The 113,642-nt window shown below is 65.5% G+C and carries 100 protein-coding genes (2 of these 100 running past the window's edge); 35 read left to right on the forward strand and 65 right to left on the reverse strand.

What is annotated here, in order from left to right:
- The 6 genes in view from flgG to flgL are tightly spaced (at most 52 nt apart) and all read left to right on the forward strand, a layout consistent with a single transcriptional unit that may run on beyond the window.
- Positions 1–779: the 3' portion of a flagellar basal-body rod protein FlgG gene (gene flgG / locus FHW83_RS06045; protein WP_176645439.1), read on the forward strand. 13 nt of this gene lie to the left of the window's left edge; 779 of the gene's 792 nt are visible here — the last part of the coding sequence; its start codon lies beyond the left edge, outside the window; it ends in the stop codon at positions 777–779.
- A gap of 10 nt (positions 780–789) precedes the next feature.
- Positions 790–1,443 (forward strand): flagellar basal body L-ring protein FlgH, encoded by a 654-nt coding sequence (locus tag FHW83_RS06050; RefSeq protein WP_176645588.1) that lies wholly within the window; start codon positions 790–792, stop codon positions 1,441–1,443.
- Positions 1,444–1,448: 5 nt separating this feature from the next.
- Positions 1,449–2,573 (forward strand): flagellar basal body P-ring protein FlgI, encoded by a 1,125-nt coding sequence (locus FHW83_RS06055; RefSeq protein ID WP_176645440.1) that lies wholly within the window; start codon positions 1,449–1,451, stop codon positions 2,571–2,573.
- A gap of 12 nt (positions 2,574–2,585) precedes the next feature.
- Positions 2,586–3,551, forward strand: coding sequence for a flagellar assembly peptidoglycan hydrolase FlgJ (gene flgJ, locus FHW83_RS06060; RefSeq protein ID WP_176645441.1), 966 nt, complete (start codon positions 2,586–2,588; stop codon positions 3,549–3,551).
- Positions 3,552–3,603: 52 nt separating this feature from the next.
- Entirely contained in the window at positions 3,604–5,562 is a 1,959-nt protein-coding gene (gene flgK / locus FHW83_RS06065; RefSeq protein WP_176645442.1) for a flagellar hook-associated protein FlgK, read from the forward strand.
- A gap of 15 nt (positions 5,563–5,577) precedes the next feature.
- Complete coding sequence (gene flgL / locus FHW83_RS06070; RefSeq protein ID WP_229224035.1) at positions 5,578–6,840, forward strand: flagellar hook-associated protein FlgL; 1,263 nt, start codon at positions 5,578–5,580, stop codon at positions 6,838–6,840.
- A 166-nt stretch (positions 6,841–7,006) separates the two neighbouring features.
- Here the strand turns inward: flgL and FHW83_RS06075 are convergent, their stop codons facing one another.
- From FHW83_RS06075 to fliF, 14 genes are all read right to left on the reverse strand, one after another.
- On the reverse strand, positions 7,007–16,960 hold the full coding sequence (locus FHW83_RS06075; RefSeq protein ID WP_229224036.1) for an iron-regulated protein frpC: 9,954 nt from the start codon (positions 16,958–16,960) through the stop codon (positions 7,007–7,009).
- 85 nt (positions 16,961–17,045) lie between these two features.
- Positions 17,046–17,888, reverse strand: coding sequence for a flagellar biosynthetic protein FliR (gene fliR / locus FHW83_RS06080; RefSeq protein WP_176645443.1), 843 nt, complete (start codon positions 17,886–17,888; stop codon positions 17,046–17,048).
- Positions 17,889–17,977: 89 nt separating this feature from the next.
- Entirely contained in the window at positions 17,978–18,247 is a 270-nt protein-coding gene (gene fliQ, locus FHW83_RS06085) for a flagellar biosynthesis protein FliQ (protein WP_176645444.1), read from the reverse strand.
- Between the two features lie 9 nt (positions 18,248–18,256).
- Positions 18,257–19,021 carry a flagellar type III secretion system pore protein FliP gene (gene fliP / locus FHW83_RS06090; protein ID WP_176645445.1) on the reverse strand — a complete coding sequence of 255 codons (765 nt, stop codon included), beginning with the start codon at positions 19,019–19,021 and terminating at the stop codon, positions 18,257–18,259.
- The gene (fliO, locus tag FHW83_RS06095) at positions 19,011–19,661 is read right to left on the reverse strand and encodes a flagellar biosynthetic protein FliO (RefSeq protein WP_229224037.1); all 651 of its coding nucleotides are present in this window, start codon (positions 19,659–19,661) and stop codon (positions 19,011–19,013) included. The genes fliP and fliO overlap by 11 nt, the downstream gene beginning before the upstream one ends.
- Positions 19,658–20,092, reverse strand: coding sequence for a flagellar motor switch protein FliN (fliN, locus tag FHW83_RS06100; RefSeq protein ID WP_155468307.1), 435 nt, complete (start codon positions 20,090–20,092; stop codon positions 19,658–19,660). Before fliN ends, fliO begins: the two co-directional genes overlap by 4 nt.
- 14 nt (positions 20,093–20,106) lie before the next feature.
- A complete protein-coding gene (fliM, locus tag FHW83_RS06105; protein ID WP_176645446.1) occupies positions 20,107–21,087 on the reverse strand; it encodes a flagellar motor switch protein FliM in 981 nt (326 codons plus the stop codon).
- Between the two features lie 11 nt (positions 21,088–21,098).
- On the reverse strand, positions 21,099–21,617 hold the full coding sequence (fliL, locus tag FHW83_RS06110; RefSeq protein ID WP_176645447.1) for a flagellar basal body-associated protein FliL: 519 nt from the start codon (positions 21,615–21,617) through the stop codon (positions 21,099–21,101).
- A 204-nt stretch (positions 21,618–21,821) separates the two neighbouring features.
- On the reverse strand, positions 21,822–23,513 hold the full coding sequence (locus tag FHW83_RS31040) for a flagellar hook-length control protein FliK (RefSeq protein WP_176645448.1): 1,692 nt from the start codon (positions 23,511–23,513) through the stop codon (positions 21,822–21,824).
- A 20-nt stretch (positions 23,514–23,533) separates the two neighbouring features.
- The gene (fliJ, locus tag FHW83_RS06120) at positions 23,534–23,974 is read right to left on the reverse strand and encodes a flagellar export protein FliJ (RefSeq protein ID WP_176645449.1); all 441 of its coding nucleotides are present in this window, start codon (positions 23,972–23,974) and stop codon (positions 23,534–23,536) included.
- 36 nt (positions 23,975–24,010) lie between these two features.
- Positions 24,011–25,411 (reverse strand): flagellar protein export ATPase FliI, encoded by a 1,401-nt coding sequence (gene fliI / locus FHW83_RS06125; protein ID WP_176645450.1) that lies wholly within the window; start codon positions 25,409–25,411, stop codon positions 24,011–24,013.
- A 4-nt stretch (positions 25,412–25,415) separates the two neighbouring features.
- On the reverse strand, positions 25,416–26,171 hold the full coding sequence (locus FHW83_RS06130; RefSeq protein WP_176645451.1) for a flagellar assembly protein FliH: 756 nt from the start codon (positions 26,169–26,171) through the stop codon (positions 25,416–25,418).
- Entirely contained in the window at positions 26,171–27,169 is a 999-nt protein-coding gene (gene fliG, locus FHW83_RS06135; RefSeq protein ID WP_092274555.1) for a flagellar motor switch protein FliG, read from the reverse strand. The genes FHW83_RS06130 and fliG overlap by 1 nt, the downstream gene beginning before the upstream one ends.
- The gene (gene fliF, locus FHW83_RS06140) at positions 27,162–28,910 is read right to left on the reverse strand and encodes a flagellar basal-body MS-ring/collar protein FliF (RefSeq protein ID WP_176645452.1); all 1,749 of its coding nucleotides are present in this window, start codon (positions 28,908–28,910) and stop codon (positions 27,162–27,164) included. Before fliF ends, fliG begins: the two co-directional genes overlap by 8 nt.
- A 164-nt stretch (positions 28,911–29,074) precedes the next feature.
- Between fliF and fliE the strand changes: the two genes are divergently transcribed.
- A complete protein-coding gene (gene fliE / locus FHW83_RS06145) occupies positions 29,075–29,419 on the forward strand; it encodes a flagellar hook-basal body complex protein FliE (protein ID WP_176645453.1) in 345 nt (114 codons plus the stop codon).
- 94 nt (positions 29,420–29,513) lie between these two features.
- Here the strand turns inward: fliE and FHW83_RS06150 are convergent, their stop codons facing one another.
- From FHW83_RS06150 to FHW83_RS06200, 11 genes are all read right to left on the reverse strand, one after another.
- Complete coding sequence (locus FHW83_RS06150; protein WP_176645454.1) at positions 29,514–30,272, reverse strand: flagellar brake protein; 759 nt, start codon at positions 30,270–30,272, stop codon at positions 29,514–29,516.
- Positions 30,273–30,289: 17 nt separating this feature from the next.
- Positions 30,290–30,622, reverse strand: coding sequence for an EscU/YscU/HrcU family type III secretion system export apparatus switch protein (locus tag FHW83_RS06155; RefSeq protein WP_155468317.1), 333 nt, complete (start codon positions 30,620–30,622; stop codon positions 30,290–30,292).
- Positions 30,612–32,183, reverse strand: coding sequence for a flagellar hook-length control protein FliK (locus FHW83_RS06160; protein WP_176645455.1), 1,572 nt, complete (start codon positions 32,181–32,183; stop codon positions 30,612–30,614). Before FHW83_RS06160 ends, FHW83_RS06155 begins: the two co-directional genes overlap by 11 nt.
- A gap of 14 nt (positions 32,184–32,197) precedes the next feature.
- A complete protein-coding gene (locus tag FHW83_RS06165; protein WP_176645456.1) occupies positions 32,198–32,527 on the reverse strand; it encodes a flagellar protein FliT in 330 nt (109 codons plus the stop codon).
- 3 nt (positions 32,528–32,530) lie between these two features.
- Positions 32,531–32,968, reverse strand: coding sequence for a flagellar export chaperone FliS (fliS, locus tag FHW83_RS06170; protein ID WP_176645457.1), 438 nt, complete (start codon positions 32,966–32,968; stop codon positions 32,531–32,533).
- 28 nt (positions 32,969–32,996) lie between these two features.
- Positions 32,997–35,684: a flagellar filament capping protein FliD gene (fliD, locus tag FHW83_RS31275; RefSeq protein ID WP_176645458.1), complete on the reverse strand. Its 2,688-nt coding sequence runs from the start codon at positions 35,682–35,684 to the stop codon at positions 32,997–32,999.
- 218 nt (positions 35,685–35,902) lie between these two features.
- Positions 35,903–36,292, reverse strand: a complete 390-nt coding sequence (locus tag FHW83_RS06180) for a flagellar protein FlaG (protein WP_176645459.1) — start codon at positions 36,290–36,292, stop codon at positions 35,903–35,905.
- Positions 36,293–36,383: 91 nt separating this feature from the next.
- Complete coding sequence (locus FHW83_RS06185) at positions 36,384–37,967, reverse strand: flagellin (RefSeq protein WP_176645460.1); 1,584 nt, start codon at positions 37,965–37,967, stop codon at positions 36,384–36,386.
- Between the two features lie 303 nt (positions 37,968–38,270).
- Complete coding sequence (locus FHW83_RS06190; RefSeq protein WP_176645461.1) at positions 38,271–39,860, reverse strand: GGDEF domain-containing protein; 1,590 nt, start codon at positions 39,858–39,860, stop codon at positions 38,271–38,273.
- Positions 39,861–39,984: 124 nt separating this feature from the next.
- Positions 39,985–40,632: a response regulator transcription factor gene (locus tag FHW83_RS06195; RefSeq protein ID WP_176645462.1), complete on the reverse strand. Its 648-nt coding sequence runs from the start codon at positions 40,630–40,632 to the stop codon at positions 39,985–39,987.
- Positions 40,633–40,676: 44 nt separating this feature from the next.
- Entirely contained in the window at positions 40,677–41,855 is a 1,179-nt protein-coding gene (locus tag FHW83_RS06200; protein ID WP_176645463.1) for a sensor histidine kinase, read from the reverse strand.
- 38 nt (positions 41,856–41,893) lie between these two features.
- On the opposite strand from FHW83_RS06200, the gene greB reads away from it, so the two are divergent.
- The 4 genes from greB (at position 41,894) to FHW83_RS06220 (ending at position 46,184) form a co-directional block, all read left to right on the forward strand.
- Positions 41,894–42,460 carry a transcription elongation factor GreB gene (gene greB, locus FHW83_RS06205; protein WP_176645464.1) on the forward strand — a complete coding sequence of 189 codons (567 nt, stop codon included), beginning with the start codon at positions 41,894–41,896 and terminating at the stop codon, positions 42,458–42,460.
- 7 nt (positions 42,461–42,467) lie between these two features.
- Entirely contained in the window at positions 42,468–43,325 is an 858-nt protein-coding gene (locus FHW83_RS06210) for a hypothetical protein (RefSeq protein ID WP_373997167.1), read from the forward strand.
- 55 nt (positions 43,326–43,380) lie between these two features.
- Positions 43,381–44,283, forward strand: coding sequence for a hypothetical protein (locus FHW83_RS06215; RefSeq protein WP_229224038.1), 903 nt, complete (start codon positions 43,381–43,383; stop codon positions 44,281–44,283).
- Between the two features lie 146 nt (positions 44,284–44,429).
- Complete coding sequence (locus FHW83_RS06220; RefSeq protein WP_176645465.1) at positions 44,430–46,184, forward strand: hypothetical protein; 1,755 nt, start codon at positions 44,430–44,432, stop codon at positions 46,182–46,184.
- Between the two features lie 53 nt (positions 46,185–46,237).
- Here FHW83_RS06220 and FHW83_RS06225 read toward each other — a convergent pair whose 3' ends face one another.
- The 4 genes from FHW83_RS06225 to FHW83_RS06240 form a co-directional block, all read right to left on the reverse strand.
- Positions 46,238–48,565 carry a bifunctional (p)ppGpp synthetase/guanosine-3',5'-bis(diphosphate) 3'-pyrophosphohydrolase gene (locus FHW83_RS06225; RefSeq protein WP_176645466.1) on the reverse strand — a complete coding sequence of 776 codons (2,328 nt, stop codon included), beginning with the start codon at positions 48,563–48,565 and terminating at the stop codon, positions 46,238–46,240.
- An 83-nt stretch (positions 48,566–48,648) separates the two neighbouring features.
- Positions 48,649–48,852, reverse strand: a complete 204-nt coding sequence (gene rpoZ, locus FHW83_RS06230) for a DNA-directed RNA polymerase subunit omega (RefSeq protein WP_005665923.1) — start codon at positions 48,850–48,852, stop codon at positions 48,649–48,651.
- Positions 48,853–48,882: 30 nt separating this feature from the next.
- Positions 48,883–49,521 (reverse strand): guanylate kinase, encoded by a 639-nt coding sequence (gmk, locus tag FHW83_RS06235; protein ID WP_176645467.1) that lies wholly within the window; start codon positions 49,519–49,521, stop codon positions 48,883–48,885.
- A gap of 83 nt (positions 49,522–49,604) precedes the next feature.
- A complete protein-coding gene (locus tag FHW83_RS06240) occupies positions 49,605–50,348 on the reverse strand; it encodes a DUF72 domain-containing protein (protein ID WP_176645468.1) in 744 nt (247 codons plus the stop codon).
- Between the two features lie 49 nt (positions 50,349–50,397).
- On the opposite strand from FHW83_RS06240, the gene FHW83_RS06245 reads away from it, so the two are divergent.
- Positions 50,398–50,685, forward strand: a complete 288-nt coding sequence (locus FHW83_RS06245; RefSeq protein WP_176645469.1) for a putative quinol monooxygenase — start codon at positions 50,398–50,400, stop codon at positions 50,683–50,685.
- Positions 50,686–50,705: 20 nt separating this feature from the next.
- Here FHW83_RS06245 and FHW83_RS06250 read toward each other — a convergent pair whose 3' ends face one another.
- Both FHW83_RS06250 and FHW83_RS06255 read right to left on the reverse strand, forming a co-directional pair.
- Positions 50,706–51,101 (reverse strand): nuclear transport factor 2 family protein, encoded by a 396-nt coding sequence (locus FHW83_RS06250; RefSeq protein ID WP_176645470.1) that lies wholly within the window; start codon positions 51,099–51,101, stop codon positions 50,706–50,708.
- Positions 51,102–51,240: 139 nt separating this feature from the next.
- Entirely contained in the window at positions 51,241–52,131 is an 891-nt protein-coding gene (locus tag FHW83_RS06255) for a YicC/YloC family endoribonuclease (protein ID WP_176645594.1), read from the reverse strand.
- Positions 52,132–52,219: 88 nt separating this feature from the next.
- On the opposite strand from FHW83_RS06255, the gene FHW83_RS06260 reads away from it, so the two are divergent.
- From FHW83_RS06260 to hemW, 6 genes are all read left to right on the forward strand, one after another.
- Positions 52,220–53,215: a serine/threonine-protein kinase gene (locus FHW83_RS06260; RefSeq protein ID WP_176645471.1), complete on the forward strand. Its 996-nt coding sequence runs from the start codon at positions 52,220–52,222 to the stop codon at positions 53,213–53,215.
- Between the two features lie 18 nt (positions 53,216–53,233).
- Positions 53,234–54,178 (forward strand): PP2C family serine/threonine-protein phosphatase, encoded by a 945-nt coding sequence (locus FHW83_RS06265; RefSeq protein WP_176645472.1) that lies wholly within the window; start codon positions 53,234–53,236, stop codon positions 54,176–54,178.
- 8 nt (positions 54,179–54,186) lie between these two features.
- Positions 54,187–54,921, forward strand: coding sequence for a ribonuclease PH (gene rph, locus FHW83_RS06270; protein WP_176645473.1), 735 nt, complete (start codon positions 54,187–54,189; stop codon positions 54,919–54,921).
- A 102-nt stretch (positions 54,922–55,023) separates the two neighbouring features.
- The gene (locus FHW83_RS06275) at positions 55,024–55,920 is read left to right on the forward strand and encodes a substrate-binding domain-containing protein (protein ID WP_373997168.1); all 897 of its coding nucleotides are present in this window, start codon (positions 55,024–55,026) and stop codon (positions 55,918–55,920) included.
- A 59-nt stretch (positions 55,921–55,979) separates the two neighbouring features.
- Positions 55,980–56,564, forward strand: a complete 585-nt coding sequence (gene rdgB / locus FHW83_RS06280) for an RdgB/HAM1 family non-canonical purine NTP pyrophosphatase (protein WP_176645475.1) — start codon at positions 55,980–55,982, stop codon at positions 56,562–56,564.
- Entirely contained in the window at positions 56,561–57,811 is a 1,251-nt protein-coding gene (gene hemW, locus FHW83_RS06285) for a radical SAM family heme chaperone HemW (RefSeq protein ID WP_176645476.1), read from the forward strand. Before rdgB ends, hemW begins: the two co-directional genes overlap by 4 nt.
- Here hemW and FHW83_RS06290 read toward each other — a convergent pair.
- From FHW83_RS06290 to pgi, 18 genes are all read right to left on the reverse strand, one after another.
- Positions 57,808–59,526, reverse strand: coding sequence for a methyl-accepting chemotaxis protein (locus FHW83_RS06290; RefSeq protein WP_176645477.1), 1,719 nt, complete (start codon positions 59,524–59,526; stop codon positions 57,808–57,810). The two genes, hemW and FHW83_RS06290, sit on opposite strands and share 4 nt — an antisense overlap.
- 85 nt (positions 59,527–59,611) lie before the next feature.
- A complete protein-coding gene (locus FHW83_RS06295) occupies positions 59,612–60,685 on the reverse strand; it encodes a patatin-like phospholipase family protein (protein ID WP_176645478.1) in 1,074 nt (357 codons plus the stop codon).
- A 150-nt stretch (positions 60,686–60,835) separates the two neighbouring features.
- Positions 60,836–62,272: an efflux transporter outer membrane subunit gene (locus FHW83_RS06300; protein WP_176645479.1), complete on the reverse strand. Its 1,437-nt coding sequence runs from the start codon at positions 62,270–62,272 to the stop codon at positions 60,836–60,838.
- A complete protein-coding gene (locus FHW83_RS06305; protein WP_176645480.1) occupies positions 62,256–65,408 on the reverse strand; it encodes an efflux RND transporter permease subunit in 3,153 nt (1,050 codons plus the stop codon). Before FHW83_RS06305 ends, FHW83_RS06300 begins: the two co-directional genes overlap by 17 nt.
- Before the next feature lie 12 nt (positions 65,409–65,420).
- The gene (locus FHW83_RS06310) at positions 65,421–66,575 is read right to left on the reverse strand and encodes an efflux RND transporter periplasmic adaptor subunit (RefSeq protein ID WP_176645481.1); all 1,155 of its coding nucleotides are present in this window, start codon (positions 66,573–66,575) and stop codon (positions 65,421–65,423) included.
- 101 nt (positions 66,576–66,676) lie between these two features.
- Positions 66,677–67,612: a transaldolase gene (tal, locus tag FHW83_RS06315; RefSeq protein ID WP_176645482.1), complete on the reverse strand. Its 936-nt coding sequence runs from the start codon at positions 67,610–67,612 to the stop codon at positions 66,677–66,679.
- Between the two features lie 53 nt (positions 67,613–67,665).
- A complete protein-coding gene (locus tag FHW83_RS06320; RefSeq protein ID WP_176645483.1) occupies positions 67,666–68,529 on the reverse strand; it encodes an EamA family transporter in 864 nt (287 codons plus the stop codon).
- Between the two features lie 53 nt (positions 68,530–68,582).
- Positions 68,583–68,972: a hypothetical protein gene (locus FHW83_RS06325; protein ID WP_176645484.1), complete on the reverse strand. Its 390-nt coding sequence runs from the start codon at positions 68,970–68,972 to the stop codon at positions 68,583–68,585.
- 2 nt (positions 68,973–68,974) lie between these two features.
- Positions 68,975–69,430: a YcxB family protein gene (locus FHW83_RS06330; protein ID WP_176645485.1), complete on the reverse strand. Its 456-nt coding sequence runs from the start codon at positions 69,428–69,430 to the stop codon at positions 68,975–68,977.
- 8 nt (positions 69,431–69,438) lie between these two features.
- Entirely contained in the window at positions 69,439–70,293 is an 855-nt protein-coding gene (locus tag FHW83_RS06335; RefSeq protein WP_155466821.1) for an SIS domain-containing protein, read from the reverse strand.
- Positions 70,293–71,765 carry a glucose-6-phosphate dehydrogenase gene (zwf, locus tag FHW83_RS06340; protein WP_176645486.1) on the reverse strand — a complete coding sequence of 491 codons (1,473 nt, stop codon included), beginning with the start codon at positions 71,763–71,765 and terminating at the stop codon, positions 70,293–70,295. The genes FHW83_RS06335 and zwf overlap by 1 nt, the downstream gene beginning before the upstream one ends.
- Before the next feature lie 246 nt (positions 71,766–72,011).
- Positions 72,012–72,590: a hypothetical protein gene (locus FHW83_RS06345; RefSeq protein WP_176645487.1), complete on the reverse strand. Its 579-nt coding sequence runs from the start codon at positions 72,588–72,590 to the stop codon at positions 72,012–72,014.
- Between the two features lie 10 nt (positions 72,591–72,600).
- Positions 72,601–72,867, reverse strand: a complete 267-nt coding sequence (locus FHW83_RS06350) for a PAAR domain-containing protein (protein WP_176645488.1) — start codon at positions 72,865–72,867, stop codon at positions 72,601–72,603.
- Positions 72,868–72,879: 12 nt separating this feature from the next.
- Complete coding sequence (locus tag FHW83_RS06355) at positions 72,880–73,476, reverse strand: hypothetical protein (protein ID WP_176645489.1); 597 nt, start codon at positions 73,474–73,476, stop codon at positions 72,880–72,882.
- Positions 73,473–75,137: a hypothetical protein gene (locus FHW83_RS06360; RefSeq protein WP_176645490.1), complete on the reverse strand. Its 1,665-nt coding sequence runs from the start codon at positions 75,135–75,137 to the stop codon at positions 73,473–73,475. The genes FHW83_RS06355 and FHW83_RS06360 overlap by 4 nt, the downstream gene beginning before the upstream one ends.
- Entirely contained in the window at positions 75,134–77,866 is a 2,733-nt protein-coding gene (locus FHW83_RS06365; RefSeq protein ID WP_176645491.1) for a type VI secretion system Vgr family protein, read from the reverse strand. The genes FHW83_RS06360 and FHW83_RS06365 overlap by 4 nt, the downstream gene beginning before the upstream one ends.
- Positions 77,867–78,010: 144 nt before the next feature.
- A complete protein-coding gene (locus FHW83_RS06370; protein WP_229224039.1) occupies positions 78,011–78,898 on the reverse strand; it encodes an SMP-30/gluconolactonase/LRE family protein in 888 nt (295 codons plus the stop codon).
- A gap of 111 nt (positions 78,899–79,009) precedes the next feature.
- Positions 79,010–80,662 carry a glucose-6-phosphate isomerase gene (pgi, locus tag FHW83_RS06375; RefSeq protein WP_176645493.1) on the reverse strand — a complete coding sequence of 551 codons (1,653 nt, stop codon included), beginning with the start codon at positions 80,660–80,662 and terminating at the stop codon, positions 79,010–79,012.
- A gap of 191 nt (positions 80,663–80,853) precedes the next feature.
- Here pgi and edd point away from each other — a divergent pair, with 191 nt between their 5' ends.
- Both edd and eda read left to right on the forward strand, forming a co-directional pair.
- Positions 80,854–82,776 (forward strand): phosphogluconate dehydratase, encoded by a 1,923-nt coding sequence (gene edd, locus FHW83_RS06380; protein ID WP_176645494.1) that lies wholly within the window; start codon positions 80,854–80,856, stop codon positions 82,774–82,776.
- A 1-nt stretch (position 82,777) separates the two neighbouring features.
- Entirely contained in the window at positions 82,778–83,404 is a 627-nt protein-coding gene (eda, locus tag FHW83_RS06385; protein ID WP_176645495.1) for a bifunctional 4-hydroxy-2-oxoglutarate aldolase/2-dehydro-3-deoxy-phosphogluconate aldolase, read from the forward strand.
- Positions 83,405–83,435: 31 nt separating this feature from the next.
- Here the strand turns inward: eda and FHW83_RS06390 are convergent, their stop codons facing one another.
- Positions 83,436–84,329, reverse strand: coding sequence for a LysR family transcriptional regulator (locus FHW83_RS06390; protein WP_176645496.1), 894 nt, complete (start codon positions 84,327–84,329; stop codon positions 83,436–83,438).
- Positions 84,330–84,408: 79 nt separating this feature from the next.
- On the opposite strand from FHW83_RS06390, the gene FHW83_RS06395 reads away from it, so the two are divergent.
- Positions 84,409–85,140 carry an NAD(P)H-dependent oxidoreductase gene (locus FHW83_RS06395; RefSeq protein WP_176645497.1) on the forward strand — a complete coding sequence of 244 codons (732 nt, stop codon included), beginning with the start codon at positions 84,409–84,411 and terminating at the stop codon, positions 85,138–85,140.
- On the opposite strand, the gene FHW83_RS06400 is transcribed toward FHW83_RS06395, so the two are convergent.
- The gene (locus FHW83_RS06400) at positions 85,084–86,520 is read right to left on the reverse strand and encodes a cytochrome P450 (protein WP_176645498.1); all 1,437 of its coding nucleotides are present in this window, start codon (positions 86,518–86,520) and stop codon (positions 85,084–85,086) included. The genes FHW83_RS06395 and FHW83_RS06400 overlap by 57 nt on opposite strands.
- Positions 86,521–86,608: 88 nt before the next feature.
- Between FHW83_RS06400 and FHW83_RS06405 the strand changes: the two genes are divergently transcribed.
- Entirely contained in the window at positions 86,609–87,448 is an 840-nt protein-coding gene (locus FHW83_RS06405; RefSeq protein WP_176645499.1) for an AraC family transcriptional regulator, read from the forward strand.
- On the opposite strand, the gene FHW83_RS06410 is transcribed toward FHW83_RS06405, so the two are convergent.
- The 3 genes from FHW83_RS06410 to FHW83_RS06420 are packed head-to-tail and all read right to left on the reverse strand — an operon-like array spanning position 87,445 to position 89,385.
- Positions 87,445–88,386 (reverse strand): diguanylate cyclase domain-containing protein, encoded by a 942-nt coding sequence (locus FHW83_RS06410; RefSeq protein WP_176645500.1) that lies wholly within the window; start codon positions 88,384–88,386, stop codon positions 87,445–87,447. The genes FHW83_RS06405 and FHW83_RS06410 overlap by 4 nt on opposite strands.
- A 7-nt stretch (positions 88,387–88,393) precedes the next feature.
- On the reverse strand, positions 88,394–89,020 hold the full coding sequence (locus FHW83_RS06415; RefSeq protein ID WP_176645501.1) for a chemotaxis protein CheC: 627 nt from the start codon (positions 89,018–89,020) through the stop codon (positions 88,394–88,396).
- 2 nt (positions 89,021–89,022) lie between these two features.
- The gene (locus FHW83_RS06420) at positions 89,023–89,385 is read right to left on the reverse strand and encodes a response regulator (RefSeq protein ID WP_308936731.1); all 363 of its coding nucleotides are present in this window, start codon (positions 89,383–89,385) and stop codon (positions 89,023–89,025) included.
- Between the two features lie 239 nt (positions 89,386–89,624).
- On the opposite strand from FHW83_RS06420, the gene rpiA reads away from it, so the two are divergent.
- Entirely contained in the window at positions 89,625–90,302 is a 678-nt protein-coding gene (gene rpiA / locus FHW83_RS06425) for a ribose-5-phosphate isomerase RpiA (protein WP_176645503.1), read from the forward strand.
- Between the two features lie 77 nt (positions 90,303–90,379).
- On the opposite strand, the gene FHW83_RS06430 is transcribed toward rpiA, so the two are convergent.
- Both FHW83_RS06430 and argA read right to left on the reverse strand, forming a co-directional pair.
- The gene (locus tag FHW83_RS06430) at positions 90,380–90,652 is read right to left on the reverse strand and encodes an oxidative damage protection protein (protein WP_176645504.1); all 273 of its coding nucleotides are present in this window, start codon (positions 90,650–90,652) and stop codon (positions 90,380–90,382) included.
- 35 nt (positions 90,653–90,687) lie between these two features.
- Positions 90,688–91,998, reverse strand: coding sequence for an amino-acid N-acetyltransferase (argA, locus tag FHW83_RS06435; RefSeq protein ID WP_176645505.1), 1,311 nt, complete (start codon positions 91,996–91,998; stop codon positions 90,688–90,690).
- Positions 91,999–92,177: 179 nt separating this feature from the next.
- Between argA and hrpA the strand changes: the two genes are divergently transcribed.
- Complete coding sequence (gene hrpA / locus FHW83_RS06440; RefSeq protein WP_229224040.1) at positions 92,178–96,167, forward strand: ATP-dependent RNA helicase HrpA; 3,990 nt, start codon at positions 92,178–92,180, stop codon at positions 96,165–96,167.
- 66 nt (positions 96,168–96,233) lie between these two features.
- The gene (locus FHW83_RS06445) at positions 96,234–97,274 is read left to right on the forward strand and encodes a PHB depolymerase family esterase (protein WP_176645507.1); all 1,041 of its coding nucleotides are present in this window, start codon (positions 96,234–96,236) and stop codon (positions 97,272–97,274) included.
- On the opposite strand, the gene FHW83_RS06450 is transcribed toward FHW83_RS06445, so the two are convergent.
- On the reverse strand, positions 97,204–97,902 hold the full coding sequence (locus FHW83_RS06450; protein ID WP_176645508.1) for a DMT family transporter: 699 nt from the start codon (positions 97,900–97,902) through the stop codon (positions 97,204–97,206). The two genes, FHW83_RS06445 and FHW83_RS06450, sit on opposite strands and share 71 nt — an antisense overlap.
- Positions 97,899–98,867 carry a TlpA disulfide reductase family protein gene (locus tag FHW83_RS06455; protein WP_176645509.1) on the reverse strand — a complete coding sequence of 323 codons (969 nt, stop codon included), beginning with the start codon at positions 98,865–98,867 and terminating at the stop codon, positions 97,899–97,901. Before FHW83_RS06455 ends, FHW83_RS06450 begins: the two co-directional genes overlap by 4 nt.
- Positions 98,868–99,120: 253 nt before the next feature.
- Between FHW83_RS06455 and FHW83_RS06460 the strand changes: the two genes are divergently transcribed.
- Positions 99,121–99,543 carry an STY0301 family protein gene (locus FHW83_RS06460; RefSeq protein ID WP_176645510.1) on the forward strand — a complete coding sequence of 141 codons (423 nt, stop codon included), beginning with the start codon at positions 99,121–99,123 and terminating at the stop codon, positions 99,541–99,543.
- A 7-nt stretch (positions 99,544–99,550) separates the two neighbouring features.
- On the opposite strand, the gene FHW83_RS06465 is transcribed toward FHW83_RS06460, so the two are convergent.
- Entirely contained in the window at positions 99,551–100,804 is a 1,254-nt protein-coding gene (locus tag FHW83_RS06465; RefSeq protein ID WP_176645511.1) for a putative Na+/H+ antiporter, read from the reverse strand.
- Positions 100,805–100,919: 115 nt separating this feature from the next.
- Between FHW83_RS06465 and imuA the strand changes: the two genes are divergently transcribed.
- A complete protein-coding gene (gene imuA / locus FHW83_RS06470; RefSeq protein WP_176645512.1) occupies positions 100,920–101,615 on the forward strand; it encodes a translesion DNA synthesis-associated protein ImuA in 696 nt (231 codons plus the stop codon).
- Positions 101,542–103,014, forward strand: a complete 1,473-nt coding sequence (locus FHW83_RS06475) for a DNA polymerase Y family protein (RefSeq protein ID WP_176645513.1) — start codon at positions 101,542–101,544, stop codon at positions 103,012–103,014. The genes imuA and FHW83_RS06475 overlap by 74 nt, the downstream gene beginning before the upstream one ends.
- On the opposite strand, the gene FHW83_RS06480 is transcribed toward FHW83_RS06475, so the two are convergent.
- The gene (locus FHW83_RS06480; RefSeq protein WP_176645514.1) at positions 103,011–103,199 is read right to left on the reverse strand and encodes a DUF1653 domain-containing protein; all 189 of its coding nucleotides are present in this window, start codon (positions 103,197–103,199) and stop codon (positions 103,011–103,013) included. The two genes, FHW83_RS06475 and FHW83_RS06480, sit on opposite strands and share 4 nt — an antisense overlap.
- 11 nt (positions 103,200–103,210) lie before the next feature.
- On the opposite strand from FHW83_RS06480, the gene FHW83_RS06485 reads away from it, so the two are divergent.
- Positions 103,211–103,969, forward strand: a complete 759-nt coding sequence (locus FHW83_RS06485; protein WP_176645515.1) for a S9 family peptidase — start codon at positions 103,211–103,213, stop codon at positions 103,967–103,969.
- Here the strand turns inward: FHW83_RS06485 and FHW83_RS06490 are convergent.
- Positions 103,966–104,304: a hypothetical protein gene (locus FHW83_RS06490; RefSeq protein ID WP_176645516.1), complete on the reverse strand. Its 339-nt coding sequence runs from the start codon at positions 104,302–104,304 to the stop codon at positions 103,966–103,968. The two genes, FHW83_RS06485 and FHW83_RS06490, sit on opposite strands and share 4 nt — an antisense overlap.
- Before the next feature lie 33 nt (positions 104,305–104,337).
- Complete coding sequence (locus FHW83_RS06495; protein WP_176645517.1) at positions 104,338–106,212, reverse strand: M61 family metallopeptidase; 1,875 nt, start codon at positions 106,210–106,212, stop codon at positions 104,338–104,340.
- Between the two features lie 175 nt (positions 106,213–106,387).
- Between FHW83_RS06495 and FHW83_RS06500 the strand changes: the two genes are divergently transcribed.
- Positions 106,388–106,840 (forward strand): Hsp20 family protein, encoded by a 453-nt coding sequence (locus tag FHW83_RS06500; RefSeq protein ID WP_176645518.1) that lies wholly within the window; start codon positions 106,388–106,390, stop codon positions 106,838–106,840.
- A gap of 59 nt (positions 106,841–106,899) precedes the next feature.
- Here FHW83_RS06500 and FHW83_RS31280 read toward each other — a convergent pair whose 3' ends face one another.
- Positions 106,900–107,358, reverse strand: a complete 459-nt coding sequence (locus tag FHW83_RS31280) for a PEP-CTERM sorting domain-containing protein (protein ID WP_176645519.1) — start codon at positions 107,356–107,358, stop codon at positions 106,900–106,902.
- A 117-nt stretch (positions 107,359–107,475) separates the two neighbouring features.
- Between FHW83_RS31280 and FHW83_RS31285 the strand changes: the two genes are divergently transcribed.
- The 5 genes from FHW83_RS31285 to coaD all read left to right on the forward strand — a co-directional run bounded on the left by FHW83_RS31285 (position 107,476) and on the right by coaD (position 112,615).
- Positions 107,476–107,811 carry a hypothetical protein gene (locus FHW83_RS31285; RefSeq protein ID WP_176645520.1) on the forward strand — a complete coding sequence of 112 codons (336 nt, stop codon included), beginning with the start codon at positions 107,476–107,478 and terminating at the stop codon, positions 107,809–107,811.
- Between the two features lie 66 nt (positions 107,812–107,877).
- Positions 107,878–109,374: a DegQ family serine endoprotease gene (locus FHW83_RS06515; RefSeq protein WP_176645521.1), complete on the forward strand. Its 1,497-nt coding sequence runs from the start codon at positions 107,878–107,880 to the stop codon at positions 109,372–109,374.
- An 18-nt stretch (positions 109,375–109,392) separates the two neighbouring features.
- Positions 109,393–110,052, forward strand: coding sequence for a response regulator transcription factor (locus FHW83_RS06520; protein WP_090182067.1), 660 nt, complete (start codon positions 109,393–109,395; stop codon positions 110,050–110,052).
- An 8-nt stretch (positions 110,053–110,060) separates the two neighbouring features.
- Complete coding sequence (locus tag FHW83_RS06525; protein WP_229224042.1) at positions 110,061–111,437, forward strand: ATP-binding protein; 1,377 nt, start codon at positions 110,061–110,063, stop codon at positions 111,435–111,437.
- 32 nt (positions 111,438–111,469) lie between these two features.
- Positions 111,470–112,615, forward strand: a complete 1,146-nt coding sequence (gene coaD, locus FHW83_RS06530) for a pantetheine-phosphate adenylyltransferase (RefSeq protein ID WP_176645523.1) — start codon at positions 111,470–111,472, stop codon at positions 112,613–112,615.
- On the opposite strand, the gene FHW83_RS06535 is transcribed toward coaD, so the two are convergent.
- Together FHW83_RS06535 and FHW83_RS06540 are read right to left on the reverse strand one after the other, a co-directional pair.
- Positions 112,612–113,118, reverse strand: coding sequence for a hemerythrin domain-containing protein (locus tag FHW83_RS06535; RefSeq protein ID WP_176645524.1), 507 nt, complete (start codon positions 113,116–113,118; stop codon positions 112,612–112,614). The genes coaD and FHW83_RS06535 overlap by 4 nt on opposite strands.
- A gap of 94 nt (positions 113,119–113,212) precedes the next feature.
- Positions 113,213–113,642, reverse strand: partial view of a cytochrome P460 family protein gene (locus FHW83_RS06540; RefSeq protein WP_176645525.1) — the 3' portion only. The gene runs 50 nt beyond the window's last position; 430 of the gene's 480 nt are visible here — the last part of the coding sequence; the start codon falls outside the window, past its right edge; the stop codon is at positions 113,213–113,215.

Below are 113,642 nucleotides of genomic sequence, written 5' to 3' on the forward strand. Positions count from 1 at the left end.
TATGGATCGCCAAGACCGGCATGGAAGCGCAGCAGACGCAGATGGACGTCACGTCCAATAATCTGGCCAACGTCAGCACCAACGGCTTCAAGAAGTCGCGCGCCGTCTTCGAGGATCTGCTGTACCAGAATATCCGCCAGCCGGGCGCGCAATCGTCGCAGCAGACCAATCTGCCGTCCGGCATGCAGCTGGGCACCGGCGTGCGCCCGGTCGCCATCGAGCGCATCCACACCCAGGGCAATCCCCAGTCCACCGGCAACGACAAGGACATCATGGTCAACGGCAGCGGTTTCTTCACCGTGCTGCTGCCGGACGGCACCACCGCCTACACGCGCGACGGCTCCTTCCAGCGCGACAACAACGGCCAGATGGTGACCTCGGAAGGTTTCGTGCTGCAACCGGCCATCACCATCCCGATCACCGCGCAATCGATCACCGTGGCACGCGACGGCACGGTGTCGGTCAACGTGGCTGGTGCCAACGGCGCCACCACCACCCAGCAGCTGGGCAGCCTGCAATTGGCCACCTTCATCAACCCGACCGGGCTCGAATCCAAGGGCGAGAACCTGTACGTGGAAACCACCGCCTCCGGCGCGCCGCAGCAGAACACGCCGGGCACCAATGGCACCGGCACCATCCTGCAGGGCTATGTGGAAACCTCCAACGTCAACGTGGTGGAGGAGATGGTCAATATGATCCAGACCCAGCGCGCCTACGAGATCAACTCCAAGGCCATCACCACCTCGGACCAGATGCTGCAGAAACTGTCGCAGATGTAAGGAGCTGATGATGAAACATCCCATTCTTCTCGTTGCCGTGCTGGCGCTGAGCGCCTGCCAAAGCACGCCGACCTCTATCGTCAGCGGCCCGATGAGCGCGCGCCCGCTGACCACCGAGCAAATGCAGTCCGTGCCCAACAACGGCGCCATCTACCAGCCGGCCGCCTTCCGCCCGGTGTTCGAAGACCGCCGCGCGCGGCACGTGGGCGATGTGCTGACGCTGGTCATCACCGAGCGCACCTCGGCCAACAAGAGCGGCACGGCCACCGGCAACAAGTCGGGCAGCGTCAGCGCCACCATGCCGAAGAAGCTGGCCGGCACCTTTGGCAATCCGCTCGCGGTCAGCAGCGAGAACACCTATTCGGACGGCGACACCCAAGCCGCCAGCAATGCCTTCACCGGCACCATGGGCATCACCGTGGTGGAGGTGCTGAGCAACGGCAACCTGATCGTGGCGGGCGAGAAGCAGATCGGCATGAACAAGGGCACGGAATACATCCGCTTCTCCGGCATGATCAACCCGGACAGCATCGCCACCGGTAATACCGTGCAATCGACCGCCGTGGCCGACGCCCGCGTCGAGTACCGCACCGCCAACAAAGTCGACCGTGCCGAGCTGTCCTCGATGGCTTCGCGCTTCTTCCAAAGTCTGCTGCCGTTCTGACCATCATGAAAACTTCCATCCAAGCCGCGCTGCTGCTGAGCCTGTCCTTGCTGGCGCCGTTCAGCCAGGCCGAGCGCATCAAGGACCTGGCCAGCATCGCCGGCGTGCGTAACAACCAATTGCTGGGCTACGGCCTGGTGGTCGGCCTCGACGGTTCCGGCGACCAGACCACGCAAACCCCGTTCACCGTGCAAAGCGTGATTTCCATGCTGCAGCAACTGGGCGTGAACCTGCCGCAGGGCGGTTCGCAATTGCAGCTGAAAAACGTCGCGGCGGTGATGGTGACGGCCACGCTGCCGCCCTTCGCGCAGCCGGGCCAGCAGCTCGACATCACGGTGTCGTCGATGGGCAACGCCAAGAGCCTGCGCGGCGGCACGCTGCTGATGACGCCGCTGAAAGGCGCGGACGGGCAGGTGTACGGCATGGCGCAGGGCAACGTGCTGGTCGGTGGCGTCGGCGTGCAAGCCGGCGGCGGTGCCGGAGGCGGCGGCAGCTCGCTGACCGTCAACCACCTGAGCGTGGGCAAGATCTCCGGTGGCGCAACGGTCGAGCGCGCCGTGGCCACCAACCTGGGCGAAGGCAATATGATCAAGCTGGAGCTCAACAACGCCGACTTCGCCACCGCCAGCCGCGTGGTGGAAGCCATCAACGACAAGTACGGCGCCGGCATCGCCTACGCGCTGGACAGCCGCGTGATCCGCGTGCAGGCGCCCAGCAGCAGCGACCAGCGCGTCAGCTTCATCGGCACGCTGCAGGACATGCAGATCAATCCGGCCGAGCAGCCGGCCAAGGTCATCATGAACGCGCGCACCGGCTCGGTGGTGATGAACCGCGCGGTCACGCTCGATACGTGCGCCATTTCCCACGGTAATCTGTCAGTATCGGTTAACGCCGACACGCAGGTGAGCCAGCCGAATCCGCTGTCGGGCGGCCGCACCGTGGTCACGCAAAATCCGCAGGTCGGCATCAAGGCCGACGCGGGCAAGGTCATGCTGGTCAAGGGCGGCGCCTCGCTGGCCGACGTGGTCAAGGCGCTCAACGCCATCGGCGCCACGCCGCAGGACTTGCTGTCCATCTTGCAGGCCATGAAGGCCGCCGGTTCGCTGCGCGCGGAACTGGAAATCATTTGAACGGGGGCGACCATGGCCAGCCAAACCTCCACCACCAATGACCTGAGCGGCAAGTTCGCGCTCGACGTGCGCGACATGGGCAGCCTCAAGCAGTCGGCCCGCGCCGGCGGCAAGGATGCGCTGAAAACCGCCTCGACCCAGTTCGAGGCCATGTTCGTCAACATGATGCTCAAGAGCATGCGCGAAGCCACGCCGCAGGACGGCATGATGGACAGTCAGCAGACCAAGACCTTCCAGACCATGCTGGACCAGCAGACCAGCCAGAACATCGCCAAGAAAGGCATCGGCCTGGCCGACATGCTGGTGCGCCAGCTGTCGGCCAAGACCGACGCGGCCGCGCTCGGCATCGGCGGCCAGCCCGGCGACCCGACCAGCGCCGCCAACGCCGGCAGCTTCCAGGGCGCCGCCAGCCTGATGGACGCCAAGCTGCAGCGCGCGATCGCGGCGGCCGGCGGCAACGCGGCCGCCAGCGCCACCACCACCGAGGCCGCCGCCGGCGCCAACAAGGGCTCGCAGGCGCCGCACGTGCGCAGCTTCCAGGAAAAACTGGCCGCGCACGCCGAGGAGGCCAGCAAGGCCACCGGCATCCCGGCCAAGTTCATGCTGGGCCAGGCCGCGCTCGAGTCCGGCTGGGGCCGGCGCGAGATCAAGGGCCGCGATGGCAGCAACAGCAACAACCTGTTCGGCATCAAGGCCACCGCCGACTGGAAGGGGCGGGTGGTCGAGGCCACCACCACCGAATACGTCAACGGCAAGGCCCAGACCAAGGTCGAGCGTTTCCGCGCGTACGACAGCTACGCGGACAGCTTCAAGGACTACGCGCGCTTGTTGGCAAGCAATCCACGTTACGAGAAGGTACTGGCCAGCGCCGGCGACGCCAGCAGCTTCGCGCGCGGCCTGCAGCAGGCCGGCTACGCCACCGACCCGAATTACGCCACCAAGCTGACGAGCATCATCAAGCGCTCGCTGGCAGGGTAATAAAGTTTTGGCACGCCGTGCCGTTACCCTTCACAGATAGAGTAAAAATATTATGTCCAGTCTTCTCAGCATCGGTAAAAGCGGCTTGCTGGCCTCGCAGGTGGGCCTGGCGACGGTTGGCAACAACATCACCAACGCCAACACGCCCGGCTACAACCGCCAGGTGGCGATCCAGGGCGACACCGGCACCCAGTACCAGGGCTTCGGCTACGTCGGCTCGGGCACCGAGATCCAGGCCGTGCGTCGCTACTACGACAACTTCCTGGCCACCTCGCTGCGCAACGCCGAGTCCAACCAGGCCTCGCTGGACGCCTACAGCGCGCAGATCAGCCAGATCGACAACCTGCTGGCCGACCCCACGGCCGGCCTGTCGCCGGCGCTGCAGGACTTCTTCAACGGCGTGCAGGACGCCACCGCCAGCCCGGCCTCGGCCGCCGCGCGCCAGTCGATGCTGTCGAACGCCGAATCGCTGGCCTCGCGCTTCCAGGGCATGAGCGCGCGCCTGACCGAGATCTCGGCCGGCGTCAACAACCAGATCACCTCCAACGTGGGCGAGATCAACGCCTACGCCAAGCAGATCGCCGACATCAACCTGACCATCGCCGGCCTGACCACCAGCCAGGCCGAGCCGAACGACCTGCTGGACAAGCGCGACCAGATGCTGACCGAGCTGAACAAGCTGGTCAAGGTCACCGTGGTCCCCGGCGACAACAACATGCTGAACGTCTCGTTCGGCACCGGCCAGCCGCTGGTGGTGGCCAACAAGGCGTTCCAGCTGGGCACATCGAGCTCGCCGACCGACGTCAGCCGCGTGACGCTGGGCTACCAGACCGACGCCGGCGCCTTCACGCCGCTGCCGGACGAGGTCTTCACCGGCGGCCAGCTGGGCGGCCTGATCGACTTCCGCAACGGCCCCATGGACCGCGCGCAGAACTCGCTGGGCCAGGTCGCGGCCGGCCTGGTCACCGCCTTCAACGCCCAGCACGTGCTGGGCCAGGACGAGAACGGCGCGCTGGGCGGCAACTTCTTCAACCCGATCCAGGCCTACGTCGGCAACAACACGCGCAACTCGCCGGCCAGCACGGCCGATGTCAGCGCCACCGTGGTGGACGCCGGCGCCTTGACCATCAGCGACTACAGCGTCGACTTCGACGGCACCAACTTCAACGTCACGCGCAAGAGCGACGGCAAGGTCACGCAGATCAACCCGTTCCCGCAGACTACGCCGCAGGTGATCGACGGCGTGGCCTACAGCATCACCGGCACGCCGCAGCAGAACGACAACTTCCTGGTGCGGCCGACCTACACCGCCGCCAAGGACTTCTCGGTGGCCATCAAGGACCGCGACAAGATCGCGCTGGCGGCGCCGATCGCCACCGCCGCGCCCACCACCAACGCCGGCAACGGCAAGATCTCGGCCGGCACGGTGGACGTCAACTATCTGACGCCCGGCAACGCGCTGACCTCGGCCGCGACGCTGACCTTCGACCAGGCCAGCGGCACCTTCTCCGGCTTCCCGGCCGGGCAGGACGTGACGGTCACGGTCAACGGCACGGCCACCGTGTATCCGGCCGGCACGCCGGTGCCGTACACGGACGGCGCCAACATCAGCTTTGGCGGCGTCAACTTCGCCATCAGCGGCACGCCGGCCGACCAGGACACCTTCACGGTCGGCCCCAACACCAGCGGCGTGGGCGACAGCCGCAACGGCGCCCTGCTGGCCGGCCTGCAGACCAAGAACATCCTGGACAACGGCAAGGCCACGTTCCAGACCACCTACGCCCAGATGGTCAACTACGTCGGCACCAAGGCGCGCGAGGCGCAGATCAGCGGCACCGCCGCCGACGCCGCCGTCAAACAGGCCACCAATGCGCAGCAGGGCGTGTCCGGCGTCAACCTCGACGAGGAGGCGGCCAACCTGCTGCGCTATCAGCAGGCGTACCAGGCCAGCGGCAAGGTCATGCAGGTGGCCAGCCAGTTGTTCGACACCTTGCTCAGCCTCGGAAATTAAAGATAGGGTAGCTCTATGGTTATGCGCATCAGCACCAGGACAATTTACGACGTCGGCGCGGCGAACATCACGTCGCTGCAGACCGCCATGTCGCGCACGCAGCAGCAACTGTCCACCGGCCGCAAGAACCTGACCGCCGCCGACGATCCGATCGCCACCGCGCGCGCGCTGGAAGTGACGCAATCGCAGTCGCTCAACACCCAGCTGGCCACCAACCGCGCCAACGCCAAGGGCGTGCTGTCGACCGAGACCACGGCGCTGGCCAGCGCCACCTCCATCCTGCAGGACATCAAGGACCTGGCGGTGAAGGCCGGCAACGGCTCGTACACCGATTCCGACCGCGAATCGGTGGCGGTGGAACTGGAGGCGCGCCTGGCCGACCTGCTGGGCATCGCCAACACGGCGGACGGCGTGGGCGGTTATGTGTTCTCGGGCTACAAATCCACCACCTTGCCGTTCACCAAGACCGCCACCGGCGCCGACTACCAGGGCGACCAGGGCCAGCGCTCGCTGCAGGTGGGCTCGACCCGCACGATTCCGATCACCGACTCGGGCGCGGCCGTGTTTGAGAGCAACGCCACCGGCAACGGCACCTTTGTCACGACGGCCGACCCGGCCAACTACGGTCGCGGCGGCAGCGGCATCATCAGCGCCGGCTCGGTCAAGGACGCGACGCTGCTGACCGGGCACAAGTACCAGATCGATTTCCAGGTGGTGCCGGAATCGCCGGGTGTGCCCAAGCAGACCACCTACACCGTGACCGACCTCACCACCGGCACGCCGGTGCCGCCGGCGCCGGTGCCGGCCGTGCCGCAGGCGTATGTGAGCGGGCAGAACATCTCGTTTGACGGGCTGCAGTTCGACATCAAGGGCGATCCGGCCGATGGCGACAACTTCCAGGTGGAGCCGTCGACCAAGCAATCGATCTTCACCACGGTGCAGGGCTTCATCGACGCGCTGCGCGCGCCGGGCACCGGTCCGGCCGGCCAGGCCAGCCTCAGCAACAAGCTCAACCAGTTGCAGGTCAACGTGGACAACGCCACCGACAATGTGTTGTCGGTGCAGGCGGCGGTGGGTTCGCGGCTGAAGGAGCTGGACTACCTCGACAGCTCGGGTGACGACCTCGGCCTGCAATACGCCACCACCTTATCGCAGCTGCAGGATCTGGACTACACGGCGGCGATCTCGCTGTTCACCCAGCAGCAGACGACGTTGACGGCGGCGCAGAAATCGTTCACCACCATGTCGGGCCTGTCGCTGTTCAACTACATCAGCTAAGCCAACCGCTCCCCGCAAAAGAAACGGCCAGCTCGCAAAAGCTGGCCTTTTTTTTCTTGCCCGCAATTCGGGGTCAGCTCTGACAATCGGACAAATGGGAACTAAAAAATTTCGAATTAGTTCCCATTTGTCCGAATGTCAGAGCTGACCCCGACTGTTGGGTGCGCTATTTGGCTGCCAGGAAGCCCTGGCTGGCGCTGGCTTGTTTGCGCAGCCAGTCGTCGTGCTGGAGAGGGGCGGTGCCGCTCAGGATGGCCGTGGCCTGGTAATGCTGAAGCTGGCCGGCCAGCGCGGCGACGTTGTTGCTGAGGCTGCTGGTGGCGTCCGGCTGCTGCAGCCGGACGGGCGGCGTGCCGCCGCTCTCGGCCTGCTGGTTGTAGCTGCCGATCGCCTGCGTCAGCGTGGCCGTGCGTTGCGCCAGGAACCAGACGTCCGCCAGCGCGTGCGTGCTGCCGTCGGCGCTGGTGTAGCTCGATGTCAGGCCCAGCCAGTTGCCCTGGTCGAACGCCGTGCGGGCCTGCGCCGCCACCGTCAGGCTGGCCACGTTGAGCGAGGCCAGGGTCTTCAGCTCGTCGGCCTGGCTGATGCCGTCCGAGTTGGCGTCGATCCAGACCCGCAGGTCGCCGTATTGCGCGTCGTTGCGGTCCACCAGGCCATCCTTGTTGCTGTCGAGGTCCCCCAGTGCGGCAAATCCGTCCGCCGCCTTGCCGCCTTGGGCGCTGTTGGTGGCTGTACCGAACAGTTCGCCGCCGTCGTTGATGACGCCGTCGCCGTTGCGGTCCAGCACCAGCAGGCCATCCTTGGCGTCGACCCAGCCGGTGCGGACTCGCTGGCCGTCGGCGCGGATGTCGAAGCTGACGCCGGCGCTGATGCTGAGCGTGCTGATGCCGTTGCCGTCCAGGTCCAGCACCAGCGGACTGGCCGTCAGCACCGCGCGCTGGTCGGTCGTCAGCGCGCCTTTCTGCAGATCGGTCAGCGCGGTCACCTGCGCCATGGTCAGCCCGGCCAGCTGGTCGGTGCTCATCGATTTGAGTACCGAGTTGGCCATGTTGCGCATTTGCTGGGTGGTGAAGGCCGCCACCTGGTCGACGCTGAGCTGCGCCACGGTGGTCGCTTTCAGCAGGTTGATCTGCGCCGTCTTCAGCGCCGCGATGTCGGTGGCGTCCAGCGCCGCCACCTGGTCGGAGTTGAAGGCGTTGAGGGCGTTGACCGCCAGCGCGCCGATGTCGGCGGTGCCCAAGGTGCCGATTTGCGAGGTGGTCAGGCCCAGGATCTGGGTCGAGGCCAGCGCGTTCAGCTGGCGCGTGGTCAGCGAGTCGAATAGGGTGTCGTCCAGCTTGGCGATCTGGTCCGAGCTCAGGCTGCCGATTTGCGCGGTGGCAAATTTGCTCAGGGTGGTGAAGCCGTTCAGCTGGTCGGTGGTCAGGGCCTTGACCTGGGTAGCCGTCAGGCTGCCGAAGGCGCGGGTCGACAGGGCGTTGAGCTGGTCGGCCGTCAGCACCGCGATCTGCGCCGTTTTGAGCAGCGGCAGCTGGGCCGTGGTGAGGCTGCCCATGGCGCCCGCGCTCAGCAGCGGGATCTGGTCGGTGGTCAGGAACTGCAGGCTCAGGCCGCTGGCCTGCTGGGTGGTCAGGCTGGACAACTGGGCGGTCGACAACATGGCCACCTGCGCCGATTTCAGCGCCGCCATCTGCGCCGAGCGCAACGACTGGAAGCTGTCCTCATCCAGCGTGCTCAACTGGTCCGAGGTCAGGGCCTGCACCTGCGTCAGGTTGAGCGTGCCCAGCGTCGACAGGGCGTTCAGCTGGTCGGTGCTGAGCACCTTGATGTCGTTGGCGGTGATGCCGCCGATCTGGCTGGTTTTCAGGCCGGCCAGCTGGTCGCCGGTCAGGAAGCTGAACTGGGTCGAGGTCAGCGCGCCCAGCTGGGTGCTGCTGAGCGCTTGCACATCCTCCACTTCCATGAAGGTGATCTGATCCGAATTCAGGCCCGGCAGCGCCGTCAGCGACAGGGCGCGCGCCTGCGCGGTGGTCAGCGCGATGATCTGGTCGGTGCCCAGCGAGGACAGCTGGAGCTTGCTGAGCGAGGCGATCTGCCGCGTCTGCAAGGTGGCGATGTGGGTGGCATCCAGCGACAGCAGCTGGTCGCTGCTCAGGGCGCTGAACTGCGCCGTGGTCAGCGGGTTGAGCGTGCTCAGGCCGGCCAGCTGGTCGGTGCTCAGGACCTTGATCTGCGCCAGTGTCATGGCGGCGATCTCGCCGGTGCTGAGCTGGCCCATCTGGTCCACGCTCAGCAGCTGGATTTGCGCCGTGGTCAGGGCCGCGAACTGGTTGGTTTTCAGGCCGGCCAGGTCTTCCTGTTCCAACGCCGCCAACTGTTCGGAGCTGAGCGCGCGGATGGCGTTGGTGTTCATGGCGCGCCACTGGGCGACGCTCAGCGCCTGGATCTGGTGGGTGTTGAGCGAGGCCACCTGCTTGGTCGACAGCACGGCGATCTGCGCCGTGGTCAGCGAGGCCAGCTGGGTGTCGTCCAGCGAACCAAGGCTGTCGCTGTTCAGGCCCGGGACCTGGCGCGTGCCCAGCCAGCCGAGCGGGATCAGCGCCAGCTGGTCGGTGGTCAGGGTGTTGACCTGGGCCGAGGTCAGCGCGCGCACCTGCTGCGAGGTCAGCGCCTGCAGCTGGGCGTTGGTGATGGAGAGCATGTCCTTGGTGCCCAGCGCCACGATTTGCGCCGTGCTCAGCGAGACGATGTCGCCGGCCTCGATGGCGGCGAACTGGTCGGTGTCCAGCGCGGCGATGGCCTTGGTGCTCAGGGCGCGCAACTGGCCGCCGGTCATGCTCACGATCTGGTCGGTCGTGATGATGCGCGCCTGGTTGACGCTCAGGCCGGCCATGGCGCCGGTGCTCAGCAGACCGATCTGGTCGGTGGTGATGGACACGAACTGGTCGGTGGTCAGCACCGAGATCTGGGCCGAGCGCAGCGCCGCGATGTCGGCGCCCTCGATGGCCATGATCTGGTCGGTGGTCAGCGCCTGCAGGGTGCGCGTGTTCATGGCGATCAGGTCGCCGGTGTCGAGGGCGATGATCTGGTCGCTGCTGAGCAGGGGGACCTGGGTGTTGCTGAGGGCGGCGATCTGGCGCGTGTTGAGGGCGGCGATCTGGCCGGCCGACAGGTTGGGCAGCTGGTCCGAGCTCAGCGCGCGGATCTGCGCCGTGCTCAGGGCGGCAATGCCGGCCATGGCGTTCAGTTGGTCCGAGCTCAGCGCCGGGATTTGCGTGACCTTCAGGCCGGCCACGCTCTGGGTGGTCAGCGCGGCGATCTGGTCGGTGGTCAGCGACTGCAACTGGTCGGTGTTGAGCGAGGCCAGTTGCGCCGACTTGAACTGGGCGAAGTCCTCGGCGTCGATCAGCGGCAGCTTGGTCTGGTCCAGGCCTTTCAGGGCGTTGGTGCTGAGCGCGCCCACTTGCACGCCGCTCAGGTAGGCCAGCTGGCTGGCGTCCAGCACCGACGCCTGGAGCGAGGTCAGGGCGCCGATCTGGCGCGTGCTCAGCGAGTCGATGTCGCTTTGCGTCAGCGCCACGATGCGGTCGGTCGACAGGCCGGCGATCTGCGCCGTGGTGTAGTCGGACAGATTGCCGAGCGCGGCCAGCTGGGCCGGGCTGAGGGCGCCGATCTGGGTCTGGGTGAAGGCGGCGATGCTGGCGCTGCTGAGCGCGTGCAGTTGCTCGGTCAGCAGGACCGTCATCTGGTCGGTGCTCAGCGCGCGCAGTTGCGCGCTGCTCATGGCGGCAAAGTCCTCGACTTCGATGGCCACGATCTGGGTCTGGCTCAGACCCGCGATCGCGGCCGTGCCCAGCGAGCGGAATTGCGCGGTCGACAGGGCGATCAGCTGCGGATCGGTCAGGCCCGGCGCTTGCGCGCTGGTCAACACCGCCAGCTGGCTGGTCTTGAAGGCGGTCAGGTTGCCGACCGAGAGGCCGGCCAACTGGTCGGAGCTGAGCGCGCGCACCTGGCCGGTGGTCAGCGCGGTCAGGCTGCTCAGGGCGCCCAACTGGCTGTTGTCGAGGAAGCCGATCTGGCGCGTGCTCAGCGCCGCGATCTCCTGCGTGGTCAGGACGCCGTACTGCGGCAGGGTCAGCGCGCCCAGCTGGTCGCTGGTGAGGGCGGCGATCTGGCGCGAGGTCAGCGCGCGCAAGTCCTGGTCTTCCAGCCAGTTCAGCTGGGTGCCGGTGAGGGCGGCGATCGCCGCGGTCGACAGCGAGCGGATTTGCGCCGTGGTCAGCGCCGGGATCTGGTCGCTGGTCAGGAAGGTGATCTGCAGGCTGCTCAGGGCGCCCAGTTGCTGGGTTTTGAGGTTGGCGATCTGCGCCGGCGTCAGCGCGATGATCTGGTCGGACGACATGCCGGCGATCTGCTTGGTGCCGAGGCCGCCCAGCGAACCCAGGGCGGCGAACTGGTCGGTGGTCATCATGCTCAGCTGCGCCGTGGTCAGCGCGGCGATTTCCTGCGAGGTGAAGGCGGCCAGTTGCCCCAGCGTCAGGGCCATGATCTGGTCGGTGCGCAGCGACGCCACCTGCGCGGTGGACAGGGCGGCAATGTCGACCGCCTCGATGGCGGCGATCTGCTCGGTGAGCAGGCGCGACAGGATGCCGGTGCCGAGTCCGCGCACTTGCTGGGTGGTCAGTTCGACCACTTGCGCGGTGGTCAGCGACTGCGCCTGCGTGCTGCTCAGCGCCGTCAGCTGGTTGGTCTTCAGGGTGCTGATCTGCGCCAGCAGCAGACTGCTGAGCTGCTCGGTGCTCAGGGCGCGGATCTGGGCCGTGGTCAGCGGCGCCAGCGACGCCAGGCTGTCCACCTGGTCGGTGCTGAGGGCGGCGATCTGGCGCGTGGTCAGGCTGCTCAGCACGCGGGTGCCGATGGCGGCGAACTGGACGCCGGACAGGGCCGCCAGTTGCGCGCTGTTCAGGGCGACGATCTGGTTGCTGCCCAGCGCGGCAATGTCGACCGCCTCGATGTAGGTCACCTGCTCGGTGGACAGCGCGGCCAGGGTGGCCGAGCTCAGGCTGCGCACCTGCTGGGTGGTCAGCGCGATCACCTGGTCGCTGGTCAGGGCGCCGATCTGGGCGCTGGTGAGGCCGGCGATCTGGTTGGTCTTGAAGGTGGCGATGCTGGTCAGGCTGGCGATCTGCGTGGTGTTCAGGGCGCCGATCTGGCGGCTGGTCAGCGGTGCCAGCGTGGACAGCGAGGCCAACTGGTCGGTGGTCAGCGCGCGCACCTGCTGGGTGCTGAGCGAGGCGATGATCTGGGTGCCCAGGCCGGCCACCTGGGTGGTCAGCAGGTTGCTGATCTGGTCGGTGGTCAGGCCGACAATCTGGCGGCTCGACAGGGCCTGCACGTCCACCACTTCCATCGCCTGCAATTGCTCGGTGCTGAGGGCGGCCAGCTGACGCGTGCTCAGGGCGCGCACCTGCTGGGTGCTCAGGGCAACGATGGAATCGGTGGTCAACACCGCCGCCTGGTCGGCGGTCAGCGCGGCGATCTGCGCCGTGGTCAGGCTGAGCAGGATGTGCAGCGGCAGCGAGATGATCTGGTCGGTGGTCAAGGCCCCGATGGCGGCGGTCGAGAAGCTGGCCAGCGACGACAGGGCGGCCAGCTGGTCGCTGGTCAGCACCGCTTTCTGCTGGGGCGTCAGGGCGGCGATTTCCTGGGTGGTCAGGGCCGTGATCTGCTGCGTGCTCAGCAACAGGATCTGCGCCGGGGTCAGCGCCGTGATCTGGCGCGTGCTCAGGCTGGCCAGCTCGGTCGCGGTCAGGGCCGCGATCTGGGCGCTGTTCAGGGCCTGGATGGCGCCGGTGCCCAGCGCGCGCAGCTGCTCGGTGCCCATGCCGGCGATTTGCGCGGTGCTCAGGCCGCCCACCTGGTCGGTCGACAGCGCGGCGAACTGGCGCGTGGTCAGCGAGCGCAGGTCGGCCAGGTTCAGGTTGGCGAGCTGATCGGTGCTGATCGATTGCAGCTGGCGCGTGGTCAGCGCGCTCAGGGTCAGCAGGGCGTCCAGCTGGGTATCGTTGAGGTTGCTCAACTGGGTGGCCGTCAGCGCGGCGATCTCGGCCGTGGTGAGGGCGCGGATCTGGCTGGTGCTCAGCGCCAGCAACTGGTCGGTGGTCAGGGCCGCCACCTGGCGCGTGCTGAGCGAGGCCAGGTCGCCGCCGCTGAGCGCGAAAATGCGGTCGGCGGCCAGCGCCGCCAGCACACTGGTGCTGAGCGCGCGCAGCTGGGTGGTGTTGAGCGCCACCATCTGGTCGCTGGTGATGGCGTTGGCCTGCAGCGCGGTCAGCGCCGCCAGTTGCGCGGTCTGCAGCAGGGCGAAGTCGGCGCTGCTCAGCTGTGCGATCTGGTCGCTGGTGAGGGCGACGATTTGCTTGGTGTTCAGCGGCGCCAGTTGCAGGGCCGCCAGTTGGTCGCTGTTGAGCACGGCCAACTGGGCCGGCGTCAGGGCGCGCACGGCGGCCGTGGTCAGCGCCGCCATCTGGTCGCTGCTCATGGCCATGATCTGGTCGGTGGTCAGACGGGCGATCTGCGCGGTGCGCATGGCCAGGATGTCGCGCGTTTCGATCGCGGCGATGGCCGACGGCGCCAGCACGGTCAGCGCGGTCGGGCTGAGGGCGGCGATCTGGTCGCTGCTGAGGGCGACGATTTGTTCGGTGTTCAGCGATTGCAGCTGGTCGCTGCTGAAGGCGCCCAGCTGGCGCGTGGTCAGCGTGACCAGGTCGGCCGAGGTGATGGTGCCGATCTGGTCGCTGGTCAGGGCGCGGATCTGGCGCGTGCTCAGCACGGACAGCGAGCGCAGCGCGTCGATCTGCGCGCTGTTGAGGGCGGCGATCTGGACATCGGTCAGCGCGGTTTCCTGCGCCGTGGTGAGGGCGGCGATCTGCTCGGTCAGCAGCACCAGGATCTGGTCGGTGGTCAGCTTGTTGACTTGCTGGGTGTTGAGCGCGGCGATGTCGCGCGTCTCGATGGCCACGATCTGAACGGCGTTGAGCGCGGCGATGCCGTCCGAGCTCAGGCCGCGGAACTGGGCGCCGCTCAGGGCCTCGATCTGCTCGGTGGTCAGGGACAGCACCTGGTCCGAGGTCAGCACGCCCAGCTGGCTGCTGGCCAGCGAGGCCAGGTTTTTCGTCGTCAGCGAGCTGATCTGCAGGGTGGTGAAGGCGCTCAGCTGGCGGCTGGAGACGCCGGCCAGGGTGTTCATGGCGTTGAGCTGATCGCTGGTCAGCACCTGGATCTGGTCGGTGGTCAGGGCGCCCACGGCGGCGCTGCTGAGGGCGTTGAACTGGTCGGTCAGCAGCGACACCAGCTGGTCGGTCGCCAGCTGCGCCACTTGCGCGGTGCGCAGGGCGCCGATGTCGCGCGTCTCGATCAGGCGGACCTGGTCGGTGGTCAGCGTGTTGAGCATATTGGTGCTCAGCTCGGCGTACTGCGCGGTGGTCAGGCCGATCACCTGGTCGCTGGTCAGGGCCTGCACCTGGTCGCTGGTGAGGGCGGCCAGCTGGGCCGACGTCAGCGCGATCACGTCCTTGCTTTCGATCCAGGCCAGCTGGGTGGTGCTCAGGGCCTGGATTTGCGCGGTGGTCAGCGGCACCAGGGTTTTCAGCGCCACGATCTGGTCGGTGCTCAGGGCCGCCACCTGCTCGGGCGCCAGCGCGCGCAGGGCGTCGGTGCTGAGCAGGGCGAACTGGTCGCTCAGCATATTGGCCAGCTGGTCGGTGCTGAGGGCGCGGAACTGGGTGCCGCTCATCACGGCGATGTCGCGCGTCTCGATGGCCTGCACCTGGCGCGTGGTCAGTTCGCTGAGGAAGGCGGTGCCGAGACCGGCCACCTGGCCGGTGCTCAGCGCCACCAGTTGGTCGCTGGTCAGCGCCTGCACCTGGTCGAGGTTGAGCGAGGCCAGTTGGGCATTGCTGAGGGCGGCGATGGTCTGGGTTTCCAGCGCGGCGATCTGCTCGGTGGTCAGCGACGAGATCTGGGTGGTGGTCAGCGGCAGCAGCGATTTGATGGCCACGATCTGGTCGGTGGTCAGCACGGCCAGCTGGTCCGGGCGCAGCGCCTGCGCGCTTTCGGTGGTCAGCGAATAGATCTGGTCGGTGGTCAGGGCCAGCAGCTGCTCGCTGTTGAGCGCGCGGATCTGGGCCGTGTTCAGGGCGCGGATGTCGCGCGTTTCGATGGCCTGGATTTGCGCCGTGTTCAGTTGCGCGAACACGCCGGTGCTCAGGGCGCCGATCTGGGCCGTGGTCATCAGGACCACCTGGTCGGTGCTGAGCGCCTGGATCTGGCTGGCGGTCAGCGCGGCCAGCTGGTTGCTGGTCAGGGCCACCAGGTCCTTGGTGTCGAGCGCGACGAGCTGGCTGGTGGTCAGCGCGGCGAACTGGGTGGTGGTCAGGGTCAGCAGGGTGCGCAGGGCCGAGATCTGGTCGGTGCTAAGCGCGGCCACTTGGTCGGGCAGCAGCGCGGCCAGCATGTCGCTGGCCAGGATGGCGAACTGGTCGGTGGTCATGGCCGCCAGCTGGTCGCTGTTGAGCACGCGCAGCTGGGCGCTGCTCAGGGCCGGGATGTCGCGCGTTTCAATCGACTGGATCTGGGCCGTGTTCATCTGGCTCAGCATGCTGGTGGTCAGGCCGGCGATCTGGGCCGTGCTCAGCAGCGGCACCTGCGCCGTGGTCAGGGCCTGGATCTGGTCCGGCGTCAGCGCCGCCAGCTGGCCGCTGGTCAGGGCCACCAGGTCCTTGGTCTCGAGCGCGATGATCTGGTCGGTGGTCAGGCCCTGGATTTGCGCGGTGGTCAGCGTCAGGAGCGACTTCAGCGCCGCGATCTGGTCGGTGCTCAGCACCGCCAGCTGTTCCGGCAGCAGGGCCGGAATCATGGCGGTGCCCAGCATGAAGACCTGGTCGGTGCTCAGCGCGATGAGCTGGTCGCTGCTCAGGGTGCGCAGCTGGGCGCTGGTCAGGGCGGCGATGTCGCGCGTTTCGATGGCCTGGATCTGCGCGGTGGTCAGCTGGCTGATGACGGCGGTGGTCAGCGCCGCCACCTGCGCGGTGCTGAGGGCGATCACTTGCGCGCTGTTCAGCGCAGCCACCTGGTCGGCATTGAAGGCGGCCAACTGGGCGCTGCTCAGGGCGGCGACGGTCTTGGTCTGCAGCGCGGTGACCTGGTCGGTGGTGAGCCCGGTGATCTGGGCCGAGGTCAGCGGCGCCAGGGTGCTGAACGCCACCAACTGGTCGGTGGTCAGGATGGTGAGCTGGTCGGCGCGCAGTGCGGCGATTTCATTGGTGCGCAGGGCGTGCGCCTGGTCGGTGCTCAGGCCGGCCAGCTGGGTGGCGGTGAGGGCGCGGATTTGCTGGCTGCCCAGCCACACCAGATCGCGCGTTTCCAACGCGGCAAACTGGTCGCTGGTGAGGGCTTGCAAAGTGGCGCTGGCGAGCGCGCTGACCTGCAGGGTGCTCAGCTGGGCGATCTGGTCGGTGGTGACCGTGCTCAGCTGGCCGGCGCTCAGGGCGTTGATCTGCTGGGTGGCGATGTGCTGCAGCTGGTCCGACACCAGCGCCGCCACCTGCGCGCTGTTGAGCGCGGTGATGGCGCGAGTGCTGATGGCGCGCAGCTGCTGCGAGCCCATGGCGGTCAGCTGGTCGGTGGTCAGGTTGACGATCTGGTCCGAGCTGATGGCGTTGACCTGCTGGGTCAGCAGCGCGCGCACGTCCTGGGTTTCCAGCGCGGCGAACTGGCCCGGCGCCAGCGTGTTGAGCTGGCGCGTGGTCAGGGCGACGATTTCCTGGGTGGTCAGCGCCACCAGCTGGTCGGTGGTCAGGGTGACCACCTGGTCGGTGGTCAGTGCGGTGATGTTGGCCGGTTTCAGCGCCTGAATGGCGTCCGTGGTCAGGCCGAGCAAGCCGCTCAGGCTGAGCGCGGACATTTGCAAGGTCGACAAGGCCCGGACGTTGGCCGTTGCCAACGCGCCAATCTGGTCGGACACGAAAGCCTGCATATCCTCGGTGGTCAGCGCAGCCACTTGCTGGGTGCCCCAGAGGATGATGTCGTCGGTGGTCAGGGTAGGTACGATCGTGCTCATTACAGGCTTCTCCAGGCAAGCTCCCATGATACCCGGCTTATTGCCTCATGGAAACCAAAAATCAAGCGGCGGCTATTGAATTTCCCTATGGCAGCGCGCCCGGAGGTCGAACCGGCAAGCTTGGCGGTTTGACTACCGGCGGTCGCTGCGACCAGGTGCGCGGCATCAGCCGCGCGCGTTCTATGCCATCCAAAAACAGGTTCTGGATCGGCGTTCCGAAGTACGGCAGGGTCATGGCAATCACCAGCAGGCCCATGCCGAGGGTAATCGGAAAGCCGATCCCGAATAAATTCAGTTGCGGCGCGGCGCGCGTCAAAATGCCGAGCGCCACGTTGGTAATCAACAACGCCGCCACGATGGGCAGCGACAGTTGCACCCCGGTGCTGAAGATCCGCCCGCCCCAGTCGGCCAGCTGCTTGAAGCCGCCGCCGTAGATGGGGATGCTGGACACCGGCAGGGTGGAGAAACTTTCCACCAGCGCCGACAACAACACCAGATGCGCGTTCACCGCCAAAAACGCCATGGTCGCCACCAGCGACAGGAACTGGCTGATGGCCGACGACCGGCCTTGGGTGGTGGGATCGAAAAACGTCGCGAAGCCCAGGCCCATGGTCAAACTGGAAATCTCCCCGGCCATCTCCACCGCCGCAAAAATGATGCGGATGCTGAAGCCCATGGCCAGGCCGATCAGCATTTCCTGCAGCACGATCAGCAGGCCGGCCATCGATAGCGGGTCGGTGGCGGGCCAGGCCGGCACCGCCGGCGCCACGATCACGGCGATGCCGACGCCCAGGCTGACCTTGACGCTGGCCGGCACCGCGCTGTTACCGAACAGCGGCGAGGCCGCGATCAGCGCCATGATGCGCGCCAGCGGCCACAGCAGCCCGGCGATCCATATATTGATATCGGCAGAAGAGACGGTCAGCATAAGGGTCTGTTACATTTCCGTCTGGCATCTTTTTCTATTGTAGACGAACTTTTTAGTAAATCGGAAACTGTTACATATTGGCAAAAACGTCATCCGACCAGCAGTGGGATGCCGGTGAAGATTTCGCGCATGTAGTCGAGCATGACCGACAACATCCACGGCCCGGCCAGCACCAGCGCCACGAATATGCCGACCAGCTTGGGGATGAAGGACAGCGTCTGCTCGTTGATCTGGGTGGCGGCCTGGAAAATCGAGACCACCAGGCCGATGATCAGCGCCACCAGCAGCATTGGCGCGGCCACCATCAAGGTAATCTCCATGGCATGGCGGCCGATGGTCATCACGCTTTCGGGCGTCATCGCGGCCTCCTAGTAGAAGCTCTGGGCAAGCGAGCCCAGCAGCAACTGCCAACCATCCACCAGCACAAACAGCATCAGCTTGAACGGCAGTGAAATCACCGCCGGCGACATCATCATCATGCCCATCGACATAAGTACAGAGGCGACCACCATGTCGATAATCAGAAATGGAATGAAGATGGCGAAGCCGATCTGGAACGCGGTTTTCAGCTCGCTGGTGACAAACGCCGGCACCAGGATGCGCAGCGGCACGTCCTCCGGCCCCTGCAGCGCCGGGCTGCGCGACAGTTTGACGAACAGCGCCAGGTCGGCCTCGCGCGTCTGCTTGAGCATGAAGGTTTTTAACGGGGCGGCGCCCTTGTCCAGCGCCTGGCCCATGGTCAGCTTGTTTTCCTGCAGGGGCAGGTAGGCTTCGTTGTAGATCTTGTCGAAGGTCGGCCCCATCACGAACAGGGTCAGGAACAGGGCCAGCCCGACCATCACCTGGTTGGGCGGCGCCGACTGCGTGCCCAGCGCCTGGCGCAGCAGCGACAGCACGATGATGATGCGGGTGAAGCTGGTCATCAGCAACAGCGCGGCCGGGATGAAGGTCAGCGCCGTCATCAGCAGCATGGTCTGGATCGGCAGCGTGTAGTTGGTGCTGCCGGCCGGGCCGGGGGTGGAGGTCAGGGCGGGGATGCCGATGCTGGAATCGGCGCCGGCCGTCAGCGGCAGGGCGACGGCCGCCAGCAGGAGCAGCGTTTTTGCGGCCGCCGGGAACAGCTTATTTGCCATTGCGCTTGTCTATCGTTTGTTTGATCCAGTCGGCGAAGTTGGCGCCGGGGACGGTGGCGGGCTGCGGCGCTTCGCCGCCTTCCTGGCGCGGCATGGTGGCCAGCGCGTTCATGCGGCCGGGCGAGGCGCCCACCACGATCCATTGTTCGCCCACCTCCACCACCAGGATGCGCTCGCGCGTGCCGACGCTGAGCGAGCCGACCAGCTTGACGTTGCTGTTGCCGCCGCCAAAGTTTTTCGGGCCGAAACGCTTGGTCAGCCAAGCCAGGCCCAGCATCAGGCCGATCACGAACAGCAGCGCCAGCGAGGTTTGCAGCAGGCCGCCGCCGCTGGACGCCGCGCTCGGTTGCGGGGTCGGGATGGTCATGGCCATGGCGCCGGCCGGCGCGGGGGCGGGGGCGGGCGACTGCGCGGCGGGCTCGGCGGCGGGAGCGGCGCCCGCGTCGGCCGGCTGCGGCGAGACCGGGGCCGGGACTTGGGGCTGGGTCTGGGTGGTCGGAGCCTGGGCCGGCGCGGCGGCGGCGGCCGGGGCGGTGGCGTGGGCGCCGCCGATGGTGCCCGAGACGGTGCGCTGGGCCATTGCGGGCGCGGCGGCCAGGGCCGCCGCGAGGATGAGGGTCGGGATCAGTCCGTGCTTCATTTATTCAGTTTTCGGATACGTTCGGACGGCGTGATGATGTCGGTCAGGCGGATGCCGAACTTGTCGTTCACCACCACCACCTCGCCTTGCGCGATCAGGCAGCCGTTGACCAGCACGTCCATCGGCTCGCCGGCCAGGCCGTCCAGCTCCACCACCGAGCCCTGCGCCAGTTGCAGCAGGTTCTTGATGGCGATCTTGGTGCGGCCCAGTTCCACGGTCAGCTGGACCGGGATATCAAGGATGAAGTCGATATCGTTGTGGGTCTCGGTCTTGCTCGGCGTGCTCGAGAAGTCCTTGAACACGGCGGCGCTGGCCGCTTGCGCGGCCTGCTGTTTTTCCAGCGCGGCGGCCTCGGCCTGCGCCTGCTCGGCGATCGCCGCGCCCCATGGATCGTCTTCGTCCAATGGCTGATCGTCTTGGTTATCCGACATGTTTCTCTCCGGTTTTATTTAAGGTTATCGGCATTGGCCAGCAGTTTCTCGACCTTGAGCGCGTATTGTCCGTTCATCACGCCGTAGCTGCAATCCATGACCGGCACGCCGTCCACAGTGGCCGAGATGAATTCCGGGATCTGCAGCGGGATGATGTCGCCCACGCGCATGTTGAGGATCTCGTCGAAATTGACCTTGGCCGTGCCCAGCGAGGCCACCAGCTCGACCTCGGCGATCTGGATCTGCTGCGTCATCAGGCGGATCCAGCGCTTGTCCACCTCGAGCGCCTCGCCCTGCAGGCTGGAGGTCAGCGAATCGCGGATCGGCTCGATCATCGAGTACGGCATGCAGAAGTGGATCTGGCCCGACACCGAGCCCAGCTCCACCGTGAAGGTCGATGCCACCACCACCTCGTTGGGCGTGGCGATGTTGGCGAACTGCGTATTCATTTCCGAGCGGATGTACTCGAACTCGACCGGGTAGACCGGTTCCCACGACTTGGTGTAGGCCTCGAACACGATGTCGAGGATGCGCAGGATGATGCGCTGCTCGGTCTGGGTGAAGTCGCGGCCCTCGACGCGGGTGTGGAAGCGGCCGTCGCCGCCGAACAGGTTGTCCACCAGCAGGAACACCAGGCCCGGGTCGAACACCATCAGCGCCGTGCCGCGCAGCGGCTTCATGTGCACCAGGTTGAGGTTGGTCGGCACCACCAGGTTGCGGATGAACTCGGAATACTTGGACACCCGCACCGAGCCGACCGACACCTCGGCGCTGCGGCGCAGGAAGTTGAACAGGCCGACGCGCAGCAGGCGGGCGAAGCGTTCATTGATAATTTCCAGCGTCGGCATCCGCCCACGCACGATACGTTCCTGCGTGGCCAGGTTGTACGTGCGTACGCCCGCGACGTCTTCCTGCGCCGCAACGTCATCCTGGTCGCCGTTGACGCCCTTCAGCAGGGCATCGACTTCTTCCTGGGAGAGAAAATTATCAGCCATGACTAGTCTGCTTACTGAATGATGAAGGACGTAAACAGCACGTCCTCGATTTCCTGCGGCGAGCCGCGGTCTTCAAACGGCTCGCGCAGCTGGGTAATGATTTCCTTGGCCAGCTGGACCTTGCCCTCCGGCGTGTTGATGTCGGCCGCGCGCTTGCTCGACAGCAGCAACAGCATGCGGCTGCGCACCTTGGCCATGTTGTTCTTGACGTTCTCTTTTTCCTCGAGGCCGCCGACTTCCAGCGTGAAGGCGATCTGCAGGTACTGGTCGGCGCCGCTCTCGCCCGGTTGCAGGTTGACGGTGAACGGTTCGACCGGCACGTATTCCGGCGGGCCCACCGGTTTCTTGGCCTTCTTGCTCTTCTTGGCCGGCGCCTCGTCATGTTCCTCGGCGTCGGCTTTGCCGTGCAGGAAGAACCAGGCCGCGCCGCCGCCGGCCGCGGCCAGCACCAGCACCAAGGCCAGGATGATGATGATCAGTTTCTTGCTGCCGCCACCGGAGGGCGCTTCAACCTTCTGATCGGCTTTCATTTTCGGATTCGCTTTCAAAATAGCCCTTCATGCTGCGGATGTGGATCACGCCGTCATTATGTCATTATCGGTTGTGCCTGCGCGGTTGGATACGCGGAAAAGAGGGGCGTTCCGGCCGCTGCTCGACGTTTCCTTAGTGTAACAGACAACAAAACCGGGAGGGCAGGGGTGCCGCTCCCGGTTGGCAAAGGGGGCGCCGCGAAATCAGGCGAAGGTGTCGACCGCCCCGGCGGGCAGGCGGCGCGCCGGGGGCGCGGCGCGCGCGGCCTCGGCCTCGGCGCCGCTATCGCGGCCGTAGCCGCCGCCGGCGCGGTTGCCACCGCCACCTTGGCCGCTTTGTGCCGAGCTCGCTTGTTGGCTATACGCGCTGTTGTTCTGATCCGACATGCCGGCCGAGACGGTGGCGCTGCCCAGCTGGATGCCGGCCTCGCTCATCATCTCTTTCAGCTTCGGCAGGGCGTTTTCCAGCGCCTGGCGCACCTCCGGCGCGGCCGAGCTGAAGGCGGCGGTGGCCTGGTCCTTGTTCACGCTCAGCACCACTTGCAGCGGGCCGAGGTCGGGCGGGTTCAATTCCATGGTGGCGCTCTGCTCGCCGCCTGCCGCCATGAAGATGATTTTCTGGCCCAGTTGCTGGTCCCATTGCTGGGTGCCGACGCGGCTGCTGAGCTTGTCTGTCGGCACGGCGGTCGCGGCCTTGGCGATTTCCTGCGCGGCGTGCGAGGCGGTCGGCGCGATGGTGATGCTGGCCTGTTCCTTCAGCGTGGCGGCGGCTTCGGGGGGGGCGGTGGCGCCGGCTTTCGCGCTGGCGGCCAGCTGGGCCGGATCGGCCGTCTGCTGTTGCTGCTGGGTCTGCGACACCTGCGGCTGGGCGTCGCTGGCCGGCGGCGCCTTGGTCTCGATGCGATTGATGACGTCGGCGCCGGCTTTCGGCGCGGTATCCGCCACGGCTGCGGCGTCGGCGGTGACAGGCTGGGCGTCGGCCTTGGCGGCGCCGGCGTCCGGCGCGGCGTTGGCGGTGGCCGGTTGCAGGCCGGCGGCGCCGGTCTTGCCATCGGCGGCGGCCTGCGCGGCGGCGGCCGCGGCGGCAGCAGCCTCGGCGGCGCTTTGCGCGGCGGCGCCGGCACTGGCCAGCGCGGTCTTGAAATCGGTGGCGGCGGCCTGGTCTTGCGCGGTTTGCAGCGCGGCGGCGTCGGTCCCGGCGGTGCCGGTGGCGGCCAGCGCGGCGGCCGAGGGGTCCGCATCGACGGCGGCCGCATTGGCGGCAGTGGCGTCGGCGGCGGTATCACCGGCCGCGGCCAGCGCCGCTTGTGCGGCTGCGGCGGCAGCTGCGGCGGCATCGGCCGCCGTGGCCGCCGTGCTGGCGCCGCCCGTGCCTGTGGCGATGGCGGCGGCGCTGGCATCGCTGCCGGCGGCTGGCGTGCTGGCCGGCGTCACTGGCTGGTTGAAGGCGGCGACCAGGGCCAGCATGTCCGCCATCGGGTCGGCGGCCTGGGCGGCCTGGGCGTCGCTGCTGGCGCCATTGGCGCTATCGGCGGCGCCGCTGTCGGCGTTGTTCTGGTCGCTGTCGCTGGCGGCGGTCTTGGCCGGCGCCGGCTGCGCGGCGGCGCTGGTGTCGTTGCTGGCGGCTTGCCGGGCGGCATCGGCCTGCTCGTTCTGAGGCTGCGCCTGCTTGGCGGGCGCGGCCTGCTGTGGCTTGGCCGCCGAGGCGCGCGAGGCGGGACGTTCGGCGGCGCGGGCCGGCGGGTTGGCACTGGCGCCGCCGCGTTGCTCCATCTCGCGCGACAGGGCCTGCTTGAAGGCGCCGTTGTCGTTGCCCGCTCCCAGGTTGACATTCACTTTCGGCGCGGCCACCGCATTGGCGTTCAGGGTGGGAATTTGAAGATTCGGGGTCTGCATGTTTCGCGCTCTCTAGGATGTCATCGTTTGTAGTACGCCTGCCTTGCCGCGTGTTCGTCCATCTGCTTCTGGTCGCGCTTGTTTTCCAGCTTGAGCGCGGCGGCGTCCGCCCGGTCGTTCAGGGTGGAGTAGGACATGCGCTTGCGCTCGCTGGCCTGCCACGCGGCCTTTTCCTGCTCGCTGCGGTATTCGGCGTGCTTGATCATGTCCAGCTGGCCCTTGACCGCCGTTTCCAGCTTTTCGATGAAAGCCACGAAATTGCGATAGGCCATCGGCGTGATGCCGGCCGCCTGGGCCGCCTCGAAACGCTGCAGGTATTCCTCGCGGTAACCGACCAGCATCTCGTGCTTCTGCCTGGCCTCGTCCACCGCCTTGAGGGCCGCGCCCAGACGCTTGGCGGCGTCGTCCGTCTCACGCCGCGCCAGGTCCATCAGGGTTTCTAATTGCGCTTTGGAAGCCATGGTCAGTCAATTATAGGTGGCGTGTTCAGCCGTCAATCAGTCGAATAGAGAGGTAAGTTGGCCCAAGCTCTCGCCCATGGTCACCCGTTCGGTGATCTGTTGTTGCAAAAAATGCTCGATGCGGTCATGCAACTGGATGGCCTGGTCCAGCACCGGATCGGTGCCGGGCGCGTAGGCGCCGACGCTGATCAGGTCGCGGCTGCGCTCATAGCGCGAGAACAGCTGCTTGAGGTGGCGCGCCTTGGTCTGGTGCTCGTGCGAGGTGATCGAGTGCATCGCGCGGCTGATCGATTGCTCGATGTCGATGGCCGGATAATGGCCGGCCTCGGCCAGGCGGCGGTTCAGCACGATGTGGCCGTCGAGAATCGCGCGCGCCGAGTCGGCGATCGGGTCCTGCTGGTCGTCGCCCTCGGTCAGCACGGTGTAGAAGGCGGTGATCGAGCCGCCGCCCATCTCCCCGTTGCCGGCCCGTTCGACCAGGATCGGCAGCTTGGCGAACACCGACGGCGGGTAACCCTTGGTGGCCGGCGGCTCGCCGATCGCCAGCGCGATCTCGCGCTGCGCCATGGCGTAGCGGGTCAGCGAGTCCATGATCAGCAGCACGTTCTGGCCCTTGTCGCGGAAGTGCTCGGCGATGGCGGTGGCGTAGGCAGCGCCCTGCAGGCGCATCAGCGGCGGCGTGTCGGCCGGGGCCGCCACCACCACCGAGCGCGCCAGCCCTTCCTCGCCCAGGATCTGCTCGATGAACTCCTTCACCTCGCGGCCCCGTTCGCCGATCAGGCCGACCACGATGATGTCGGCCTCGGTGTAGCGCGCCATCATGCCCAGCAGCACCGACTTGCCGACGCCGGAGCCGGCGAACAGGCCCATGCGCTGGCCCCGTCCCACCGTCAGCATGGCGTTGATCGAGCGCACGCCCACGTCCAGCGTCTCGGCGATCGGCGCGCGGCCGAGCGGGTTGGCGGGGCGGGTGTTGATGGGGGCGCTGTCGCTGGTGTTGAGCGGGCCGAGGCCGTCGAGCGGGCGGCCGGCGCCGTCCAGCACCCGGCCCAGCAGTTCCTGGCCGACCGGCAGGTGGCGCGCGCGGTCGCTCGGGCGGCGGCGCGGGTGGGCCACGCTGCCCGGCTTGGGGATCGACGGTTCGACCGGGAACACGCGGGTGCCGGGCACCACGCCCTCCACGTCCGATTGCGGCATCAGGAACAGCTTGTCGCCCTCGAAGCCGACCACCTCGGCCTCGATCTTGCCGCCGGCCGGCAGCGGCACGGTGCAGGCGGCGCCCACGGCCAGGCGCAGGCCGACCGCCTCCATCACCAGCCCGGCCACGCGCGTGACGCGGCCGGAAACCTGCATCGGCTCGACAAAGCTGACCACCTCGGCGCAATCGTTGAGATACGATTTCCAGCGGCCGGCGTGGGGATTGGCGACGGCGTCCATGATCTCAGGCCAGCCAGTCCACTTCTTTGCCGAGCGCGTGGCTCAGGCGTTGCCAGCGCGCGGCGGCGGTGGCGTCGATCTGGTTGCTGGCGGTGTCGACCTTGCAGCCGCCGCGGCCGAGGCTGGCGTCCTCGACCACGCGCCAGCCGCCCTTGTCCAGTTCCTCGCCGATGCCGGCGCGCACGGTGGCGGCGTCGTCCGGGTGCAGCACCAGCAGCGCCGGCTGCTGCAGCACCGGCAGGTACTCGATCGCCTCGCGCACGATAGGCAGGATCAGCTCCGGCTTGACCTGCAGCGCGTTCTTCAGCATGCCCTTGGCCAGCTGCAGCGCCAGGTCCAGCACCTCGTTGGCGATCAACTGGTCGGCGTCGCGCAGCGCGGTGCTGAAGCTGTCGGCCAGCGCGCGCACATGTTGCAATTCCTCCTTGCTGGCTTGCAGGCCGGCTTCCATGGCGTCGGCGTGGCCGGCTTCGCGGCCCTCGTCATAGCCTTCCTTGCGGGCCTGCTCGCGGATGGCTTCCAGCTCCTCCACGGTGGGGTAGGCGATGGGCGGCGGCAGCGGCGGCCCCATTTCCATTTGCTCCTGCTGCGCCTGCAGGGCTTCCTGCACGCGCTGCTCGGCTTCCAGCCGGGCATTTTCGGCGTCGCGCTCGCGCTGTTCCGCCTCGCGCACGGCGATCGAGCTGGGTCGCTCGTCGCCAAACGAGGTCATCTCCCAGCGCTGGAATGCCGGCTGCGCTTCTTTTGTATGAATAACCATTAAACGAAGGAATCCTCACCTTTGCCACCGAGCACGATCTGGCCTTCGTCGGCCAGGCGGCGCACGATTTGCAGAATCTGCTTTTGTTGGGTTTCCACTTCCGACAGGCGCACCGGGCCTTTCGACTCCAGGTCCTCGCGCATCATTTCCGACGCACGGGCCGACATGTTCTTGAAGATCTTGTCGCGCAGTTCCTGCGACGCGCCCTTGAGCGCGATGATCAGCATCTCGGACTGCACCTCGCGCAGCAGCAGCTGGATGCCGCGGTCGTCGATATCGATCAGGTTGTCGAACACGAACATCTCGTCCATGATCTTCTGCGCCATGTCGTTGTCGTAGTTCTTGATGTTGTCCATGACCGAGCTTTCCTGCTCGCCGGACATGAAGTTGAGGATCTCGGCCGCCGCGCGCACCCCGCCCAGGGTCGACTTCTTGATGTTCTCGTTGCCGGACAGCAGCTTGGTCAGCACGTCGTTCAGCTCGCGCAGCGCGGCCGGCTGCACGCCGTCCAGGGTGGCGATGCGCAGCACCACGTCGTTGCGCAGGCGGTCGGTGAAGTGGCCGAGGATCTCGCAGGCCTGGTCGCGCTCGAGGTGGACCAGGATGGTGGCGATGATCTGCGGGTGCTCGTTGCGGATCAGTTCGGCAACGGATTGCGAATCCATCCACTTCAGCGACTCGATGCCGGAGGCGTCCTTGCCGCCCAGGATGCGCGACAGCAGCACCGAGGCCTTGTCGTCGCCCAGCGCCTTGGTCAGCACCTGGCGGATGTACTCGTCGGAGTCGAGGCCCACGGTGGAGGCGGCCGCCACCATGTCGCGGAAATTGTCGAGCGTGCCGACCACCTCCTCGTGCGGCACGTTCTTCATGGTCGCCATCGCCGCGCCGAGTTTCAACACCTCGCGCGGGCCGAGGAACTTCATCACCTCGGCGGCCTCGGTCTCGCCCATCGCCAGCATCAGGATGGCGGCCTTTTGCAGTCCGGTATTCTCAGTCATTTGCGCCTATCCATTCCTTGATCACGTTGGCCACAATGCGTGGGTCTTCCACGGCCAGTTTCTTGGCCATGGCGAGGTTGTCGCGGTAGCTGCGCGCGGTGTTTTCCTCCATCTTGCGCAGCTCTTCTTCGGCGATGAGCGCCTCGTCCGGCTCTTCCGGCACCGGTTCCTCCGGCACTTCCGGTTCCGGCTCCGGCGCGTTGATCTCGTCGATCTTCTTGAACACCGGGCGCATCATCGGGCGCACGATGCGCAGCACGATGTACAGCAGGATCAGCGCGGTGATCAGGAACTTCGCCAGGTCCTTCGCCATCGGCAGGTTGGCCGGATCCTTCCACCATTCCGGCGGCGGCTCGTAAGGCTTGTCGACGCCGTCGAAGGGCGAGTTGGCCACGCTGACCGCGTCGCCGCGGTCCTGGTTGTAACCCATGGCCTGGCGCACCAGGTCATTGATCTTGGCCATCTCTTCAGGAGTATAGGCCTTTACCGTGACTTTGCCGTTCTTATCGATGATGCGTTTGTAATTGACCACCACCGCCACGGTCAGGCGGCGCAGGCCGCCCATGCCGCGTTGCTCGTAACGCACAGTTTTATCGACTTCGTAATTGGTAGTCGATTCCTTGTGGGTGGGGCCGGCCGCGCCGTTGGCCGCCACCGTGCCCGGCGGCGTGCCGGGCGCCGGCGCGTTGGGGCCGTTGGCGGCGGCGGTCTGGTTGAGCGGCGCGGTGGCGGTGCCCGGCGGCTGGTTCGACAGCGCGCCCGGGATGCCGCCCGGATTCTGGGCGTTGTTGTTGCCGTTGGTCTCGCTGGTCTGCTGGCTGCGGATGGCCGAGGCGGCCGGCGGCGAGTTGGGCTTGTAGTTTTCCGACGCCTGCTCGATCTTGGCGAAGTCGACGTCGGCCACCGCCTCGGCGCGCACATTGCCCTCGCCGACGATGGGGATGACGATCGACTCGACCTGCTTGATCACCTGCGCCTGCAGGTCCTTGACGTACTTCAGCTGCTGCTCGTCGAGCTTGGCGTTGGCGGCGTTGGCGCCGGTCTTGTTCTGGTCGGAAATCAGGTTGCCGGCCTGGTCGACCACGGTGACGTTGGCCGGCATCAGGTCCGGCACGCTGGAGGCGACCAGGTGCACGATGGCGCCGGTTTGCTGCTGGTCCAGCATGCGGTTCGGGTGCAGCGTGACGATCACCGAGGCGGTCGGCTTCTGCTGGTCGCGCACGAACACGGACGGTTTCGGCAGGGCCAGGTGGACGCGGGCGTTCTCGACCGGCGCCAGCGACATCACCGAGCGCGCCAGCTCGCCCTCGAGCGCGCGCTGGTAGTTGACCTGTTCCAGGAATTGCGACACGCCCAGCTTCTGGTTCTCCATCAGCTCGAAGCCGACGTTGCCGCCTTTCGGCAGGCCTTGCGCGGCCAGTTTCAGGCGGATGTCGTGCACCTGCTCGGCCGGCACCAGGATGGCGGTGCCGTTGTCGGAGAATTTGTGCTTGACCTGCATCTTGTCCAGCTCGGCCGTGATGGCGCCGCCGTCGCGGTCGGTGTAATTGGAGAACAGCACGGCGTACTCGGGCGGCTTGTTCCACAGGTACAAGCCGATCAGGATGGCGACGATGGCGGCGGCGCCGGCCGCGCGCAGGAAATTGCGCCCCATCGGCGTCTGGATGAAGGGCAGCTTCTCGGCGCCGTCGTCTGGCGCGCCGGCTGCGGTGGCGTTGTCGATTTCTTCCGCTACGGCCATGATGGTTAGGTCCCGGGTGAGGGTTCTTGAAGGAATACCGCCATTATTGCTTGTAATCAGGAAATTCAATAGGGGGAACAGAGCGCCGTTTACGGTCCTGCTCGATGCTGGGGGCTGGCGTGCTCCTTGTTATTCTGCTACCACGTAGAAAAAAGGAGTCAGCAATGATTACAGGTGGAATTGACAGTAGTCGAATCCAGGCCATGATCGCGCAGTTGAAAGCGCACGCCACCAAGCCGGACTTGCAGCCGCCGGTGATCGCCACCGAGCCGGCGGCGGTGCCCAAGGCGGACTTTTCGGACGCGTTGAAAAAGTCGCTGGACGCGGTCAACGCCAGCCAGGTGGAGGCGGACGGCATGAGCAAGCGCTTCGCCATGGGCGACGACAGCGTGAGCCTGTCGGATGTGATGATCGCGCAACAAAAAGCCAGCATCAACTTCCAGGGCACGATCCAGGTGCGCAACAAGCTGGTGTCGGCCTACCACGACATCATGAACATGCAGGTCTAAAACTCCGGGGTCAGGTCCTCCATTTCTACACGAGCCCAGCGGTAGGCGCGCCTACCGCTGGGCTCGTGTAGAAATGGAGGACCTGACCCCGGATTTAGGTGAGGCCGGCGATGCGGGCGTTGCGCTCGCGCTCCAGCCGGGTGATGTAGCGCTGCACGTAGGCCAGCATGCCGCGCGGGATGTTGACGAACTCGCAACCCAGCCGGCGGTTGGTCTTGTTGTTCAGCAGCGTCAGGTCGAGCGAGTTGCGCACCTGTAGCGCGGTCGTCACCTGGCCGATCTCCGGCAGGTCGATGCGGCAGTCGGCGTAGTTCTTGCCGATGGCGTCGCCCAGCAGCATTTTGTTGTCCAGGATGGCGATGCCGCCGCAGCTGATGTCGGCCAGCGGGAAGGTGGTCGGCCCGCCCAGCTCGGCCGGCAGCGCGATCTGCACCCGCACCGGGTTGGTCACCGGCGTGGCGATCCGGTAATACTCGCGCCGCTGCAGGCGGATCAGGGTCTCAGGGAACGGTATCCTGAAGGCCGGGTTGCCCTCGTGGGTGGTGGCCTCGATCTGGTCGGCGGCGAACAGGATGCGCACCTTGTCCAGCGTGGTCTCGAACGACAGCTGGCGCGAGGCCAGGATGCGCTTGTTCTGCTCCTGGTCGATCGAACAGTCCAGGTAGACCGCGTTGCCGGGCTCGTCCACGTCCAGGATGGAGGTCACGCACACGTCGGCTTCGCCATGGATCAACATGCGGATCAGCTGGTTTTTCTCGCCGATGCCGCGCAGCAGGGCAAAGATCTCGCGCCGCGATTCGACCTCAAAATCGTGCCAGTTTTCCAATTCCGCATCCTGAAAGTGTGGGTACATCTGGGGGCCAATTCGCGTCAAATTTCGGTCAAGGGGATGCTGGTGTCCGGCGCCGGGGGCAGGGGCAGACCAGACTTTTGCGCTGCTTCAATATGATATAGCCAGGCCAATAGTTCCGCAATTGTACGATAGAGGATGGGGGGGATTTGTTGGTCCAGATCAACTTCCATGAGCAGGGAAACAAGTTCCTTGGACTCGTGGATGGCCACCCCGGCCTCCTGCGCGACGTGGATGATCTGCTCGGCCACCAGGCCGCGGCCCTTGGCCACCACCTTGGGCGCCGGCTGGCCGCTGTCGTAGGCCAGCGCCACCGCCTGCTGCAGCGGCTTGCGCGGGGCGTCATCCGTCATGGCCATCCTCCTCCTGGCTGATGGTCAGCGACGACAGTTGCGCGCCGGCCGCCGCCATCGCGCTTTCCAGCTGGCCGGCGTAGGCGCGCAGGGTGCTGGCGCTGCCGTCGCTGTCGGTCTGCACCTGGATGTGGACCTGCTCGCCGATCAGCGTCACCGCCGCCGACACCGCGCCCAGCAGCGGCAGCCGGAAACGCACGCCGCTGCGCCAGATCTGCTCCTGGCCGGCCTCGGCGTCGCCGCCGCCGTCCGGCCGACCCTCGCGCTGGTCGCGCCGCACTTCCCATTGCATGTCCTGGCCCGGCCACGCCTGGCCCTGCCACAGCACGCGGTGCTGTTCCTGCGTGTGCAATTGCTGGTTGATCATCTGCGCGGCGCTCAGGTCGGGGCCGCCGCTGGCCGCGCGCGCGGCCGCCTCGCCGCCTTGCTGCAGCAGGCGCTGCATCTGCGGCTCGCGCATCAGCTCGGCCAGCGGGCGCTCGCCCTTGGCCCACTCGGCCACGTGCGATTCGTAGAACAGGCCGCTCTTGGAGATGGTGTCGTGCAGCTTTTGCGCCAGCACGTCGGTGTCGGGCGCGGCGTTGCCGAACAGGGCGGTCTTGCCGATCAGGGCGGCCTGCGCGGCCTGTCCTGCCTGGGTGGTGGTGCTGAGGATGGTGGTGAGCACGCGGGCGGCGCTGCTCAGCGTGGCTTGCGGGGTGTTGGCGGTCAGCGCCGGCAGTTCATGCGCCGGCGTCAGCGGCGCCTTGCCCAGCAGGGTGGCGGCCAGGCTTTGCGGCTTGGCGCCGTCGGCCGGCGCGGCGGCGGCAGGGTTGCCCGCCGTCAGGGTGGCGGCGGCCTGGGCCTGGGCGGCGCCCGCCGGCATGCCCGGCGCGGCGGCCGCAATGGGCGTGGCGCCCGCTGGCACGGCGGGGCGGCCTGCTGGCGTGGCGGCGGCTTGCTCCGGGGTATCCGCCGCGCCGGCCGGCAGGCCTGGCCGCGCCGAGGCTGCTGTGTTCGCCGCGTTCGGGTTGCCGGCCGCGCCGCCGGCCGCGGCGTTGGGGGCGCCCGGCCGGGGCTGGCCGGGCACGGCCTCGCCTTCGGCAGGCGCGGCGCCATCGCCGCTGGCGGCCGACTGTCCCGGCAGACCGGGTTGGCCAGCGCCGGCCGGCGGCTTGCCGCCGCCGGGCACATACACGGCGGCGCCTTGCGAGGGCAGGCTGGCCGCTTCGCCGCCTTCGGTCAGGCCGCCGTCGGTGTACAGCAGGGTGGGGGCGCCGCCCGGCGTGCTATTGCCGAGCTGGAAAGTGGGGCGCGGTTGCGCGCTCAGCACGGTCAGCGGCACGCTGGTGCCGACCTGGGTGTCGCCCGGCAGCATCAGGCGCACGGCGTTGTCGGCCACCTTGACCAGGTAGCTGCCATCCTTGAGCTTGGACATCACCTCGGCCGGCACGGTCTGGCCGACCAGGTTTTGCACGGCGCGCTGGAACGCGGCCTGGCGGCCGTCACCGATGGCGACGCCGGCGCCGGCGCCATCGGCCGGCTTGACCGGCGCGACGCTGACGTCCAGACGCGGCAACATGGCGCGCGCCCGCTTTAGACGCTACCGTAGGCGGTAACGACGCGCCGTTCGGCGCCGGTGGAATTGATCAGTTTGGACAGTTGCGCCATCCACGGCATGGTCAGGTCGCGGATCTGGCGGTCGGCGTTGAGCATCTGGCGTATCAGTTCGATTTTGCGCTCGCGCTCGGCGCCGCTCATCGGCTGCTGCGGCTCCTGCGCGCGCAGCACCTGCACGTGGGCGGCGCAGCGCTGCTCGAGCGCCACCAGCGCGTCCCAGTCGCTGCGGGTGGCCGCTTGCACCATCTGCTCGGTCAGGTCGGCCATGGCGGCGTACACGGAGAGAACTTCTGGAATCGTCATCATAAATCAGGCGCTCGCGAGGTTGGTGGTGGGGTGGATGCCGGTGGCGGCGGGGGTGTCGGCGATCGCGTTCCAGGCGTCGCGCAACTCGGTCAGCAGGCGCTGCACTTCTTCGATGATGCTGGGGTCGTTGTTGAGGTTGGCCGTGAGCAGACGCGCGCTCATGTACTCGTACAGCGCGTCCAGCCCCTCGGCGATCTCGCCGCCGGCCTTCTTGTCGAGCGCGGCGCGCAGGCCGCTGTCGATGATCATGATGGCCTTGGAAATCGATTTGCCCTTCTCGCCAATATTGCCACTGCGCATGCCGTTCAGCGCCGTGCTGAGCGCGACCAGCGCGCCGTCGAACAGCATCACGATCAGCTTGTGGGGACTGGCGGCCACCACGCCGGTTTCCATGCCAACCTTGGCATAGGCGCTGACACCAGTTTGTCGAGATCCGAACATACTTGCTCTCCTGTGAGTGCGCTTGCGGTCAGGCCTTGGCCATGGCCGCAAACTGCTGCGTCAAGAACGACGCGGTGGTATTCATGCTGGCGATCGAGGTGTCGAGCGCCGAGTATTGCGCGCGGTAGCGCTTCTCGATATCGGTCAGGCGGTCGCTGAAGGCGGTCTTCTGCTTGTCGATATCCTTGACGGTGTTGTTCAAGCCCTTGGTGCGGCTGGTGATGGCGCCGTCGGCGCCGAGGTAGCCGGCCGTCAGCATGTTGAGCTGATAGGCATAGCCTTGCGAAAAGCCGAAGCTGCCGCGCGAGCCGGTGGTGTCGCCGGTGACCGTCAGTTTCAGGCCCTCGATCGGCGCGCCGGCCGCGCCGGTCAGGGTCTGGCCGTCGCCGGTGGCGGTGTAGCCGCCGATGGTGCCGGCCACGTCCTTGCCATCCACCGGGGTGCCGCCGCCGAACACGGTGGCGACCGAGGTGCCGCTGGCGGTGTTGATGTGGATGTTGGACTTGGAGCCATAGCGCGTCGAGTTCAGCTTGAGCGTGCCGTCGTCGCCGACGCTGGCGGTGACGGTGGCGCCGGCGCTCGAGAACGCGCTCACGCCGTTGATGGCCGACTGCAGCATGGTGGCCAGCTGGCTCGGGTTGTAGGTGCCGGCCGGCAGCGTGATGGTGGCGGTGTTGTTGACGTTGGACGGGGTGGTGTCGTTCAGCGTCACGGTCCAGCTGGTGTCGGCGTCGATGGTGGTCTCGGCCGGCAGCACGGCGTCGCCCTGCAGCGTGCCCTGGGTGGCCAGCTGGCTGATGTCGATCCGGTAGTCGCCGGCCTGGGTCTTGGCGGTCGAGCTGACGAACTTGATGTCGGGGTCGGTGCCGCGGCCGACCGCCGCGAACAGGCCGGCGATGTCGCCGTAGTTGTCGTTGATCGCCTTGCCGAGCTTGCTGGAGTCCAGCGTCAGCGTGCCATCCTTCTGGAACGAGATGCCGATCTGCGACAGGTTGGTCAGCTTGCTGCCCTCCAGCCCGGTGATCGAGCTCGACATCTGGCGCCGGATCGAGGCGCTCAGGTTGCGGATGGTGGAGTCGCCCAGCAGCGGGCCGCCGGTCTTGGTGTCGGTGTTGTAGCCGCTCAGCTGGTTGATCTGCGAGTTGAGGTCGTTGTAGGCCTTGACGAAACCGCTCACCGAGCTGTTCAGCGCGGTCGAGTCCTTGGCGATGGTCAGCGTGGTGCTGCCGGTCTTGAGCGTGCTCAGGGTGACGCCGCTGATGGCGCCCGAGATGCCGGCGCTGGAGCTGGTGACGTCGATGCCGTTGACGGTGGCCTTGGTGTCGGCCGCCGCCGCCTTCTGGCTCAGGTTCTGGACGCCGGCCGGGTCGTAGCCCAGCAGCGCCTCCAGCGCCGGGTCGGCCGGGTCGCCGCCCGAGCCGCTCAGCGTGATTTTCATGGTCGAGCTGACGCCGGTGGCGCTCGAGGTCAGGATCAGGCGGTTGGGCGTGGCGTTGGTGCCGGTCGAACCGTCCGAGACGATGCTGGCGGTGACGCCGAAGTTGCCCTTGTTGATGGCCGCGACGATGCCGGCCAGCGTGTTGTTGGTGCTGTCGATCACGATGTTGCCGCTGGTGCGCGAGGAGTCGGCGGTGAAGCTGGCGCCGAGGTAGGCGCCGCCGACACCGGCCGTGAAGCCGGCCCCGGCCGGATTGGTGCCGCCCACCGTGATCGGGCTGCCGTCGGCCGAGATCAGCGAGATGGAGCTGACCGCGGTGGTGCTGGAACCGATGTTGGCCGCGCCGGCGGCGTTGCCGATGCCGCCCGTCACCGTGCCCGACACCGCCTCGGCCACCGCGATATTCGAGCCGTCGGCGTTGGTGAATTGCAGGGTGCCGTCGGCGGCCGTGCCGCTGACGGTGATGTTGGCGTCGGCCAGCGCGCGCGCCACGGCGGTGTTGCCGCTCAGCGCCGCGTCCAGCGAGGCGGCGGTGACGCCGCCGCCGCCGGCCACGCCGGCCGCCTGCACGGCGATTTCCACGCCGCCCACCGACAGCGAATAGGTGCCGCCGCCGCTGGTGTCGATGTCGCCGAAGCTGGAGGCGCCGCCGCTGCCGAACAGGGTGGCGCTGGTGACGGTGGCGGCGGCCTTGGCCGACACCCCGGTGGTGGTGCTCTTGGCGTTGATGGCGTCGGCCAGCAGGCGCGCGCTGCGGGTGGTGCCGTCGGTGGCGATCGCGGTGTTGTTGATGGTGAGCGCGCCCGGCGTCAGGCCGCTGGTGCTGAGGCTGGCGCCGAGGGCGCCGCCGGTCAGGCCGAAGGTGCCGCCGCTGACGGTGCCGAGCGAAAAGTTAATCGTGGTCTTGGCGCCGGTGCCGATGGCCGCGGTGGTGGTCTTGTAGCCGCCCGAGGCCAGCGTCTGCGCCTGCGCCACCTGGGTGACGTTGATGCGGTAGCTGCCCGGGATCGCGGTGCCGGTGGCCGAGGCGGTCAGCACCGAGGCGTCGCCGGGCGTGGCCGACATGGTCTGGAAGCCGGACAGCGACGTCAGGCTCGACAGCGAGGACTGGAACGAGCCCAGCGCGCTGGACAGGTTGCCGAAGGCGGACACCTGCGCCAGGTAGCTGGCCGACTTCTTGTCGAAGTCCGCCAGCGGCGCGGACTCCACCGCCATCAGCTTGCTGACGATGGTGTTGACGTCGATGCCGGAACCGATGCCGGGAGAAGAGAGGCCCACGATGTGCTCCTAAGTAAAACAATAATATAAGACAATATCGGCAGAATCAAACCGGACTTGAGAGGGGAGAACACCCGCCAGTTCGCGCGAAGCGGATACAGGCGGCAGCGTTAACGGGCTGGAAAGACGTGCTGACGCGCAGCAATGGCGGAGACGGCGCTCCCGGGGTCAGGATGCCACAGATGGGAAAAAAGCGGCGCGCGCGGGGCGCGGCCGCCTCAGGCGGTTTGCTGGATCAGCAGACCGGTGCTGGATTTGGCCTCCAGCGATTTGGCGATTTCCAGCGCCTCGGGCGTGGGAATCTGGCGCAGCACTTCCTTGGTGGTCTGGTCGACCACCTTGACCACGGTGCGCTTGCTGTCGCTGTCGATGGAGAACTCCAGGCCCTGCGACTTGGCCTGCACCGACTTGTTCAGCTGCGACACCGCCTCGCTCACCTGCTCGAGCGAGGGCGCGGCCGCCGGCGCGCGCACCGCGGCGGCGGTCTCGACGGCGGTGGCCGGGGCGCGCGCGGCGCCCTGGGCGGCGGCGTCGGAACTGACCGGGGCGCGCTCGGCCGGGCGGCCGCTCGCGGCCGAGGTGGCCGAGCCTATGGTATCGATAGTCATGATGCTTCCTTTACGAAAAATCCCCGACTGATGAAATCAGCCGGGGAACCTGGTTACGGCGGCGCTTGCGGCGCCGTCTCATCCCCGGATTTTAGCCACGCAGCAGCGACAGCACGCCGTTCGGCAGCGAGTTGGCTTGGGCCAAGATCGCGGTGCCGGCCTGTTGCAGGATCTGGCCGCGGGTCAGGCTTGCGGTCTCCGCGGCGAAGTCGGTGTCCTGGATACGGCTACGGGAAGCCGACAGGTTCTCGGTCGCGGTGTTCAGGTTCGAGATGGTCGAGGCGAAACGGTTCTGGATCGCACCCAGCGCGGCGCGGTTGCTGTTGATCTGGTTCAGGGCCGAGTCGATGGTTTTCAGCGCGGCGTTCGCGCCGTCGACCGTGCTCACGTCCAGCTTGGCGACCGATTGCAGGTCGGAGCCGATCGCGGTGCCGGCGGTGCCGCCCAGCACGGCGGTGCCGGTCGAGCTGATCGAGAAACCGGAATCCGACGAGAAGCTCAGCTTGCCGCCCACGGTGACCGACTGGCCTGCGGTCGAGATCGGAATGGCGACGGCCGGGGCGTTCACGGCGGCGGTCGTGCCATTGGCCGGGGTGCTCGCGCCAGCGATCGAGGCGCTGCCCAGACCGGTTGCGTCCGCCAGATCGTTGGTGATGTTGATGTCATCGCCGTTGTTATTGCTCAGAACCAGCGAGGATACGCCAGCGCCATCTTTCTTGATCGACGCGGTCACGGCGGTGGTGCCGCTCTGCGCGTTGATGGCCTGGGCCAGCGCCGACAGGTCGCCGCCCACTACCTTGGCCGAGATGGTGACCGCTTTCGAGGTCGCGTCGTTGGCCACCGAGTTGGCGCCGCGCAGGTCGAACTGGACCGCGCCATCGGTGATGCCGGTGATGGTGGCTTGGGTCGAGGCGGTGGCGGTGACGCCGGTGGTGCCGCTCAGGCCGTTGATGTTGGCCGCGATTTTCGCGGCGCTGTCGCCCTTGCCCGAGGCGTTGGTGGCCGCGCCCTTGATGGTCAGGTCGGTGCTGATGCCATTGCCGGACTTGATGGTCAGGGTCTCGTCGGCGGCGACGTTGTTGGTGCCGGCCGCGCTGGCGAAGGCTTGCGACAGGGTGGTGGAGTCGGCGCCGGCGCCGCCGGTGGACGAGGACAGGGTGTTGTTGCCCAGGTCGGTGGCCTTGGCCGATTGCACGCCGATGTTGATGGTCTGGCCGGAGTTGGCGCCGACCTGGAACTGGGCCGAGGTCAGCGAGCCGTCCAGCACGTTCTGGCCGTTGAACTGGGTGGTGTTGGCCACGCGGTTCAGTTCGTTCGACAGGGCCGACACCTCGTTCTGGATCGACTTGCGGTCCGAATCGGAGTTGGTGCCGTTGGCCGACTGCACGGCCAGTTCGCGGATACGCTGCAGCAGATCGCCGGCGGTGCTCAAGCCACCCTCGGCCGTCTGCGCCAGCGAGATACCGTCGTTGGCGTTACGGGCGGCCGTGGTATTGCCGCGAATCTGCGACGTGAAACGCTCGGAGATAGCCAGACCGGCAGCGTCGTCTTTTGCGCTGTTGATGCGCAGACCGGACGACAGGCGTTGCAGCGAGGTCGACAGATTGGCTTGCGAGGAGGTCAGGTTACGTTGCGAATTCAGCGAAGCAATATTAGTGTTGATGACTTGTGCCATGATGTTTCTCCAAACTGGTGCTACTTATTGTGGGCCGGATGCCTCAATTCCCCTTGGTCTGCCTCTCTGCTTCCGAGGCAATCAAACCGCAGTTATTCTCGGTAACGGGTTCCCATGTGGAAAGTTTAGGGAGAAAAAGCGGGAAAATTTTTGCTTTCGGGGCTAAAGTTCGCCACGCATGAGCGTCTAAACGACGGCAAAAAATGAAACTTTAGGGTGAAAAAAAATTTATTTCGCGGCCGGCGCGGCGAAAAAAAGCCCGGCGCGGGGCCGGGCTGCTGGGGCGTGGGCGGGGAAAACGGCCTAGTCGGCCACCACCACGCGGTTCTTGCCGGTCTGCTTGGCGGTGTACATGGCCTTGTCGGCCCGTTTCACCAGCTCGGTCTGCTCCTCGTTGGGGCGGCGCAGGGCCACCCCGGCCGAGAAGGTGATCAGGACCTTCTCGTTATCGTGCAGGAAGAAGTGCTTGGTCAGCTCGCGCTGCAGGCGGGTCATCGTGCTGGCGGCCGCCTCGACCGTGGTTTCCGGCATCAGGATCAGGAATTCCTCGCCGCCGAAGCGGGCGATCACGTCCATCGAGCGCAGCGTGTCCTTGACGATCTTGACCAGGTGCTTGAGGGCGGCGTCGCCGGCGATGTGGCCGTAGGTGTCGTTGAGCTTCTTGAAATCGTCCAGGTCCAGCACGGCGATGCACAGCGGCGTGCCGCGGCGGTCCGAGCGCGCGGTCTCGCGCTCGAACACATCGTCCAGGCCACGGCGGTTGAGGCTGCCGGTGAGCTGGTCCTCGCGCACCAGCTCGCTCAAGTGCTGCAGCTTGGCCTCCAGCGTGTGGATGCGCGCCTCGGCGTCCTGCACCTCCTGCTTGGCCAGCATCATCTTGTCGCGCGCCTTGAGCGCCTCGTTCTGGACGATGCGGGTTTCCTTGAGCACCTCGTCGAGAATGCTGTTGAGCTCGGCGATATTGTCGGCCTTGCTGATCTTTTCCGAATAGCCGCCGATCTTCTCGTGGAAGTCCCCGGTCGAGGCCGCCACTTGGCCGAGGCGGTCGATGAAGGTCATCATCATGTTCTTGACGGTGAGCTTGACGTCCGCCAGGCTGTGCTTGAGCTGGCCCTGCTTGTAGATCACTTCCTTCAGGCTGCGCGTGGCCTCCTCCAGCGCGCGCACGTCCAGCGGGCCGGCGATCAGGTTCTGCACCGCCTCGATCTGGCCGCGCAGCCAGCTGTCGTCGTCGAGCAGCTCGCTGACGTTCTCCAGCAGCAGCTTGAACAGGCGCAGCAGCAATTCCTGCTGCTCGCCGCTGTCGCCGCCGCGCAGCTCGATCTGGTAGCACAGCTGTTTCAGGCGCACGGCGATCTCGGCCAGCGCCTCCTCGCTGTGGGCGGCCTTGGTGGCGGCGCCCAGCGACTCGGCCTCGGCCACCAGCACCGGCGCGCCCGCCAGCAGCGACGCCACCGCGAAGGTCAGGGTGCGGCTCAGCAGGTCGCGCAGCACGCGGGCCTGCTCGCTTTCCTCGCCCGCCAGGCCGGCCACCTCGATGCCTTTTTTGGGCGCCACGAAGTGCTTCTCGACCAGCTGCGACAGCGCGCGCGCGTAGCCGTCCCAGTCGCGCGTCTTGACCGCGCGGTTGAAGCGGCGGCCGAACTCGGCCAGCTCGCCGCTGTTTTCGCCGAGGCGGGCGGCGAACTGGCTGAGCACCGATTCCGGGCCCGGATCGGCGCTGCCCGGCGGGGCGGCCGGGGCGGGCGGCTCGGGCGCGACGCCGGCGATCTCGTTGTAAATGTCGCGGTAGGCCTCCGGCGTCGGCGCGATGCGGCGCACCGCCAGGCGGCGGAACGCCTCGCGTGCGATGTCGGCCGGGTTCTGCTCGGGAGTGGGTGGTTTGCTGGACATGTGACGCGCGGACCTCTTAATGGATTACCAATTACGTCTATGATAAGCGAGCTGTCCACCCGGCAATACTCGAAACAGGGGCGGGAAGGTGGCTTTCATCCGTGTATAACTATCTTAACTCCGCTTATTCGATCAGTTGGTTTTTTATCGCGTAGTGGGTCAGCTCGGCGCTGTTTTTCAGCTTCATCTTCACCAGCAGGCGCGCGCGGTACTCGCTCACGGTCTTGACCGACAGCGACAGCTCCTTGGCGATCATGCCCACCGTCTTGCCGGAGGCGATCATGGTCAGGGTCTGGTACTCGCGGTCGGACAGGGTCTCGTGCGGCGGCGCCTCGTGGTCGTCGTTGACGTGGTTGGCCAGCTCCTGCGCCAGCGCCGCGCTGATGTACTTGAGGCCGCCGGCGACCTGGCGGATCGCGTTGACCAGCTCCTTGGGCGCGCTCTGCTTGGTGAGGTAGCCGGCCGCGCCGGCCTTGAGCGAGCGGATCGCGTACTGGTCCTCGCGGTGCATGGACAGCATCAGCACCGCCAGCTCCGGCCTTTCCTTCTTGATCTGCTTGAGCACCTCGATGCCGCTGCGGTCCGGCAGCGAGATGTCGAGCAGCATCACCTGGCAGCCGGACTTGCGGAACAGCTTGACCGCGTCCAGCCCGCTCTCGGCCTCGCCGGCCACCACGATGTCGCGCGTCTCCGCCAGGATTTGCTTCAAGCCCTCCCGCACGATGGCGTGGTCATCGGCGATGAACACCTTGATGGTGGCTTTTTCTGTCATCAATCTCTACCCTGTTGTGTCCAGCGCCGGTGCCGCGAGACACATTATTTCGACGCGGAAATGTTTTCTTCCGCTATTGTAGCGCCAGCGGCGGCCGCGATGAGGCCGTCGCGTACCGTGTCGCGTTTTATTTTGATGGCCACCACCGTGCCGCCGCCGCCGGCGTGGCTCAGCGTCAACGTGCCGCCCAGCGCGCGCGCGCGTTCGGCCATGCCGCGCAGGCCGAAGGAGTCGGGCTTGGCGCGGTCGGCCTGGCGGATGCCGCGGCCGTTGTCGGCGATCTTCAGGCTCACGTGGTGGCGCAGCCGCGCCAGCTTGACGGTGACCTTGCTGGCGTGCGCGTGCTTGGCGACATTGGTCAGCGCCTCCTGGGCGATGCGGAACAGGGCGGTGGCCTGGTCGTTGTCGAGGCCGATGTCGCGCTGGTTGGCGCTGAAGCAGCTGTGGATGCCGGTTTGCTTGCCGAACTCCTTGACCTGCCATTCGAGCGCCGCCACCAGGCCGAGGTCGAGCAGGGCCGGGCGCAGGTCGAGCGCGATGCGGTGCACGGCCTCGATGGTGCGGTCGACCAGGGCGTCGACGTAGTCGGTCTTCTCGCGCAGCGCCGGGTCGGCGCCGTCGAGGCGGGCGGCCAGCATGGCCAGCGCCATCTTGATGGCGGTCAGGTTGCCCCCCAGCTCGTCGTGGATCTCGCGCGCGATGCGGCTGCGCTCCTGTTCCTTGACGCGGTCGGTGTGGGCGCTCAGCTCGGCCAGGCGGGCGCGCGAGTGGCGCACCTCCAGCTGCTCCAGCTTGCTGGCGGTGATGTTGGTCATGATGCCGTCCCAGCGCACCGCGCCGTCCGCCAGCGCGTGCGGGGTGCAGCGCAGGTTGATCCACTTGACGTCCTTCCAGGCCTCGACCCAGATGCGGCCCTCCCAGTTCCAGCTCCACAGCGCGTTGGCCGAGGCGCGCATGGCGTCGAGGTAGGACTGGCGGTCGTCCTCGAGGATCAGTTCGAGGAAGCGCTGCGGCCGGGCGTGCAGCTCGGCGGCGGTCAGGCCCAGCAGCGCCAGGCAGCCCTCGCTCAGGTAGGGGAAGCTGACGCCGCCGTCGGCATGCAGCACGAACTGGTACACCAGGCCCGGCGTGTTGGAGACGATGGCGGCGAAGCGCGCGCGCACCTGCTCCAGTTCGGTGAGCAGGGCCTGACTGTCGGCGGGAGGGGGGACGGCTGGACGCATGGCATGTATGATACGTGAAAGCCGCTACAATAATTGGTATGAATAAAGCATTTGTCAAAGAATCGGACGGGGACGAGGACGACGAGGCCGCCGCGCTGGCGTTGGCGATCCCGCCCGGCTCCAAGAACTACATCCGGCCGGAGGGCTACCAGCGCATCAAGGATGAGCTGCTGCGGCTGATCGACGTCGAGCGGCCGGAGGTGGTGAAGATCGTGCACTGGGCCGCCTCCAACGGCGACCGCTCGGAGAACGGCGACTACATCTACGGCAAGCGCCGCCTGCGCGAGATCGACCGCCGCATCCGCTTCCTGACCAAGCGGCTGGACTCGGCCTTCATCGTCGACCCCAGCGCCCACCACGGCAGCGACCAGGTGTTCTTCGGCGCCACCGTCACCTACAGCAACCAGGATGGCGAGGAGCGCACCATCACCATCGTCGGCATCGACGAGCTCGATCCGCTGAACGGCAAGATCAGCTGGGTGGCGCCGGTGGCGCGCGCGCTGACCAAGGCGCGCGAGGGCGACACCATCAGCTTCCAGGCGCCGCACGGCGTGGAGGAGCTGGAGATACTGGAGGTCAGCTATCCTGCGCCGGCCGCCGATTAAATGCTGGGTGTGCCTGCTGGCGCTGCTGGGCGGGCAGGGGAGCGCCTGCGCGGCCGATGTCTACATCATCGACACCAATTCCAGCAAGTCGAGCTATAACGACAGCCACATCCTGCACCTGGTGACGGCCGCGCTGGACGCCTCCAGCGGCAAGTACGGCCCGTACGAGTTCCGCGTGGCGCCGCTGCGCATGGAGCGCGACCGCCTGCTGCAGGAAATGCTCAAGGGCGAGCTGGTCAACCTGAGCGGCCAGGTCACCTCGCAGGAATGGGAGCAAAAGCTGATCCCGATCCGCATCCCGATCGACAAGGGCATCTCCTGCTACCGCATCGCGCTGATCGACGGCCGCCAGCAGGACCTGTTCAGCGCCGTGCGCACGCTGGACCAGTTGCGGAGCCTGTCGCTGGGGGCCGGCCGCCAGTGGAGCCTGACAGCGACCTACAAGCAGGCCGGCTTCCACGTGGTGGAGGGCGCCAACACGGCCGGCCTGCACAGCATGCTGGCGGCGGGCCGCTTCCAGTACTTCCCGCGCGCGATCGACGAGGCGATCTACGAACAGGCGGCCTACGCGCCCAATTTCCCGACGCTGAGCGTGGAGCGCAGCTTCGCCCTGTACGTGCCGTCGCCGCGCTACTTCTTTATCGGCGGCGGACAGCGGCGGCTGGCGCAGCGGCTGGAGTACGGCCTGCAGCAATTGCTGGCCGACGGCCGCTTCGACCACATCTTCCACGAGTTCTACGACGGCCTGATCGAGCAGGCCGGGCTGCGCCGGCGCCGCATCTTCCGGGTCGAGAACCCGGCCCTGCCGTCGCAGACGCCGCTGTCCAACCGCGGGTATTGGTACGACCCGCGCGAACACCGGTAGCCGGGGCGCGGAGGATTACAATGACGGATATACGGACACTGGGGAGGTGCGGTACTTGAATCGCGTCCTGTCACCAACGCTGCGTGGGCTGGCCACGCTGCTGTGCATGCTGGCGCTGTCAGCCTGGCAGGGGGCGGCGCTGGCGCGCGATGTGTACACCATCGACCATAACTTCAGCCGTCCCGACAGCCGCGACCGCTACACCATGCTGATCCTGCGCGCGGCGCTCGACGCCTCCAGCGCCAAATACGGCGCTTACGACCTGCACAGCTCGCCGCTGGGCATGGAGCGCGACCGCCTGCTGCTGGAAATGACCAAGGGCGAGCTGGTCAACCTGAGCGCGCAGATCACCGCGCCCGAGTGGGAGCGCAAGCTGCTGCCGATCCGCATCCCGATCGACAAGGGCCTGTCCGGCTACCGCATCTCGCTGATCGACGGCACCCAGCAGGCGCGCTTCAGCGAGATCACCACGCTGGAGCAGCTCAAGCGCCTGTCGCTGGGCGCCGGGCGCCAGTGGAGCTCGACCCAGGTGCTGCTGCACGCCGGCTTCGACGTCGCCCAGGGCAACTCCACGGCCGGCCTGCACAGCATGCTGGCGGCGCACCGCTTCCAGCACTTCCCGCGCGGCATCGAGGAGGCGCTGTTCGAGCAGGCCGCCTACGCGCCGGCGTTCCCGGCGCTGGCGATCGAGCGCAGCCTGGCCATCTACTTCCCGCTGCCGCGCTATTTCTTCGTCACGCCCGGCCAGCCGCGCCTGGCCGAACGCCTCGAATACGGCCTGCAGCGGCTGCTCGCCGACGGCCGCTTCGACCGCATCTTCCATGAGTTTTATGACGATCTGATCGAGCAGATCGGCCTGCGCAAGCGCCGTGTGTTCCGGCTCGACAATCCCATGCTCTCGCCGCAGACCCCGCTGGCCAACAAGGCCTACTGGTACGACCCGTTCGAACACAAGTGAGCGGAACGGCTGCTTAACCGGTTCACCCCTCAATAGTGACTATTTGTCACGGTATTGCCGTATAATAATATTGATTTATAGAAATTATCTATTTTTCACATATCGTCCGGCTGCTGCCGTCGGCAATTTTTATCGAGGGGCACTTCATGAATTCAGCAAGCAAGGCAGCCGCATGGCTGTTGTTCACCTTTGGCGCAGCGGCTCTGCCGGCATATGCCCTGCCCGACATCACCACGCAAAGCATTCCGTTTGGTATTCAGGCGCAAGAGGCATACCCAACGATCAGTGCGGACGGCCGCTACGTCGCCTACAAAATCCAAAATAAGATTACCGGTACCACCCTGCCTCCTTCCGAGATTTATGTTCACGACCTGGTCACTGGGCAGCGCGCGCCTGCCAACCTGTCGTTGAGCGGGGCCGTGTCGCCGGCCGGGGCTGTGTGCAACATGCCGTCGATGAGCGCCAATGCCCGCTATGTGGTGATGGGCTGCTACGCCACCCCGATGGGCGGCAGCACGACCGGCGGCTCGGCCTACTTTGTGTATGACCGGGAAGCCAACGCCACGCAGATGATTCCCGATACCGGCGTTGACCGTCCTGGCAGCTATGGCAGCGCCATCAGCGCGAATGGCCGCTTTGTCGCCTTCCGTACGATGACAGCGGGGAATATCTCGAGACTGTACGTGCGCGACCTGGTCAACAGGACCACCAGCGGCACCAGCGCCCAATTGGTGCAGAGCTCGGCCACCCGCCTGTCCATCAGCGCCGATGGCCGTTATGTCGCCTACAACGGCAACGCCTTGAGCAACAATGGTCCGCTCAACGTGTCGGTCTACGACCGCGTCACCGGCGTCACCGAGCCGATCGATGTGCGCCTTGACGGCAGCCGCTCGACGGTGGGCGGCACGGAAATCACGATGAGCGATGATGGCACGGTGGTCGCGTTCGTCTCGAACGACAAGCAGCTGGCGCCGACCGCGCCTTACGGTAATCTGGCTGGCGTCTACGTTCGCGACCGCAAGACGGCCAAGACCGAGCTGGTCAGCTCCACCGCCAATGCGGCAATCCAGTACGCCGGCGTCAGCGGCAATGGCCGTTACGTGGGGTATGCGCAGGGCGGTGTCATGTATGTTTACGACCGTCTTACCAAACTGACGCGCAAGATCACGCTCACCGGCATGCTGCCGTTCGGTGCGCCGCGCTTCTCCACCGACGGCCGCTACATGACCTTCACCGCCTCGAACACCGCGTTGACCTTGCGCTATGTGACCGTTGCCGACCTGGGCGTTGCGCCCGACGTCAGCTTCTCCACCAAACAGCTGACGCTGACCGAAGGCGGCATCGCCGGCACCTACAGCATGGTGTTAACGCAGGCGCCCGAGGCCGACGTGAAAGTCGTGGCCAGCACCAGTAATCAGCTGACTCTCGCGCGCAGCGAACTGACCTTCACCGCGGATAACTGGAACACGCCCCAGGTCATCAGCGTACAGGCGGTGGCAGACGGCGCAACCGAAGGAACCCACGACGCCACGGTTACCCACACAATTAGCAGCGCCGACATTCACTATAACGTGATCGCGCCGGTTAGCGTGAGCGCGACAATTTCCGATGGCGTGATTCCGACCATTGCGATCCCCGCCGCCAATTGGACTGAGGCCGCGCTGCCGCTGTCGGGCACGGCGGCGCCTGGCGCGACCGTGCTATTGACGGCGGTTAATCGCAGCACTGGCTGGCTCTCCTCGGTCAGCACGGTCGCGGATGCGCAGGGCAACTGGAGTTATAGCCTGGCGGGTTACACGGACGGCGTGATCGACCTGGATGTCCAGGCCGATGGTATCAAGAGCGTGGTGCGGACGGTCGCTGTCAGCTTGACGCCGGAAGTTCCGTCTCAAACGATGTAACACTTGAAGCGGTGACACACAGGACGGACCGGCGCACGCCTGGTCCGTTTTTGTCAGCCGCGCTCGCGCAGGATGCGGTTGACGCCGGCCACGCGGCGCACGTTGCGCAGCAGGCCGGCCAGGTGCACGCGGTCCTTCACCTGCACCGTGAAGCGCAGCTGGTGCAGCACGTGTTCCTTGTCCTCGTCCATGCCGACGTAGGTGATGTTGGCGTCCGACTCGCCGATCTCGGCGGCCACGCGCGCCAGGATGCCTTTCTCGTTGTTGATCAGCAGCTTGATGCGGCTGTCGAAACGGCGGTTCAGCTCGCTGCCCCACTTGACCGCGATCCAGCGGTCCGGCTCCTTGGCCTTCTGGCGCTTGGCCTGGGTGCAGTCGGCGGTGTGCACCAGCAGGCCCTGGTCGCGCCGCAGCTGGCCGATGATGGAGTCGCCCGGGATCGGCAGGCAGCACGGCGCCAGTTGCACCGACACGCCCTCGCTGCCGCAGATGGTGACCGGGTCCAGCTCGGCCGCGCTGTTGTGGTCGACCGGCGCGCTGACCGACTCGCCGCCGCGCAGGCCGAAGATGTGACGCGCCACCAGCGCCGCCATGCGCTTGCCGACGCCGATGTCGGCGTACAGCTCGTCCAGCGACTTGGCGCTCGATTCCTTCAGCAGGCGCTCGGTCAGGTGCTCCTCCAGCTCCGGGCTCACGCCCAGCGAGGACAGCGCGTGCGACAGCAGCTGCTGGCCCAGCGCGATCGATTCCGGCAGGTTGATGGTGCGCAGGTGGTGGCGGATCGCCGAGCGCGCCTTGCCGGTGCGTACGAACGACAGCCAGCTCGGGCTCGGGCGCGAGGTCGAATCGGTCACGATCTCGACGATGTCGCCGTTGCGCAGCTCGGTGCGCAGCGAGGCCGGCTCGTTGTTGATGGTGACCGACACCGTGTGGTCGCCGATGCCGGTGTGGATGGCGTAGGCGAAGTCGATCGGCGTGGCGCCGCGCGGCAGCGCGATGATCTTCGACTTGGGCGTGAACACGTACACCGAGTCGGGGAACAGGTCGACCTTGACGTGTTCCAGGAACTCGGCCGAGTCGCCGGTCTGCTGCTGGATGTCGAGCAGCGACTGCAGCCAGGCGTGGGTGCGCTGCTGCAGGTCCGACATATTGGCCTCGCCGTTCTTGTACAGCCAGTGCGCCGCCACGCCCGACTCGGCGGTGCGGTGCATCTCCTGGGTGCGGATCTGGAACTCGACCGGCGTGCCGTACGGGCCGATCAGCGTGGTGTGCAGCGACTGGTAGCCGTTCAGCTTGCGGATCGCGATGTAATCCTTGAACTTGCCCGGCATCGGCTTGTACAGCGAGTGCAGGGTGCCGAGCGCGACATAGCAATTCGGGAAGCTGTCGACCACCACGCGGAAGCCATACACGTCCAGCACCTGCGAGAACGACAAGTGCTTGCTGCGCATCTTCTTGTAGATGCCGTACAGGGTCTTCTCGCGGCCGTACACCTCGGCCTCGATGTTGGCCATGGCCAGCGTGTTCTTGACCGACTCGAGGATCTTCTTGACCACCTCGCGCCGGTTGCCGCGCGCCGCCTTGACCGCCTTGCCCAGCGTGCGGTAGCGCAGCGGGTACAGGTGGGCGAACGACAGGTCCTGCAGCTCGCGGTAGATGTTGTTCAGGCCGAGCCGGTGCGCGATCGGCACGTACACTTCCATGGTCTCCTTGGAGATGCGGGCCTTGGCGGCCGGCTTCATCACCTCCATGGTGCGCATATTGTGCAGGCGGTCGGCCAGCTTGATCAGGATCACGCGCACGTCCGAGGCCATGGCCAGCAGCATCTTGCGGAAGTTTTCCGCCTGCGCCTCGATCTGGCTCTGGAACTCGATCTTCTCCAGCTTGGACAGGCCGTCCACCAGGTTGGCCACCGGCGCGCCAAAGCGCTCGATCAGCTCTTCCTTCTTGACATCCTGGTCCTCCATCACGTCGTGCAGCAGGGCGGCCATGATGGCTTGCGCGTCGAGCTTCCAGTCGGCGCAGATCTCGGCCACGGCGATCGGGTGCGAGATGTAAGGCTCGCCCGACTTGCGCAGCTGCCCGAGATGCATCTCGTCCGAAAAGCGATACGCTTCCTTGACCTTTTTCAGGTCGGCGGCGCTCATGTATTCGGCCAGTTTTTCAGTCAGATGGGACACCGACGCGACACCGGCCGTCATGGCGGGAGGCGTGGCCAGGGGCGACGAGGAAATCACGGGAGGTACTGGGGGTGTGGCAGGTGGTGCGGAGGTGCTATCGCCGGCTGCAGCTACGGACATGACCGCGGCCGGCTTCTGGGCCGGCCTTTTCGCCCGGGCGGGCTTGTCACTCACTGTAGGATCTGCAGGGATCAGATTCATACGTTTGCGTTCCGTCTCGATGAGAATGTCCAATACTACTGCTAAACCGCATCATTCACATTGTTCGGGAACGCGGTCCCAACTTACATTGGGACCTTTTTCAACATTTCCAGACCGACTTTGCCAGCCGCGATTTCACGCAGGGCGACCACGGTGGGCTTGTCCTTGGCTTCCACCTTCGGGGTGTGGCCTTGCAGCAGTTGGCGGGCGCGGTAGGTCGCGGCCAGGGTCAGCTGGAAACGGTTAGGTACGTTTTTCAGACAATCTTCAATCGTAATGCGGGCCATCTATAACTCCTAAAAATCTTGCGTATTTGTTTATTCAGCGTGGATGCCCAACTGGGCAAAGAGCGAGGCGTTGCGTGCCGCTTGTTGCGCAAACCGGCAACGGGCCGCTCGGACGATCGCCGTCAGTTCCGACAGCGCTACGTCGAATTCTTCGTTGATAATAGCATACTCGAACTCGGGGGCGTGGGCGATTTCGCCGCCCGCCGCCAGCAGCCGTTTGGTGATCACGTGCGGCTCGTCGGTGGCGCGTTTGTTCAGGCGTTCCTCGAGCGCGGCGATGGATGGCGGCAGGATGAAAATGCCGGCCGCCTGCGGGAATAACTTCTTGACCTGGCGCGCGCCCTGCCAGTCGATTTCGAGCAGCACGTCGGTGCCGGTCTTCATCTGTTCCTCCACCATCAGGCGCGAGGTGCCGTAGTAATTGCCGTGCACCTCGGCCCACTCGAGGAACTCGCCGTCCTTGGCGCGCGCGACGAAATCCTCCGCCGTGGTGAAGTAGTATTCCTTGCCGTGGGTTTCGCCCGGACGCGGCGCGCGGGTGGTGGTGGAAATCGACAGCTTGATGGTCGGTTCCTTGGCCAGCAGCGCGTTGACCAGCGTCGACTTGCCGGCGCCCGATGGCGCGGCGACGACGAACAAGCTGCCCGAAAAGCCGTTGGTTGAGCTCATGGTTGATCTTTCAAAAACGTCAGCGGGCGGCTTTTACGACGCCCAAAGATGTATTTTACCAAGAGCAACGCCCGGAGTTCAATTTACAGCAGGGAGATGAAATGCTGCGCCGCAGCGGGCGCGCGCTCCTTGGCGCCGTTGATGAAGTAGACGTAGACCTGGCCGGACTTGGCCTGCTGCTGCCACTCCTGCGCCTGCCTGGCCCACTTCTTCAGGGCCGGCTTGCTGTAGCCGGTTTCGATCTCGCTTTGCGCGTCCATCAGCCGGGCGTAAACAAACTCGCCGGTGAGCTCGGTAAAGTTGGGGAACTTGGGTGAATCGGTGATGACGGTGGCCACCTTGTGCTTGCGCGCCAGCTTGGGATAGTCCTCGCACAGGAAGCTGTCGTGGCGCGCGTCCAGCACGTGTTGCAGCTTGCGCTTGCCGAGCTTGGCCGGCAGCAGCTTGAAGAAGGCTTCGACATCGTCCGCATCGAACTTCTTGGTGGCGGCCAGCTGCCACAGGATGGGGCCGAGCTTGTCTCCCAGTTCGGTGAGGCCGCTGTCCATGAAGCGTTCGATCGACTCGCCGGCCTCGGCCAGCACCTTGCGGTTGGTGGCATAGCGCGTGGCCTTGACCGAGAACACGAAATCGTCGGGCGTCTTCGCGGCCCAGCTGGCGAAGTGTTCGGGCTTGGCGCTGCGGTAGAAGGTGCCGTTGATTTCGATGCTGGTGACCTGTGCGCTGGCGTATTCCAGCTGCTTCTTGATCGGCACGTCCTTGGGGTAGAAGGTGTCGCGCCACGGCGCGAAGTCCCAACCGCCGATGCCCGCCCTGATCTGCGCCATTTGTTCGCTCCTGATAGTATCGAGGTTTCAGTTTATAACGGGATATACCATGAAAGACCTGATCGTCGTCGCCACCATCACCGCCAAGGAAGGCAACGAAGCGCTGGTGCGCGAGGCGTTGGAAAAGATCGTGCCGCCAAGCCGCGCCGAAGCCGGCTGCATCCGCTATGACCTGCACATCGATCTGGGCAACCACGCCAGCTTCGTCATGCTGGAAGCCTGGCGCGACGACGCGGCGCTGGCCGAACACGAAGCCACGCCGCATTTCCAGGAGCTCATCAAAACCGTCGGCGGCAAGGCCGACGTTCAAATCCTCAAGCTGAACCAGCTACTGTAACCAAGGGTTGAGTACGTTGGTCAGTCCGGGCTGAAGGCCTTGGCGGCCGCCAGGGTGTCCAGGGCCTCGCGCAGGTGTTTGATCTTGCCGTTCTCGGCCACCAGCATGCCGGCGTAGGTCTGCTTGTAGAGTTTGCCGGTCGACAGCACCTTGGCTTCGACGCTGTATTCGCCGAACACCTTGTCTTCGGTGTCGATGAACAGTCGCACGTCCTTGAAGCGGAAGTCCGGCACGTTTTTTAGCAGGCCGCCGATGAAGCTTTCGATCGCCGCCGGTCCCACCGCGCGGGCGTTGATGTCCAGCGATGACAGCGTCGGCAGTTCCAGCACGCCGTCGTCCGCGAACAGGGCGGCGGCGGCGCTGGGGTTCTGGATGTTGGCCAGGTAGGCGTGCAGCAGTTGGTTGGCGTTTTTCATGATGTCGCTTTCGGTAAGAAGTTGAAGTGACACCACTGTAACGCCAGCTGATTATTGAATAAATCCGTTAAAGCAGAAAGGTTTATTCACGTATGTGAATAAACTGGGCGTTAAAAAAGGAGCCGGAGCTCCTTCCCGATTATTCCAGGTTCTGGACCTGCTCGCGCATCTGCTCGATCAGCAGCTTGAGCTCCATCGAGGCGTCCGCCAGTTCCTTGACCGAGGCCTTGGCCCCCAGCGTGTTGGCTTCGCGGTTCAGCTCCTGCATCATGAAGTCCAGGCGCTTGCCGACCTGGCCGCCTTTCTTCAGGATGTGACGGGTCTCGGCCAGGTGCGCCGACAGGCGGCCCAGCTCTTCCGCCACGTCGATGCGGATGCCGTACAGGATCACTTCCTGGCGGATGCGTTCCAGCGCGTCCTGGCGCGACAGCGCCGAGTTCGAGCCCTGGCAGGCCAGGCCCAGCGCGTCCTGCATGCGCTCCACGGCCTTCTGCTGGAACGCCGCCACCACCTGCGGAATCAGCGGCGTGATGCGCTTGACGATGCCTTCCATGGCCTCGATGCGCGACAGCAGCATGGCTTCCAGCGCCGCGCCTTCGCGCTGGCGGCTTTGCACAAAGGCCTCCACGGTGCGCGCGGTGAGGGCGGCCACGTCGGCCTGCAGCGATTCCTGGCCGATCTGCGCTTCCTCGATCACGCCGGGCCAGCGCAGCAGTTCGGCGACTGACATCGTTTGCACGCCGGGGAACAGGCCGCTGACCTCGCCCTGCAGGCGTTGCAACTCGGTTAACAGCGGCAGGTTCAGCGCCTGCGTGCCGGCGCCGGCCGCCTTGCGCCCAAAGCTGAGCCGGAGCTCGACCTTGCCGCGCGTGATGGCGGCCATGATCGCCGAGCGTAAATCGGGTTCAAGGGCGCGCAAATCGTCGTTTATTCGGAACTGCAAGTCCAAAAAGCGTGAATTCACGCTCTTGATCTCGATGGTCAGTGTTCCCGCCGCACTCTCACTGGTGGCGACCGCGTAGCCCGTCATGCTGGAAATGCTCAATGGATATCCCCGATTTTATCTTTACAAAACAGTGATTTATCCACACAATCCGGTTGTCGAGGCGAGGAACCCTATGGCCGCACAGAACAACGCCCCCCTACCAGATGGTCTGGAAATTGCTGGATATCGCATTGTAAAGAAAATTGCGTCCGGTGGGTTCAGTATTGTTTACCTTGCGTACGATAGCGAGGGCGTGGCGGTCGCCATCAAGGAATATTTGCCCAGCTCCCTGGCGCTGCGGCAGGAGGGCGAGCTGGTGCCCGCCGTCTCCAAGGCCAACCTGCCCGTGTTCCGCATTGGCCTCAAGTGTTTTTTCGAGGAAGGCCGGGCGCTGGCGCGCATCTCCCATCCCAACGTGGTCAGCGTGCTGAATTTCTTCCGCGCGCACGAAACGGTGTACATGGTGATGGCCTACGAGTCCGGCCATTCGCTGCAGGAGCACATCCAGCGCCAGCGCGGCAAGGGAGTTAAGGTAGGTGAACTTTTCATCCGCACCATCTTCACCCAGGTGGTGAAAGGCCTGCGCGAAGTCCACGCCAACAAGCTGCTGCACCTCGACCTGAAGCCGGCCAATATCTACCTGCGCACCGATGGCACGCCAATGCTGCTGGACTTCGGCGCCGCGCGCCAGACCGTCAACACCGACATGCCGACGCTGACGCCGATGTACACCCCCGGCTTCGCCCCGCCCGAGCTGTACGCCAAGACCGGCATGGGGCCGTGGACCGATATCTACAGCATCGGCGCCTCCATGTTCGCCTGCATGGTCGGCTCGCCGCCGCAGCCGGCCGACCAGCGCAAGACCGAGGACAAGATGGCCGGGCATTTCGAAAAACTCGAGGGCCAGTATTCGCCCGAGCTGGTGGGGCTGGTGCGCTGGTGTCTGCAGGTCGACCCGCTGGCGCGGCCGCAAAGCCTGTTCGCCCTGCAGAAGGTGCTGCAGGCGGCCACGCCGGCCGTCGCGCCGCCGGCGCCGCCGGCGCAAGGCGTGATGGACAGGCTGCGCGGATTGGTGGGACGGCTGGGCGGCGGCGCGGGCGCCAAGGCCGGCCCGGACACCCTGGTTTGACGCGACAAGGACCGAGCCATGCAATTCTCCGTGTATCAGGAAAGTCATATCGGCGGCCGCAAGGTCAACCAGGACCGCATGGGCTACAGCTTCACGCGCGACGCCTTGCTGCTGGTGCTGGCCGACGGCATGGGCGGCCACGCTGGCGGCGAGATCGCCGCCAGCGTGGCGCTGCAAACCATCTCCACCCTGTTCCAGCAACAGGCGCAGCCCTACGTGAAGAAGCCGCAGCGCTTCCTGGAGGAGGCCCTGCGGACCGCGCACCGCGACATCCACCAGCACCGCCACACGCATCAGCTATCGGAAACCCCGCGCACCACCATCGTCGCCTGCCTGATCCAGCACAACACGGCGACCTGGGCGCATTGCGGCGACTCGCGCCTGTACTGGATGCGCGGCGGTCAGATCCTCGGCCGCACGCGCGACCATTCGCACGTGGAGAACCTGATCGCCAAGGGACTGGCGCTGCCGTCCGAGCGCGCCACCCATCCGGACCGCAACAAGCTGTGGAACTGCCTCGGCGCCGACACGCCGCCGCGCGTGGAAGTGGGCGGCGGCGCCGGCCTGCTGCCGGGCGACGTGATGCTGTTGTGTTCCGACGGTTTGTGGTCTATGCTGCCGGACGATGAACTGGTGCGGCGCCTGCAGGCGCAAACCGTGGTGCGCGCGGTGCCGGACATGCTGCACGCCGCGTTGCGCGCGGCCGGCGACGCCAGCGACAACGTCACGGCGCTGGCCATCATGTGGCAGGGCAGCTCGGTGGCGGACAGCATGGACCCGCTGGCGACCACCGTGATCTCGACCGAAGCGCTGCCGCAGGACCTGCACAGCACCACCATCCGCGACACGCCCTTGCCGGAAGTGGCGCCGTCGGAGGCCGATGCCTTCGATGACGACGAAATCGAAAAAGCCATCGCGGAAATACGCGGCGCCATCGAAAAATCCTCCCAAATTCTCAAATAAGGAACTGTATGACTTCTGTAACCCGTCCAAGCGGCCGCCCGGTCGACGCCCTGCGCACCCTGCGCCTGACCCGCGACTACACCAAGCACGCCGAGGGCTCGGTGCTGATCGAATGCGGCGACACCAAGGTGATTTGCACCGCCAGCATCGAAGAGAAAGTGCCCGGCTTCCTCAAGGGCAAAGGCCAGGGCTGGCTGACCGCCGAATACGGCATGCTGCCGCGCTCCACCCACAGCCGCATGGACCGCGAGGCGGCCAAGGGCAAGCAGTCCGGCCGCACGCAGGAAATCCAGCGCCTGATCGGCCGCTCGCTGCGCGCCGCCTTCGACCTGGAAGCGTTCGGCGAGCGCACCCTGCACCTCGACTGCGACGTGATCCAGGCCGACGGCGGCACCCGCACCGCGTCCATCACCGGCGCCATGGTGGCGGCCTACGACGCGTTCTCCAAGCTGGTGGCGCGCGGCGCGATTCCGGCGATCCCGCTCAAGCACTTCGTGGCGGCGATCTCGGTCGGCGTGTACCAGGGCACGCCGGTGCTGGACCTGGACTACGTGGAGGATTCGGGCTGCGATACCGACATGAACGTGGTGATGACCGACGCCGGCCACTTCATCGAAGTGCAGGGCACGGCCGAAGGTGCCGCCTTCGACCGCGCCGGCATGAACCGCCTGCTCGATCTGGCGCAGGCCGGCATCGCGGACCTGATCAAGCTGCAGAAGCAGACCCTGGGCCTGCCCGGCTGATCGCCCGCGGCCGGCCGCGTTGAGCCGGGCCGGAAAAGGGCATACAATCGGAACACTATGAAAAAATGGATGACGCTCCCGCTGGTGTGCATCATGTTTTTGATGTGTCCAGTGTCTGCCCGGGACCTGAATATCGTCTTCATTCCGAAGTCCCACGACCAGGACTTCTGGCTCTTCATGCGGCAAGGCGTCGACAAGGCGATGCAGGAGGAAGGCCAGATCAAGCTGACCTGGCGCGGCCCCGCCTACAACGACGACATCGACTCGCAGATCCAGATCGTGCAGATCTACGCCAAGCCCGAGGTCGACGCCATCATCATCGCCGCCACCGACCGCGCGCGCCTGGTCGAGCCGATCAGGCAGGCGGCGGCGCAGGGCGTCAAGGTGGTGGCGGTGGACTCCGCGCTGGACGGCAACGCCCACACCAACTTCGTCACCACCGACAATTACGCCGCCGGGCGACTGGCGGCCGAACGCCTGGCCGGGCTGTTGAAACGGCAGGGCAGTGTGGCGCTGGTGCGCACGGTGCCCGGCAGCGGCTCGACCGAGGACCGCGCCAGCGGCTTCGTCGATTATCTCAGGAAGAACGCGCCGCAGATCGCCATCGTCGCCGACGAATATGCCGGCGGCACACGCGGCAAGGTGGCCCGCAACGTGGCCGCGTTGCTGGCCAGGTTCCCCCAGGTTGACGCGCTGTTCGCGGTCAATGAGTCGACCGGCGACGGCGTGCTGCGGGCGTTGCGGCAGACCGGCCTGGCGGGCCAGAAAAAATTCGTCTGTTTCGACACCACGGAATTCCTGCTGGACGGCTTACGCAAGGACGAGATCCACGGGCTGGTGGTGCAGAATCCGCGCCAGATGGGCTACCTGTCGGTGAAAGCGGCCGTGGCGGCGGTCAAGGGGACGCCCATCAAGAACCCGACGATCCTGACCGACGCCGTCATGGTCACCCGCGACAACTACCAGAAGCCCGAGATCCGGGCGCTGTTAATCCCCTAGCGGCAGCGGCAGGCGCAAACGGTTTACAATGTCGGCTTCATTTGACGTAGCTGAACATCATGACCCAACGCCTGATCCTCGCCTCCAACAACAAGGGCAAACTGAAGGAATTCAACGAACTGCTGGCCACCGTGGGCTTTTCGGTCCACGCGCAGGGCGAATACAACGTGCCCGAAGCGGATGAACCTTTTCACACGTTTGTCGAAAATGCACTGCAAAAGGCGCGCCACGCCGCGCGCCTGACCGGCCTGCCGGCGCTGGCGGACGATTCCGGCGTGTGCGTGAATGCGCTGGGCGGCGCGCCCGGCGTGTGCTCTGCGCGCTTCGCCGGCGAGCCGAAATCGGACGCGCGCAACAACGAAAAGATGATCGCCGAACTGGCCAAACATGAAGACAAGTCGGCGTACTACTACTGCGTGCTGGTGTTCGTGCGCCACGCCGACGATCCGCAGCCCATCATCGCCGACGGCCGCTGGAACGGCGTGATGGTCGATACGCCGCGCGGCGAGGGTGGCTTTGGCTACGATCCCTACTTCTTCATTCCATCGCTGGGCAAATGCGTGGCCGAGCTGGCGCCCGAGCAGAAGAACGCCTTGTCGCACCGCGGCCAGGCCTTGCGCGCATTGGTAGAGAAACTGAAATGATCCCGATTAAAATCGTCGGCGCCAGCACCAAGCCAGCGGTCGACATCAGCGAGACCGCGGGCGTCGCGGCCAAGTACCTGCAGGGCGGGGCGCTCAACCTGACGGCGCTGCCGCCGCTGTCGCTGTACATCCACTTCCCGTGGTGCGTGCGCAAGTGCCCTTACTGCGATTTCAACTCGCACGAGGCCAGGGAGGGCGGCGCCTTCCCGGAACAGGAATACCTGGACGCCGTGCGCACCGACCTGGAGATGGCGCTGCCATTGATCTGGGGCCGCAAGATCTACACCATCTTCATCGGCGGCGGCACGCCCAGCCTGATGTCGGCGGCGGGGCTGGATCGCCTGCTGTCCGACGTGCGCACCCTGCTGCCGCTGGACAGCGACTGCGAGATCACGATGGAAGCCAATCCGGGCACCTTCGAGGCGGAGAAATTCAAGTCGTACCGCGCCAGCGGCGTCAATCGCCTGTCGATCGGCATCCAGAGCTTCAATGAGCGCCACCTGAAGGCGCTGGGCCGCATCCACGACGACAACGAAGCGAAACGCGCGGTGGAAATCGCCCTGGCCAACTTCGACAACTTCAACCTGGACCTGATGTACGCGCTGCCGTCGCAAACGCTGGACGAGGCGCGCCGGGATGTGGAAACGGCGATGGCGTTCAATCCGCCGCACCTGTCGCTCTACCATCTGACGATGGAGCCGAACACGCTGTTCGCGAAGTATCCGCCAGCGCTGCCGGACGACGACACCAGCGCAGACATGCAGGACATGATTGCGGAGCTGACCGCCGCCAACGGCTACCGGCAGTACGAAATCTCGGCCTACGCGAAGGAAGGCCATCGCGCGCGGCATAACCTGAACTACTGGGAGTTTGGCGACTACCTGGGCATCGGCGCGGGGGCGCATTCCAAGCTGTCGTTCCCGCACCGCATACTGCGGCAGGCGCGCTACAAGCAGCCGAAGGCCTACATGGAGCAGGTGAGGCAGGGCGCGCCGGTGCAGGAGGAGTACGAGATCCAACGCGAGGACATGGGCTTTGAATTCATGCTCAACACCCTGCGCCTGCATGACGGCTTCGATCCCAACCTGTTCAGCGAGCGCACCGGCCTGAGTATCAACGCCATCGAGAAGCAACTCAACGCGGCGGAGGCCAAGGGGCTGCTCTACCGCGACTACAAGATCATCAAGCCGACCGCGTTAGGCCAGCGCTTCCTCAATGACCTGCAAGAGATGTTCCTGAAGGGTTAAAACTCTTCCCACTCCTTGTCGCCGCCGACGGTGGCCGGCTTGGGCGCAGGGTTCTTGCTGGCGCTGGACAGCTTGGGCGCGGGCCTTGCAGGCGCAGGGGCGGGGCGCGCCGCCTGCAGCATGGCGCGCGCCGGTGGCGCCGGCAGCGCGCCATGCAAGCCATCGTGTCCCAGCTTGAACGACGACGCCACCTCGGCCAGGCGCGCCGCCTGCTCCTGCATGCTGGCCGCCGCGGCCGCCGCCTGTTCCACCAGCGCCGCGTTCTGCTGCGTCACGCTGTCCATCTGGCCGATGGCGGTGTTGACCTGATCGATGCCGATGCTCTGCTCACTGCTGGCCGAGGTGATCTCGCCCATGATGTCGGTCACGCGGCGCACGCTGGCCACAACGTCGCCCATGGTGCTGCCGGCTTGCTGCACCAGCTTCGAACCGACATCGACCTGCTCGACCGAATTGCCGATCAACTCCTTGATCTCCTTGGCGGCGGCAGCGGAGCGCTGCGCCAAATTGCGCACCTCGGACGCCACCACCGCGAAACCGCGGCCCTGCTCACCGGCGCGCGCGGCTTCGACCGCCGCGTTCAGCGCCAGGATATTGGTCTGGAACGCGATACCGTCGATCACACTGATAATGTCGTAAATCTTGCGCGACGAATCGTTGATCGAGCCCATGGTATCGACCACCTGGCCGACGATGGCGCCGCCTTTCTCCGCCACCTCGGAGGCGGCTTGCGCCAGCTGGTTGGCCTGCCGGGCGTTCTCCGCGTTCTGGCGCACGGTGGAAGTCAGCTCCTCCATCGAGGACGCGGTCTCCTCGAGCGAACTGGCTTGCTCCTCGGTGCGCTGCGACAGATCCATATTCCCCGACGCGATCTCGTTGGAGGCGGTGGCGATGGTGTTGGTGCCGATCTGCACCTGGCTGACCACCGTGCGCAGCGAATCGTTCATGCCGCGCAGGGCCGTCATCAACTCGCCGATTTCATCCTTGTTATGCTGCGATGAGAACTGCGTGGTCAGATCGCCGTTGGCCACGGTGGCGGCGATATCCACCGCCGACTGCAGCGGCACCGTGATCGAGCGCGAAATAATCCAGGCGGCCACCGAGCCTATGCCCACCATCAGCACCGCCAGGATCATCAACAGCATATTGCTGCGGTCATTGGCGGCGTCGATGGCGTGGGCGGTATCGTCGATGGCCTTGCGCTGGAACGCCAGCAGCTCATTCACCTTGCCCTGGTAAGCCTTGGCGGCCGGGATGAAGGTGCCCTTGAACATGGCGTCGACGGCGGCATCGTCGCCGGTCTTGCGGATGTTGCCGACATCGCTCTTGGCCTTCTGGTACACATTGCGCAAGGTGGCCACGCTGTCGAACAGCGCGCGTTCCTCGTCGGTGGTGATGAGCTCCTTGACCTGCGCCATCAACTCGGCGCCGCGCTTGCTGCTGGCGGCGATCACGTCGGCGAACACGGTGGGGAGGGTTTCGTCCTTGCTGCGCGCGATCAGCTCCGTGCGCGCGACGGCGGAATACAGCAGCACGTACCAGTCGGACACCAGGCGCTCCTTGGCCAGCGGCTTCTCCATCATGGTGCGCGTGGCCTGCGCGTTGGCGCGGGCGTTCACCAGCGCGACCGAGGTGGCGACAATCGCCAGCAGCAGCACCACGGCGAAGCCGATAGCGAGACGGGTACCGATGCGCATCTGCGACAGAACGTTCATGATCTTTGACTCCCTCAAGCGTGCGGGGTTCAAGTATGCGCCAGCCGCGCCGGATTGCGGGCGTTCTGTTGCTTTTTGGGAACAGTCAAAAACCGGCGGCCTGCTTCAGGTCCGGTTTTTCGCACCAGCGGGCGAAGGCTTCGGCCATGCGCTCGCTCTCGCCGATGGCGTGCAGCCAATCGCGCGTGCGGTGCTCGTGGTTCTGGCCGTAGACCTTGAAATCCTTACGGTCCGGCAGCTTGGCGTTGGGCAGCTTGCGGACGAAATCGGCGGAGGGCGAGACCAGGATCATGTTGTCCAGTGAGTGATCGCGGGCCCGGCGCCACGGCATCGACTTATCGAGCCAGCCGGGCACGATGTAATCGCTGAAGTGCGGGTACAGCACCAGGCCCGGATCGCGCTGGTAGGGCAGGTGCAGGTGATAGTCGATCAAGCCGCCGTCCCAGTAGGCGCCGTCGGGGGCGCCGGCGATATGGGTGACCGCCTCCAGCACCAGCGGGATCGAACCGGAGGCCAGCAGCGCGTCGCGCAGATTGTCCGGCGAGAGGGCGACGAAGTGGGCGGCGAAGGCGTCGAAATCATCGCGCAGCCAGCGGGCGTCGTCGCGCTGGCTGTGGAAGATCACGCGCTCCATGGAGGTGGCGAGGCGCTTGCGCGACATGGCGTTGCCGGCGGCGGCCAGCAGGAAGCCGGTCATCTCGCGCCAGCGCGCGCCGTTGGTGCCGGCCAGCGCGCCGATGCCGCGGACGGTGAGGATGGAGACATGGTGCTCGGGATGATCGATGGCCTCGTGGCCGCGGCCATCGAGCAGCTCATCGAGCAGGGCGCGGCAGGTTTGCGAGACGTAGGCGGGCGTCACCTTGTCGGGATAGCGCTGGCTCGCGTACAGACGCGCCAGGCGCTTGTGCGCCGCGACCGGATCGTGAAACGCCGAAGCGGCCACGCGCCAGGCGCCGATGGACGCGCCGATGAGCCGCCGCTGGCGCGACGCGTGTTTGAAAAACTCGCCAAACATCCAGCAATCGAGGCCGTGCAGGATCAGGCCCTTGGGCCCGCCGGCGGCGGCAGGGACGATAGCGATATCAGCGGCCTGCAGGCCCTCGGCGGCAATGCGTTGCCGGGCGCGCTGGCCCAAGCGAATGGTAATTGGAGAAGTCATAAGAATCCAAAATTCGGGGTCAGCTCTGACATTCGGACAGCTAGCGCTAACCTTTGATCTATATCAGTACGCGAAAATGCTCGAATTTACGTATTGATACAGATTAAACAACTGCTTCGAGTGTCCGAATGTCAGAGCTGACCCCGAATTTTACTTGAGGCCGCCGCCGAGGGCGCGGTAGAGGTCGATGGCGGTGGTGGTGCGCAGCAGGCGCGCCTGCACTAGCGTCTGCTGTGCGCTGAAGAGCTCGCGCTGGGCGTCCAGCACGTCCAGCGAGCTGGCCACGCCGTTGTCGAAGCGTAGCTGCAGCAGCTTGAGGCGGTCCGCCTGCGCTTCCTGTACGGCGCGCTGCGCGTTCACCTGCTCGCCCAGGTAGTCGCGCGCGGCCAGCGCGTCCGCCACTTCGCGGAACGCGGTCTGGATGGTTTTCTCGTAGTCGGTGACGGCGAGGTTTTTGCGCACCTCTGCCAGCGTCAGGTTGGCGCTGTTGCGGCCGGCGTCGAAGATCGGCAGCGTCAGTTGCGGCGCAAACGACCAGCTGCCGGAGCCGCTGTCGAACAACCCATGCAGCGATGGACTGCTGCTGCCCACCGCCGCCGTCAGGCTGATGCGCGGGAAGAAGGCCGCGCGCGCCGCGCCGATGTTGGCGTTGGCCGCTTTCAGGCGCTGCTCCGCGGCGCGGATGTCGGGACGGCGCGTCAGCAGGTCGGACGGCAGGCCCTCCGGCAGGGCGCTCAGGGCGTCGATCTGCGCGTCGCCTGGCATGGCGCCCGCCGCCGTCGACGCGGGCGGTTGGCCGACCAGCAGCGTCAACGCGTTCTCGGCCTGCGCCCGCTGGCGTGCCAGCGTGAGCGCGGCGGCGCGCGCGGTTTCCATCAGCGTTTCGTTAGAACGCAGGTCCAGGCGCGAGGAGGCGCCGACTTCGGCGCGCTGCTGCGTGAGTTTGTAGGTGCGCGCGCGCGCCTCGTACGTCTGCTGCGCCAGCGCGTACTGCTCGGCGTAGGCGCGCTCGGTGTAGTAGGCCTGCGCCACTTGCGCCACCAGCGCGATCTGCGCCGCCAGCCGCGCTTCTTCGGTGGCGAGGTAGCTCGCCAGCGCGGCGTCGTTCAGGCTTTTCACGCGGCCGAAGAAGTCCAGCTCGAACGAGGACACCGAGACGCCAACGTCGTAACGCTCCCCGATGGTTGAACGCCCGGTCTGCGACAGGAATGCCGGCGTCTTGGCGCGCGTGTCGGCAACGTTGGCGTTCACGTTCGGCAGGCGGTCGGCCGACTGCACGTTGTACAGTGCCCGTGCTTCTTCGATGCGCAGCACCGCCGCGCGCAGGTCGCGGTTGTTTTCCAGCGCGGCGCCGATCAAGGCCTGTAAGCGCGGATCGGTGAAGTATTCGCGCCAGCCGGTATCGACCGCGCCGCGCACGTCGGCGCGCAAGGGCACCGCGACGCTGGTGCGCGAGGCGGCGCCTGCGCTGTCGGACGGGAAGGCCGCCGCCACCGGCGCTGCGGGGCGCTCGTACTTCGGCGCCAGCGAACAGGCCGACAGCAGCAGGACGCTGGCCAAAGCGGCAGGCTTAGTCATAGGTTTCATGGTTTTTATCATTCAGTTCGTGTGCGGCCAGCTTGCGCTGACGTTCGCTGCCCTTGAAGATGCGGCGTATCACCACAAAGAACACCGGCACCAGGAACACCGCCAGCACGGTCGCGGTGATCATCCCGCCCATCACGCCGGTGCCGATGGCGCGCTGGCTGGCCGATCCCGCGCCGGTGGCGATCACCAGCGGCAGCACGCCGAGGATGAACGCCAGCGAGGTCATGATGATGGGACGGAAGCGCAGGTGCACCGCTTCCAGCGTCGCCTCGATCAGCCCTTTGCCCTGCGCCTGCAGGTCTTTCGCGAACTCGATGATCAGGATCGCGTTCTTGGCCGACAGGCCGATGATCGCTATCAGGCCGACCTTGAAGTAGACGTCATTCGGCAGCGCGCGCAAATGCGCGCCAAGCAGTGCGCCCAGCACGCCCAGCGGCACCACCAGCAGCACCGCGATCGGGATCGATTCGCTTTCGTACAGCGCGGCCAGTACCAGGAAGGCCGCCAGCAGCGACAGGGCGAACAGCATCGGCGCCTGCGAGCCGGAGGTCTTTTCTTCCAGCGACTGGCCGGTCCATTCGATGCCGAAGCCCGGCGGCAGCTGCTCCGCCAGCCGCTCCAGCTCCGCCATGGCCTCGCCGGTGGAGCGGCCAGGCGCCGCGTCGCCGGTCAGTTTGATGGCCGGATAGCCGTTGTAGCGCACCAGCTGCACCGGCCCCTGTATCCAGCGCGAGGTGGCGAACGAGGAGAACGGCACCATGGTGCCGCTGGCGCTGCGCACGTTGAGCTGCATGATGTCTTGCGGCTGCAGGCGGCGCGGCGCGTCGGCCTGCACGATCACGCGCTGCTGACGTCCGCTGCTGGTGAAGTCGTTGACGTAGGAGGAGCCCAGCGCGGTGGACATCATGGAGTTGATGTCGGCGAATGCCACGCCCAGCGCGTTGGCCTTCTCGCGGTCGATTTCCACCCGCAGTTGCGGCGCGTCTTCCAGCCCTTCCGGACGCACGCCCTTCAGGGTGGCGCTCTTGCCCGCCAGTTCCAGCAGCTGGTTGCGCGCCGCGACCAGCGCGTCGTGACCCTGCGCGCTGCGGTCCTGCAGGCGCGCGGTGATGCCGGTGGCGTTGCCCAGTTCTCGGATCGGCGGAGGGCTGAGCGGGAAGATGATCGCGTCCGGTATGCTGGACAGCGCGCCAAACGCGCGCTGCGCGATCGCCTGCGCCGAATCTTCCGGCCCGCGTTCCTTCCAGTCCTTCAGCGGCACGAAGATCAGGCCCGCGTTCTGGCCATTACCGGAGAACGAGAAGCCCGCCACCGCGATGGTGCGCGCCACGGCGGGCTGTTTGCGGAAGTAGGCATCGGCCTGCGCCAGCACCGCCTGCGTGCGCGATTGCGAGGCGCCCGGCGGCAACTGCACGTTGGCGATCAGGTAGCCCTGATCCTCGTTCGGCAGGAAGGACGAAGGCAGTTTGACGTACAGCCAGCCCACCACGCCGCACAGCAGCGCGAAGATCACCAGATAGCGGCCGGTGCGCTTGAGCATGCGCGCGATCACGCCCTGGTAGCCGGTCGCCGTCACCGCGAACTTGCGGTTGAACCAGCCGAAGAAGCCTTTCTTCTCATGATGATGGCCGGCTTCCACCGGCTTGAGCATGGTGGCGCACAGGGCCGGCGTCAGGGTCAGCGCCATCAGCGCGGAGAACAGCATGGCCGACACCATCGCCAGCGAGAATTGGCGGTAGATCGCGCCCACCGCGCCGCCGAAGAAGGCCATCGGGATGAACACCGCCACCAGCACCAGCGTGATGCCGATGATGGCGCCGGTGATCTGGCTCATGGCCTTGCGCGTGGCGTCGCGCGGCGACAGGCCTTCCTCGCTCATGATGCGCTCGACGTTTTCCACCACCACGATGGCGTCGTCGACCAGGATGCCGATCGCCAGCACCATGCCGAACATGGTCAGCACGTTGATGGAGAAGCCGAACAGCTGCATCGCCGCGAAAGTGCCCATCAGGGCCACTGGCACCACGATGGTCGGGATCAGCGTGTAGCGGATGTTCTGCAGGAACAGGTACATCACCAGGAACACCAGCACCACCGCTTCCAGCAGGGTCTTGACCACTTCCTCGATCGAGATCTTGACGAACAGCGAGGTGTCGTAGGGGATGGTGTACTTCACGCCGGGCGGGAAGTATTTCGCCAGTTCGTCCATCTTCTCGTGGACGGCGGTGGCGGTTTGCAGCGCGTTGCCGGTCAGTGACAGCTGCACGGCGATCGCGGCGAATGGCTGGCCGTTCAGGCGCGCGCTGGTGTTGAAATTGGCGCCGCCCATTTCGATGCGCGCCACGTCCTTCAGCCGCACCAGCGAGCCATTCGGATTGGCGCGCAGCACGATGTTGGCGAATTCGGTGGTGGAGGTCAGCTGGCCGGTCACCATGATCGGCGCCGAGAAGGTTTGCTGCGCGGGGCTGGGCAGGTCGCCCAGCGTGCCGGAGGTGACCTGCGCGTTCTGGGCGCGGATCGCCGCCGTCACGTCGGCCATGTTGAGTTTCAGGCCGATCAGCTTTTGCGGATCAACCCAGATGCGCATGGCGCGCTCGGTGCCGAACAACTGGGCCTGGCCGACGCCGGGGATGCGTTTGATTTCGTTGACCACGTTGCGCGCCATGTAGTCGCCCAGGCCGGTCGGGTCGAGACGGCCGTCGGTGGAGGTCAGGCCGACGAACATCAGGATGTTGGTGCGCGCCTTGTTCACCTGCACGCCTTGCTGGGTCACGGCGGCGGGCAGGCGCGATTCGATCCGCTTGATGCGGTTCTGCACATCCACCGCCGCAAGGTCCGGATTGGTGCCGGGGACGAAGGTGACGGTGATGGTCACCGCGCCACTGGCCTCGCTTTGCGATTCCACGTATTGCAGGCCGTCGGCGCCGTTCATCTCCTGCTCGATCACGCTGGTGACGGCGTCGTCCAGCACCTGCGCGGTGGCGCCGGGGTAGTTGGCCGACACCACGATGGCGGGCGGCGCGATGGTCGGGTATTGCGATACCGGCAGCACGGTGATCGCCAGCATCCCGCCCAGCAGGATGAACAGGGCGATCACCCATGCGAACACCGGGCGGTCGATAAAGAACTTGGCCATGTGCGCTCCCGCTTACTTGGCCGCGGCCGGCGCGGCGCCAACCGGGCCTTTCCACGGCTGCGGATTGACCGTGGCGCCGGGTTTGGCCTTCTGGAAGCCCTCGATCACAATGCGCTCGCCGCCTTTCAGGCCGGCGCTCACCACCCAGTTGTTGCCGTCGTTGGCGTTGGCGGTCACGGGCTGCGACAGCACCTTGTTGTCGGCGCCGACGATCAGCACCGTCGCGCCCTCGTTGGTGCGCACGATGGCCTGCTGCGGCACGGTGATCGCCGCTTCGTTCACGCCCTGTTCGAGACGCGCGCGCACGTACATGCCGGGCAGCAGAACGCGGTTCGGATTCGGGAACTCTGCGCGCATGGCGACGGTGCCGGTGCTTTCATCCACCGACACGTCCGAGAACAGCAGCTTGCCCGCGTGCGGGTAGGGCTGGCCATCTTCCGTCACCAGCGTGACGCGCGCCTGGTCCTTGCCGGCGCGTTGCAGTTTGCCTTCGGCCAGCGCGCGCTGCAGCTTCAGCACCTCGGTGGACGACTGCGTGATGGTGACGTAGATCGGATCGAGCTGCTGCACGGTGGCCATCGGCGTTGCCTCGCCCTGGCCGACCAGCGCGCCCTCGGTCACCAGCGCGCGGCTCACGCGGCCGGAGATGGGGGCGGTCACGGTGGCATAGCCCAGGGTCAGGCCGGCGGTGGTGCGCGCCGCCTTGCTGGTGGCCAGATCGGCCGCCGCCTGCTTTTGCGCGGTGACGGCGTCGTCGTACTCCTGCTGGCTGACCGCCTGCGCCGCCAGCAATGGCTTGTAGCGTTTCACCTTGAGGTCCGCCTGCGCCAGATTGGCCTCGGCCTTGACGACGGCCGCCTGCGCGCTGTCGTACGAGGCCTGGAACTGCGCCGGGTCGATGCGGAACAGCACCTCGCCGGCCTTCACGTCGCCGCCTTCCTTGTACACGCGCTGCAGCACGATGCCGGCGGTGCGCGCGCGCACCTGCGCGATGCGCGAGGCCTCGGTGCGGCCGGGCAGTTCGCTGTTCAGGGTGACGGCGGCGGGAGCGACGGTGACGACGGATACGGTGGCGGGCGGCGGCGCGCTCTTGGGCGCTTCCTTGTCGCCGCAGGCGCTCAACAGGGTGAGAAGGGCAAGGGCGGTGCAGCGTGGGACGAATCTCATGGATGTCTCGCGGTGTTTACAGTTAATGCAAGATTGTAATGCAAAAAAGGCAGAAGGGCGGACGGTGCCGCGCTTCTGCCTTTTGCAGGACAATCCCGGGATTAACGCATGCCGGAGATGATCTGTTTCAGTTTGGCGGTATCGGCCACGAAGGCGCGGATGCCTTCCGCGGTCTTCTCGGTGGCCATCGCGTCCTCGTTGAACATGAAGCGGAAGGTCGGCTCGTCGATGGCGATCTTGCCGATCGGCGCGCCGCCGCTGCCGTCCGGGCTCAGTTTGCGCTCGACCGGGGCGTTGGAGTCGGCCAGCTTTTGCAGCAGGTCCGGGCTGATGGTCAGCAGGTCGCAGCCGGCCAGTTCGAGGATCTGGCCGACATTGCGGAAGCTGGCGCCCATCACTTCGGTGTTGTAGCCGAACTTGCGGTAGTAGTTGTAGATGCGCTTGACCGACTGCACGCCCGGATCTTCCGCGCCCTGGTAGTCGATGCCGGTGGATTTCTTGTACCAGTCGTAGATGCGGCCGACGAACGGCGAAATCAGCTTGGCGCCCGCCTCGGCGCAGGCGATGGCCTGCGGCAGCGAGAACAGCAGCGTCATGTTGGTGTGGATGCCTTCCTTCTCCAGGATCTCGGAGGCGCGGATGCCTTCCCAGGTGGAGGCCATCTTGATCAGCACGCGCTCGCGGTCGATGCCGTTCTTTTCGTACAGCTTGATCAGGTCGCGGCCCTTGGCCACCGAGGCGGCGGTGTTGAACGACAGGGCGGCGTCGATCTCGGTCGACACGCGGCCCGGGATCACGCGCAGGATTTGCTTGCCGAAGGCGACCAGCAGGTGGTCGATCACGTCGCCGGTGCTGGCGTCCAGGTTGTCGCGCACGGCTTTTTCCAGCAGCGGCTTGTACTCGTCCTTTTGCACCGCCTTCAGGATCAGCGACGGGTTGGTGGTCGCATCGCGCGGGGTGTACTGCTGGATGGCCTGGAAGTCGCCGGTATCGGCAACGACGATGGTGTGCTGCTTGAGTTGTTCGAGTTGGTTCATGAACGCTGCCAATCTGATAAGAAAAGTTGTGGTCGCGCTTATTTTACTCCGTCTCAGCCGAGGCGCATCACAATTGCGCCACAAGCGATCAAGGTGATGGCGAGGATGCGGCCGGGCGCCAGCCGCTCGCGCAGGAACAGGGCGGCGAGCAAGGCGGCGAACAGGATGGAAGTCTCGCGCAGCGCGGCGACGGCGGCCACCGGGGCCTGCGTCATGGCCCACAAGGCCAGGCCGTAGGAGGCCAGCGTGCCGAAGCCGCCCAGCAGCATCACGCGCAGGTGCGCGCGCGCGTACGCGGGCAGCTCGTGCCAGCGGTTGGTGGAGCACAGCAGCAGCATGGCGGCGGTGAGCACGAACAGCCACATGGTGTAGGCGGCCGGCGCCCCGGACTTGCGCACGCCGGCGCCGTCGATCATGGTGTAGGCGGCGATGACGGCGGCGTTGAGCAGGGCGTAGGCGGTGGCGCGGCGGCGGGCGTCGCGGTTGGCGGCGGTGTTGGCGCCGACGCTGGCGCCGCGCAGAATGGTCAGCGTGAGCACGCCGCCGCAGATCAGGACCACGGCGACGTCCTGGCGCCAGTGCAGGCGTTCGCCCAGCAGCGGCACACTGGCCAGCGCCACCAGCAGCGGCGCCGCGCCGCGCATCAGCGGGTAGGCCTGGCTCATGTCGCCGTGCTTGTAGGCGGCGGCCAGCAGGCGGTAATAGATCACCTGGCAGCAGGCGGAGGCGATCAGCCACGGCCAGCTGTCGGCGTGCGGCAGGGCGGTAAAGGGCAGCAGCGGCAGCGAGACGGCGCCGGCGCCGCAGGCCACCAGCAGGGTGGTGAGATATTTATCGGGGCCGGCCTTGACCAGCGCGTTCCAGCTGGCGTGCAACAGCGCGGCAAACAGCACGACGGTGACGACTGAACCTTCCATCGGTTAGCGCAGCTCCTTGCGGATCACGAGTTTGAGGCCGGGCTTTGTACCGCTTAGCGCGCCCGGGCTACTTTCAGTCCCTTTTCATATAATAAAATTTGACTGTCCGCCGCCTTCAGGGATGCCTGAACCGCCTGCATGTTTTGCGCGTACGCCGCTTGTGATTGCTCTGCCAATTTGGCTTTCGCCCAGAAATTCAGCGCCTTCAGGAATTGGTCGCTGGCCAATTGCAGATGTTGGTCTTCCCCGCCGCCGCGATTGTATTGGTCCAGGACTTGCGTGAGGTGGGCGACGTTTTTCGCGTAAATAGGAAAGTCCTTATCGCGATGCGGCGCCGCCGAAATTTCTTTTAGTTGTAGATAGAGCTTTTGTTCGTACCCATTGCCGGCAAACGCATAGTTAAAAGCCACTAGAGTTGACACCAATAGCAAGAATTTTTTCATGGTTACCCCGTCTGTCGATGCAAGGCCACGTAGTGTTTCAACTGGATCAGCTGGTCGGTCGTGAGCACCCGAAGCGGCACTGGCATCGCGCCGTTATCCTTGGCGAACAGATAGCCCGCCGGGTATTCGTGTATCGCCACGATCTCCGACCACGGTACCACCAATTCGCCCACCTTGGATTTCCGTACTATTCCCGCGTCGTCAACCCGGAACTCGCATGGGCCGACTTGTAGCGTCTTGAATAAAAAAATCGGTGGGATGAACAGGCACAAGGTGGTCCGCAGGATCAGCACATCCATCCATCCCTCTTGTTTTCCTTGGGCGGTCTTGCGGCGTGTGAGGTCGGCGATGACGTGGGAGGTAACCAGGCTGAAATACTCGCCCAGGCGATAACGCACCCGGAAATTCAATGCCTGGGTGGGCGGCGAAATCGAAGTGGGATCGCTCGAGGTCGCCATCAGGTTGATTAGCCGATGAAGGAATCGAACTGGAGGTCGAATTCCTGCAGGGCTTTCTGGGCGTTCTGCATTTTCTTGCGGAACTCCGGGCCGCGTTGCAGGGCCAGGCCGACGGCCAGCACGTCGATCACCACCAGATACGCCAGGCGCGCCGAGATCGGCGTGTAGGGGTCGATGTTGAAGATCAGGTCGATCGGGATCAGCACCGTCGCCAGGTCGGCCAGCGGCGTGCCCGAGGGCGCCAGCACGATCACGTCGGCGCCGCCGCGGCGCGCCAGTTTCACCGAGCGCACCAACGACGGGCTGTTGCCGCGCTGCGAGATCGCCACCAGCGCATCGCCGGTGCGCAGCAGGGCCGCCGCGATGCTGTGGATGTGCGGGTCGGCATACGCCACGGTCGGCACGCCGGAACGGAAGAATTTGTGCTGCGCGTCGGCCGCCACGATGCCGGACGTGCCCTGGCCATAGAACTCGATCTTGTTGGCCTTGGACAGGATGTCCAGCGCCTTCTGGATCGCTTCCGGATCGAGGTTGTTGCGCAGGTCCAGCAGGGTGTTGATCGAGCGGCTGCAGATCTTGTTGACCAGGTCCGCCGCCAGGTCGTCCTGGGTCGGCTGTTCGTTCAGGCCGGGCAGGGCCAGCGCCAGGCCCTGGGCCAGCTTGAGCTTGAACTCATGCCAGCCGTCATAGCCCAGCGTGCGGCAGAAACGTACCACGGTCGGTTCGGACACTTGCGCGCTTTTGGCCAGCGCAGTGATGTTCTGGTTGACCGTCTGCGTCGGATGTTCGAGCACGGCCAACGCCACCTTGCGCTCCGATTTGGAGAGCGAGTCGAGTTGGGTACGGATGGAATCGAGCAGCATTAGTCTTCCGGCAGAACTTCTTCACGCCATTGCAGACCATCGCGGCCGATCAGCGCCGATGCGGCGGCCGGGCCCCAGGTGCCGGAGGCATATGGCAGCGGGTAGCTGTCTTCCGATTCCCAGCTGTTGAGGATAGGCTCGACCCATTCCCACGCCGCCTCCAGCTCGTCGCCGCGCATGAACAGGGTCAGTTGGCCGCGCAGCACGTCCAGCAGCAGGCGCTCGTAGGCTTCCATGCGCGGCGACTTGAATTGCTCGCGGAAGTCCAGTTCCAACTCGGCCTGCTTCAGGCGCATGCCGTCGCCCGGCGTCTTGGCCATCAGGTTCATGCGCAGGCCCTCGTCCGGCTGCAGGCGGATCACCAGCGAATTAGGCTGGAAGCTGTTGGTCGGCTGGTTGAAGATCGAGTGCGGGATCTGCTTGAAGCGCACCACGATTTCGGCCAGGCCGTCGGCCATGCGCTTGCCGGTGCGCAGGTAGAACGGCACGCCGGCCCAGCGCCAGGTGTCGATTTCCGCCTTCATGGCGACGAAGGTTTCGGTGCGCGAGTGGGCCGGCGCATCCGGTTCGTCGCGGTAGCTCGGCACGGCCTTGCCGTCCACATGGCCGGCGCGGTACTGGCCGCGCACGATGTTCTGCGCCAGCGTGGTCGGGGTGAAGCGCTTGAGCGAACGCAGCACCTGCAGCTTGGCGTCGCGCACGGCGTCCGGCGCGATCGAGGTTGGCGGCTCCATGGCGACGATGCACAGCAGCTGCAGCAGATGGTTCTGCAGCATGTCGCGCAGCGCGCCCGAGGTGTCGTAGTAACCGAGGCGGTTGCCCACGCCCAGTTTCTCGGCGATGGTGATCTGCACGTCGGAGATCCACTCGCGGCGCCACAGCGGCTCGAACAGGATGTTACCGAAGCGCAGCGCCAGCAGATTCTGCACGGTCTCCTTGCCCAGGTAGTGGTCGATGCGGTAGATCTGCGATTCCTCGAACACCTTGCCCACTTCGGCGTTGATCTGCTTGGCCGAGGCCAGGTCGCGGCCCAGCGGCTTTTCCAGCACCACGCGCGAATTCGGCGTGACCAGGCCATTTTCCTTCAGGCTCTCGCAGATCTTGGCGAAGATCGCCGGCGGCGTCGCCAGGTAGTAGACCTTGGTGATGGCGTCGTCCTTGCGCAGCGCCTCGACCAGCGGCTTGTAGCTGGCGGCGTCGGTGGCGTTGAGCGAGACGTAGACGATGCGGGCGGTGAAGCGCGACCAGGCGGCCGGCGTCACGGCCGGCGATTTGATCAGCGGCTTGGACGTGGTTTCCACGGTTTGCAGGAATTCCTCCTGGCTGGCCTCCGCGCGGCCCACGCAAATGATGCGGGCGCTGTCGGGCAGGTCGTTGGCGACGTCGCGGGCATACATCGCGGGCAGCAATTTGCGCATCGCCAGATCGCCGCTGCCGCCAAACAGAACCAGGTCAAAATCGGAAAGAGCCATAATATGAAAATCGTCGCAAAAAAAGTGCCGAGGGAATGCCGCGCGCAGCACGCGGCCGCTACTGTAAATTTACTACTTATCAGGGTGGTTTGCAAGAAAATTTACTACATTCTCCTATGGCGAGGGCGGTGCTGTTGCGGTCCCGCTCACGTTTGCGCAACCAATTTCCGGTTCCCTAAGCCATCTTCAAATTATAAGCTGGCCCGCCATCTCATGCGTTGGTATTGATCGGGACGCGGAACGAGATCAAGTCAGACCATGTATCTCGGTAAATGCGGCCAATTTCGTCGCGATACTGTCGCTCCGCAAGGAATTCAGCAATCGTTGGTAATTGTCGCTGTTGGGGGAGAGGCCAGCGTCACCGAGCAGATGCCGGCAGGCTCGCGCAAGGGCGCGCTCATCGGTTTCGGTAAGAATGACCTGCTCTAAAAACGCCATCGTGGCCGCGTTGGCTGGTGTGCGATGGACGGCATCAATCGCCAGGAGGCGCAATCTACCCACGTAATGAGGGTAATCTTCTATCATGCGCTGCTGATAAACCCAATCGCCGGTATGCTGGACGATATGTTGTTGTAGCTTGTAGACATGGCGATCGCCGTCGCAGCGCCACTTCGCCTCGTATTCTTTGGCGACGGCCAGCGCTTTTTCGGCGTCCAGGAAAAACAGCCATTCGACAGAGAACGGCAGCTCTGTCAGCAACAGGTTGAAGACTTCTTTCTGTTCCTCGCTGGTCAGTCCGGCTAACGCATCCTTACCATAGCCGTCAGCCTTGTCGCTGCCAGACATTTGGTACTGGTGCATGAAGGTATCAAATGCAGCGGTCATGATGGGGAGGCTATCCGTAGGTGGCGGTAACCAGGCTGGAGATCAAGGTGCAGCCACAAGCACAGTGGTGGCCGTGCAGGGCCACCATGCGGCCGCCGATCAGGTAGGTCGGCGTGCCCTCGATAATTATGTTGATGCCGTGTCCCGGCAATGGGCATGCCACTTGATCGCCCACGCGGGCGATGCCGATGTTGCCGATGAGGTGCGTGGCGGACGCGCTGATGACGCTGCCGCCATGCGAGGTTGGGTCTCCTAAGCGGACGATGGGCAGCGCCATGTTCAGCTCCTTTTATGCGTATAAGGCATCCAGCGTTTTAAAGGCGGCCTCCTTGTCTTCCAGGTTCTGGCTGCGCAGGCCGCGATAAATGCCGAGGTATGTTTCCTCGCCAACGGACTCTTTGCTGACGTCATAACAGTCCAGCAGCTTGTTGACCGCGTGGACGGCGACCAGGCGCTCAGTTTCGGTGCGGATCATGCCTTGCAGAGCGGTTTTCAATGGAGCGGTCAACTCCGCTGGCACGTAGTACGCAGCTTTTTCCCGCAGTTGTTCGTCAGGGCTGTGCAGGAATTCAATAAAGACGGACAAAAGCTCCTCGTCATGCGCAATTTGCCAGAGGTTCCATGCCGCGGCAATTTGCGCCTCGCCGGTCAAGGCGCCGGAAGCCAATAACTCCTTCACCGGCGCGACCGCCCTTGCCGCGTCCGCCCTGAATAGTCCGTGCATGCTTTCTTCATCGCCACCGGCCTTCACCCGGGCCAACAGGAAATCAAACGCCTGATTGCGTTCCTGAGGCGTCATATCCGTGAAATAGCTTTCACTCAAGCCATCCAGACGCTCCTTGTTATGCATCGAAAAGAAATCTAAAAAATTTTGATAGGCATTCATGGTTTTGTCGGGCGTTGGTCGAAGTCGAGAAGCTGCTTGATGTAGCCATCGGAAAGCGGCTTCGATACGGACTGTCCGTCTACGACGTGCAGTTTGATGCCGTCGATTTCGTTCAGGTTCAAGCGGTCAAGCAGTATCGGTTTTTCTTGAGTATGCCAGATGGTGACGGGGTCCCATAGTTTGTTTGGGGTCTGCACGACGTTCACTACGCCGCTGGCCGCCTCGGCGTATTTTTTCGAAACACCTTTCCATAGATCGCTGGCCCACGGCCCCGCGCCGTCTGTGGGGCTCCATTTCATGCCATTGTTGACTTCATCCCATCCATCGATAATACGCCCGCCTGGCGTGGTTTCGAGGGTGACGCCGCCAATTTTCTCCGCAAAGGCCCTGGCTGCGTCGGGCGCGCCAGTGACCTTTGCCTGATAAGCTGTGCCAGACCAGAAGACCGCGCCATCTTTCGGCGACGACACGTCCAACCGCTTAATCACCTCGTCCCATTTGTCGCCGGGATTTTTCGGCAGGTAGGGGCGCAGTATGTCGCGGGCTTCGTTGATCTTTTTCTTGGCGAGTTTGGTGTCACCGGCTTTCTCGGCATCGCGCGCTTCCTTGGACAATTGCGTGATCCGCTCGCGGTCGGCCGCGATCGCGGCATCGGCCACCGTCTGTTTTTTCGTGTTGGCGCCGCCGTCGGGTGGTTGGACCGGATCGGGCGCGTCTTTGAGGGGCGGCGGATCGGCCGGCGGTTTGGGCGTGGCTTTCGGCTTCGGCTTTGCGGCTGGCTTGGCGGCCGGTTTCGGCCTGGGCGCCGGCTTGTCTTCGACCTTGGGCATGACTTTGCCCGGCGTATCCCTTACCCGCTGCTTGGCCGGCGCGGCGGCGGCCGCCTTGTCGGCTTGCACCCCGGCCGGCACGGTATGCGCCTCTTTCGGCGCCGTCTCGGACAGCAACCTGGCCAGGCGGGCGTCCAGTTCCGCCAGGGCTCTGGGCACCTGGCGGATGGCGTCCCGCTGCACCGCGTAAAACTTGCGCTCCCACTCGGCCAGCCTGGCGATGGTGGCCTTGACGCGGTTGAAGTAGCTCAGGCTTTCCAGATGTCCGCGCAGCGACTTGACGATGTCCACCAGCTTGCCGCTGATTTTCCTCAGCGCCTGCAGCAGCGGCTTTTCGTACCTGGCGAACTTCACTGCGCGCAGGAATTTGAGGATGTCGCCCTTGATGAATTTTTGCAGGAAGCGGATCAGCTCCACCAGCTTGGACGCCTCCTTGATCAACAGCAGCATGACCGAGCGCAGCGCCGCGCCCAGCTCGGAGCCGGCGATGCCGCCCACCACCGCCCCCACGCCGGCCGCCGCCGCGCCCCCGGCCGCCATCGCCAGCGGCAGGGCGATGACGATCAGGCAGGCGCTCAGCAGCACCCACTCCATCAAGTCCTCGCGCTTCTCGGGATGATTGGCCAGCCGCAGGATCACCGCCACCGCATCGCGCGCGCTGGTGACGATGACCACCCCGGGCACAAAGCTGACCAGCATGTCCGCCACCACCGCCGACAGCGGCCGGTGGTCGGCGAACTCGCCGATCAGCACGGACTTGAGCCAGTCCATGCCGCCCACGACCTGGCCCCAGGCGTCCTCAAGAATGGAATGCTCAGGAGGCGGCGTCATGCGTCGCCTTGCCGGTTGCCGCCTGGCGTCCAGTCCAGGAATTCCTGCAAGTCCTCATGCATTTCCGTGCTGACGGTGGAACTGGCCTGCAGCGGCTTGTAATCGTATTCGATCTTGGCGCCGGCGCCGGCCGGCACGCCGGCGAGGCGGGCGATGCCGGCCGCGTCGAGCACGCCTTTGCGGATGCTGCCGTCGCTCAGGGTGGCCTTGAACGCGGCGCCGGCCATCGGCGCGCCCCAGTCGGTCAGATGGCGGAACTCCAGCTCGGACTTCTGCAATTCCGGCTTGGCGACGTGTGGCATCACGTATTGCTGCCGGGCCGGACCGGGCATGCTGTGCATCGATGCCTGCGCGGTCCAGGTGCCGGAGGTGCCGTTGGTGATGCCGGAGCCATTGATCTTGATGAACGAGCCGCCGGCGGAAAGCGTGATTTCCTCCTTGGCGTGAATGTCGATGCTGGCCGTGGTCGACAGCAGGCGCACCACCTTTTCCGCGATCAGGTCCAGATCGTCGCTCTGCGCTTGCACTTCCACCTTGCCCTTGGCGGCAAACAGTTTGATGCCGGCGTTGTAGGCGAACAGGCTGATCTTCTCGCCTATGCTGGCCAGCAGGCTCTTGCCCACGGCGAGATTGGTATCCTGGCCCGACGACAGCGTGACCTCGGCGCCGGCGTGGACGTGCGCACCCTGGTTGGTGGCCAGGCCGATGCCGGCCGGCGAACCCGCCAGCAGGATGGCTTCCTTGAAGCGGTTGGCCTCGCCCTGGCCGTCGCCGTCATAGCGCTCCTGCGTGGCGTCGGCAAACCGGCTCAGCGCCTGCTGGCCGATCAGGGCTTCGGCGCCGGCCCTGGCGGCGGTGTCGGACAGCTTCTTGGTCAACTCGGCGCCGGCCTTGAGCTGGGCGGTGGCTTCGGCCGTATCCAGCTGCGTGCCCTGCGGGCCCGGGCGGCCATAAGTGCTCAGGTATAGCCCCTTGTGCGTGACGATGGCGCCATACTCGTCGGTGCTGAGGGCAAAGCCGGAACCATAGAACCCGTTGCGCTGGTTGCCGCTTTGGCTGACCAGATAGCCGAGATTGAGCTGCGCGTTTGTGCTGGTGCTGTACAGGTGCACCCGGTTCTGCCGTGTGGTGTCGTCCAGCACCAGCTGGTTGAAGCCGCTGCCCTGGTATTCCTTGGACTTGTAGCCGGACAGCTTGCCGTCCGTATGCCATTGCGGGGCCTGGTCTTCGTTGTACAGGCGGCCGGTGATCACCGGCCGGTCCGCATCCCCATCGAGGAAAGTGACGATCACCTCCTGGCCGATGCGCGGCACGCTCAGTCCGCCCCAGCCCTGCCCGGCGTTCGGGTAGCTGACGCGCACCCAGCACGAGGCGCGCTCGTCGCCGGGGTTTTGCCGGTCCCAGCGGAATTTGACTTTGACACGGTTCAGGTGATCGGTATAAATCTCTTCGCCGCCGGGGCCGACCACCATCGCCGTCTGCGGGTGCAGTTCCGGCTTGGGATGCTCGAACGGGCTGCGGAACGGCACCTTGCGGCGTTGGACTTCGAGCCGGTTGAAGCAATGGCCGGTGTGCGCGTTTTCCGCCGGCGCCCGCGCATCGCGGCCGAGCAGGGCTTTGAACGCCGCCAGCTGCGGCGCCAGGCTGCCCGGGAATTCCTTGACCTTGTTCGACAACGGCAGATTATTTTCGATCGCCCATTCCACCGCCACCACCACGAACTGCCGGTCCTCCACTGGATCGGCGATGTGGGCCGGATGGTCTTCCAGCGTGAACCAACTGCCCGCCGGTAGGCAGCGCACGCCCGACACAGCCGCGAAGCGCTTCATGGCCGATTCCCACTGTTCGACCCGCAGGCGAGATTGCTTGTCGCCCTGTTCCTGTTTCGCGTAGGTGTAGGCGCCGGTGTATTCGTACACCTCCAACTGCCCTGGCAGGTCGCCATGACTGGATTGCACGATGGTGTTGCTTTGCCGCGTTTCGTTGGGCGCCTTGTAGTCATAGGTGCGCGTGGTCAGCTGGCTGGACGCCAGGCTGCGGTCCGCGCTCCAGTGGACGATTTTGTTCAGCTCATCTTCGGTGCCGGCGCCGTGGAAATGGATTTGTTCCCGCGGCGCCGGCTTGAGCTGGTCGGTATTGTCGGTGATGACCAGCGTATGGCCCGAGCCGTCCGGTTTTTGCTCGTGGTAGCCGAACCAGCCTTCTTCCTCCATCAGCCGTTGGGCGAAGTGCCAGTCGCTTTCATATTGGGTGCAGTAGGAACGCGGCAGGGCGGCCTCCCTGAGCTCGAAGCGGAAATTGCCCTGCGCCTGCGGATGGCCGCTGAATACTTCGCTGAGGATGGCGTCGGCGCTCTGGTCCTGCCAGATGCGCGCATCCTTGCGGAACTTGAGGAAGTGCAGCCAGGGCGCAAACGCCAGCTGGCAGTGTGTGAACTGGCCGTCGCTGCCCAGGCGCTTCATGCGGTGCACATAGCCGTGCACAGGCAAGTAGCTCTGGTCGGCCTGCTGCACCCATAGCGTGACCGGCTGCGCGATCAAGGTCTTCAGCTCGATGTCGTCGCGTACCGCCAGGCAGTCGACGGTGTAGGCGTAGTCTCGGCCCAGGCGGTCGCTGGCCACCACGCGTTGCGGCAGCAGGATGTCTTCGCCAAGTGGCGTGGTCAGTTTAACGAGACGGCTTTGCTGGCCGATCAGCGCCTGGCCTGCAAGAGGATTCAAAGCGGACATGGGTTGATGCCCTATGAATATTAGTGATAAAAATGATAAGTTTTTGGATTTTACCCGGATCTGCGCGACCGCTACGCACGGTAGAGTTTGGTAGGGAAGGTGGGGAGGGGGCGTCCGGCGCGGATGGCCGGACGCGGGGAGGAGTTACTGCCTGTAGGCTGGCTCGGCGCGGCCGGCCACGTCCATCTCGATCGCCAGCAGCTTGCCGCTCAGCGGATATTGTGCCAGTTCGGGCGCCGGACGGGCGCCGGCGCTGGTGACGTAGAGGGTTTTCAGGTCCGGGCCGCCAAACGCCGGCATGGTCGGGCAGCGCACCGGCAGCTTGATCTCGCCCAGCAGCTCGCCCTGCGGCGACAGCTTGACGATGCGCGCGCCTTCAAACATCGCCACCCAGTAATTGCCTTCGCTGTCCACGGCGGCGCCGTCGGGACGGCCGCCGTAGTTGTTCTCCTTGTCCATCGAGAACTGGTGCAGCAGACGCTGGTTGTCCACCGTGCCGGTGGCGACGTCGTAATCAAGCCGGGTGACGCGGTGCGCGGCGGTGTCGGCGTGGTACATGGTCTTCTGGTCCGGGCTGAAGCCGGAGCCGTTGGAGTTGGTCATGCCGCCCGACCAGGCCTTGCGCAGCTTGCCCCGTTCCAGCACGTACATCTCGGCCGCCGGCTTGTCGCGCGGCTCGTAGATGGTACCGACCCAGAAGCGGCCGGCGGGATCGACGTGGCCGTCGTTGAAGCGGGTGATCGATTGGTCGTAGGGCGCGGCGGCGATCTCGGTCAGCTTGACTGCGTCGCTGCTGGTGTCGAGGTGCGCGAAGCCGCTGCGCATGGCGACGATCAGGCCGCCCTGGTCGCTGATGCCCAGCGTGGCCGGCTCGCTGGCCAGTTTCCACGCGCGGTGCGCGCCGCTGGCCGGGTCGAGGCGGTGCACGGTGAAGGCGGGGATGTCCACCCAGTACAGTGCCTGCTCTTGCGGGTGCCACAGCGGGCACTCGCCGGTTTGCATCACTGCGTCGTAAGCTACTTTGATGTTCATATGTGTTGGCCTCAAACCGTCATTCCGGCGCAGGCCGGAATCCATAACCCGTGCGCGGTGCCGCACACTCAGCATGGGCCCCGGCCTGCGCCGGGGCGACGTGGTGGTGGGTTAAATGTGTTGGGCCGCTTTCGCCATGAAGATCAGGCCATTGGTCGAGCTGTCATGACGTTCCGGTTTCACTTCGCCCGTCAGTTCGGACTGGATATTTTTCGCCAGCACCTTGCCCAGCTCTACGCCCCACTGGTCGAAGCTGTTGACGTCCCAGATCACGCCCTGCACGAAGGTCTTGTGCTCGTACAGCGCGATCAGCGCGCCCAGCGCGCCCGGCGTCAGCTGGTCCATCAGGATGGTGTTGGACGGACGGTTGCCCGGGAAGGTCTTGTGCGGCACCAGCGCCTCGATTTCCTCGGCGCTCAGCTTGGCGCCGGCCAGGTCGGCGCGCACTTCATCGGCGGTCTTGCCGGTCATGAAGGCTTCCGACTGTGCGAAGCAGTTGGCCAGCAGCGCGTCGTGGTGCCCGGCCAGATCGTGCGTGGCGCGCAGGGCGGCGATGAAGTCGATCGGCGTCACGTCGGTGCCCTGGTGCAGCAACTGGAAGTAGGCGTGCTGCGCGTTGGTGCCGCACTCGCCCCAGACCACCGGGCAGGTGACGGTATCGACCTCGCCGCCGTCGCGGGTGACCCGCTTGCCGTTCGATTCCATGTCCAGCTGTTGCAGGTAGGCCGGGAAGCGGTTCAGGTCCTGGTGGTATGGCGCGATCGACAGCGAACCGGCATTCAGGAACTGGCGGTTCCAGAAGCCGACCATGGCCAGCAGCACCGGCATGTTCTGTTCCAGCGGCGCCTCGCGGAAGTGTTCATCCATCGCGTGCGCGCCGGCCAGGAAGTCGCTGAAGTAGCCGAAGCCCACCGCCAGCGCCACCGACAGGCCGATCGCCGACCATACCGAGTAACGGCCGCCGACCCAGTCCCAGAACGGGAACATATTGGCGGTGTCGATGCCGAATTCCGCCACCGCCTTGGTGTTGGTGGAGACGGCCACGAAGTGCTTGGCCAGGTCCTCGGCCTTGCCGCCGTTCTGCAGGAACCAGTTGCGCGCGGTGCCCGCGTTCAGCATGGTCTCGGCGGTGGTGAAGGTCTTGGAGGCGATGATGAACAAGGTCGTTTCGGGATTGACCTGCGCCAGCGCGGCGTCCATGTCATGGCCGTCGACGTTGGAGACGAAGTGCATCTTCAGGCGCGGATGCGCGTACGAGCGCAGCGCCAGCACCGCCATTTTCGGGCCCAGGTCCGAACCGCCGATGCCGATGTTGACCACGTCGGTGATTTGCTTGCCGCTGTAGCCCAGCCACTGGCCGTTGCGTACGCGGTCGGTGAATTCCTTGACGTGGTCCAGCACCGCGTGCACGTCGGCGTTGACGTCCTGGCCGTCCACCACCAGCGCTTTGCCGCGCGGCATACGGAGCGCGGTGTGCAGCACGGCGCGTTGTTCGGTAAGATTGATCTTCTCGCCGCTGAGCATGGCGTCGCGCTGGCGTTCCACGCCGCGCTCACGGGCCAGATCCAGCAGCAGGCCGATGGTGGTGGCGTCCAGCCGGTTCTTCGAATAGTCGAGGAACAGGCCGGCCGCGTCGACCGTCAGTTTGGGGAAACGCTGCGCATCGGCGGCAAACAACTGGCGCAATTGCCAGTTCCGGGCGTCGGCGGCGTGGGATTCAAGGGCTTGGAAGCTTGCGGTAGTGGTCAGGGCAGGCTGGCGCATAATATTGTAGGTAGGAAGGGGATGGTTAAATGATACAGGAAAATCAGGTAAATTCACTACGGTTTCGTAGTGGTCGACTGAATATTTCTGTCCCGGGAGGATGTCGCGAAGGGCGGTTTAGCCTAAGAAAAGCCAGTGGGGTTTGCGATTTTGTAGTAAAATTTCACGGAAACCATTCATAAGGAACGATCATGGCGTTGCATCCAGTCCTGGAAAAAGTCACCAATCGCATCATCCAGCGCAGCAAACCATCGCGCGGCGCGTACCTGGCCCATCTCGAGGCGGCCCGCGTCAAGGGGCCGCAGCGCGGCACGCTGGCCTGTACCAACCTGGCGCACGGCTTTGCCGCTTTCCCCGCCAACGACAAGCTGGTGCTGAAAGAGGTGAAGAAGCCATCGGTGGCGATTGTCTCGGCCTACAACGACATGCTGTCGGCGCACCAGCCGTTCGAGCGCTTCCCTGAAATCATCAAACAAGCCGTGCGCGAAGTCGGCGCGGTGGCGCAGTTCGCCGGCGGCACGCCCGCCATGTGCGACGGCGTGACCCAGGGCCAGGCCGGCATGGAGCTGTCGCTGTTCTCGCGCGACGCCATCGCCATGGCGGCGGCCGTGGCGCTGTCGCACAATATGTTCGACTCGGCCCTGTACCTGGGCGTGTGCGACAAGATCGTGCCGGGCCTGCTGATCGGCGCGCTGCACTTCGGCCACCTGCCGGCGGTGTTCGTGCCGGCCGGCCCGATGACCACCGGCCTGTCGAACTCCGAGAAAGCCAAGATCCGCCAGCTGTACGCGCAGGGCAAGGTGGGCCGCGCCGAGCTGCTGGAAGGCGAGTCGCAGTCCTACCACGGCGCCGGCACCTGCACCTTCTACGGCACCGCCAACTCCAACCAGATGCTGATGGAAGTCATGGGCCTGCACCTGCCAGGCGCCGCCTTCATCACCCCCAACACGCCGCTGCGCGACGAACTGACCAAGGCCGCCGCCCAGCGCGCCGCCGTCATCTCGGACCAGGGCAATGAATACATCCCGGTCGGCCACGTGGTCGACGAGAAGGCCATCGTCAACGCCATCGTGGCGCTGCTGGCCACCGGCGGTTCCACCAACCACACGCTGCACCTGCCGGCGATCGCCAAGGCGGCCGGCATCGTGATCGACTGGAACGACTTCGACGATCTGTCGAAGGTGGTGCCGCTGCTGTGCCGCATCTACCCGAACGGCGAGGCGGACGTGAACCACTTCCACGCCGCCGGCAGCACCGGTTTCGTGATCCGCGAGCTGCTGGACGCGGGCCTGCTGCACGACGACGTCACCACCATCCTGGGCAAGGGCCTGCGCAAGCACTGCGCCGAGCCATTCCTGGGCGAGGGCGGCAAGGGCGTGGTGTTCAAGGATTCGCCGGCCGAATCGGGCGACGAGAAAGTGCTGCGCAAGCACAGCAACCCGTTCTCGCCGGACGGCGGCATGGTGCTGGTGCAGGGTAACCTGGGCCGCGCGGTGATGAAGGTGTCGGCCGTGAAGCCGCAGCACCGCACGGTGGAAGCGCCGGCGCTGGTGTTCGATTCGCAGGAAGACTTCATGGATGCGTACAAGGCCGGTCAGCTGGACCGCGACTTCGTGGCCGTGATCCGCTTCCAAGGCCCGCGCGCCAACGGCATGCCGGAACTGCACGCGCTGACCCCGGCGCTGGCCAATCTGCAGGACGCCGGCCGCAAGGTGGCGCTGGTGACCGACGGCCGCATGTCGGGCGCCTCGGGCAAGGTGCCGGCGGCGATCCACGTTTCGCCGGAGATTCTGGCCGGCGGTCCGCTGGGCCTGGTGCGCGATGGCGACATCATCAAGGTGTGCGCGGAAACCGGCACGCTGGAGGCGCTGGTGGATTCCGCCGTGTGGCACGCGCGCTCGATGGCCAGCGCCGACATGTCGCTGAACCAGGTGGGCATGGGCCGCGAGCTGTTCTCCATGTTCCGCAACAGCGTGTGCGAGGCGGAGAAGGGCGCGACCACCTTCCCGCTGCCGTCGCCGATCCACACCACGGTGAACCTGCATGAAAAAGAACCGGTCGGTAATACCGTGCCGGGTTCCGATGAAGATTTCTCGACCAAGAAAGATGCCTGATATGACCCTGTCTCTGCTCGACATTATGCGTACTTCGGCCGTGATCCCCGTGATCGCGATTGATGACCCTGACCATGCAGTCCCGTTGGCGAAAGCGCTGGTGGCAGGCGGCATCCGCGTGCTGGAAGTGACCCTGCGCACCAAGCATGGCCTCGGCGCGATCAAGGCGATGTCGGAGGTGGAGGGTGCCATCGTTGGCGTCGGCACCCTGACCCAGCCGGAGGAATTCGCCGCCTCGCGCGACGCCGGCGCGGTGTTCGGCGTATCGCCGGGCCTGACCCCGGCGCTGATCGCCGCCGCCAAGAGCAGCGGCCTGCCGCTGCTGCCGGGCGTGATGACGCCGTCTGAAGTGATGGTGGCGCGCGAGCAGGGCTTCAAGCAGCTGAAACTGTTCCCGGCGGTGCCAGCGGGCGGTGTCGGTATGTTGAACGGCATCGGCGGTCCGCTGCCGGACATCACCTTCTGCCCGACCGGCGGCATCTCGATCGAGACCGCGCCACAGTTCCTGAAACTGAAGAACGTGGCCTGCGTCGGCGGCTCGTGGCTGACGCCGAAGGACCTGATGGCCAACGGTGAGTGGGACAAAATCACCGAGCTGGCCAAGGCGGCCAGCGCCCTGCGCGCCTGAACCCCGAAAACGACGCCGCGGCGTCGTTTTTTTATAGGCTGCCGGCGATGTGGTCGCGCAGCCATTGGTGGGCGGGGTCGCGCTGGGAGCGTTCGTGCCACAGCATCACCATCTCGTAGCCGGGGATGTCGACTGGCGGCGCCACCACGCGCAAGGCCGGGTTGTCGCGTACCAGCCGCTCGGGCAGCATCGCGACCAGGTCGGTGCCGGTCAGCGCCGAGATCACGAACAGGAAGTGCGGCACCGACAGCGCCACGCGCCGCGTCATGCCGGCTTCCGCCAGCACTTTGTCGGTGACGCCGCTGAAGCCGCCACCGTCCGGCGATACGATCACGTGTTCCAGTTCGCAGAATTGTTTGAGCGTCGGCTTGCGTTTGAGACGCGGGTGGCTGGCGCGGCCTGCCAGGACGTAGCGTTCCTTGAACAGCAGGCGGTGGCGCATGCCCGGCGGGGCGCCATCGCTGGTGTGGAAGGCGAGGTCGATGATGCCTTGCTCCGCCTGCCGCGCGATGTGCGGCGGTGCCATTTCCAGCACCGCCAGCCGCGTGCCCGGCGCCGCACGCCGCAGCCCGGCCATGGCCGGCAGCAGGATGGTCGATTCGCCATAGTCGGTGGCTGCCACGCGCCAGGTGTTGGTCGCTCGCGCCGGATCGAAGGCGGCGGCGGGGGAGACGGCAAGGCTCAGTGCCTCCAGCGCTTGCCGCAGCGGCTCGCGCAGGGCTTCGGCGCGCGCCGTCGGGCGCATGCCGCGTGGCCCTGGCAGCAGCAATGGATCGCCAAAGATGTCGCGCAGCTTGGCCAGGTGCACGCTGATCGACGGCTGTGAAAAGTGCAGCCGCTCCGCCGCGCGGGTGACGTTATGCTCGGCCAGCAGCACGTCCAGCGTCACCAGCAGGTTCAGGTCCAGGCTTCTGAGATTAATCATTGTAATAGCTGGAATATCGGGAATTCATTTCTACTATACCTGATGGCGCCGTATTCTGAGGTTTTTTAAGGAGCCTCTGATGAACGTCCTGATTGTTTATGCCCACCCGGATCCCCATTCGCTGAATGCCTCGCTGAAGAACTACGCTGTTCAGCATCTGGAAGCGGCCGGTCATACGGTGCAGGTGTCCGACCTGTATGCGATGGAGTGGAATGCCACGCTGTCCGCCAGCGAAATCCCCGAACGCGAGCATCACCGCGCCGACGTCCTGCGCGAGCAGGAAAAACTGCGCTGGGCCGATACGGTGATCTTCCAGTTCCCGCTGTGGTGGTTCTCCATGCCCGCCATCATGAAAGGTTGGTTCGATCGCGTCTACACGCTCGGTTTCGGTTACGGCGTCGGTGAGCATTCCGACCGCCGCTGGGGCGACCGCTATGGAGAAGGCTCGCTGGCCGGCAAGCGCGCCATGCTGATGGTGACCACGGGCGGCTGGGAATCGCACTACGGCCCGCGCGGCATCAACGGCGCGATCGACGATCTGCTGTTCCCGATCCAGCACGGCATGCTGTTCTATCCGGGCATGGACGTGCTGCCGCCCTTCCTGCTGTACCGTACCCGTAGCGTGGATGAGGCGCGCTTCGCGGCCATCCGCGAGGAACTGGGCCGCCGGCTGGATACGCTGGAGACAACCCCACCCATCCCGTACCGCCGCCAGAACCACGGCGATTACGAGATTCCGGCCATGACCCTGAAGTCAGACCTGGCGCCCGGCGTGGTCGGCTTCAAGGCGCATCTGCAGGCCGATCGGTGACATGGTGAAGCCCATCAGCTCTTCCGGTGGCTGACTGGTGGCCGTGGCGATCGACTGGATCGTAAAGCTGGACAGCAGCATGGCGCTGGCCAGTTTGATTTCCAGCAGCGCCAGATAGCGCCCCGGGCAGGTGCGCACGCCGGCTCCGAAAGGCATGGAAACGTGTTTGTTGATCGCCTGCTCGCTGCCGGCCAGCCAGCGCTCCGGCTTGAAGTCCGCCGCATCCGGCACGTGCTCATCCGAGACGCTGTCGTGGCGCATCACACACCATAGCAAGCCGCCTTTCGGCACCTGCACGTCGCCCACCACCGTGTCCCGCAGCGCCTCCAGCGGGATGAAGGGGGCAACCGGCTTGAGGCGCATGGCTTCCTGGGCGCAGGCATCCAGATAGTCCAGGCCATCCATCTGCTCGATGCTGAACGCGGCGGGATCTGGCGCCACGCGCAGCACTTCTTCACGCGCTTTCTGCATGGCGGCCGGCTTCTGCTGCAACAAGTAGAGCATCCACGCCAGCGTGTTGCTGGTGGTGTCTTCGCCGGCCAGCAGCATGGTGGTGACATTGCCTGCCACCGCCTTGTCATCAACGCCGCTGCCGCCTTCGTCGGCCGCGCAGATCATCGCTTCCAGCAGATTGGATGGGCGCTGGCGCCGCGCCGGCTCCGCCGCCAGCCGCGCCCGGGCGGCGGCGATCAGCTCATCGACCGACTGGCGCAGCGCCAGCAGGCAGCTGTCGAGATGGCGGTCCTGCGGCAGCTTGACGTAGCGCCAGTAGGGGAACAGCGCGATGGAACGCCGCGCCACCGCCGGCAGCACCACATCCATGTGGCGCTGGATCACGTCCTCGCCGCCGTCGATGGTATTCACCTCGGTGCCGAACGCCAGCCCGGCGATGATGTCGACGCTGTAGCGTTTCAGGTCTTCCGCCAGGTCGATGGTGCTGCCGTCGCGCGCGGCCTGCTGCCAGCGGCGCCGCAGGCGCTGGACCACCGCCACCAGCGATGGGAAGTAGGCCTTGACCGCATGCGGCGCCAGCGCGGCCATCACCATGCGCCGCTGGTCGCGCCATGCCGTGCCTTCGGCCAGGAATACGCCGGGCAGTCCGCCCATTTCGTCCGAGATCTGTGCCGTGATCGATGGGCGGCGGAAGCCATCCGGCCGGTCGCGCAGCACAGCGCTCACCAGCTCGTGGCTGGCCACCACCAATATCGGCGCGCGCCCAAAGCGCATCGTGAACAGTGGTCCGTACTGCTTGCTCCACGCTTCCACGTCCTGGTGAATGCGCAAAGGCCGCATCTGCGGCAGGTTGCCCGCCAGCGGCCACGGACGCGGGCCGGGCAGGTCGTACATATGACGGAGTTCGGCGGCAATGGCGTTCTGCATATCGGCTTCCTCGGATGACGGTGCCTTAGTGTGCGCCGGTCAACGGTGCAAGTATTGAACGATTCCGACATGGTATAAACTATTTGGCATGCAGCCCGCCGAGCCAACCACACGCCTGATCTTCCCGCGCAAGTCGCTGGCGTCCTGCGTGCGCGCCTACGTTGTGCGCAGCACGGTGGAGGCGCCGCTCAGCAATGCGCAGGACCGCTACAACCATTTTCCCGCCACCCCGCATTGCTCGGTCACCTTCTATATCGAAGGCGAGGCCGAAGTGGTGGAACCGCCCGACGCGCCGCAGGACCGCATCCGCGTGGTGTTCTGCGGTCCGCAAACGCGGCCGCTGATGACCTACAATCCCGGCCCGGTGCGGGTGCTGATGGTGATGTTCTACCCGCAGGTGCTGCACGCCATGTTCGGTGTCGATGTATCGCAATGGGTGGACCGCTGGGCGCCGGTGGAGCAGGTGCTGGGCGCGGAATGGCAAGTCCTGTCGGATGCCGTGCTGAACGCGCCCGGCGACGGCCTGCGGCTGCTGGAAGATTTCCTCGAACCGCGCTGGCAGGTGGCACGTCCCGGCGGCGCCGGCGCCATGGCCGGCGACTGGGTACGCCATCTGGCCGCGCAAGCCGCCGACACCGCGCTGGGACGCGGCGTGCGCAGCATCGAGCGCCGCATCAAAGCCAGTGCCGGCCAGCCGCTGCGCAAGCTGCTGCGCCTGCAGCGCGCCGAGCTTTCCTTCTTTGAAGCGCGCGAGGAATTCATGAACGGCAAAGCCGTATGGTCCGACATCGCCGCGCGCGGCGGCTATTCCGATCAGGCGCACCTGTGCCGTGAAGCGCGCGAAATCACCGGCCACACGCCGGGCGAACTGGCGCGCGTGCTGGCCTCCACCGACGAGCGTTACTGGATTTACCGCATCTGGAACTAGGCCGGCGACAGCGCCGCCACGCGGTTGCGGCCCGTGCGCTTGGCCTGGTACAGCGCGCGGTCGGCGGCGCCAATCAGCGTATCGATCTCCACCGGCGCATCGGCCGCTTGCGTGGCGATGCCGATGCTGACCGTCACCAGCCGCGACGAGTCGCTGTTGCGCTCATGCGGGATCGCCAGCTCCTGTGCCCGCGCGCGGATGGCCTCCGCCATCAGCCAGGCCTGCTCCGGATCGGTGTCGGGCAGGATCATCGCGAACTCCTCGCCGCCGTAGCGCGCCATCAGGTCGCACGGGCGTTTCAGCACGCCCGCCAGCGCGGCCGCCACTCGGATCAGGCACTGGTCGCCTTTCTGGTGGCCGTAATGGTCGTTGTAGGCCTTGAAGTGGTCGATGTCGATCATCAGCAGCGACAGGGGCGTGCCGCCGCGCTTGGCGCGCCGGTGCTCCTTCTCCATCGCCACATCGAAGTGGCGGCGGTTGGCGATGCCGGTCAGGCCGTCGGAGAAGGTCTGCGAGCGCAGCACCATGGCCTGCTCGCGCAGCAGCTTCTCGCGTCCCACGGCGATGCTGACATCGCTCACCTGGATCAGGCAGTGACGCGGCGCGCCTTCCACCGCGATCGGCGTCACCTCCACCGCCTGCTGGATGCGCTCATCGCGCAGGTATAGCGCGAACGGCGCCTTGTTCAGGGTCTGCGACAGCAGGGAAGGGAAGTTGTTGTACAGCGCATGCTGGATGGCGGTGTCCACGCGCCCGCCGCGCAGGTCGGGGCAGACCGCAAAGAAGTCCCGCCCCAGCACCTGCTCATGCCCCAGTCCCGAATGCCTGATCATCCACGCGTTCCACAGCACGATGCGGCGCTCGTGATCGAGCACGATGGCGCCCAGGTTCACGGCGCAGAACACGCTTTCCAGCAGGGGCAGGCGGAGCGGGTTCATGATCGCCTCACCCCTGGCCCATCGCGCGGGCGATGTAGAGGTTGATCTGCTCCTGCAGGTCGTGCAGCGCCGAGATATCCAGCACGAAGGCGACATAGCCGTGGATCTGGTGCCTCTCCAGCAGGAAGTCGATATGCAGCATCAGCACCACGCCATCGGCCTGGCTGCCGGTGGCGGTCAGGATCTCGTCGCTGGTGCCGAGGTGGTACCGCGGCAGCGAGCCTTGCAGCTCGCGCTGGAAAATATTGGCCAGCGTGCCGACGCAGGAGTTCAGCATGATGTTGCCGATCTCGCACATGGCTTCCTGCTCCATCTCGGTCAGTTCCTTGAGCGGCACGGCCTCGCCCACCATCAGCCGCACGATCTCCAGGCTTTTATCTTCCGGGAACATGAGGATGGCTTCGGTCTCGAAGGCGCCGCCGAAATGCTGGCTGACGCCGCAGATGCGCTCCGGCAGGCTGTCGGTCTTGCCCAGCAGGCGCGCCGCCTCGGCCCGCGGGATGAAGCTGATCGACGGCACCGACATGCGCACCGCCTCGTTGACGATGGTGCTCATCGAGGCCGCGGCCTGGCCGACGCCGATGTTGAAGATCTCGATCAGCGCATCGTTTTCCAGCGCGGACAGGTTAAACATGATTACGCTTCCAGCGTGGCCACCAGCTGGGCGATGCGCGCCTCGGTGATCGGCTTCTCGACAAAGCCGATGCCCATGGCGGTGGCGCGCTCGCGCGTGGACGTCTGCACGTTGGCGGTCAGCAGCGAGATCGGCACCGAAGGGAATTCCTGGCGCAGCTGCTCGGCGGCGGCCATGCCACCCATGCCGGGCATGTTGACGTCCATCAGGATCAGGTCGGGGCTGACGTCGCGCGCCTTGAGCAGCGACTCCTCGCCGGTGCCGGCTTCCTCGACGATCCAGTCGGCGTGCAGGCCGGCGATATACTGGCGCGCCATCATGCGCGAGACGCGGCTGTCATCGACAATCAGGACGGTTTTGGTCATGGTCATGTCTCTCATCCCCGGCGATCTTTACGGACCTTGTTATGGTTTCATTCTCGCATATCCGGCGCGCTTGGCGATGGCCGGTGTTGCTTACTTTGTACGCTTTTGTACAGTTCTACAAGTCTGGCGCGGCAGGGGCTTGTCAGTGTTGTCTCAGCGCAATTTTTGAGTAAAAAGCGGGGTGGTAAAATAGCGCCATTCGCTTCCCCTCTCTTATCTGCTTCTCTTATCTATTTATCATGACCCAAGACGAACTGAAACAAGCCGTAGCCCGTGCCGCCATTGCCTATGTGGTGGAGAACGAGATCATCGGCGTCGGCACCGGCTCCACCGCCAACTTCTTCATCGATGAACTGGCCAAGATCAAAGACAAGATCAAGGGCACGGTGGCCTCGTCCGAAGCCACCGCCGCCCGGCTGCGCGGCCACGGCATCGAAGTGTTCGATCTGAACGACGTGTCGGAGATGGCGGTCTACATTGACGGCGCCGATGAAATCGATAACAGCGGCGCCATGATCAAGGGCGGCGGCGCGGCGCTGACGCGCGAGAAGATCGTGGCCTCGGTGGCCCGGCAGTTCGTCTGCATCGCCGACGGTTCCAAGCTGGTGGACGTGATGGGCAAGTTCCCGTTGCCGGTGGAAGTGATCCCGATGGCGCGCGCCTCGGTGGCGCGCGAGCTGGCCAAGCTGGGCGGCACGCCCAAGCTGCGCCTGAAGCCAGGCACGGACGAAGCGTTCGTGACCGACAACGGCGGTTATCTGCTGGATGTGGCGGGGTTGTCGATTACCGAGCCGAAGGCGCTGGAGGAGAAGATCAACCAGATCGTCGGTGTGATTGCGGTCGGCCTGTTCGCCGCGCGCGGCGCCAATGTCTGCCTGCTGGGGACTGCGGAAGGGGTGAAGACGCTGAAGTTCTAAAACGCTTGTCGTCCCGGCGCACGCCGGGACCCATGCTGAGTGTCTATGGATCCCGGCCTGCGCCGGGATGACGGGGCTTACTCGGCCGGCGGCACGTAGCCTTGCGCCATGTCGGCGCCGTCGCCGAAGAAGTGTTTCTCCATCTGCGCGGCCAGGTACTTGCGGGCGCGCTGGTCGGCCAGGTTCAGGCGGTTTTCGTTGACCAGCATGGTCTGGTGCTTGAGCCATGCGGCCCAGGCCTCCTTCGACACCTGCTCGTAAATCTTCTTACCCAGTTCACCCGGATACGGCGGAAAATCCAAACCCTCGGCTTCCTTGTTGAGTTTAATGCATTGAACGGTGCGGGCCATCGGGTTGCTCCTAAAGCTTTGTCAGAAAAACGAGATTATAAGGTTTTAATCAGAACCTGGGATTTGCGCTGCCAGTTATACATGCGCTGGCGGTCCTTCGGCAGGGCGTCCACCGTGGCCGGATGGAAGCCGCGCTTGATGAACCAGTGCGCGGTGCGGGTGGTCAGCACGAACAGCTTTTGCACGCCCATGGCGCGCGCGCGGTTCTCCATGTGTTTGAGGATGCGGTCGCCGTCGCCCTGGCCTTGCACGTCCGGGTTGACGGTCAGGCATGCCATTTCGGCCATTTTCTGTTCCGGGAACGGATACAGGGCGGCGCAGCCGAAGATCACGCCATCGTGCTCGATGACCGAAAACATCTCGATTTCGCGTTCGATCAGCTCGCGGCCGCGCTTGACCAGGGTGCCGTCGGCCTCCAGCGGTTCGATCAGCTTGATAATCCCGCCGACGTCCTCAATTGTGGCCGGGCGCAGCGATTCCAGGTTCTCGTGCGAGATCATGGTGCCCACGCCATCGTGGGTGAACAGTTCCAGCAGGGCCGAGCCGTCCATGTCGAATGAGACGATGTGCGAGCGCTCGACGCCGTTGTCGCAGGCCTTGATGCAGTGCTTGAGGTAGAACGCGGTGGCATCCGGCAGGAAGCCGGCTTGCAGCACGGCCTCGGCCTGGTGCGAGGACAGTTCGCGGATTTCGGCGCCGGCGGCGTCGGTCATCAGCGGCGTTTCGGTGATGAAGATCAGTTTGTCGGCGTGCAGGGCGATGGCGGCGCTGCAGGCCACGTCTTCCATGGTCAGGTTGAACGCTTCGCCGGTCGGCGAGAAACCCAGCGGCGACAGCAGCACCAGGCCGTCGGAGCCGAGGATGGAGTGGATGGTCTCGGCGTCCACCTTGCGCGTGACGCCGGTCAGTTCGAGGTCGACGCCGTTGATCACGCCGAGCGGCTTGGCGGTGATGAAGTTGCCCGAGATGATGCGGATCGCCGCGTTGGACATCGGCGTGTTCGGCAGGCCCTGGCTGAAGGCGGCCTCGATGTCGAGCCGCAGCTCGCCGGCGGCTTCCTTGGCGCACTCCATGGCGGCCGGGTCGGTGATGCGCACGCCGTTGTGGAAGCGGCCTTCGACGTTGCGCAGGGCCAGTTGCTCGGCCACCTGCGGGCGCGAGCCGTAGACGACGGTGACGTTGATGTCCAGCGCGTGCAGCAGCGAGAGGTCGTGGGCCAGCACCGGCAGGGCTCCGGCGGCCACCAGTTCACCGGGGAAGGCGACCACGAAGGTCTTGCCGCGGAAGGCGTGGATGTAGGGCGCGACGGAGCGCAGCCATTGGACGAATTGGGTAGGGTTTTCCATTAGCCGCATTATAATTCGGGGCGCGACGTCCGCGCCAAATACCTTTGTAAAAAACAATGTCAGAAGCCAGCAATAAGCAACAAAAACCGTCTGAACGGCCTCAAAACGCCCAGCGCAAGCCAACCGCTGTCGTTCCCGCGCAGGCGGGAACCCATAATTCGCCAGACGGGCGGCGTAGCATGGATTCCCGCCTGCGCGGGAATGACGGGGGGCAGCAGAAGCCTCCACGCGCGCGCCTGACGCCGGAGGAGCAAGCTGCTCGCGAGGCCGAGCGGGCGTTCCGCAATCCGCTGCCGCCGATTACCTTCCCGGAGGATCTGCCGGTCTCCGGCCGCCGTCACGAAATCGCGGAGGCGCTGCAAAACAACCAGGTCATCATCGTCTCCGGTGAAACCGGTTCCGGCAAGACCACTCAGCTGCCGAAAATCTGTCTGGAGCTGGGGCGCGGCCAGAAAGGCCTGATCGGCCACACGCAGCCGCGCCGTATCGCCGCCTCGTCGACCGCCAAGCGCATCGCCGTGGAACTGGGCTCGCCGCTGGGCGAACACGTGGGCTTCAAGGTCCGCTTTGCCGACACCCTGCAGAAAGGCGCCTCGGTCAAGCTGATGACGGACGGTATCCTGCTGACGGAAACGCAAAGCGACCCGCTGCTCAAGGCCTATGACACCATCATCATCGACGAGGCGCACGAGCGCAGCCTGAACATCGACTTCCTGCTGGGCTACCTGAAACAGCTGCTGCCGCGCCGTCCGGACCTGAAGATCATCATCACCTCCGCGACCATCGACGCCGACCGCTTCGCGCGCCACTTTGGCACGCCGGAGAAGCCGGCGCCGGTGATCGAAGTCTCCGGCCGCCTGTACAAGGTGGAGGTGCGCTACCGGCCGATCGAGAGCGACGTGGTGAATCCGGCCGTGGCCAACGCCGAAGGCAAGGGCGCCCGCAGCGCCGCTGCCCGTGAAAAGCGCGACCTGATGGACGCCGTGGTCGATGCCGTCGACGAAGTGGCCCGCATCGGCTCCGGCGACATCCTGGTGTTCCTGCCCGGCGAGCGCGAGATCCGCGACGCCGCCGAAGCCCTGCGCAAGCACCATCCGCCGCACGTGGAAATCCTGCCGCTGTTCGCCCGCCTGTCGGCCGAGGAGCAGGAACGCGTGTTCCGTGCCACCAACGCGCGCCGCATCGTCCTGTCCACCAACGTGGCGGAGACCTCGCTGACCGTGCCGGGCATCCGCTACGTGGTGGACGCCGGCCTGGCGCGCGTGAAGCGCTACAGCTACCGCAACAAGGTTGAGCAGCTGCAGATCGAGCCGATCGCGCAATCGGCCGCCAACCAGCGCGCCGGTCGCTGCGGCCGTGTGGCCGATGGCGTCTGCATCCGCCTGTACGACGAGCAGGATTTCCTGCAGCGTCCCAAATTTACCGAGCCGGAGATTCTGCGTTCCTCGCTGGCCTCCGTCATCCTGCGCATGAAGACCCTGCATCTGACCGATGTGGAGAGCTTCCCCTTCATCGAGCCGCCGCTGGCGCGCGCGATCGCGGACGGCTACCAGCTGCTGCAGGAGCTGGGCGCGGTCGATGAATACAACCAGATTACCCCGCTGGGCAAGAAGCTGGCCAAGCTGCCGCTGGACCCGCGCGTCGGCCGCATGATTCTGGCCGCGCTGGACAACGTCTGCCTGAACGAAGTGCTGATCATCGCCTCGGCCCTGTCGGTGCAGGATCCGCGCGACCGCCCGCTCGAGCATCAGCAGGCCGCCGATGAAGCGCACAAGAAGTTCGCGGACGAGAAGTCGGAGTTCCTCAGCTATATCAAAATCTGGAAGTGGTTCGAGAACGCGATTGAGCACAAGAAGACCAACCGCCAGCTGCAGGACAACTGCCGCAGCAACTTCCTGTCGCAGCTGCGCCTGCGCGAGTGGCGCGACGTGCATTCGCAACTGCTGACCATCGTGAAAGAGCAGGGCTGGCGCCTGAACGAAACGCCGGCCACCTACGAGAACCTGCACCTGGCGCTGCTGACTGGCCTGCTGGGCAACATCGGCTTCAAGATGGAGGATGATCCTGGCTTCCTGGGCGCGCGCGGCATCAAGTTCCATATCTGGCCGGGTTCCTCGCTGAGCAAAAAGCCGGGCAAGTGGATCATGGCGGCGGAGCTGGTGGACACCACGCGCCTGTACGCGCGCTGCATCGCCCAGATCCAGCCGGAGTGGCTGGAGAAGGTCGGCGGCCACCTGCTGAAGAAATCGTGGGGCGAGCCGCGTTGGGAAAAACGCTCGGCGCAGGTCACGGCTTCCGAGCGCGCCACCTTGTACGGCCTGGTGGTGTACAGCCAGCGCCGCATCAACTATGGCTTGTTCAATCCGGCCGAGGCGCGCGAAATCTTCATCCGCGAAGCACTGGTGGGCGGCGACTACGACACCCGCGCGCCATTCTTCGCGCACAACCACAAGCTGATTAAAGAGATCGAGAACCTCGAACACAAGTCGCGCCGTCAGGACGTGCTGGTGGACGATGAGCTGATCGCCGCCTTCTACGACAAGCTGATTCCGGCCGACGTGGTCAACGGCGCCGGTTTCGAGAAATGGCACAAGGACGTCACGGCCAAGGAACCGAAGCTGCTGTTCCTGAATCGCGATGAACTGATGCGCCATGAAGCGGCTGGCGTCACCACCGACCTGTTCCCGAAGAAGATGAACGTGTCCGGCCTGGAGCTGGCGCTGACCTATCACTTCGAGCCGGGCAGCGTGCGTGATGGCGTGACGCTGGCGGTGCCGCTGTATGCGCTCAACCAGCTGTCGCGCGAACGTTGTGAGTGGCTGGTGCCGGGCATGTTGAAGGAGAAGGTGCATCTGCTGCTTAAATCCCTGCCGCAGAAACTGCGCCGCCACTGCGTGCCGCTGCCGGAATACGCGGCCAAATTCTGCGAACGCGTGGAAGAGAAGCACGCCTTCGGCCGCGGCGAGCTGATTGACGCCATCATTGCCGACATCCGCGCCCAGATCACGGTCACGCCGCTGACCACCGACTTCAAGCCGGAGACGCTGCCCGCCCACCACTTCATGAACTTCAAGGTGATCGACGAGCATGGCCGTCAGCTGGACATGGGGCGCAACCTGGCCACGCTGCAGGCCGAATATGGCTCGCAGGCGCGCGAGAGCTTCCAGAAAATGGCGGAAGCCTCCGGCCCGCAATCGACCGTCGCCGCCCGCGCCCTGACACCCGCCGTCGCACCGGCGAATTCCGTCGCACCGGCGAAAGCCGGTGCCCATAGAACGCCGGCCGCCCCTGCGGCCAACGCTCCAGCCAACAACATCACCCTGACCAACCTGACCACCTGGACCTTTGGCGAACTGCCCGAACTGCTGGAAATCGCCCAAGGCAAACTGACGCTGATCGGCTTCCCCGCCCTGGTCGACAAAGGTACGCACTGCGACCTGGAAGTCTTCGACGACCCGACGGTCGCCGCCCGCACGCACCGCGTCGGCCTGCGCCGCCTTTTCGCGCTGCAGATGAAAGACCAGATCAAGTTCATCGAAAAGAGCATCCCCAACCTGCAGCAAATGGGCATGCAGTTCATGAGCATGGGCACGCAGGAAGAGCTGCGCGAGCAGATCATCAACAAGGCACTGGACATCGCCTGCCTGCAGGACCCGCTGCCGATCGACGCGGCCAGCTTCGCCAAGCGCAAGGATGAAGGCAAATCGCGCCTGGTGCTGCTAGTGAACGAGATCGCGCGCCTGCTGTCGCAAGTGCTGACCGAATTCCACGGCCTGCCGAAACGCCTGCAAGGCTTGCCGCAACAAGCCGCGCAGGACATGCAGCAGCAACTGCAAGGCCTGGTGCACAAACGCTTCCTGCAAGAGAACGAATACAGCCAGCTGGCGCACTTCCCGCGCTACCTGAAAGCGATGAACGTTCGCATCGAAAAACTGCGCGGCGATCCGGCGCGCGACACCAAGCTGATGGCGGAGTGGCAGCAGGCGGCCGCGCCGTACCTGCGCGCGAGCCGCGACAAATCGGCCGGCAAGAACACCGATCCGAAGATGGTCGAATTCCGCTGGATGCTCGAGGAATTGCGTGTCTCGTTGTTCGCGCAGGAGCTGCGCACGCCGATGCCGGTATCAGTCAAGCGCTTGCAAAAAGTGTGGGAGTCGATGTTGCGCTAAGCGGCCTGCCGCACGCAGCGCGCGGCAGCTTTCCGGTAGACTGATTGGCAACAGGAGGATGTTGCGATGACAGTCAAGACCGGCAAGCTGCTGCGAAGCCTGATCCGCGCCGGCACGCGCACCGCAAAGCTCATCGCCGCCGCCACCACCCCGCCCAAGCCAAAACGAAAGCGCGCCGCCGCATCACCCAGCGCATCAACATCGCCGCGCGCCGCGCGCCCATCGCGCGCCGCACCCTCCACCATCGCACCGGGCAAATGGCTCTCCTCCCACGTCCCCACCGCGACGGGGCAGCGCATGCGCTACTGGCTCTACCTGCCAAACGGTTTTGCCCAACCCGAAGGCCTGATCGTCATGCTGCACGGTTGCCACCAGACCGCCACGCAATTCGCCCAAGGCACCGGCATGAACCTGCGCGCCGACAAAGCCGGCTACGCGGTCCTCTATCCCCAACAACTGACCAGCCACCAGGCGCAGCGCTGCTGGAAATGGTACGACCGCGCCACCCAGGCCGGCGGCGGCGACGTCCCAACCATCATCGGCATGATCCACAAGGTGCTGAGCGAGTACCCGATCAACCGCCGCCGCATCTACGTCGCCGGCATCTCCGCCGGCGCGGGCATGGCCAACATCCTCGCCCTCAACCACCCGACGCTGTTCGCCGCGATGGGACTGCACTCCGGCCCCGTCTTCGGCGCCGCCCAGAACCCCCTGACCGGCATCGGCATCATGCACCACGGCGCCGGCCTGCGCGCCGACACTGCCGCCCACGAAATTCTGCAACGGCAGCCGCAATTCCCCGGCATGCCCGCCATCCTGATCCAGGGCGAGGCCGACACCGTCGTCCGCCCCGTCAACCAGCTGCAGTTGATGCGACAAAGCCTGCTGCTGAACCGCCTCGCCGGTCCGGCAAAGATCACCCACAACCCGCGCAGCCGCCTGCACGACTTCTACGTCGGCCGAAAACTCATGCTGCGCATCGTGCAGATCGAAGACCTGGAACACGCATGGTCCGGCGGTGATCCCACGCTGCCGTTCAACGCCAAAGCCGGCCCCAACGCCAGTAAGCTGATGCTGGAGTTTTTTGCCCGTCACCAGCGAACCTGATCGCGCCCGCAGTGCCGATCACAATCAACACACTGCCCAACGCCATCTTCACGCTGAACACCTCACCCAGAAACAGCACGCCCCACAACACGCCAAACGCCGGCACCAGAAACGGCACCGCCATCGTGCGCGAAGCACCCACGCGCGCGATCAGATGCGACACACGCCAACACCGCCCATCCGTTGCACCATCCTTGAATCCCGCGCCATCCCAGGCCAGCCAGGCCACGCCGGCAAAGCCCAACGCCATGCTGGCCGCGCGCGCCGGCGCGATGCGCTCCCTGATCCACAGCCAGCCGATGATGGCCGCATACATCGGCGTCGCCGCGTTGAAGATGGCCGACAAGCTGGCATTGATGCTCAGCGCGGCATAGCTGAACAGCAGAAAGGGCAGGGTGCAGTTGGTCATGCCGACCAGCGCGATGCGCTTCCAGTTGCGCCGCAACGCGGCCAGTCCGCCATCGCGCCGCAGGATGAGTATCGGCACGAGCAGCAGCGAAGCCAATGCCGCCCTAGCCCCAGCCATGGCCAGCGCGCCGAATTCTCCCGCGCCTATGCGCATGAACAAATACGAGGCGCCCCATAACGCTGCCAGTAACAGCAGGCACGCCAGGTCGGTCTTCTTCATGGCTGCGCTACCACATTGCTGATGCGCCCCTGCGCATCCAGCGTGACGATCGTCGGAATATTGCGCACGCCGAAAGCGCGGAAGATTGCGCCATCCTGATCCAGCGCCAACGCGATCGTGGTCTTGTTCTCCCTGGCGTAATCCGCCAACTCGGCGCCCGAAGTCCACAGCGGCGACGAGATGCCGATCCATTCGGTGGTGCGATTCCTGGCCAGCCGCTCCGCCTCCAGCCGCACTTCCCTGCAGGCCGCGGAGACGGCGGGCCGCGTCTCACGCAAATACGATTCGCACCACGGCGAGAAAAACACCAGCGTGCGCGGTTTGCCCGCACCCAGCGTGATCTTCTTGCCGGCCGTCGTGGTGAGAGTGACGCCGCTTACCTGATCGCCAACCCTGAACGCAGCCGGCGCAGCGCTTTGCGGCGCCAATGCAATCGCGCCGGCGGCAGGCGCGGTAGTCGCCACGCGCTCCAGCGCTGCATGCAGCTCCTTGTCATCAAGATGGCCGACGTGGACGATACGGCCATTCGCGTCAATCAGCACATGCTGCGGCGTGACGCGCAGATTCAGTTTGCCGGCGAGCGAGCCGTCGTCGATCACCGTGGGCATGTGCAGCTTGTGCCTGGCGATAAATGCGCGCACATCGGCTTCCGTCTCGCTGTAGCCGGTATTCACCGACACCACGTTAATGCGCTTGCCGTACTGCTGATACAGCTGCTCAAAGCCGGCCGCCTGCTCATTGCAAGGCTTGCACCAGGTCGCCCAGAACTTCAGATACACCGGCTGCCTGCCATACGACGCCGCCAGATCGATGCGCTGGCCATCGATGGACGTCAGCGAGGCCGAGGGCCCCGGCTGCCCGATCAACGCCTTCCCCGCAACCTGCGCCCGCTGCTGCCCGCTCTCCGCCGCCGAGGCAATGCCAGCCAGTCCCGCCAGCAAAACCAACACCACACGCCATTTCATAATCCGCCCTCAATGAGTTAATTGACAACCCATCCTATCCCCAGCTTGGCGCAACCAAAAGGTGCAAGAATCGGCTAAACAACTAGGCCATGATAAGTGCGGTGTGTTCGTGTTTGACGCATCTCAATGTTGTCAGATTCAGTGGCGCTGGATTTGTTGGCGTTCAGAAGTGTTCACTGCTGGAAGACGTATGTTCAGACACTGTTTAACCATCGCGACGTTCATCAATGTCGTCATCGAATAGAGGTTCAATATGAAACGCTCGCTATGTTGTATGTGCGCTTTGATGTCCAGCTTTATATGGTCAGCTGCTCAAGCCCTGGAGTGCCCTGCGTTTATCGCGGAAACGTCTGTCAAGCTGGTTGATACGCCTGCTGGATGGACTGCGTTCAGTAGCTCTCCGCTGTATTTGCACGGAGCGGCGCCGATGAGCGGGCCGCCCGAAAAACTGGGCGTGCTCGCGGATTATCACGAGACAAAGAGAAATCAGGAAATAAGCTACACCTATCAGCTCGATGGCCACTTCACGGAGGGGAAGTGGCTTGCGTGTACTTATGGTGAGGGCGATCAGGTCACGCTTTCGAAGCGGCTCGATAACACTGTGCGTGTTTGCATTTTCCGGTATCGAAAGGGCAAGCACGCCGGTCAAAATGATGTGGCTATTTCGTGCAAGTAGCGCATCATCAGAGCAGCAGGAAAGCCAGCGCGGCGACGGCGGTGGGGGCGAGGGCGCCGGCCAGCAGGCCCAGTGTGCCGATCGACTGAGCCTCGAAGCCGCAGCGCAGCAGTGCGGCACCGGCCGGATTCGGGGCGTTGGCGATGACGGTTAGGCCGCCGCCGGTGACGGCGCCCGCCACCAGCATGTATTGCGACTGCGCCGAGATGCCGCTGATGAGCGAACCGAGGTAGGTGAGCGCGGCGTTGTCGGTGACGGCGGTCAGGCTCATCGCACCGAAGAACAGCGCCAGCGGCGACAGGCTTTCCACGATCGGTTGCAGCCACCATTGCTGCATCCCGCCCAGCACCACCAGCCCCGCCAGGAAGAAGCCGACCAGCAGACCTTCCTTGATGATCAGCGGATTCTGGTAGCGCTGGTAAGCCGTGGTGAATCCCAGGAACAGCATGAACACGCCAAGGAACAGCACCGGATGATGGCCCAGCACCACCACCGCCGCCAAAAAGCCGAGATGGATCAGCGTCACCGCCAACGGCACTGCCGGCGCGGTATCTGCCGCAGCGCTGGCGCCCGGCGCCCGCAAATGCTTGCGCAGCGCGAAGCTGACCGCAGTGGCGTTGATGACGACCGCCACCGCCGCTTTCCAGCCGAAGTGCTGCGCCATGTAGGCGCTGTCCCAGTTCCACGTGCCGGCCACCATCAGCACCGGCGGCGCGGCGTAGGCGGTCAGCAGGCCGCCGATCGAGACATTCACGAACAGCACGCCCAGCGCCGCATACTTCAGCCACTCCGGCATGCCGTCACGGAAGATCAGCGGCGCCAGCATCAGCGCCGCCAGCGTCATCGCGGCCGGTTCGGTGATCAGCGAGCCGGTCAGCGGCACCAGCGCCAGGCCGAACCACACCAGCGCCAGTTCGGTTGCCACCGGCATCAGCTTGGCCAGGCCCAGCAGCACGCGCTGGACGATGTCCATCACCGGCCGCGAGGCCGCCACCACCATTACCACAAACACAAACAGCGGCTCGGTGTACTGGCGCGATTCGGCATACGCAATCGCCGCTTGGCCGCCGTTGAGGAAGGCGATGCTTGCCATCAGCACAAACGCCCAGAAACCAAACACCACCTCCACCTCGCCCAGCAGATGGAACAGCCCGGCATGGCGCGGATGACGGTGCGCCAGCACCTCGAATGACTTGGCGGCGAAGGTGTGCAGCAGCGCCAGTCCGAACAGAACGGCGCCGACGATTTGTATGGTTTGCAAAGTGTGTCCTTTGATAATTTCCCCAATGAACATGGTACATCAAAGGCAGGTAAACCTTGCCAAACAACGGTGCAAGGAGTACTGTTTATTTATACAGTATTTGCGATATAATGCCATGACCCTCCCGGAAACCGTGCACCCGTCCTTGTGGCGGGCCGATCAACTCGCCCAGAGCGCCACGCGCTGCCTGGACACTGGCTTTGCCGCCTTGTCGGCGCAGCTGCCCGGCGGCGGCTGGCCGCTCGGCACCTTGATCGACCTGCTGCTGCTGCAGCACGGCATTGGCGAGCTGCGCCTGCTGCAGCCGGCGCTGTCCGCGCTGGGCAAGCGGCCCATCGTGCTCCTGCAACCGCCGCATCCGCCGCAGGCGCTGGCGCTGGCGGCGCTGGGTATCGAGCCGTCGCAACTGCTGTGGGTGCGCAGTGGCGCCAAGGCCAGCGATGCGCTGTGGGCCGCCGAGCAAATCCTGCGCAGCGGCTGTTGCGGTGCCTTGCTGCTGTGGCAGCAGCACGCGCGCGGCGAAACGCTGCGGCGCCTGCATCTGGCGGCACAAAGCGGCGAGACCTTGTTCTGGATGCTGCGGCCGTTGGCGGCGGCCCAGGAGGCATCGCCGGCGCCGTTGCGGTTGTCGCTCAGGCCAGCGGCGGGCGGCATCGACATCGGCTTTGTCAAACGACGCGGGCCGCAGCGTGACGCGCCCTTGTTTTTACCTTTAACGCCTTCTTTGCTTCAACGTCATGCGCCTCTGGATCGCGATACACCTGCCACGGCTCCCGCTCGAAGTATTTCGCCCGTGCTGGTCGGCGGATGATGGCACGGTGGTGCTGGAGCAGGAGCGCGTGATTGCCTTGTCGGATGCCGCGTATGCGGCCGGCGTGCGGACCGGCTTGCGGCGCGGCGGCGCCATCATGCTGGCGCCGCAATCGCAATTCCAGCAGCGCGCGCCCGAGTTGGAAGCGGAAGCGCTGCAAGCCGTGGCGCTGGCGCTGCTGCAATACACGCCGCAACTGGCGCAGGCGGAGGAAGCCACGCTGCTGCTGGACGTGGGCGCCAGCCTGCGCCTGTTCGGCGGCATCCACGCGCTGTGCCGCAAGGTGGCGCACAGCGTGCGCGCGTTGGGCTTTACCGGCTGGCTCAGCTGCGCCCCCACCGCGCGCGGCGCCTGGCTGCTGGCCTGCAGCAACGCCGGGCGCGCCTTGAAGATGGACTCGCTGGAACGCAAACTGGCGTCGCTGCCGGTCGACCTGCTGCCGCCCGCGCGCGCCTACCTGGGCTGGCTGGAAGGCATAGGCTGCATGACCTTGGGCGAGCTGTATCGTTTGCCGCGTCCCGGCTTGCAGCGTCGTTGCGGCCGCCCCTTGCTGGACATGCTGGACGATGCCCACGGCGTCCGTCCCGAACTGCACGAATGGCTGCAAGCGCCCACCAGCTTTCACGCCAAAATGGAATTGTTCGACCGCGTGGAAAACGCCGAAGCCTTGCTGTTCGGCGCGCATCGCCTGCTGCTGCAACTGACAGGCTGGCTGAGCGCACACCAGCTGGCGGTCGAACGCATCCGCCTGCTGCTGGAGCACGAGCGCGGCCGCAGCGCCGGCCCGCCCACCGTGATCGAAGTGGTGCTGGCCGAGCCCACATGGAAAGACACCCATCTGGTGCGCCTGCTGAAGGAGCGCCTGGCCAAGCAGGAACTGGACGCCCCGGTGATCGGCCTGCGCCTCGAAGCGCCACAAGTGCAGCCGATGGCGCCGCTCAGCGATTCACTCTTTCCCGAGCCGGGCGGCAGCAAGGAAGACTGGCAGCGCCTGCTGGAACTGCTGGCCGCGCGGCTGGGGCCGGAGAACGTGCTGCAAGCCGTGCCCAGCGCCGACTACCGGCCCGAGCAGGCCAACACCTGGCTCAGCATCCAGAAAAAAGTCCGCCCGGCCGAAGCGCGTGCCCAGCTGCCGCCGGACATGGGCAGCCTGCCGCGTCCGACCTGGCTGCTGGCCAAACCGATCCCGCTGCTGATGCGCGACCACCGTCCTTACTACGGCTCGCCGCTGCGCATCCGCTCGACCGGCGAGCGCATCGAGGCCGGCTGGTGGGGCGAGATGCTGACCCGCGATTACTTCATGGCCCAGGGCCAAGACCACGCCCACTACTGGCTGTTCAAGGAACGCAGCGCGTCCGACAAGGAGCCGCGCTGGTATCTGCAAGGCCTGTTCGGTTAGTCGAGCGGCCTGAAGCGTTGCACCTGCTTGCCATCCACCTCGATCAGCTCGAAGAACACCTCGCGCGGACGGCACCAGATGGAACCGTTGGCGGCACGATATACAATCATGGTCGAGAGGTCGGACTCCAGCGTGGCTTCGCACACCAGTTCGTAGATACCGCCTTTGTAGTGTTGGTAACGCATTTTCCATTCCTATGAAATCACAACGACAAGAATTTATCGGCGCGCACGGCCACAAGCTGGCGGCGCGCCTCGATGGGCCGGATGGCGAGGTCAAGGCCTACGCGCTGTTCGCCCACTGCTTCACCTGTGGCAAGGACGTGCTGGCCGCCCGGCGCGTGGCGGAAGCGCTGACCGAGCATGGCATCGCCGTACTGCGCTTCGATTTTACCGGGCTGGGCGCCAGCGACGGCGAGTTCGCCAACACCAATTTCTCGTCCAATCTGGCCGACCTGGTTGCCGCCGCTGATTTCATGCGCGAGCACTACGCCGCGCCGCGCTTGCTCATCGGTCACAGCCTCGGCGGCGCCGCCGCGCTGGCCGCGGCCGAACAGATGCCGGAGGTGAAAGCCGTGGTCACCATTGCCGCGCCCAGCAGCCCGTCTTACGTCACCGGCATGTTCAGCAAACATCTGGAGGAAATTGCGCGCGAGGGCGAGGCGGAGGTGCAACTGGCGGGGCGGCCGTTCCGCATCAAGCAGCAATTCGTGGAAGACGCCGGCGGGCACAATTTGAAGTTGAAGATCGCCGGCCTGCGCCGCGCCTTGCTGGTCATGCATGCGCCCAACGACGACACGGTCAGTCTCAACAACGCCATGGAGATTTTCACGGCGGCCAAGCATCCGAAAAGCTTTATCTCGTTGGACGATGCCGACCATCTGCTGACGGGCCGCGAAGACGCCGTCTACGTCGCCAACCTGATTGCGGCCTGGGCCGACCGCTATCTGGTTTAAAAGTCTTCCGACAAATCTTTCCAGCCCTTGCTGGCGGCGAAAGCAGTGAACTCGTCCGGCGCTTCCAGCACCAGCAAGCGGCCTTCCTGCAGCACCGGATCGCCGGCCGTCAGGTCGGGGCCCTTGTAGCCGACGGTGCGCAGTTGCGCCACCACCGAAGCGATCAGCGCCTTGTCCTTGTGCAGGCCGCTGATCGGCGCCTTGAAATCCACGTACACATCAATGGCGCCATAACCTTCGTCGAAGATACGGATCGCCTTGGCGTCGTGGGCACGGCCGGAGCCGTCGGTGGCCTTGAAAGGGCCGCTCAGTTGGATATCAGTGTCATTGTTCATGTGCGCAGCATACACCAAACGACACCGGGCCTCTTACTTTAAGGGCTGCAAAATCGCCCCAAGGCGATCTGGCGTACCTTCGATGCGTTCCAGGCGCGGATATCTCAGGCCGCCGTGGTAGTCCAGCGCCACCTCCTGGTACAGGCCGCCTTTCCTGATCAGCAGCTTGATCGGCTCTTTCGCAGCCTTGGCGGCGGTCACGGCGGCGCGCAGCAGTTCCGGCTTGTAGGCGCGGCCGTTGACCGCCACCAGCACATTGCCGCCCGCCAAGCCGGCCTTGAAGGCCACGCCTTCCCACTGCAAGGCCTCCAGCTTGCCATCGGCTCCCACCGAGAAGCCCAGAGAATACTGGAAGTTGGCCGACTTGCTCAGGTCCTCCTGCGCTTTCAGGAAGTCGGTCTGTTTTTCGGTGTAGACCAGTTTCCAGCCGGCACGGGCGAGGCCGTCCAGCGGGGCGCCCGGGCCGTGGCCATCGAGGCGGCTGCGCAGGAAGGGCGCCCAGTCGTAAGCCTGCACCGCGTTCAGCGCCTTCACCACGTCGTCGAAGGTGTAGTGCTTGGCGACATTGACGCCGTCATCCACGCCAAAGAAGTTGCGGGCGAAATCGTTCAGCGATTTCTTCTCGCCCGACAGTTCGCGGATCTTGGTGTCGGCATCCAGCCAGATCAGTTGGCCTTCCGAGTAGTAATCCTCGGCGCGCTGCCAGTTGTTCCAGCCCTGCGGACGGCGCGCATTGACGATAGGATCGTTGACGGTGTCCTGCACCGCGCGCCATGCGCGGCCCTTGACGTTGTCGTAGCGGGCGGCGGTGGCGGCGATCAGGTCGCGCGTGTGTTCCGGCTTGATCAGGCCCGAACGCGCGGCCAGCACGGCGCCCCAGTACTGGGTCTGGCCCTCGTACACCCACAGCAATTCGTTTTGCAGCGGGGTGTTGAAGTCCGGCACGTTCTGGCCGGCAGGGCGGCGGAACTTGCCGTTCCACGAGTGGGTGAATTCGTGCGACAGCAGCTCGCGCCGCGCCTCGTATTTATTCCACTCGGTGAAGTAGCCCAGCTTGACGCCATTCTCGCTCGACTGGTGGTGCTCGCGGCCGATGCCTCCGAATTCATCGCTGATGGCGAACAGGAAATCGTAGTGCTTGTAATGCTGCGAGTTGAACAGCTTGTAGGCCTGCCGCACCATCTCGCGGTGCGGCGCGATCTGTTCCGGCGTGGCTTCCAGCTGCTCGGGCGAATCGGCCACCACGTTCAGGCGCACCGGAATCTTCGCGCCCGGATCGAGGTCGATCTGGCGGAAGTAGCGGCCGGCGAACAGCGGCGAATCGATCAGGGTTTCCAGGTCCAGCGGCTTGAAGGCCACCTCGTCGCCCTGGCGCTCCTGCTGCTCCAGCGCGCTGCCGTACTGCCAGCCCGGCGGCACGGTCAGGTTGGGCTGCACCGTGATGCGGCGGCTGTTGTAGCCGGCCGGGTACAGCGTCACCGACTGCCATTGCACGCCGACGATGTCGTTGGTCATGGTGGTGCGGCCCTGGTTGGGCTCCACCGGCGACAGGTACTGGAATTCCACTTCGACCCCGCTCGCGCCCTTTGGCACCTCGAGGTGGAAGGCGTACACATTGACCGGATCGCGCTGCCATTCCAGCGGCTGGCCGTTGGCGCTGACCTTCAGGCCGGCGAACTGGTTGAGCGCGCCGCTGGGGCCGTGGTTGCCGGGAATCCACTGCGGATACAGCAGCGTCAGCTTGCCGGGTCTGGCCGGGATGCTTTCGCGCACGCGGAAGATGTTTTGCGCGGTGTCGGAGGCATCGACTTTCAGAACGATGGTGCCCGGATAGGGCTGATCGGAGGCGGCCTGGGCGCTGAAGGCGGTAGCCAGCACGGCGGCAAGTACGGCGCGGGTCAAAGACATAATGGTTTAATAAAACGGTTGACAAGAGGAAGAGTGTAGCACGCAGGAAACGAAAAAATTTTTTAAAAAAACCTCTTGAAAGCCATTTGGTCCGACTTATATGGGGATCAGCGGTTGCCTGATTGTGGGGGCCGCGAACTTCTTCATATCGCTTATTTTGAAAAGGATATCTATCATGCGTACTTTTGATCTCACCCCTCTGTATCGTTCCGCTATCGGCTTTGATCGTCTGGCACAAATGCTGAATGACGCCCAGCGCAATGACACTCCAAGCTATCCCCCATACAACATCGAGCTGGTCTCGGACGACCAGTATCGGATCGTCATGGCGCTGGCCGGCTTCAGCCGCGAAGAAATCGACATCACCTTCGAGCGTGACTCGCTGACCGTGGTGGGCCGCAAGCAGAAGGACGCCACCGAGCGCACCTACCTGCACCGTGGCATCGCGGCGCGCGATTTCGAGCAGCGCTTCCAACTGGCCAACCACGTCAAGGTGACCGGCGCCAGCTTCGACAACGGCATGCTCACCATCGAACTGGTGCGTGAGATTCCGGAGGCACTGAAGCCACGCAAGATCGTCATCGACGGTGGCGACAACGTGACCGCGCTGGAGCAGCGCGCAGCGTAAGCCCGCGTTAGCGCAGTGGTTCAAACTGGCCGGTTGATCCGGCCAGTTTTACGTTGTGCTCAGCGTTGGCGGCGACGGCGCGCGCGCCCGGCGCCCAGCAGCGCCAGGCCGGCGCCGAACAGCGCGTAGCTGGCCGGCTCGGGCACCGGCGAGGACGGCGGGAACTGCGACAGGTCGGCGCTGACAGTGAATTCCAGCACGCCGCTTTTGGCGCCGGCCGTGGTGTTGTCGTAGACCAGGTTCAGCGTCCTGGAGTAGGCCTCGCTTTTGGGCAGCAGGGCGTCCGCCTCGCCACGCAGGTCGAGCGTGCCGGCGGCCACCGTGTCCGACGCGTATTCCCACGCGCCCACCTGGCCGATGGCGGCGTACAGCTGGGAGAACCCCACCGACGAGGTGAACGCGGGGCCGGCGATCAGCCCGCTGCTGGAGGCGCTGACCGCGGCGTCGGCGTCGATCCGCAGGCCGGTGTGCGCCGACAGCTCAAACGTCACCACGCCGGTCGTCGCGCGGCTGCCCACGTCGTAGCGGCCGCTGTTGGCGCCATTGCTCTGAGAGGCCGCCTGCAGCCACAGCGTCTCCAGCGTGCCGGCGCCGCTGGCCGACGCCCACTGGTTGAAATAGGTGCCTGAGTTGCTGTGGCAACCGACTGGGCCGGCCCGGCGGCGGTCAGCGTGCTGTCCTGGTCCAGCGTCAGCACGCGCGCGGCCGGCGGCGCCGCCGACGTCAGCGTGAACGATGGCGTGATGCCGTCGGTCAGGTCGAGATCGATGAGCGTGACGCGGAAATTGCCCAATGACGAGGCCGAGCTGTGGGCGGCGCTGGCGCTGGCCGCCGCCATGCCGAGGCAGGCGGCCAGCAGTTTTACGAAGGTGAAATTTTTCATGGCGCATCCTTTCAAGTCGGGGAAAACCCACGCCCATATTAACAATATTTCATCAAAATGGGCGGGCGCGCGCCACAGAATTGGTTAAGTAGGGCCTAAGTTTTTTCCCGCATATTGGATACATCTAAAGTCTTCATTCACAAGGAGAACCGTTATGTCCAACTCTACTCTCAAGCGTGCCGCCGTCGCCGTCGCCGTACTGGGCGTGGTCGGCGTCGGCGGTGCGGTCGCTGTCAAACAAAACGCCGCGGTCGCCGCCGCCGCCGCACCGGTGGCCGCCGTTGCCGCCCCGGCCGCCGCCGCCCCGGCGCCGGTCGCCGCGCCGCCGATCTCCCTGCCGGACTTCAGCGTCATCGTCGCCCACAACGGCCCGGCCGTGGTCAACATCAACGTCACCGGCAGCACCAAGACCGCCTACAACGGCCCGCAAGGACGGGACGATCCGTTTGCCGACGATCCCTTCTATGAATTCTTCCGCCGCTTCCAGGGCCAGCAGCGCGGCGGCCAGCGCGCCCAGCCGACCCACGGCCTGGGTTCCGGCTTCATCATCAGTTCGGACGGCATCATCCTGACCAACGCCCACGTGGTGCGCGACGCCAGCGAGGTGGTGGTCAAGCTGACCGACCGCCGCGAATTCCGCGCCAAGGTGCTGGGCTCCGATCCGCAAAGCGACGTCGCCGTGCTGAAGATCGACGCCAAGAACCTGCCGGTGGTGCCGCTGGCCAAGAACAACGACCTCAAGGTGGGCGAATGGGTGCTGGCGATCGGCTCGCCGTACGGCCTGGACAACACCGTCACCGCCGGCGTGGTCAGCGCCAAGGGCCGCACGCTGCCGGATGGCAACGTTCCGTTCATCCAGACCGACGTCGCCGTCAACCCGGGCAACTCCGGCGGCCCGCTGTTCAACACGCGCGGCGAGGTGGTCGGCATCAACTCGCAGATCTACAGCCAGACCGGCGGCTACCAAGGCTTGTCGTTCGCCATCCCGATCGACGTCGCCAACAAGATCAAGAACCAGATCGTTTCCACCGGCAAGGTGGTGCACGCCAAGCTGGGCGTGACCGTGCAGGAGGTGAACCAGGGCTTCGCCGATTCCTTCAACCTGGAAACGCCCGAAGGCGCCCTGATCTCCAACGTCGAGCGCGGCGGTCCGGCCGACAAGGCCGGCCTCAAGGCCGGCGACGTGATCCGCGCCCTGAATGGCCAGAAGATCATCAGCTCGGCCGACCTGCCGTCGATGGTGGGCCTGTCGACCCCGGGCGACAAGATCACGCTGGACGTCTGGCGCCAGGGCAAGCCGGTGCAAGTCACCGCCACCCTGGGCAACGCCAAGGATAAAGTAATGGCGCAGGACGATGACGGCCCGGCCGACCAGGCCAGCGCCAAGCTGCGCCTGGGCCTTTCGCTGCGCCAGCTGGATCCGATGGAGCGGCGTGAATCTGGCATCGCCAGCGGCTTGCTGATCCAGGACGCCGGCGGCGCCGCCGCCAACGCCGGGGTGCAGCCGGGCGACGTGCTGCTGTCGGTCAACGGCCGCCCGGTCAACAGCGTCGACCAGGTGCGCGAGGTGGTGGGCAAGGCCGGCAAGTCGGTGGCATTGCTGATCCAGCGCGGCGACGATAAAATCTTCATACCGGTCCGCCTGGGCTAAGCGAAAACAAGGAAAAATATGCGACTTCTTCTGGTGGAAGACGACACCATGATCGGCGAGGTGGTGCTCGACCTCTTGCGGGCCGAGCACTACGCGGTCGACTGGGTCAAGGACGGCGACATGGCCGACACCGCGCTGCAAACCCAGACCTACGACCTGGTGCTGCTGGATCTGGGCCTGCCGCGCAAGGACGGCCTGGAGGTGCTGCGCTCGATGCGCCTGCGCAAGGAACTCACGCCGGTCCTGATCGCCACCGCGCGCGACGCCAAGGAGCAGCGCATCGCCGGCCTGGACGCCGGCGCCGACGACTACGTGCTCAAGCCCTACGACCTGGACGAGCTGCTGGCCCGCATCCGCGCGCTGCTGCGCCGCTCGGCCGGCCGCGCCGAGCCGGTGTTCGAGCACGGCAACGTCACGGTCAACCCGCAAACCCGCGAAGTGATCGCCGACGGCAAGCCGGTCAGCCTGTCGGCGCGCGAGTGGGCGGTGCTGGAGGCGCTGATCGCGCGTCCCGGCATCGTGCTGTCGCGCCACCAGCTGGAGGAAAAGCTGTACAGCTGGAAGGATGAGGTCAACAGCAACGCGGTGGAGGTCTACATCCACGGCCTGCGCAAGAAGCTGGGCGCGGAGCTGATACAGAACGTGCGCGGCCTGGGCTACATGGTTCCCAAGCTATGAAGGTGAAGATGCCGTCGCTGCCACGGGTGCCGGTGGTGACGCACTCGCTGCGCGGCCGCCTGCTGTGGTTCCTGCTGGCGGCCATCACCATGGCCGCCATCGCCCAGGCCATGATCGCCTACCGCAGTGCGCTCAGCGACGCCGATCAGATCTTCGACTATCACATGCAGCAAATGGCGATGTCGCTGCGCTCCAGCGCCACGCTGACCAACAAGGCCGCCGACACGGCCGCCGATCCCGAAAACGACGACCTGGTGGTGCAAGTCTGGACGCCGGACGGCGCCCAGGTGTTCCGCTCGCTGTCGCGCGCGGCGCTGCCGCAGCGCGCCGTGCTGGGCTTTTCCAATGTGCGGGTGAACAACACCACCTACCGCATCTTCTCGGTGCAGACCTCCAACCAGACCGTGCAGGTGGCGCAGGACATGGCGGTGCGCCAGCGCATGGCCGGCACGCTGGCGCTGCGCACGGTCGGCCCGATCGCCGTGATGGCGCCGGTGCTGATGCTGGTGGTGTGGTGGGTGGTGTCGGGCTCGCTGGCGCCGGTGTCGCGCGTCAAGCGCCAGGTGGCGGCGCGCCAGGCCGACGACTTGTCGCCGGTGTCGGAGAACGACCTGCCGGACGAGGTGCTGCCGCTGGTGCAGGAGCTCAACCTGCTGTTCGTGCGCGTGCGCACCGCCTTCGAGGCGCAGCAGCACTTCGTGGCCGACGCCGCGCACGAGCTGCGCACGCCGCTGGCGGCGCTCAAGCTGCAGGTGCTCAGCCTGGAGCGCGCGCCGGACGAGGCCGCGCGCAAGGTGGCGGTGTCGCGCGTCACGGCCGGCATCGAGCGCGCCACCCGCCTGGTCGAGCAGTTGCTGGTGCTGGCGCGGCAGGAGGGCGGCGTCGAGGAAATCAAGCTGGAGCCGGTCAACCTGGGCGAGCTGGTCCGGCGCGTGCTGGGCGACATGGCCGGCCTGGCGCAGGCGCGCCAGATCGACCTCGGCCTGCACCACGCCGACGAGGTGGTGGTGGCGGGCCAGCAGGACGCCCTGCTGATCCTGCTGCGCAACCTGGTCGACAACGCCATCAAGTACACGCCGGCCGGCGGCACCGTCGATGTCGAGCTGCGGCGTAGCGTGGCCGCCACAAAAAACGCCAAGCCGCGGGTGGTGCTGAGCGTCGAGGATTCCGGCCCCGGCATCCCGCCGGAGGAGCGCGAGCGCGTGTTCAGCCGCTTCTACCGCGTGCCCGGAAGCCCCGCCGGTGGTAGCGGTCTGGGCATGGCGATCGTGCGCTCGATCGCCGAACGCCATGGCGGCCTGCTGTCGCTCGACCAGTCCGCGCGGCTGGGCGGCCTCAAGGTCAGCGTCGATTTTCCCGAGACTGGCAAGCCCACTCCAGCTTAAAATGCCGTTTTGACACGGCGTGGGAGTGGTGCATGAAGAAAATCGGCTTTTCGGGTACGCTGGACCCGATCACCAACGGTCACATGTGGGTGATCAACGAGGCCCGTTCGCTGGCGGACGAGGTGGTCGTGTTCCTGTCCGAGAACCCCGCCAAGAAGCCGCGCTTCACGGCCGAGGAGCGCAAGAGCATCATCGCGCTCAGCTGCGCCGAGCAGGGCTGGGACAATGTCTCGGTGGTGATCGTGCGCGGCGACTACACCGCGCGCGCGGCCAAGAAGCAGGGTGTCGAGTGCCTGATCCGCGGCATCCGCACCACCGCCGATTTCGATTACGAGAACCTGATCCAGCAAACCAACGTCGACGTGCTGCAGGGCGCCAAGACGGTGTTCGTGATGCCGCCGCGCGACCTCGGCTCCGTGAGCTCCTCGTTCGTCAAGGCGCTCGAGGGGCCGATCGGCTGGAACTGGATCATGAAGAAATTCGTGCCCGGCCCGGCCTATCACGCCTGGGTGCTGGGCTGGCTGCGCAAGGAATGGGAAACCCTGTGGGATTACGAGCACCGCGACGCCACCGCCATCGCCCACGCCGACCAGTGGTTCGTGCAGCTGACCGGCGCCACCGCCTACGGCGGGCCGATGCGCCACTATCACAACCTCGACCACCTGGTGCACGGCCTGTGCGAGATTCGCGTGTGGGCCGCCAACACCCGTCCCGATCCGGCCGATGTGGACATCGTCAAGCAAGCCTTCTGGTTCCATGACGCCGAGTATGGCCACAGCGGCGAGCCCGGCACGCTGACCAACGAGGAAGCCAGCGCGCAACTGTGGCTGGGCAGCCACCTGGGGCAGGAAATGGCCGACGCGGCCGAGCTGATCCGCGCCACCGACCACTTCCAGGAAGCCGCGATCACGCACCGCCTGAAGGATATTTTGCTGTGCGTGGACCTGGCCATCCTCGGCCAGGACGACGAGGTGTACCAGAACTATGCGCGGGCCATCCGGCAGGAGTACATCCACCTGCCGGACGTCAAATACCGCGAGCAGCGGCGCGGGGCGCTGGCGCACCTGTGCCGCAAGGCGCAGGCCGGGCAATTGTTCGGCAATGCCTACTTCGCCGAACAGTACAACGAACGCGCCATCGACAATATGCAGCGCGAGATGGCGCGGCTGGACGGTTAGACCGGCGGCAGCTGGATTTGTTCCTTGCGGGCGGCCATGGCCTCGCCCAGCTCCTCCAGGTCCAGCTTGGCCTTGCGCACTTTCGGGAACATCTCGCCTTCCTCCTCCTCGACGTGATGGTCGATCATCTCCGACAGCACCTTGACCTTGGCGTCGAACAGGTCGTCGGTCGGCTCCATGGACTGGATCTGGGCGATCAAATCCTTGGCCGAGGCGTGCTCGACGATGGCCTCGTCCATCATGTCTTCTTCCTTGATGGCCTTGCGCACTGCCGGATAGAAGATCTCCTCCTCGATCATGGTGTGCTTGGTCAGCTCTTCGCAGATCTGCAGGGCGAGCTTGTGCTTGCTGACGTGGGCGCGGTCGCCCAGCTCTTCATACTGCTCGAACAGCGCCTTGACGTTCTCGTGGTCTTCCGTCAGCAGCGCGATGGCGTCTTGCGGTTGGGTTTCGGTCGGAATAGGTTTAGGGATCTTGCCCGAAGATTGGGAAGTGGTTCTCATGTCGGCTCCTTGCGTGGCTAATGAAACAGGCGGGACTACCAAACCAGTCTAGAAGTCCCTCCCACGCCGGTCTGTGCGCCGGACCACGCTCCGTCTACGGCGCCAGACGGGTGAACACGAAGTCGTGGTTTTTGACCAGCGCCTGATGGCAGCCCCAGCAGGTTTGGTGCTGGGCCTCGTCGGCCGGTTTGCCGTTGATGAATCGACCGAAGCCCCAGCCGCCGGTGCTGGCGTATTTTTTGGAGTCCTTGACCATCACTTGCACCGTGCTGGCCGCGCCCGGCACGTAGGCGGCCGGCGATTCGGTCGATTGCACGTGCTTCCACGCCAGCTTGACCAGCACCGTGCCGTCGGGGAAGGGGAGTTGGTTCTTTTCAATCGCCGCCATGGCGACCGGGTTGCCGACCACCACGCGCAACTCGTCCAGCGGCGGCGTTTCATGCGCCGGGGCGATGAATTGCCATTTGCGGTAGCCGTCAGGCAGGGTGACGCCGTAGATCGGCGAGGCGTTGTTGGGCGCGGCG

Origin of the sequence: Duganella sp. SG902, from assembly GCF_013376005.1 — a bacterium.
In the GTDB taxonomy this organism is placed as follows: Bacteria; Pseudomonadota; Gammaproteobacteria; order Burkholderiales; family Burkholderiaceae_D; genus Rugamonas.

What these genes read in the sequence shown, in the direction of transcription:
- fliQ (WP_176645444.1), bottom strand. Translation starts at nt 18,247, where the DNA reads ATGACGCCCGAAAGCGTGATGACCATCGGCCGCCATGCCATGGAGATT.
- FHW83_RS06390 (WP_176645496.1), bottom strand. Translation starts at nt 84,329, where the DNA reads ATGATTAATCTCAGAAGCCTGGACCTGAACCTGCTGGTGACGCTGGAC.
- FHW83_RS06050 (WP_176645588.1), top strand. Translation starts at nt 790, where the DNA reads ATGAAACATCCCATTCTTCTCGTTGCCGTGCTGGCGCTGAGCGCCTGC.
- FHW83_RS06370 (WP_229224039.1), bottom strand. Translation starts at nt 78,898, where the DNA reads ATGAACATCAAAGTAGCTTACGACGCAGTGATGCAAACCGGCGAGTGC.
- FHW83_RS31040 (WP_176645448.1), bottom strand. Translation starts at nt 23,513, where the DNA reads ATGCAGACCCCGAATCTTCAAATTCCCACCCTGAACGCCAATGCGGTG.
- FHW83_RS06520 (WP_090182067.1), top strand. Translation starts at nt 109,393, where the DNA reads ATGCGACTTCTTCTGGTGGAAGACGACACCATGATCGGCGAGGTGGTG.
- FHW83_RS06410 (WP_176645500.1), bottom strand. Translation starts at nt 88,386, where the DNA reads ATGAACCCGCTCCGCCTGCCCCTGCTGGAAAGCGTGTTCTGCGCCGTG.
- FHW83_RS06525 (WP_229224042.1), top strand. Translation starts at nt 110,061, where the DNA reads ATGCCGTCGCTGCCACGGGTGCCGGTGGTGACGCACTCGCTGCGCGGC.
- flgJ (WP_176645441.1), top strand. Translation starts at nt 2,586, where the DNA reads ATGGCCAGCCAAACCTCCACCACCAATGACCTGAGCGGCAAGTTCGCG.
- FHW83_RS06150 (WP_176645454.1), bottom strand. Translation starts at nt 30,272, where the DNA reads ATGTACCCACACTTTCAGGATGCGGAATTGGAAAACTGGCACGATTTT.
- FHW83_RS06335 (WP_155466821.1), bottom strand. Translation starts at nt 70,293, where the DNA reads ATGCTGCTCGATTCCATCCGTACCCAACTCGACTCGCTCTCCAAATCG.
- fliP (WP_176645445.1), bottom strand. Translation starts at nt 19,021, where the DNA reads ATGGCAAATAAGCTGTTCCCGGCGGCCGCAAAAACGCTGCTCCTGCTG.
- rpoZ (WP_005665923.1), bottom strand. Translation starts at nt 48,852, where the DNA reads ATGGCCCGCATTACGATTGAAGATTGTCTGAAAAACGTACCTAACCGT.
- FHW83_RS06240 (WP_176645468.1), bottom strand. Translation starts at nt 50,348, where the DNA reads ATGGCGCAGATCAGGGCGGGCATCGGCGGTTGGGACTTCGCGCCGTGG.
- FHW83_RS06290 (WP_176645477.1), bottom strand. Translation starts at nt 59,526, where the DNA reads ATGAACGTTCTGTCGCAGATGCGCATCGGTACCCGTCTCGCTATCGGC.
- fliS (WP_176645457.1), bottom strand. Translation starts at nt 32,968, where the DNA reads ATGTTCGGATCTCGACAAACTGGTGTCAGCGCCTATGCCAAGGTTGGC.
- FHW83_RS06220 (WP_176645465.1), top strand. Translation starts at nt 44,430, where the DNA reads ATGAATTCAGCAAGCAAGGCAGCCGCATGGCTGTTGTTCACCTTTGGC.
- hemW (WP_176645476.1), top strand. Translation starts at nt 56,561, where the DNA reads ATGATCCCGATTAAAATCGTCGGCGCCAGCACCAAGCCAGCGGTCGAC.
- fliR (WP_176645443.1), bottom strand. Translation starts at nt 17,888, where the DNA reads ATGCTGACCGTCTCTTCTGCCGATATCAATATATGGATCGCCGGGCTG.
- FHW83_RS06360 (WP_176645490.1), bottom strand. Translation starts at nt 75,137, where the DNA reads ATGACGCCGCCTCCTGAGCATTCCATTCTTGAGGACGCCTGGGGCCAG.
- fliN (WP_155468307.1), bottom strand. Translation starts at nt 20,092, where the DNA reads ATGTCGGATAACCAAGACGATCAGCCATTGGACGAAGACGATCCATGG.
- fliJ (WP_176645449.1), bottom strand. Translation starts at nt 23,974, where the DNA reads ATGGCTTCCAAAGCGCAATTAGAAACCCTGATGGACCTGGCGCGGCGT.
- FHW83_RS06395 (WP_176645497.1), top strand. Translation starts at nt 84,409, where the DNA reads ATGAACGTCCTGATTGTTTATGCCCACCCGGATCCCCATTCGCTGAAT.
- FHW83_RS06405 (WP_176645499.1), top strand. Translation starts at nt 86,609, where the DNA reads ATGCAGCCCGCCGAGCCAACCACACGCCTGATCTTCCCGCGCAAGTCG.
- fliO (WP_229224037.1), bottom strand. Translation starts at nt 19,661, where the DNA reads ATGAAGCACGGACTGATCCCGACCCTCATCCTCGCGGCGGCCCTGGCC.
- pgi (WP_176645493.1), bottom strand. Translation starts at nt 80,662, where the DNA reads ATGCGCCAGCCTGCCCTGACCACTACCGCAAGCTTCCAAGCCCTTGAA.
- fliL (WP_176645447.1), bottom strand. Translation starts at nt 21,617, where the DNA reads ATGAAAGCCGATCAGAAGGTTGAAGCGCCCTCCGGTGGCGGCAGCAAG.
- fliM (WP_176645446.1), bottom strand. Translation starts at nt 21,087, where the DNA reads ATGGCTGATAATTTTCTCTCCCAGGAAGAAGTCGATGCCCTGCTGAAG.
- FHW83_RS06535 (WP_176645524.1), bottom strand. Translation starts at nt 113,118, where the DNA reads ATGAGAACCACTTCCCAATCTTCGGGCAAGATCCCTAAACCTATTCCG.
- FHW83_RS06415 (WP_176645501.1), bottom strand. Translation starts at nt 89,020, where the DNA reads ATGTTTAACCTGTCCGCGCTGGAAAACGATGCGCTGATCGAGATCTTC.
- coaD (WP_176645523.1), top strand. Translation starts at nt 111,470, where the DNA reads ATGAAGAAAATCGGCTTTTCGGGTACGCTGGACCCGATCACCAACGGT.
- fliE (WP_176645453.1), top strand. Translation starts at nt 29,075, where the DNA reads ATGATTACAGGTGGAATTGACAGTAGTCGAATCCAGGCCATGATCGCG.
- FHW83_RS06185 (WP_176645460.1), bottom strand. Translation starts at nt 37,967, where the DNA reads ATGGCACAAGTCATCAACACTAATATTGCTTCGCTGAATTCGCAACGT.
- FHW83_RS06250 (WP_176645470.1), bottom strand. Translation starts at nt 51,101, where the DNA reads ATGAAAAACGCCAACCAACTGCTGCACGCCTACCTGGCCAACATCCAG.
- FHW83_RS06305 (WP_176645480.1), bottom strand. Translation starts at nt 65,408, where the DNA reads ATGGCCAAGTTCTTTATCGACCGCCCGGTGTTCGCATGGGTGATCGCC.
- eda (WP_176645495.1), top strand. Translation starts at nt 82,778, where the DNA reads ATGACCCTGTCTCTGCTCGACATTATGCGTACTTCGGCCGTGATCCCC.
- gmk (WP_176645467.1), bottom strand. Translation starts at nt 49,521, where the DNA reads ATGAGCTCAACCAACGGCTTTTCGGGCAGCTTGTTCGTCGTCGCCGCG.
- tal (WP_176645482.1), bottom strand. Translation starts at nt 67,612, where the DNA reads ATGAACCAACTCGAACAACTCAAGCAGCACACCATCGTCGTTGCCGAT.
- FHW83_RS06330 (WP_176645485.1), bottom strand. Translation starts at nt 69,430, where the DNA reads ATGGCGACCTCGAGCGATCCCACTTCGATTTCGCCGCCCACCCAGGCA.
- fliG (WP_092274555.1), bottom strand. Translation starts at nt 27,169, where the DNA reads ATGACTGAGAATACCGGACTGCAAAAGGCCGCCATCCTGATGCTGGCG.
- fliF (WP_176645452.1), bottom strand. Translation starts at nt 28,910, where the DNA reads ATGGCCGTAGCGGAAGAAATCGACAACGCCACCGCAGCCGGCGCGCCA.
- greB (WP_176645464.1), top strand. Translation starts at nt 41,894, where the DNA reads ATGAATAAAGCATTTGTCAAAGAATCGGACGGGGACGAGGACGACGAG.
- FHW83_RS06350 (WP_176645488.1), bottom strand. Translation starts at nt 72,867, where the DNA reads ATGGCGCTGCCCATCGTCCGCTTAGGAGACCCAACCTCGCATGGCGGC.
- argA (WP_176645505.1), bottom strand. Translation starts at nt 91,998, where the DNA reads ATGGAAAACCCTACCCAATTCGTCCAATGGCTGCGCTCCGTCGCGCCC.
- FHW83_RS06485 (WP_176645515.1), top strand. Translation starts at nt 103,211, where the DNA reads ATGAAATCACAACGACAAGAATTTATCGGCGCGCACGGCCACAAGCTG.
- FHW83_RS06325 (WP_176645484.1), bottom strand. Translation starts at nt 68,972, where the DNA reads ATGAAAAAATTCTTGCTATTGGTGTCAACTCTAGTGGCTTTTAACTAT.
- FHW83_RS06345 (WP_176645487.1), bottom strand. Translation starts at nt 72,590, where the DNA reads ATGACCGCTGCATTTGATACCTTCATGCACCAGTACCAAATGTCTGGC.
- FHW83_RS06455 (WP_176645509.1), bottom strand. Translation starts at nt 98,867, where the DNA reads ATGAAATGGCGTGTGGTGTTGGTTTTGCTGGCGGGACTGGCTGGCATT.
- FHW83_RS06255 (WP_176645594.1), bottom strand. Translation starts at nt 52,131, where the DNA reads ATGACGGGCTACGCGGTCGCCACCAGTGAGAGTGCGGCGGGAACACTG.
- FHW83_RS06420 (WP_308936731.1), bottom strand. Translation starts at nt 89,385, where the DNA reads ATGACCAAAACCGTCCTGATTGTCGATGACAGCCGCGTCTCGCGCATG.
- flgL (WP_229224035.1), top strand. Translation starts at nt 5,578, where the DNA reads ATGGTTATGCGCATCAGCACCAGGACAATTTACGACGTCGGCGCGGCG.
- FHW83_RS06450 (WP_176645508.1), bottom strand. Translation starts at nt 97,902, where the DNA reads ATGAAGAAGACCGACCTGGCGTGCCTGCTGTTACTGGCAGCGTTATGG.
- FHW83_RS06515 (WP_176645521.1), top strand. Translation starts at nt 107,878, where the DNA reads ATGTCCAACTCTACTCTCAAGCGTGCCGCCGTCGCCGTCGCCGTACTG.
- FHW83_RS06475 (WP_176645513.1), top strand. Translation starts at nt 101,542, where the DNA reads ATGCGCCTCTGGATCGCGATACACCTGCCACGGCTCCCGCTCGAAGTA.
- FHW83_RS06180 (WP_176645459.1), bottom strand. Translation starts at nt 36,292, where the DNA reads ATGACTATCGATACCATAGGCTCGGCCACCTCGGCCGCGAGCGGCCGC.
- rpiA (WP_176645503.1), top strand. Translation starts at nt 89,625, where the DNA reads ATGACCCAAGACGAACTGAAACAAGCCGTAGCCCGTGCCGCCATTGCC.
- FHW83_RS06225 (WP_176645466.1), bottom strand. Translation starts at nt 48,565, where the DNA reads ATGAATCTGATCCCTGCAGATCCTACAGTGAGTGACAAGCCCGCCCGG.
- FHW83_RS06200 (WP_176645463.1), bottom strand. Translation starts at nt 41,855, where the DNA reads ATGCGTCCAGCCGTCCCCCCTCCCGCCGACAGTCAGGCCCTGCTCACC.
- FHW83_RS06190 (WP_176645461.1), bottom strand. Translation starts at nt 39,860, where the DNA reads ATGTCCAGCAAACCACCCACTCCCGAGCAGAACCCGGCCGACATCGCA.
- FHW83_RS06275 (WP_373997168.1), top strand. Translation starts at nt 55,024, where the DNA reads ATGTGTCCAGTGTCTGCCCGGGACCTGAATATCGTCTTCATTCCGAAG.
- FHW83_RS06300 (WP_176645479.1), bottom strand. Translation starts at nt 62,272, where the DNA reads ATGAAACCTATGACTAAGCCTGCCGCTTTGGCCAGCGTCCTGCTGCTG.
- FHW83_RS06155 (WP_155468317.1), bottom strand. Translation starts at nt 30,622, where the DNA reads ATGACGGATGACGCCCCGCGCAAGCCGCTGCAGCAGGCGGTGGCGCTG.
- FHW83_RS06460 (WP_176645510.1), top strand. Translation starts at nt 99,121, where the DNA reads ATGAAACGCTCGCTATGTTGTATGTGCGCTTTGATGTCCAGCTTTATA.
- fliI (WP_176645450.1), bottom strand. Translation starts at nt 25,411, where the DNA reads ATGGACGCCGTCGCCAATCCCCACGCCGGCCGCTGGAAATCGTATCTC.
- FHW83_RS06320 (WP_176645483.1), bottom strand. Translation starts at nt 68,529, where the DNA reads ATGGAAGGTTCAGTCGTCACCGTCGTGCTGTTTGCCGCGCTGTTGCAC.
- FHW83_RS06365 (WP_176645491.1), bottom strand. Translation starts at nt 77,866, where the DNA reads ATGTCCGCTTTGAATCCTCTTGCAGGCCAGGCGCTGATCGGCCAGCAA.
- FHW83_RS06400 (WP_176645498.1), bottom strand. Translation starts at nt 86,520, where the DNA reads ATGCAGAACGCCATTGCCGCCGAACTCCGTCATATGTACGACCTGCCC.
- FHW83_RS06195 (WP_176645462.1), bottom strand. Translation starts at nt 40,632, where the DNA reads ATGACAGAAAAAGCCACCATCAAGGTGTTCATCGCCGATGACCACGCC.
- rdgB (WP_176645475.1), top strand. Translation starts at nt 55,980, where the DNA reads ATGACCCAACGCCTGATCCTCGCCTCCAACAACAAGGGCAAACTGAAG.
- FHW83_RS06160 (WP_176645455.1), bottom strand. Translation starts at nt 32,183, where the DNA reads ATGTTGCCGCGTCTGGACGTCAGCGTCGCGCCGGTCAAGCCGGCCGAT.
- FHW83_RS06130 (WP_176645451.1), bottom strand. Translation starts at nt 26,171, where the DNA reads ATGGTTATTCATACAAAAGAAGCGCAGCCGGCATTCCAGCGCTGGGAG.
- FHW83_RS06055 (WP_176645440.1), top strand. Translation starts at nt 1,449, where the DNA reads ATGAAAACTTCCATCCAAGCCGCGCTGCTGCTGAGCCTGTCCTTGCTG.
- FHW83_RS06075 (WP_229224036.1), bottom strand. Translation starts at nt 16,960, where the DNA reads ATGAGCACGATCGTACCTACCCTGACCACCGACGACATCATCCTCTGG.
- flgK (WP_176645442.1), top strand. Translation starts at nt 3,604, where the DNA reads ATGTCCAGTCTTCTCAGCATCGGTAAAAGCGGCTTGCTGGCCTCGCAG.
- FHW83_RS06480 (WP_176645514.1), bottom strand. Translation starts at nt 103,199, where the DNA reads ATGCGTTACCAACACTACAAAGGCGGTATCTACGAACTGGTGTGCGAA.
- FHW83_RS06260 (WP_176645471.1), top strand. Translation starts at nt 52,220, where the DNA reads ATGGCCGCACAGAACAACGCCCCCCTACCAGATGGTCTGGAAATTGCT.
- FHW83_RS06295 (WP_176645478.1), bottom strand. Translation starts at nt 60,685, where the DNA reads ATGACTTCTCCAATTACCATTCGCTTGGGCCAGCGCGCCCGGCAACGC.
- FHW83_RS06500 (WP_176645518.1), top strand. Translation starts at nt 106,388, where the DNA reads ATGCGTACTTTTGATCTCACCCCTCTGTATCGTTCCGCTATCGGCTTT.
- FHW83_RS06165 (WP_176645456.1), bottom strand. Translation starts at nt 32,527, where the DNA reads ATGATGACGATTCCAGAAGTTCTCTCCGTGTACGCCGCCATGGCCGAC.
- FHW83_RS06265 (WP_176645472.1), top strand. Translation starts at nt 53,234, where the DNA reads ATGCAATTCTCCGTGTATCAGGAAAGTCATATCGGCGGCCGCAAGGTC.
- FHW83_RS06430 (WP_176645504.1), bottom strand. Translation starts at nt 90,652, where the DNA reads ATGGCCCGCACCGTTCAATGCATTAAACTCAACAAGGAAGCCGAGGGT.
- FHW83_RS06310 (WP_176645481.1), bottom strand. Translation starts at nt 66,575, where the DNA reads ATGAGATTCGTCCCACGCTGCACCGCCCTTGCCCTTCTCACCCTGTTG.
- imuA (WP_176645512.1), top strand. Translation starts at nt 100,920, where the DNA reads ATGACCCTCCCGGAAACCGTGCACCCGTCCTTGTGGCGGGCCGATCAA.
- FHW83_RS06445 (WP_176645507.1), top strand. Translation starts at nt 96,234, where the DNA reads ATGACAGTCAAGACCGGCAAGCTGCTGCGAAGCCTGATCCGCGCCGGC.
- rph (WP_176645473.1), top strand. Translation starts at nt 54,187, where the DNA reads ATGACTTCTGTAACCCGTCCAAGCGGCCGCCCGGTCGACGCCCTGCGC.
- hrpA (WP_229224040.1), top strand. Translation starts at nt 92,178, where the DNA reads ATGGATTCCCGCCTGCGCGGGAATGACGGGGGGCAGCAGAAGCCTCCA.
- zwf (WP_176645486.1), bottom strand. Translation starts at nt 71,765, where the DNA reads ATGGCTCTTTCCGATTTTGACCTGGTTCTGTTTGGCGGCAGCGGCGAT.
- FHW83_RS06245 (WP_176645469.1), top strand. Translation starts at nt 50,398, where the DNA reads ATGAAAGACCTGATCGTCGTCGCCACCATCACCGCCAAGGAAGGCAAC.
- FHW83_RS06355 (WP_176645489.1), bottom strand. Translation starts at nt 73,476, where the DNA reads ATGAATGCCTATCAAAATTTTTTAGATTTCTTTTCGATGCATAACAAG.
- FHW83_RS06490 (WP_176645516.1), bottom strand. Translation starts at nt 104,304, where the DNA reads ATGAACAATGACACTGATATCCAACTGAGCGGCCCTTTCAAGGCCACC.
- FHW83_RS06495 (WP_176645517.1), bottom strand. Translation starts at nt 106,212, where the DNA reads ATGTCTTTGACCCGCGCCGTACTTGCCGCCGTGCTGGCTACCGCCTTC.
- edd (WP_176645494.1), top strand. Translation starts at nt 80,854, where the DNA reads ATGGCGTTGCATCCAGTCCTGGAAAAAGTCACCAATCGCATCATCCAG.